Raw genomic sequence first — 115,343 nt, 5'->3', positions numbered from 1 at the left:
CGTCTTCACCGACATCACCTGTGGCTATTGCCACAAGCTGCATGAAGAGATGAAAGACTACAACGCCCTGGGGATCACCGTGCGCTATCTGGCCTTCCCGCGCGCTGGCGTACAGAGCCAGCCGGAGCAGGATATGAAGGCCATCTGGTGTGCGAAAGACCGCAACAAAGCGTTTGATGATGCCATGAACGGTAAAGGCGTTAAGCCTGCCACCTGTGATATCGACATCGCTAATCACTACGCGCTTGGCGTGCAGTTTGGCGTTAACGGTACGCCGGCAATCGTGCTGAGTAACGGCTACGTTGTACCGGGCTATCAGGGGCCAAAAGAGATGAAAGCATTCCTCGACGCGCACCAGAAACAGACTGGTGGTAAATAATCCGCGTGAAAGCCCTGATAACATTGCGCCGCCGCGACGCGGCTGACACGACAGGTTTACCCGCCGATCTTCCGCCGCTGTTAAAGCGGCTGTATGCCAGCCGTGGTGTCAAGACGGCAGAAGATCTTGAGCGCAGCGTCAAGGGCATGTTGCCCTGGCAGCAGCTCAGCGGTGTCGAAAAAGCGACTGAGATGCTCTACAACGCGTTCCGTGAAGGGACGCGGATTGTGGTGGTAGGGGACTTTGACGCCGATGGTGCAACCAGCACCGCGCTGAGCGTTCTCAGCCTGCGCGCGCTGGGCTGCGATAACGTTGCGTATCTGGTGCCGAACCGTTTTGAAGACGGTTACGGCCTCAGCCCGGAAGTGGTCGATCAGGCTCACGCGCGCGGCGCGCAGATGATCATGACCGTGGATAACGGGATCTCCTCCCATGCGGGCGTCGATCGTGCCCATGCGCTGGGGATCCCGGTGCTGGTCACCGATCATCACCTGCCGGGGGATACCCTGCCGGATGCCGAAGCCATCATTAACCCCAACCTGCGCGACTGTGATTTCCCGTCGAAATCTCTGGCAGGCGTCGGCGTGGCGTTTTATCTGATGCTGGCGCTGCGCACGCTGCTGCGCGATAAAGGCTGGTTTGAATCGCGCGGTATTGCCGTGCCGAACCTGGCGGAATATCTTGATCTGGTGGCGCTCGGTACCGTGGCGGACGTGGTGCCGCTCGACACCAACAACCGCATTTTGACCTGGCAGGGCTTAAGCCGCATCCGGGCGGGCAAGTGCCGTCCTGGGATCAAAGCGCTGCTGGAAATTTCTAACCGCGATCCGCTCAAGCTGGCGGCCAGCGATCTCGGCTTTGCCCTTGGGCCTCGTCTCAACGCGGCGGGGCGGCTGGACGATATGTCCGTCGGCGTGGCGCTGCTGCTGTGCGACAACATCGGCGAAGCGCGCGTACTGGCGAACGAACTGGATGCCCTGAACCAGACCCGCAAAGAGATTGAGCAGGGGATGCAGGCCGAAGCGTTGACCCTGTGCGAAAAGCTGGAGCGCAGCGGCGACACGCTGCCGGGCGGGCTGGCAATGTATCATCCCGAGTGGCACCAGGGCGTTGTCGGTATTCTGGCGTCACGCATTAAAGAGCGCTTCCACCGCCCGGTGATCGCCTTTGCGCCTGCGGGAGACGGCACGCTGAAAGGCTCGGGCCGCTCGATTCAGGGGCTGCACATGCGCGATGCGCTGGAGCGTCTTCACACGCTTCATCCGAATCTGATGATTAAGTTCGGCGGCCACGCGATGGCGGCGGGCCTGTCGCTGGAAGAGGCGAAGTTTGACGAGTTTCAGCGGCTGTTTGGCGAACTGGTGACCGCGTGGATCGATCCGGCGCTGCTGCACGGTGAAGTGGTCTCTGACGGTGAACTCCCGGCAGCCGACATGACCATGGAAACGGCGCAGATGCTGCGCGATGCTGGTCCGTGGGGGCAGATGTTCCCTGAACCGCTGTTCGATGGCCGCTTCCGTCTGCTGCAACAGCGCATTGTCGGCGAACGTCACCTCAAGGTGATGGTTGAGCCTGTGGGCGGCGGCCCGCTGCTGGACGGGATTGCATTTAACGTGGACACCTCCGTCTGGCCGGACAACGGCGTGCGTGAGGTAGAACTGGCCTATAAGCTCGATATTAACGAGTTTCGCGGTAATCGCTCCCTGCAAATCATCATCGACAATATCTGGCCAATTTAGCGTCAGTAAAGCTACAAAAAAGGGCGTGGATTCGGTACAATCCCGCTCTTATCACCGCATTCTGACAAGCTCATAAAAGAAAACAGACCATGTTTGAAATTAATCCGGTAAAAAACCGCATTCAGGACCTCACGGAGCGCTCCGACGTTCTTAGGGGGTATCTTTGACTACGATGCCAAGAAAGAGCGTCTCGAAGAAGTAAACGCCGAGCTGGAACAGCCGGACGTCTGGAACGAACCTGAACGCGCGCAGGCGCTGGGTAAAGAACGTTCCTCCCTCGAAGCCATCGTAGACACGCTGGATCAAATGGCACAGGGTCTGGAAGATGTTTCCGGTCTGCTGGAGCTGGCCGTCGAAGCCGACGACGAAGAGACCTTTAACGAAGCCGTAGCAGAACTCGACGTACTGGAAGAGAAGCTGGCACAGCTTGAATTCCGCCGTATGTTCTCCGGCGAGTACGATAGCGCAGACTGCTATCTCGATATTCAGGCAGGTTCCGGCGGTACCGAAGCGCAGGACTGGGCCAGCATGCTGACGCGTATGTACCTGCGTTGGGCGGAAGCGCGCGGCTTCAAAACCGAAATCATCGAAGAGTCCGAAGGTGAAGTTGCGGGTCTGAAATCCGTGACCATTAAAATCATCGGCGATTACGCTTACGGCTGGCTGCGTACTGAAACCGGCGTACACCGCCTGGTGCGTAAGAGTCCGTTTGACTCCGGCGGCCGTCGCCATACCTCCTTCAGCTCCGCGTTCGTCTACCCGGAAGTGAATGACGATATCGACATCGAAATCAACCCGGCGGACCTGCGTATCGACGTTTACCGCGCATCCGGTGCGGGTGGTCAGCACGTTAACCGTACGGAATCCGCGGTGCGTATTACCCACATTCCAACCGGGCTGGTGACGCAGTGCCAGAACGACCGTTCCCAGCATAAGAACAAAGACCAGGCCATGAAGCAGATGAAAGCAAAGCTTTATGAACTGGAAATGCAGAAGAAAAATGCTGAGAAGCAGGCGATGGAAGATAACAAATCCGACATCGGCTGGGGCAGCCAGATCCGTTCTTACGTCCTTGATGACTCCCGCATCAAAGACCTGCGTACCGGGGTTGAAACCCGTAACACGCAGGCGGTGCTGGACGGCAGCCTGGACCAATTTATCGAAGCAAGTTTGAAAGCAGGGTTATGAGGAACCAACATGTCTGAACAACAATCACAGGGCGCTGACGCGGTAGTCGATCTTAACAACGAACTGAAAACCCGCCGCGAGAAGCTGGCTGCACTGCGCGAGCAGGGCGTGCCGTTCCCGAACGATTTCCGTCGTGACCACACCTCAGACCAACTGCACGCTGACTTCGACGCGAAAGAGAACGAAGAGCTGGAAGCGCTGAACGTCGAAGTGGCCGTTGCTGGCCGTATGATGACCCGCCGTATTATGGGTAAAGCCTCCTTCGTGACGCTGCAGGACGTGGGCGGCCGTATTCAGCTGTACGTTTCCCGTGACGATCTGCCGGAAGGCATCTACAACGAGCAGTTCAAGAAGTGGGACCTCGGCGATATCCTCGGCGCGAAAGGCAAGCTGTTCAAAACCAAGACCGGCGAGCTGTCAATCCACTGCACCGAGCTGCGTCTGCTGACCAAAGCCCTGCGCCCGCTGCCGGATAAATTCCACGGCCTGCAGGATCAGGAAGCGCGCTACCGTCAGCGTTATCTGGATCTCATCTCTAACGATGAATCCCGCAAGACCTTCAAAATTCGCTCTCAGATCATGGCCGGTATTCGCCAGTTCATGGTGAATCGCGACTTTATGGAAGTGGAAACCCCGATGATGCAGGTGATCCCTGGCGGCGCATCTGCACGTCCGTTCATCACTCATCATAACGCCCTGGACCTCGACATGTACCTGCGTATCGCGCCGGAACTGTACCTGAAGCGTCTGGTGGTGGGTGGTTTCGATCGCGTGTTCGAAATCAACCGTAACTTCCGTAACGAAGGCATCTCCGTGCGTCATAACCCAGAGTTCACCATGATGGAACTCTATATGGCGTATGCAGATTACAAAGACCTGATCGAGCTGACCGAATCCCTGTTCCGTACCCTGGCGCAGGATATTCTGGGCACCACGGAAGTGCCTTACGGTGAAGAGGTCTTCGACTTCGGCAAGCCGTTTGAAAAACTGACCATGCGTGAAGCGATCAAGAAATACCGTCCGGAAACCGAGATGGCCGATCTGGATAACTTCGATTCGGCGAAAGCGATCGCCGAAAGTATCGGTATCAAGGTTGAGAAGAGCTGGGGTCTGGGCCGTATCGTGACCGAGATCTTCGAAGAAGTGGCCGAAGCGCACCTGATTCAGCCAACCTTCATCACTGAGTATCCGGCTGAAGTTTCTCCGCTAGCGCGTCGTAATGACGAGAACCCGGAAATCACCGATCGCTTTGAGTTCTTCATCGGCGGTCGTGAAATCGGCAACGGCTTTAGCGAGCTGAACGATGCAGAAGATCAGGCGCAGCGCTTCCAGGACCAGGTAAATGCGAAAGCAGCCGGTGATGACGAAGCGATGTTCTTCGATGAAGACTACGTGACCGCGCTGGAGCACGGCCTGCCGCCTACTGCGGGCCTGGGTATTGGTATCGACCGTATGGTTATGCTGTTCACCAACAGCCACACCATCCGTGACGTGATCCTGTTCCCGGCGATGCGTCCGGTGAAATAAGTCGTAAAGACTAAAAAAAAGCCCCGTGCGATGTTCGCCGGGGCTTTTTTATTGTGCGGCGAAGGCCCGAAGCGCGTCGCGCGCGACTGTTGCCTCCATGTTCATCCACGGGCTAAAAGCCCACGGTGCGGCATCGAGCGCGCGGAACAGCGCCTCAAGTTCAACCCACTGACAGTCCATCACTTCGTCGTCGTTGAGGGCGATGTCATTGATAACGCGCGCGGCATAGACCGGACAAATTTCGTTCTCGACGATCCCGGAAGGGTCTGTTTCGCAGTAGCGAAATTCCGTTGCCACGGGGGTAATGTCGACGAGCTCTGCGCCCACTTCGAAGCGGCAGCGGCGGATAATTGCTTGTTCAATCTCTTCACCCGTTTGCGGATGACCACATACGGAGTTGGTCCAGACGCCCGGCCAGGCTTTTTTGCTCATTGCGCGTCGGGTGACGAGACATTCACCCTGGCTATTGAACAGCCAGGAAGAGAAGGCCTTATGTAGCGGCGTGTTTGACGTATGCGCGGCATACTTTTCCTGCGTGCCAATCGTCTTTCCCTGATTGTCCACTAAAATCACATGTTCCTGAATACTCATTCTTGCTCCAGTACCAAATTGCCGGAAAGGGCTGAATCATTATACGGCATTCTTATACGAACGGTTTGACCCGCAGAGCGGAAAAGGGCATGACCCAAACGAGGATCGACTGTTATCATAGTGCGCCATTCACGCTGAACGAGGATCTGATTTGTTTGCAGGAAGCCTGACCAGAAAGCCCATCACCGCCGTTTTCTGCCTGACGCTTGCGCTAATGTTAGCGGGATGTTCCGGCAGTAAATCCTCCGATATGGGCAGTTATTCCGGCGCGGTGTATACCGTAAAACGCGGTGATACGCTGTACCGTATTTCGCGTGCGACGGGTACCAGCGTGAAGGAACTGGCGCGTCTGAATAATATCTCGCCGCCTTACACCATTGAGGTGGGGCAGAAGCTCAAGGTTAACGGCGGCTCCTCTGCAAAGAAATCGGGATCCTCAAAAGGTAAAACCGCCAAAGTGACGCCATCCTACACGGTGCCGCAATCCTCCTGGCCGCCGGTGGGGCAACGCTGCTGGATTTGGCCAGCCAGTGGCAAAGTGGTCGTGCCGTACTCCTTATCTGAGGGTGGGAATAAAGGTATTGATATCGCGGCGGCGCGCGGAACCCCGGTCTATGCGTCCGGTGCCGGGAAGGTGGTTTACGTCGGCAACCAGCTGCGCGGATACGGTAATCTCATCATGATTAAGCACGGTGAAGACTACATCACGGCTTATGCGCACAACGACACGATGCTGGTTAACAACGGGCAAAACGTGAAGGCCGGGCAGAAGATCGCGACGATGGGCAGCACCGGAACGGACTCGGTGAAACTTCATTTCCAGATCCGCTATAAGGCCACCGCCATCGATCCGCAGCGTTATCTCCCGGCTCCGGGCGGTAAACCGAAGTGCTAAGTGATTATTTTATCGCCGGTTAGCGTTGCGAAGGCTTGTCTCAAAATGCGTAAGGTCTATAATGCCTTACGCACCTCAAAGCGGGCGTAGTTCAATGGTAGAACGAGAGCTTCCCAAGCTCTATACGAGGGTTCGATTCCCTTCGCCCGCTCCAGTCTCCTGAATATCAATACTTTACTATCCCTCAGTAAGTTACTTTTGGACAGATTCATCCAATGCATTTCAAGCCCGATGTGCGGCCCTATGAACCACATAAACAAGTGATTAGTGGTAATCCGGTAGTTACAGGCCCGCATCTGCCAGCGCTTCGCTCACGCTCCTGACGGTACTCGAGCACCCTGATAAGGTGTGATCTCTCTGACAATCTGATTTGGTCACTGGTGACTTTCGCAAAGCGAAACCAACCAGGTTGGCCTGATGAAGTCGCTACGCTCCGTTTGTTGCTTGGACCACTAACGGGGCTTTATGCTGCTATTGTCTGAAATCTGATACATTGCACAAACATCATGTGGAATGCTGTAAAATTCATCAGTATGATTGTGTATACCATCGCCAGTTAAGCGTTAAGGAATGCTGAGAGGACAATATGGATGTTACTGATGAGGTTTTGTTGAGTTCAGGGTTTACACCATCGGATTTGCAGAAGATAAAAAACAACATTGAAAGCTATGGTGGAACGTTGGGGGAAGCGATTCAGGATCTGGCTAATAGATTCAGGGTTGTTTTATGGATAACATCGGCATGTCTGATGGTTTTTATCATTTTAGTGTTATTTTCTGCGAAAGAAACCGTCGTAGGTGGTGGAATATCAATTCTGATCGCAATAGTCATCGTTACATTTATTCAGCCGCCAGTCCTTTCTTACAAATCCTGGCGGTTCTGGAGAAAATTCAGAGGCTAATGGTTCGATGTGTCAGTAGAAAGCAGGTCAAATATTACTTTGGCCTTAAGTCCATAACCTACTATTTTCATTGTTAATTTTGGACGGCTCATCGTATCGACCTTGCGATAGAAATCACGGGGCATCCATTTAAATAGCCTCCATGCTTCGGGTCTTCTGGCTAATCCAAAGATGCTATATACACTTGCGCTTAACGTAATAGCGTTATAAAACGCAAGTCCTGTTTCAGGCTTGAAACCCATAAATTGGGCCGCTTCTATAGTGCCATCAGCCACAAATCCCTCTGTTCTATATTGTTTTCCATATACACCAGGAATGATTTCTTTTGACAGACCGTTAATGCCATCTGTTACAAGGATAGCCCCTGCCAGCATACCTAAAGGTGTCATCGTAGCGACCATCAACGCACCGCCAGCAATCGCCATTCCAGAAACTACAATGTGAATAGCAGAAATCATGTAGCCGACGATTTTATTATTTTCCTTAACAAATTCGACCTTCGCGTAAAGCTGTGCGGACTTGGTTCTTAACAGACGCTCTTGTTCAAGCAAGCTGTTTGTTTCAGCACGCAGATTTTTGATGCATACAATGCATTCTTCATCGGTTTTAGCTCGTCGTGCTGTTTCAAATTCTTTCTCTACAACCTGTTTTATCTCTCCAACAAACTTGATACGCGTAAGACCATCTTGCAAATAGAATGCTGACAGCCGGTTTGCAGTTTCGACGAGTTTCCGGGCTTCCAGATTCACCATGGTATCTGACCATGTTCTGTTCCATCCCCTATTAAGCAGCGCGATATCCATAAAGCCTCCTTTCCTAAATGTATCTGGTCATTTTACGTGCAATAAGGTCGGAGACAACAGGAAATACATTTCCCAATATCTGATTTTAGCGGAAAGAACACATGATCAAACCTTGAAACTCCACGCCGCAATTCTTTATTTTTCATTGTCCGACGTTCCAAACGTATTGGAGTACGGGCAGGACTGCGAGCGAGTCACCAACGTGAACAAGTAAATTCTGTTTTCGTATCCCCTATATACCCCAGTGCAGCCTCACATCCATGCCCGGCAAAAAATCCAGCCGACGACGAGCCACAGCACTAAGAGTACCGCAACCTCAAAGTATATTTTCATGGTTGTTGTTATAGATGTGATTATTAATGTGGTAATGATTTGAAGGGGTATTTTGTAAGGTAGTGGCTGACAGGACAAGCAACAAATTTTAATTGGATATTAGCAATACTGATAATTCGCTTATGATAATAATAAAAGGGGCTTTAGCTACTTGTACACTAATCATTTTCACAACCCGCCCCGTGGGTGCCCCGCTTCGCCTGCGCCAGGCCTTGTTTAAAAGCGCTTTTCTTCATCAAATATCGCTTCATGATGCCTGCCTTTCGTTCCGTCTGACAATGTCAGGCAGGAAACATACCAGAGCATGACATGCACAAAAACATGAAGCATCCGGCGTGAGCAGCATTGTGACTGTCTTTACGTTTATCCACCTTATAGCCACAGCGACCGCCTGAGGCTATGCTTCATCCTGCATCATAATAATGAAGAGGCAATGTCATGGATAAAGAGCTCCTGGAAGCGGGGTACCGGGCCTATACCGGTGAAAAAATTGATGTCTATTTCAACACCGGGATCTGCAAACACTCGGGAAACTGCGTGCGCGGCAGCGCGGCGCTGTTCGACCTGAAACGTAAACCGTGGATTATGCCTGATGAAGTGGACGCTGAAACGGTTGTACGCGTCATTGATACCTGCCCAAGCGGTGCGCTGAAGTATCGCCAAAAATAAGTGAGGAACCATGGATATTCTGGAAGGCCATAATATGTTTTACGTGAACGATGCGAACGGGAATAAGGTTGCCGAGATTGTTTTCGTGCCAACCGGCGAGCACCTTAGCATTATTGAGCATACCGACGTTGACCCGAGTCTGAAAGGGCAGGGCGTTGGCAAAAAGCTGGTGGCGAAAGTGGTGGAAAAAATGCGCGGTGAGCAGCGTAAAATCATCCCGCTCTGCCCGTTTGCCAAACACGAGTTTGATAACACCCGCGAGTATGACGATATTCGCGCCTGATCCGTCGACAGGGACGTCATCGACACCCTTCAACATGTAACAGCCTGAAAAATTAAGACCTGTTAATTAGCATGGTGATTAATTGTAAATGAGAATGATCTTGATATTCATTCTCATTGGCATTAATGTTTGCTCGTTGTTTATTCAGTTTACGGGCGAAACCTTCAAATATAGAAGGTAAGACATTGATCACTATGAAAAAGAAAAGTATTACGGCATGGCTGCTGTTCTGTAGCACTCTGGTCCTGACTGGCTGCCAGTCAATGGATACTCCACCGCAGCTTGCTGCGCAACTTCCTCCCACCTCTCGCATTATTGATGCGCAAACGGGCAAGACGCTTACGCCCGATGCACTTCTGGCGGTGCTGAGCCGTGCGCCGGCGGCGATCGTCGGTGAAGAGCACACCAACGCCGATCATCACGCCATTGAGCTTTGGCTTTTGCAAAACATGGTCAAGAAACGCCCGCAGGGCAGCGTGTTGCTGGAGATGTTAACCCCTGACCAACAGCCTGCGGTTGACCGTGTTAAACAGGCGCTGCATGACGGAGCCGCAATGCGCGAGCCGCGGATCCAGGAGGCGCTGCGCTGGAACGTGGGGTGGCCGTGGCCGCTGTACGGCGCGCTGGTGATGACCGCGCTTAAGGCCGATTACCCTTTGCTGGCGGCCAATATTACGCGCGAACAGATCGGCGAAATTTACCAAAATCCCGTTTTCCCGGCGGGTGAACACTCCTCTCTGAAAACTGTCCGCGACGCTCAGGCGTCCATCATCTACCTGATGCACGGCGGCGACATCCAGGCGGCGCAGATACAGGCGATGGTCGCTATCCAGCAAAACCGCGATCGGGCGATGGCGCAGGCGCTGATCGACGCGCCTAAGCCTGCCGTTCTGTTCGCCGGTGGCTACCATGCGGCGAAAGATATCGGTGTGCCAGTGCACATCCAGGATCTCAACGGCTCCGCGCCTGTCGTCCTGATGCTCGCGACTGAAGGCACCACGATAACGGCGAAGCAGGCGGATTACGTCTGGTTTGTGCCGGCCAGCAAACCATGAACCTGCACTGTGATATTCGCGCGCCCTGGGTAAGAGGGGCGGCCACCAGCGTCATTGCGCACGCCGCCATTGCGCTGCCGTTTATCCTGCATTTCGCCAGCCCGCCGCCGGTGGCCTCCCCGGCGGCGGTCATGGTCGCCTGGTCACCTGAGCTCGAAGTCTCGCTGCTTCACCCGACGCTGCCCCCCGGCATCAGCCAGCAGCGGAAGGTTGAGGCAATGAGCGCCGAGGACGCGCCGCAGCGCAAAGAAATGCCGGTGCTGCCGGTCGTCGACGAGGCGGAATTCCAGACGGTGGCGCGCAAGCCCGTGCAAAAAACGGTGAAAAAAACCGAGGCGAAAAAGACATCTCACCAGCAGCAGCGGGAAGAGAAGGGCAACGCGACCCTGACCAGCCGCGCGGCACCGCCCGTGCAGGCCATCGTCAGCACGCGCAACGCCGCGCCGCTTGATACGGACTCCGCCGTGCAAAGTCGCCAGACAATCGGCTGGGAGGCGCTGGTGAAAGGCAAAATCAACCGAATGCGCAATTACCCCGAAGATGCCCGACGGCGCAAACGCACCGGCACCGTGGTGATTGCCTTTAGCGTGAATGGCCGGGGTGAAGTGCTGGCCAGTCGGCTGGTGGACTCCTCCGGCACGCTGTCGCTTGACCGCGCCGCGCTGGATGCCCTGCAAAAAGCGCAGCCGCTCCCGCAGCCGCCGGCCAGTATTTTGCGCAACGGTATTCATAACGTGACGTTACCCGTGGAGTTTACGCTTCTCAGGATTTAAAACCGAAAGGACGACAAATGCACTATTTCCGGTTAATGGCCGCAGGCATTCTGCTGGCGGCACCGTGGGCTATTGCCCAAAACCTGCCGCAGCCGCCGGTGGCCAAAAAAGTGACCCATGCGACGGAAATGTTTGGCGACACGCGTCAGGACGACTATGCCTGGATGCGCGACGATACCCGGCAAAATAAAACGGTGCTGGATTATCTGCGTCAGGAGAATCTCTACACGCAGCATATTTCCGCCACGTGGCAGCCGTTAAAAACGCAGATATATAAAGAGATGCAGGCGCGACAGGTTGAGGATAATTATACCCAGCCGGTACGTAAGGGGCATTACCTTTATAAAGTCGACTATCAGCGCGGGGCGAATTTCCCGCGGATCCTGCGCCAGAAAGAGGGCGAGACGGAATGGGTACTGGTGCTGGATACCGCCGGGCGCAGCAAAAATCACGACTATTATGCGCCGGGGCGTTTTACCGTCAGCGAAGATAATCGCTATATCGCGCTGGCGGAAGATTATACCGGCGACGGACAGTACCGTATCTCGGTCTATGACAGCCAGAATCGGCAATGGCTGAAAACGCAAATTAAACAGGCCTCTGACGATATCGTTTTCAGCAACGACGGCAAACTGCTCTATTACGTGGCACTTCAGCCCGAGACGCTTACGCCAGACAACGTAATGCGCGTGGAGTTAAGCACCGGAAACAGGCACGCCGTCTGGCAGGAAAAAGACGGCCAGTTTTATACCGGCATCGCGCGTTCGGCCTCAGATAAGTATTTACTTATTACCCTTAGCGCCAATGATACCTCCGAAGTGCGCTATCTCGCTTTAGATCATCGCGATGCGCCTTTGCAGCTCTTACGCCCTCGCAGCAGCGGGACGGAATATTACGCCGATCACGCCAATGGCCGCTTTTATATTCGCAGTAACCACCAAAATAAACGCTTTGGCCTGTATCAGGGTGACGGAAAAACGGCCTGGCAGCGGGTGCTGACGCCTGAGAAAGATTATGAGCTGGAAGAGTTTACCTTATTTAACCGGGCTGTGGTGGTCGCAGAGCGCTACGACGGGAAAACCCATTATCGCAAATTAAATTTTGCGGACAACCACTGGCAGTCATTACATTTTCCGGATCAAACCTATATGGCGCGGACCGGCAATAATAGCGATGGCCGCGCCACCGTCTTTCACTATATCTACGCCTCGCTCGACCGCCCGCTTGGGTATTACACCTGGGATCTGGCGAGCGGTAAGGTCACGCGCATCCATCAAAAAGCCGTCCCCGGGCTGGTGGAAGGCACCTATACCAGCAGGCTGATCTTCGTTCCCGCGCGCGACGGCGAGTCCATTCCCGTGTCGCTTGTCTGGCGAAAAGATCGCTTTACGAAGGGACATAACCCGCTGCTGGTTTACGGCTACGGGGCCTACGGCATGAGCCTGGACGCGGCGTTCAGCGTGCCGCGCATGAGCCTGCTGGATCGCGGTTTTGTCTTCGCGCTGGCGCACGTGCGCGGCGGCGGCGAGAAGGGGGTGGGCTGGTATCAGGCGGGCAAAAAAGCCAATAAGCAGAACAGCTTCAACGACGTTATCGACGCCACGCGGGGCCTGGTGAAACAGGGCTATGGCGACGCCCGTCGCGTCTACGGCATGGGCGGCAGCGCGGGCGGCCTGCTGCTTGCGGGGGCGGTGAACCAGGCACCGGATCTTTTCCAGGCCGTGGTGCTGCAGGTGCCGTTTGTCGACGTGCTCAACACCATGCTGGATAAAACCCTGCCGCTCACCCAGCAGGAGTACGGCGAATGGGGCAATCCTAATACGGCAGCAGACTACAAAGCCATCAGGGCCTGGAGCCCCTACGACAATATTACGCCAAACGCCTGGCCGACGATGCTTGTCACCACCGGGCTGTATGACTCCCGCGTGCCTTACTGGGAAGCGGCAAAGTACGTCGCGCGTCTGCGCGCAACCAATACGCAAAAAAATAACGTTCAGCTCCTGAACGTCAATATGAATTCGGGGCATAGCGGCCGCAGCGGTCGTTATTCCCGTCTTGAGGACTCCGCCGAGGCGTTTAGTTTCCTCATTTTTGTTGATAGCCAGAAAAATAAATAAGGGGTGTATTTTGAAAAGCACACACGTCGTTGGCTATATGCTGACAGGGTGTCTTATTGTTCCCGTTACCACCTTCTCCGCTGAGAAAGAAGGGGAATCGGTATTTTCGACATTGACCATTACGGATAACGCACAGGCAGAAACGAACCATCCCGGCTCGTCGGCAGAAACCTATACGCGCCCGGGTGCCTACAGCTCGCGCACGCTGAACGAGAATCTGCAAAGCCTGGACGCCTCGTTGCGCAGCATGGCGGGGACATACACGCAAATCGATGCGCTACAGGGGGCGGTGAACGTTAACATTCGTGGGATGAGCGGGCTGGGGCGCGTTAATACCATGGTGGATGGCGTGACCCAGACATACTACGGTATGGCACCCACGACCTATCACTTCGGGCAAAATAACGGCGCAGGCGTGCTGATCGATCCTAACTTTCTTGCCGGGGTTGACGTCACGCGCGGCAGCAGCGCCGGATCGCAAGGCGTGAACGCCCTGGCGGGCAGCGCCAACATGCGCACGCTGGGCATTGATGATGTGATCAAAGCGGGAAGGCAAACCGGCGTCCTCTCGCGCTTTTCGGTTGGCGATAACGGCCTGGGGCGGACCGGGATGGTGACGGTGGCCGGTAAGGCTGATCCCTTTGATAACGGCGGGCTGATCGGTGCGCTGGTGGGCATCAGCGGCAGCCGGACCTACGCCACCTTCGATAACGGCGGTGGGCGCAGCAGCAGTGAGTTTATCGGCGAGGACGTGAAGTATATGCGCCAGGAGCCACGCTCCCAACTGTATAAGCTCAACTTTGATCCTAATCCTTACCATCACATCGAGTTTGCCGGGCGTAACTATCAAAACGTCTTTACCCGACGCGATATCACCAGCGACGATTATTACCTGCGCTACAACTTTGCGCCGCTCACCGAGCTGATCGATTTTAACCTGCTGGCCAGCACGAGCCGTGCCGAGCAGGATTACAAGCCGGAATCGCTGTACAACTTTAATAACGCCTCGACGGAGAATAAATCGAACGCGCTGGATATGAGTAACACCAGTCGGTTCCGCTACGCCGATATTGACGTCGCGTTTCTGTTCGGCGGTAAGCTGATGGACACCGAATACACCCGCCGTTTTGAGCAGGATAACGATACCGACAGGAACGCCTTTGTGCCGTCCGGTAAGCAGAAGATTTCGTCGCTTTATACCGGCTTAACCCTGAATAAAAGCATCTACCAGCTCGATCTCAACCTCAACTACACCCGCAGCAAGGTGTCAGGCATAAAACCGGCCTGTGACGCCAACGAAAAATGTTTCCCGCAGGGGGAGGCAACGATCGACCTGGACGATAAAGCGCTCAACCCGTCCGCGACCCTGTCTGCCCAGGTCACGCCTTGGCTGCAGCCTTTCGTCGGCTGGAGTCGCTCCTCCCGCGCGCCTAATGTGCAGGAGGTCTTTTTCGCGAACGAGGGTGGCGCGTCGATGAACCCGTTCCTGAAACCGGAGAAGGCGGATACCTGGCAGGCGGGCGTCAATATCGTCAAAGAGGGGCTGCTGACGGAAAGAGATTCGTTCCACATGAAGGCGCTGGCCTACGAGTCGCGCATCAAAGATTATATCAACAGCGAATCCTTTTTCCTGTGCTACGACGGGTCGCGCTGCAAGGATATTGATAACTCGGCGAGCGGCTTCAATGCCAATATCTACATCAATACGCCGTCCCCGGTAACGTCCCGGGGGTATGAAATCGAAGCCGGATACGATGTCGGCTATGCCTATGTCAACGTCACCTGGAGCAAGCAGCAGACGGATCAGCCTACCTCTATCGCCAGCACCAGCTACAGCTTTGCCTACGACGACATGAGCGATTTGCCTGACTATTACGCCACGCTGGATCTTGGCGCTCGCTTTTTCGATGAAAAGCTGGTGGTGGGGAGCCTGTTTAAATTCACCGGGAAATCAAAACGCCTGAGCACCGAAGGCATCAGTATTGATTCGAATACGGTCCCGAAAGAGAGCATGCCTGATATTCCGACCATCGTCGATCTCTACAGTAGCTATCAGGTGACGGATAACGTCCTGCTGCGTCTGGGCGTGCAGAACGTGACTAACCGCGATTACTCCGAGGCGCTCAACCGCATGAATCAGAGCCTGGACAATGCCGTTGAAGGGGCGTCGCTAAATACCACGGCGCGCGGCCGAACCTGGATTGCGGGCGGGGAAATTCGCTTCTGATAAAAAGCGGTGTTCAGCCGGGCGCTGAACACCGTGTGTTTAACCGACGAACATTACCGATACGCACAGCACGCCGACGATCAGCGTCAGCAGGTTGCCGATGGAGCGGTACGGCTTGAGCGAAGGGATAAGGTAGGTCGAAAGCGTTGGCATGATGAACAAGATCATGGCAATAAGCGGGCCGCTGATGGCGTAAATCATCGAGATGGCATTCGGATTAATGCAGCAGACCACAAAGGTGATCAGCGATACGCCCAGAATGGAAATCGCGCGGTTAAAGGCGCGGCTTTTCTTCACGCCCACCTGATTCAGGCCCGATTTGACGATCTCCGTTGCCCCTTCAATCACCCCGAAATAGGTGCCAAGGAACGATTTTGACATCGCGACAATCGCCACAATAATGCCGGAGACCCCCAGCCAGGCCGGAGACGAAGGCATCATCGACAGCGCAGAGAGGATGGTGACCCCTTCCTCTTTGGCGGCGACGATATAGGACGGCGGGATCGAGAGCAGGCAGCTGAACACAAAGAACAACACGCTCAGGCAGATGATCAGGTAAGCTACCTTCATGATTTTTTTGCATTTACCCATGGCCGCGTCACCGTATTTTTCGCGACGGTCAACGGCAAACGTCGAGATAATCGGGGTATGGCTAAAAGCGAAAACCATCACCGGGATCGAAATCCACACCTGATGCAGCGTATGTTTGTCGAACGCCATCTGGCTGGTCAGAAGCGTTGGCTCCCAACTGCCGGTCAGATAGAGCGACACAAACAGGAAATAGGCAATCAGCGGGAAGACGAGGAAACCCATGACCTTGATGGTGATGTGGCGGCCCATCAGGAAGATCAGATTCAACACCAGCACCACGCCAAAGCTCACCAGCATGCGCTCCGGGAGCGTAATCGCCATGCGCTTCGCCAGCTGTTCGGTTAAGGAGTTGGTGATCGCCACCGCGTAGATCAGCACCACCACAAAGAAGGCAATGAAATAGAGCGTGGTGATCAGGTTACCGATCTTCTTGCCGTAGTAGTGATTCACCGCGCCGGTGATGCCCTCGTTGCCTGTGGTTTTCGAGGACAGGATAAACTGCGCGAGCGCTTTATGCGGCCAGTAGGTTAAGGGATATGCCACGAGGGCAGTAATCAGCAGGACGAGTGCGCCTGCGGAGCCGAGCTGAATGGGCAAGAACAGCGTTCCTGCGCCCACGGCAGTGCCGTAGAGGGCGAAACTCCAGAGAGTCTCTTCTTTTGACCAAATTTTCGACATTAGAGCAACGTATCAACTGTAAAACGAACAAAAAGAAGTGCAATTTACCATAATTGTGAGCGGAGGGCGCAGTTGCTTCGAAGGAGATTGGCCGGCGATGAAAGCCGGCCTGAGGGAAATCAGTTTGCCAGGGCGCGTCGCTGCTGGCGTCGCTTGATGATTTTCTCGCGCAGAGTGTCATACGCCCAGTTATAAAACATGGTGTAGGGCAGGAAGAACAGGAAGAACCCAATCTCCAGGGACAACGCCTGCCACAGCGTGACGCCCAGCACCGCAGCAACGATGGAGACGCCGATGACGATAAACCCGCACTCGAACCCCAGCGCGTGCAGGGCGCGCACTTTAGCCGTGCGTTTGATGCGGTGAACGGGCCAGAAGCGGTCGAAGCCGAAGTTATAGATAATGTTCCAGAGCATCGCAGTGGTCGCCAGAATAATGGTTAACCCGCCCATTTCAACGACGGAGCGCTGCATAAAATACGCCGCCGTCGGGGCGAGGATCGCCGTGGCAATCCCTTCAAAACAGACGGCATGAAAGATCCGCTCCGGCAGTTTACGTTGGAGTGCATCCTGATGTTGCATAGCGTTAGACCTCGTTATTTCGCCAGGTGGGGCGTTAATGCCGCCTATTTTTATCGCTAAAGATGATATATAAAAGATGGTATCCATCGATAAAGTAGATACTTCATGCGTTACTCTCCCGAAGCTCTCACCGCCTTTGTTGAAACCGTTGCCGCCGGCTCTTTTTCCGCCGCCGCGCGCCGCCTGCGCAAAAGCCAGTCCACCATCAGCACCTCGATAGCGAACCTGGAGGCCGACCTCGGGTTTGATCTCTTTGACCGCTCGGCGCGCCAGCCGGTGTTAACCAGCCAGGGCGAGCAGGTGCTGGGCTACGTGCAGTCGATTCTTGCCGCCAGCGCCCGTCTGGACGAGCTGGCGGTGTCGCTGACCGCGCAGACCGAAGCGCGCCTGACATTCGTGCTTTCCGATACGCTCAACCCGGACGTACTGGAAGATCTGATGAACCAGTTCGACCAGCGTTTTCCCCATACGGAATTCGAATGCCTGATTGGCGAGGAAGAGGATGTCATCGACCTGCTGCAGAAGGAGCGGGCGCAGATTGGCCTGACGGAAGCGCGCGAAAGCTACCCGACCGATATTGGCGTGACCCGGCTTCCCATGCAGACCCGGATGGCAATCTACGTCTCGGCGAACCACCCGCTGGCGGGTCAGCATGAGACGAAAGCCGATGAGCTGCACGGCTGGCGCGAGCTTCAGCTGAGCACCTACCTCGAGCGGGAGGCGACGCGGGCGCGCGGGCCGGTCTGGTCCGCGCCGAATTACCTGTTACTCCTGAGTATGGCCGTGCAGGGCTTTGGCTGGTGCGCGTTGCCCTGTGCGCTGGTGGATGAATTCGCGGCCGCAAAATCGCTGGTTCAACTCAACGTGCCGGGCTGGCCGCGATCGATAGCCATCGATCTGCTGTGGAATAAACGATCGCCACCTGGCGTCGCGGGAAGCTGGCTGCGCCAGTATTTGCAGGACGCACGCTAATCCTTGTGATTAAACTCACTATTTTTAAACAATTGCATCAATTGTTGATAACAATCCTCTACTATCGTCCTGTCATTTTGCACAGAGGTCGTGATGAAAGATGTCGTTATAGTGGGGGCGTTGCGTACGGCTATCGGCTGTTTTCAGGGAGCGCTTGCGCGTCACTCTGCGGTCGATCTCGGCAGTGTGGTGGTCAAAGCGCTGGTCGAACGCAGCGGGATCGCCGCACATGAAATAGACGAGGTGATCCTCGGCCAGGTGCTGACCGCGGGCGCGGGGCAAAACCCTGCCCGTCAGGCGGCGCTCAAGGGCGGTTTGCCGAATACCGTCTCTGCGATAACCATCAACGATGTCTGTGGATCGGGCTTAAAGGCGCTCCACCTGGCGACCCAGGCCATCCAATGTGGCGAAGCGGAGGTGGTGATTGCCGGAGGCCAGGAGAACATGAGCCGCGCCCCGCACGTCCTGACCGACAGCCGCACCGGCGCGCAACTCGGCAACAGCCAGCTGCTCGACAGCCTGGTGCATGACGGGCTGTGGGATGCCTTCAATGACTATCACATGGGCGTAACGGCAGAGAATCTGGCGCGTGAATACGGCATCAGCCGTGAGCTTCAGGACGCCTACGCCCTGAGTTCACAGCAAAAGGCGCGTGCCGCCATTGATTCCGGGCGTTTTCGCGATGAAATCGTCCCGGTCAGCACACAGCGGCAGAACGGCGAGGCCATTGCGGTGGACACCGACGAGCAGCCGCGCACCGACGCCAGCGCAGAAGGGCTGGCAATGCTCAATCCCGCTTTTGAAACGCTTGGATCCGTCACCGCAGGCAATGCCTCGTCCATTAACGACGGTGCGGCGGCGGTGCTGATGATGAGCGAAAGCAAAGCGCAGGAGCTGAATCTCCCTGTGCTCGCGCGCATTAAAGCCTTTGCCAGCGTAGGCGTCGATCCTGCGCTGATGGGGATCGCCCCGGTGTATGCCACCCGACGCTGCCTTGAGCGCGCGGGCTGGCAACTTTCCGACGTCGATCTGATAGAGGTTAACGAAGCCTTTGCGGCGCAGGCGATTTCGGTGGGCAAAATGCTGGAATGGGACCCGCTGCGGGTTAACGTTAACGGCGGGGCAATCGCACTCGGTCATCCGATTGGCGCGTCTGGCTGCCGCATTCTGGTCTCCCTGGTCCACGAAATGAAAAAACGTAACGCTCACAAAGGGCTGGCAACGCTCTGTATCGGCGGTGGGCAAGGGGTGGCGCTGGCGATTGAACGCTGACGGTTCTGCCTCTGAGAAAACCTCCTGCCGGGAGGTTTTTTTTTGACATCCGGAAATCTATTTTTACCCTTATCAGCTCTTTCTGATGCATTTAAAAACGCTTGCGCGCGAAATAATTAACGTCGCTAAGTGCTTTGTGTGATCTCTCTCCTGAAATTTACCCTTAATCGCCGCGTTTTGTTGATGGGCTTCACGTCCATTCTTGCCAAAAAAAGTGAAACAAATAATTTCGATCCTGGTCACTAAAATAACGTTATTTAAAAAATAAACTCCAGTTTCATAAAAACGAAACGTTATTTTAATTGAGGGTTTTGTCATGTTTAAACAATCTCTGGTCCTTGCTTCCCTTATTGGTGCGTCATTCGCGGCACAGGCCGTCACCGTCGACCTGCGCCACGAATACATCGATAGCGGCTCGAATGCGGACCGCGTCTCGGTCTCGCATCGCTTTGCCAATGGCCTGGGTTTTTCTGTTGAAGCGAAATGGAAATCCGGTGGTGATAAGGCCGACCGACCATTTACCGATATGGTGGGTAACGGTCATGAAGATCAAATTAGCTGGCGCTGGAAAGCCACGGACAATATTGCGCTGACGCCTGCATTTACTATTGAGAGCAATGACAGCCGAACTATCTATAAACCGAATCTGCATCTGCAATATAGCTTCGACAGTGGCTTCTATGTGGCTGCGCGTTACCGCTATGAATATACCCGCTATCCGTCCAGCGCAAATAAAGAAGACGATAAAGTTAACCGTGGCGATGCGTGGGTAGGCTGGGTATTAGGCGACTGGCGTACCGAGCTGAACTATGTTTATGCGAAAAGTTCAGAAGGCATGGTTCGTAATAACAATAAAGATTACTCCAACGAATATAACGCCAAGCTGGCGTATAAATGGGATAAAAACTGGGCGCCGTATGTTGAAGTTGGCAACGTGGGCGTGAAAGAGACCGATGAGCGTCAGACCCGTTTCCGTTTAGGCGTGGCGTACTCGTTCTAATCATTCAGCCCCTTCCCCAAAACCCGCCGGGTGGCGCTAACGCTTACCCGGCCTGCTCTTTTCCTCTACGTCTCTGGCTGGCAAAAAATAATCGCGCAATCAGCTAAAAAAAAGCCCTCCGTAGCGGAGGGCAAGGCCAGTTACAGAAACACAAACTCAAATCATGCATGCAACATGTCGGGTTGCTCGGGGAGTTTCGCGATATAGAGCGCCGGTTTGCCGTCTTTATCGGAACTGTACAGTACCGCCTTATCATCCGGAGTAAAGGAGGGATGCGGATGGGTGACCTGGCGGCTGTTCGCGACCGTCGCCCAGGAGGTATCGTGACGGGCGATACGGAACCAGGCTTTTTCCGCCACGTTAAAGCCATAAAGATATGGATCGTTATCGATAGTGTAGCCACCGGTGTCTTTCACATCGACCGGCGTGCCGGAGCCATCGCCTACCAGCAGGGTGCCGTCAGCGTTGCTCATCAGGTGTGAACAGGCGGGCATCTGCATCACCTCTTCATTCACGCCGCTCTCCGGGTTAAAGCGGCTGATGGTGCGCCCCTGTTGCCCTTTTAAATAAGAGACATATATCAGCGCAGAACCGTCCGGTACCCAGAATTCGTGGGTGCAGCTTTCGCCTTCCGCGTGCGCTTTTACCTTACGTACGTTGCTACCGTCTTCGTTAACCAGCCACATGCGGGCATCGACCAGGTCGTGCGGGCCTTCATGGCAGAAGGCCACGGTATTGTCATCAAACGGGCGATAGATCGGATGGCCGAGCCAGATTTTCTCGTCGAGAATGGTCGTGCTTTCGCCGGTTTTCAGGTCCACGCGCAGCAGGCGGCAGTGCGGCCCTTTGTGGAAAAAGTCGTGGAAAATTTTCCAGTCGTTTAGCGGCGTCCAGTCAGCTTTGTCAATTTCGATCCCCACCAGTTTGGTACAGTCGCTGTTGGCAACCCAGGTACCATAGCCGACCCACTCATCGGGGACGCGGTACACTTCGCGCTCGGCCAGGGTCTTTAAATTCACCTCCAGCAGCGTGCGATCGTTCTTCACATAGTAGAACGAAGTGTCATCCGGCGAGAGGAACCCGCCGAAGGTGTTATCACCCGCACCTTCCGTCAGCTGCACCGCTTCTGCATTTTTCAGATCCAGCAGGTAGTAATTCCAGTGACCGTCAAATTCCCCGGCAAACAGCAGATGGCTGCCATCGTTAAAGAAGCACTTCTGGTAGAAGTAGTTGCGATGACAGGTTACCTCGGGCGGGGTCAGGCGGGTGACTTCCACGCCCGTATCCGGATCGCGGCTGACCGCATAGTTCAGCTTGACCCGCATACCTTTAGCCATAATGCACTCCTTTAAAAGAGAAAAGTTGAATTGAAAACTTGCCTCTAAATTATCAAAACATCGTTTCAATGTGTGTGACTGGCCGCGCACTTTGTAATAAAGAGTGACCGCTAAGCCGCAATCTTTGATTTTTAACGCGAAATGTTTTTGTCGGCGTTAAAAGTTGAAGGTTTTATAATGCTTTGTTTCTTATCATAAATATTCATTTTGTCCCCTTGCTCTCATTTCACTGACACCAGACAATCGTGATCCGAACGCCATTTTTGCTATAAACTCACAGAAAAATTGAAACGTTGTTTTAAATGTAATTGAAAACCCCTGATTCAAGGGATAGTATGTCTTCATCAACAAAACGGAACATCGTTTCGTTAATTATCTCTGCCTTCGGGCACGATCAATTCTGGAGGTTAAGGTGGACGTCAGACAAAGCATCCACAGTGCGCATGCAAAAACGCTGGATACCCAGGGGCTGCGCAGTGAGTTTTTAGTTGAGCAGGTTTTTACAGCCGATAACTACACCATGGTGTATAGCCACATTGACCGCATTATCGTCGGTGGGATCATGCCGGTTGCAAAAAACGTCTCAGTAGGCGGGGAAGTGGGTAAGCAGCTGGGCGTGAGCTATTTTCTGGAGCGTCGTGAGCTGGGCGTGATCAACATCGGCGGGCCGGGCACCATTACCGTCGACGGCCAGTGCTACGAAATCGGCCATCGCGATGCGTTGTACGTGGGGAAAGGGGCCAAAGAGGTGGTGTTTGCCAGCATCGACAGCGGTAAACCTGCGAAGTTTTACTACAACTGCGCCCCGGCCCATACCTCTTATCCCACCAAAAAAGTGACCCCGGCGGACGTGGCTCCGGTCACGCTTGGCGATGACCTCACCAGCAACCGCCGCACCATCAACAAATACTTTGTGCCGGATGTGCTGGAAACCTGCCAGCTGAGCATGGGGCTGACCGAGCTGGCGCCGGGCAACCTGTGGAATACCATGCCGTGCCATACCCACGAACGCCGCATGGAAGTTTACTTCTATTTCAATATGGATGACGACGCCTGCGTGTTCCACATGATGGGGCAGCCGCAGGAAACGCGTCATATCGTGATGCATAACGAACAGGCGGTCATTTCGCCGAGCTGGTCGATTCATTCAGGCGTGGGAACGAAGGCCTATACCTTCATCTGGGGTATGGTCGGTGAAAACCAGGTCTTCGATGACATGGACCACGTTGCAGTAAAAGATCTGCGCTAGTCGCAGGCAGTTAAGTTTAAACCTGCCTGTTGGTGACAGGCGCTGATAGAGTGAGGAACAAACATGATTCTGGATGCATTTTCTCTGCAGGGTAAAGTGGCTGTCGTGTCCGGTTGTGACACCGGGCTGGGTCAGGGGATGGCGTTAGGCCTGGCGGAAGCGGGCTGCGATATCGTGGGCATCAACATCGTTGAACCAACGGAAACCATCGAGCGCGTTACCGCGCTGGGCCGCCGCTTCCTGAGCCTGACCGCCGACCTGCGTCAAATTGACGTCATCCCGGAGCTGCTGGAGCGCGCGGTGGCGGAGTACGGACATATCGATATTCTGGTCAACAACGCGGGCCTGATCCGTCGCGAAGACGCGATCAGCTTTAGCGAGCGCGACTGGGACGACGTCATGAACCTGAACATCAAGAGCGTGTTCTTTATGTCTCAGGCGGCGGCGAAGCACTTTATTGCCCAGGGCAACGGCGGCAAGATCATTAATATCGCGTCGATGCTCTCCTTCCAGGGCGGTATTCGCGTGCCATCCTACACGGCGTCTAAAAGCGCGGTAATGGGCGTCACCCGCCTGCTGGCGAACGAGTGGGCGCAGCACAACATCAACGTCAACGCGATTGCACCGGGCTACATGGCGACTAACAATACCCAGCAGCTGCGTGCTGATGAAGAGCGTAGCGCGGCTATCCTTGAGCGTATCCCTGCGGGACGCTGGGGCCTGCCGAGCGATTTGATGGGGCCGGTTGTCTTCCTGGCTTCCCCGGCGTCTGACTATATCAACGGTTACACCGTGGCCGTTGACGGCGGCTGGCTGGCGCGTTAATACCCCAGTCGGTAATAACCTCTGCCCTTGGGCGGAGGTTTTTTTTGCCTCGAAATACCCATTATCCATATCGCTAAAGATGAAAAATCCATATTGAAAAGCGTGGGTTGATACTGGTCACACTATAATCTGTTGTAAATTAAGAGATTAGTCAAAACAGAGGATTATTCAGGATTAGTTGAAAGTGTAATGTCCATCACATAACGCTACCTTGCAGCGAAATAATCCATATCTTCACCAGTTCCGGCCTGACACTTTTCCGCGCTATCTCGTAATTTCAGTGAACGAATTTCGCTGTTCAGGCAGGAAACTATGACATCTCTCAATGACTCTACCCTCATGCCCGCGGCGCTGCGCGACACCCGCCGCATGAACCAGTTTGTCTCCGTCGCGGCGGCCGTAGCGGGTCTGCTGTTTGGGCTGGATATCGGCGTTATCGCCGGTGCGCTGCCGTTTATCACCGATCATTTCACGTTAAGTAATCGCCTGCAGGAGTGGGTGGTGAGCAGCATGATGCTGGGCGCCGCAATTGGGGCGTTGTTCAACGGCTGGCTCTCGTTCCGCCTGGGACGAAAGTACAGCCTGATGGTCGGGGCGATCCTGTTTGTGGCCGGTTCACTGGGGTCGGCGTTTGCCACAAGCGTTGAGGTGCTGTTGCTCTCCCGCGTGCTGCTTGGCGTGGCGGTGGGGATCGCCTCCTACACCGCGCCGCTGTATCTCTCCGAAATGGCGAGCGAGAACGTGCGCGGCAAGATGATCAGTATGTATCAGCTGATGGTGACGCTCGGCATCGTGCTGGCGTTTCTTTCCGATACCTGGTTCAGCTACACCGGTAACTGGCGCGCCATGCTCGGCGTGCTGGCGTTGCCCGCGCTGTTGCTGATGGTGCTGGTGATTTTTCTGCCGAATAGCCCGCGCTGGCTGGCGCAAAAAGGCCGCCACGTCGAGGCGGAAGAGGTGCTGCGAATGCTGCGTGACACCTCTGAAAAAGCGCGTGACGAGTTGAACGAGATCCGCGAAAGCCTGAAGCTGAAGCAGGGCGGCTGGGCGCTGTTTAAGGTCAACCGCAACGTGCGCCGCGCCGTGTTTCTGGGAATGCTCTTGCAGGCGATGCAGCAGTTTACGGGCATGAACATCATCATGTACTACGCCCCGCGCATCTTTAAAATGGCGGGCTTCACCACGACCGAACAGCAGATGATCGCCACCCTGGTGGTCGGGCTGACCTTTATGTTCGCCACCTTTATTGCCGTGTTCACCGTCGATAAAGCCGGACGTAAACCGGCGCTGAAAATTGGCTTTAGCGTGATGGCGCTCGGTACGCTGATCCTCGGCTACTGCCTGATGCAGTTTGATCAGGGCACGGCGTCAAGCGGGCTTTCCTGGCTCTCCGTCGGTATGACCATGATGTGCATTGCCGGTTATGCAATGAGCGCCGCGCCGGTGGTGTGGATCCTGTGCTCTGAAATTCAGCCGCTAAAATGCCGCGACTTTGGTATCACCTGTTCCACCACCACCAACTGGGTGTCGAACATGATTATCGGTGCGACGTTCCTGACGCTGCTGGATGCCATTGGTGCCGCGGGAACATTCTGGCTCTACACGGTACTGAACGTGGCGTTTATTGGCGTAACGTTCTGGCTGATCCCAGAAACCAAAGGGGTGACGCTGGAGCACATTGAACGCAAGCTGATGGCGGGGGAGAAGTTAAAAAACATAGGCGTGTGATTTTATTGCCCGGTGGCGCTTACGCTTACCGGGCCTACGATAGCCTGTAGGCCGGGTAAGCGTAAGCGCCACCCGGCTTTGTTTTTTTACCGCATCGCACGTCTTAAAATACGTTCCGCCTGACGCTGGAAGTCAGCGGCGGTCTCTTCGACGGTTTTCTGACCGTAGTCGAGGTATTGCAACGACGTGCCAAACTGCGCCACGATTTGCGGGTCGTCAAAATAGGGTGAAACGGAGAGTTTTGTCGGCAGGGATTGCGCCAGGCGCAGGCCGGCAACTGACGGGTCGTTCTCCTTGATCGTGCCGTCCTCGGTGAGGAACTGTACCGCCGCTTTGCTCAGCGGCACGCCGCGTTCCAGCCCCAGCGTGTCCACCCCCTCTTTGCTGTTCAGCAGGAAGTTAATCAGCTTCGCCGCCGCCTGCGGGTTCTTGGTGGATTTACCAATCGACAGCATCTGCGCCGGTTTAAAGAACAGGCCCGCGTCGGTCGCGCCCGGCAGCATCGGATAATTACCCAGCGCCAGTTTTGCCGGTGGCTTCAGGTTGTCGGAGTATTTGTTGATGGTTGAGTTCCACATGTAGGTCCCGCCCCATTCGCCCTGGATCCACGGCTTCATCTCATACATGTTGCTCTTGCCAAACGACGCATAGTATTTGGTGTCCGGCATGACATGACTGTCGATCAGCTTTTTGTAGGTCTCGAAAAACTCAACCCACTGCTCTTTGGAATAAGTGAACTTTTTGGTCTTCTCGTCCACCGCCGGAATGTTGTATTTCTGGATCATGTAGGAGTTCAGCAGCGCCAGGGTGTCCTGATGTTCCAGCACCACCGGATAATACTGCTTGCCGAGTTTGCTCTCGAACGCCTTACCGGCGGCCATCAGCTCGTCCCAGGTTTTTGGGTATTCAACGCCCGCTTTTTTCCAGGTCTCGTCGTTGAAATAGAAAACGCGCGCGGTGACGGAGATCGGAATGCCGTTCAGCTTGCCGTTAACCGTGGTCGACTGCAGCTCTTTCGGATCGAACTGCGTCAGGTCAATGGTGTCTTTCAGCGTGTTCAGATCGTAGAAGCCGTCACCGGTTTTAGAGAAAATCGGCAGCCAGTTCCAGTTGGTCTGCATCACGTCCGGTTCGGTGCCGCCTGCAATCTGGGTCGTCAGGCGCGATAAGTGGCCGTCCCAGCCGGTGTATTCTGCTTTGACGTTAATGTCCGGGTTCTGTTTATGGAACTCTTCCAGCGCTTTCAGGGTGACCTGGTGACGGCCATTGCCGCCCCACCAGGACATGCGTAAATCGACATTTTGCGCCATCGATGGCAATGCGGTAAGGCCCAGAGTCGCGGAGATTGCTGCGCTTAAAAGCACTTTTTTCATTTTTATAACTCCATTAAAGAGAGATGTTCTGCTCGGTTTTCGCGTCAAAAACATGACACTTATTCATGTCAAACGTGAAGTACACCTTGCGATGAAGGCCTTTATCAATCATCGGTTTGGCTTCATCGGAAGGAATTCGGGCGGTCAGTTCGTAGTCCGCGACTTTGAGGTACACAAAGAATTCGTGACCCATATTTTCGACGCGCACCATCTCGCCGCTGCATCCGCCGTTCGGGAACGGCTCGTCGGAGAGCGAAACAAATTCCGGGCGCACGCCGTAGAAGACCTCCTGCCCGGCATAAGCGGAGACTTTCTCCTGCATGGCCGCGTTTAACGGCATGGATTCAGCCCCGATGGCGATATGCAGTCGGCCCTCTTTTTCCACCAGGCGGCAGGTGCGAATGTTCATCTCCGGCGCGCCGATAAAGCCCGCCACGAACATGTTTTTGGGTTTGTGATAAAGGTTGTCCGGGGTATCCACCTGCATGATGTGGCCGAGCTTCATCACGCAGATGCGGTCGCCCATGGTCATCGCTTCGGTCTGGTCGTGGGTCACATAGACGGTGGTGGCCGGTTTGCCTGACGCCTTAAGCTGTTTGTGCAGGTCGGAGATGCGGATGCGCATGGAGGCGCGCAGTTTGGCATCGAGGTTCGACAGCGGCTCATCGAACAGGAACACGTCCGGCTTTTTGACAATCGCACGGCCTACGGCCACGCGCTGTGCCTGACCGCCGGAAAGCTGACGCGGCAGACGGTCGAGCAACTCTTCCAGCTCGAGGATTTTGGCCGCCTCGTTCACCTGAGACTCAATCTGATCTTTCGGCAACTTGCTGAGCTTCAGGCCAAAGGCCAGGTTCTCGCGCACCGTCATGTGCGGATAGAGCGCATAGTTCTGGAACACCATCGCGATCCCGCGCTCTTTCGGTGCGAGGTTGTTCACAATCTTCTCACCGATGCGCACTTCGCCGCCGCTGATGGTCTCCAGCCCGGCCAGCATGCGCAGGGTGGTGGATTTGGCGCAGCCGGACGGCCCGACGATCACCATAAACTCGCCTTCAGCGATTTTCAGGTCGATAGCATGTACCGCTTTGAAGCCGTTGGAGTAGACCTTTTCCAGTTTGTTGAAGATAACTTCAGCCATGGTATTTCCCTCTTAACCTTTAATTCCGCTGCTGGTCACGCCCTGGACGAAGTAGCGCTGTGCCAGGAAGAAGACGATGATGGATGGCAAAATGGAGATGCTCGCCATTGCCAGAATTTCGTTCCACGGCGCCCCTTCGGTGACGTCGATGGACATTTTCAGAGCCAGTGCAATCGGGTATTTATCCACGCTGTAGACATAGATCAGCGGCCCGATAAAGTCGTTCATGGACCACATAAACTGGAACAGGGCGACGGAGATGATGGCAGGCTTCAGAATCGGCACGACCACATACCACAGCACCTGAATGGAGTTACAGCCGTCAATCTGCGCGGCTTCCTCCATGTCACGCGGCACGCCGCGCAGGAACTGGATCAGCATGAACACGAAGAACCCCTGCGTGGCGAAGGCCAGCGGCAGGTACAGCGGCATATAGCTGTTCAGCATGCCCATTTCACGGAACATCAGGTACTGCGGGATCAGCAGCACGGTGCTCGGCAGCAGCATGGTGGTGATGAGCGTGGCGAACCAGAACTTCTTCCACGGGATCTCGAAGCGGGCAAAGCCGTACGCCACGATGGTGGAGGAGATAATGGTCAGGATCACTTTGGGGATCACATACTTAAAGGTGTTCAGCATGTAATGGCCAAAGTTGTACTCGGTCCCGGTTTTCCAGCCGTTAACGAAGCCGTCCCAGGTGGCGTGGGCAGGCCACAGGCTCAGGGTGGTGAAGATCTCGTGGTTCGGTTTGAACGACGCCGAGAACATCCACACCAGTGGGTAAAGCATCAGCAGGCCGACAAACAGCAGGATCACGTAGCGAATGCTGGCGTTGATCTTCTCTTTGCGCAGGGTGCGCGCCACTTCGCGCTCGGCGACGCTTCTCGCCGTGGAGAGTTGTTGGATATCAGCCATTTTTGCCTCCTTTATCGGCGGAGTAGAACACCCAGTATTTCGACGACTTAAAGGCGATACCGGCAAAGACGGCGACCACCAGGAACAGAACCCACGCCAGCGCCGCCCCGTACCCCATGTCGAAGTATTTAAACGCGGTGTCGTAGATGTAGAGCGAGAACAGGTAGGTCGAGTAGGTTGGCCCGCCGCCGGTGATGACGTATGGCCCGGTAAATTCCTGGAACGCCTGGGTCGTCTGCATGATGAAGTTGAAGAAAATCACCGGGGTAATCAGCGGCACGGTCACTTTCATGAACATCTGCCATTTTGACGCCCCGTCGATCATCGCCGCTTCATACTGCGACTGCGGCACGTTTTGCAGCGCCGCGAGGAAGATGACCATCGCGGAGCCAAACTGCCAGACGCGCAGCAGCGTCACGGACATCAGCGCCAGAGACGGCTCGCCCAGCCAGTTCACCGGGTCTAAACCAAACACCCCGATAAAGCTATTAAGCAGGCCATCAATGGCAAAAAGCGCGCGCCAGAGCACCGCAATGGCGACGGAACTGCCGAGAATAGAGGGAATATAGTAGGCGGTACGGAAGAATCCGATGCCACGTAATTTAAAGTTCAGAACAAACGCTATTCCTAATGCAAACGCGAGCTTTAAGGGGATGGTTAAAAATACATACGCGAACGTCACGCCCATTGATTTCCAGAAGAGCGTGTCTTCGGTAAACATGTAGCGATAGTTCTCAATGCCGTTAAACACCGGCGGGCTCATCAGATCGTAATCCGTAAAGCTGAGAAAGAACGATGAGACAAAAGGGAAAGCCGTAAAGAGTATCAGCCCAATTATGTAGGGCGATATCCACGCTAACCCCAGCAGCTTGTTTTCATTCATACATACCTACCTGGCGATCGATGGTTTAAAACGGAATCTGCGTTTCGTTACCGCGCCCACGCCTGTTAAGTGCGGCATGAGCGAGAATGCTTAGGGCTGCGCGTCTCGGCTGTACTCAATGAAATATTGTTTTTTAAGGATTTTGTTGAGCTATGCTCGCTGCGCGCGGGTTTAGTTTCAAAAGAGACGAACCGCCGTTTTTGAATACTAAAACATCGTTTTAATTTATTTTATTGCGATTTATTTCCGCGTCATTCGCTTAATGATGGAAATGTGATCAATGTCGAAACGGTGTTTCAATAAGGTGAGGGCGGTGGCATTTTTGACTTTTCAGTAAGCCCCAGAACCCAGTTTTGAGGCGGAAGGCCGAAAAATGAGGGAGGGATAATTAACAACGAAATTGTGAACAGGGTAACTACTAATTCTGATAGTCGGTGTACAGTTAGACTAATCTCGCGTTCAGATAATTCTTACTTTCTTGTATCATCGATTCACGAGAACCCATCGAGCAGAAATTTACTGCCTCTTAAAAAGAAGAACGGTTATGTCAGCAATGGACTTCAAGAAAAATACGGACCTCGATTTTCCCCGCTATACCTCCCCGGCTCACAGCGCAAAAGAGATTGACCTTCTGGGACTGCTGGACGTCCTGTTGGCGGCGAAAAAACGCATCATTGCCATTACGTTTACCTTTGCCCTGGCGGGCCTGGCCATTGCGTATCTCATGCCGCAAAAGTGGACCAGTAAAGCCGTCATCACCCCTGCCGAGCAGACGCAGTGGAACCCGCTGCGACAGATGATGGTGGCCTTGCAGGTACTGGATGTGGACGTGAAGGTCGACCGTCCTGACGTATTTAATATGTTCATCAAAAAGTTTCAGTCGCAGACGCTGCTCGAAGAGTACATGAAGAACTCCCCGTATGTGATGTCGCAGCTGGAAGGCACCAACGTGGACCCGCTGGAACTGCACCGCGCGGTGGTGAATATCTCTGAAAAAATGAAAGCGACGGATAACACCCTGGCGAAAGATGCGGATAAAGCGCCGTACGTCTCCTGGACGCTGAGCTTTACCGCGCCGACGGCAGGTGACGCGCAGACGGTGCTGGAGGGCTACGTTGACTATATCACCCATATCGTTGAGCAGGAGACGATGCAGAATATTCGTAACCAGATCGCGCTGAAAACGAAAGTGGTGCAGCAGCAGCTGGCGCTGGATCGCGTGCGTCTGACCAATCTGCATAACACTAACCTGCAGCGTCTTAACTATTCGCTGGAAGTGGCGAACGCGGCCGGCATCAAAAAACCGGTCTACAGCAATGGTCAGGCAGTGAAAGATGACCCGGATTATTCCGTTGCGCTCGGGGCGGACGGTATCGCGCAAAAGCTGCAGATTGAAAAGAACCTCAAAGACGTTGCCGAGCTGAACGCCGACTTCCAGAACCGCGAATACTTGCTGGCCCAGCTGCAAAACCTGTCCGTTGAAGACGTCAAGCTGGAGCCGTTTAAATATCAGCTTACTCCGTCAATGCCGGTGAAAAAAGACGGCCCGGGTAAAGCGTTGATTGTGATTCTTGCCGCGCTGGTTGGCGGCCTGTTTGCCTGCGGCAGCGTGCTGCTGCGCGGCGCCATGATTGCACGCGCTCCGCTGCCTGAACCGGTCACGGAATAAACCTGCGGTAATAACGAGAAGGGGCGCTGTTTCAGCGCCCCTTTTTATTTCAGGAAATCCTCGCGGACCGGCGTGAAGGTATCCAGCAGCGTGCCGGGTTTCAGGCACACGCAGCCGTGCATTACATGCGGCTCCTTGTACAGCGTATCGCCCGCCGTCACTACGCGTTTCTCTTCCCCGATGGTGAACTCAAACTCACCGGAGAGAACATAGGTTAGCTGCTCATGCGGATGGTTATGCATCGGGCCAATGGCGCCCTGTTCAAAATTAACCTCAACCGCCATCATCTTACCGTTATGAGCCAGAATGCGTCGCGTGACACCGTTGCCCAGATCGTCCAGCATCGTCTCTTTATGGAAAACAAACATATCTCCGCCTTGGTTTAATGTGAAACATTGTTTCATTTAATTTATCCCAGCAGAAATGAAAAAGAAACGCGCTGCTAAAGAACTGGAAACAGGATCACAAGTTTGCTTCACTGGGAGCAACATTAAGGAGAGTCTATGAAAACGATCGGTCTGTTAGGTGGCATGAGTTGGGAATCGACCATTCCCTATTACCGTCTGATTAATGAAGGGGTCAAGCAACGCCTGGGCGGACTGCATTCGGCAAGCCTCCTGCTGCACAGCGTGGATTTCCACGACATTGAAGCCTGCCAGTCTCGCGGGGAGTGGGATAAAGCCGGAGAGATGCTGGCGCAGGCGGCGCTCGGGCTGGAACGTGCGGGCGCAGAGGGGATCATGCTCTGTACCAATACCATGCACAAAGTGGCGTCCCACATTGAGACGCGCTGTGCGCTGCCGTTCCTGCACATTGCCGACGCGACCGGGCGGGCGATTGCCGCTTCGGGGATGTCGCGCGTGGCGCTGCTGGGCACGCGCTATACCATGGAGCAGGATTTCTACCGGGGCCGCTTAGAAAGCGCGTTTGGCATTGAAAGCCTGATCCCGGACGAAGCCGATCGGGGGCGCATCAACCAGATCATCTTTGAGGAGCTGTGCCTTGGCACCTTCAGCAAAACCTCGCGCGCGTATTACGTCAGCGTCATTGAGAAGCTTGCGCGTCAGGGGGCGGAAGGGGTGATTTTCGGCTGTACCGAAATCGGCCTGCTGGTTCCCGTGGAGCAAAGCCCGATCCCGGTGTTTGATACCGCCGCCATTCATGCCGCAGATGCGGTGGAATTTATGCTGTCATAAGGGGTTCTGTAGGTCAGGTAAGCGAAGCGCCACCTGACGCGCGTGCTCAATTAAATGTTCGGTGAAAGCCTCGACCAGCGCGGACGCCGGGCGATGCAGCGGGCGGATCAGGCTCACGGTAAACGGAACGGAAACGCTAAAGCGGCGGATCACAATGCCGCTTCCGGCATAGTCCATCGCCGTGAGCGGGTTCACCACCGAAATACCCACGCCTGCGCGCACCATGGCGCAAATTGAGGCGGCGCTGTGCGTTTCTACCACCATCCGCCGCTTCACCTGATGCTCGGCAAACAGCGTATCCAGCAGCTGTCGATAGCTGTCGGTTTGCGACAGGCTGATGTAATTCTCCCCCTGGAAATCCGCAGGCGTCAGCACCTCTTTTGCGGCCAGCGGATGCCCTTCGGGCAACACGCACACTTCGTCCAGCGCCAGCAGCTCCGTGCGTTCCGTACCGGCGGGCGTGGCGAGCGTTTCCGTCAGGCCCAGATCGTGACGCTGTGCAGAGAGCCACTCTTCGAGCAGCGGCGACTCCTGCGGCACGATGGTGAGATTGACCTCGGGATAGCGGGCAAGAAAGGGCTGTAACAGCATGGGTAAAAAGGACTGGGAAAAGACGGGCAGGCAGACGATAGACAGCTCACCCTGGCGAAACTCGCGCAGGCTCTCCGCCGCGCTGACAATGCGATCCAGCCCGTACCAGGAGCGCTGAACTTCCTCAAACAGACGCAGCCCTTGCACCGTCGGGTGCAGCCTGCCGCGTGTGCGTTCAAACAGCTTCAGCCCCAGCACTTTCTCAAACCGCGCCAGCTCGCGGCTGACCGTCGGCTGGGAGGTATGCAGCATCTGTGCGGCTTCGGTGAGATTACCGGTCGTCATCACGGCGTGAAAAATCTCGATGTGGCGGAGGTTAACGGCGGGCATAAGTCACCTGAACGTTGAGCGTTATCCATATCATTTTTGCATAGACTCGCGACAAAACGATATTTTTTATTCTCTTCCGGCTGTGGCGTAATGGACAAAACAGTCATAATCCGGAGTACCACCATGCCACGCTCGCTCAACCAGACCGATACCGATCTGAACGCCGACAACCTGCTGCGCCTGCCCGCTGAATTTGGCTGCCCGGTGTGGGTCTATGACGCACAGATTATTCGCGAGAAAATTGCCGCCCTTCATCAGTTTGACGTGGTGCGTTTCGCCCAAAAAGCCTGCTCCAATATTCATATTTTGCGACTGATGCGTGAACAGGGCGTAAAAGTAGACTCCGTTTCGCTGGGCGAAATCGAGCGCGCGCTGGCGGCCGGGTTTGATCCGCAATCCGACAGCGACGCGATTGTGTTCACCGCCGATCTGATCGACGACGCAACCCTCGCCCGCGTTCATGAGCTGCACATTCCCGTTAACGCCGGTTCGGTGGATATGCTGGAGCAGCTGGGACAGGTATCACCAGGCCATCGCGTCTGGCTGCGGGTCAACCCAGGCTTCGGTCACGGCCACAGTCAAAAAACCAACACCGGCGGCGAGAACAGCAAGCACGGGATCTGGCATGGCGATCTCCCTGCCGCGCTGGAGGTACTGCAGCGCTACGGCCTGAAGCTGGTTGGCATTCACATGCATATCGGCTCCGGCGTGGACTACGGTCATCTTGAGCAGGTGTGTGGCGCAATGGTGGATCAGGTGCTGGCGTGTGGTCAGGATCTGGAGGCGATCTCCGCGGGGGGCGGCCTGTCCATTCCGTATCGCGAAGGCGAAGAGGCGATCGATACCGATCACTATTACGGCCTGTGGAGCGCCGCGCGCGACAAAATTGCGGCCCACCTGGGCCACGCGGTGAAGCTGGAAATTGAGCCGGGGCGTTTCCTGGTGGCGGAGTCCGGCGTGCTGGTGGCGCAGGTGCGCAGCGTGAAAGAGATGGGATCGCGCCATTTTGTGCTGATCGACGCGGGCTTTAACGATCTGATGCGCCCGTCCATGTACGGCAGCTATCACCACATTACGGCACTCGCCGCCGACGGGCGCGATCTGCTGAACGCACCGCGCGTGGAGACGGTGGTCGCCGGTCCGCTGTGTGAATCCGGGGACGTGTTCACCCAGCAGGAGGGCGGTAAAGTGGAAACCCGCGCGCTGCCTGAAGTGAAGCCGGGTGACTATCTGGTGCTGCACGATACCGGCGCGTACGGGGCGTCGATGTCCTCTAACTACAACAGCCGCCCGCTGCTGCCGGAAGTGCTGTTTGATCGCGGCGTGGCACGATTGATCCGTCGCCGCCAGACCATTCAGGAACTGCTGGCGCTGGAGCTGTTCTGAGTGAAATACGGCCCCGTCGTCACCGAGTCGCGCAAGACCAGCGTGCCGGTAAACGGCGGGATCGCCTCCACCGGCTGGTTCTTCGCCAGCCGGATCGCCTGATCGATAGCAGTGACGATCATGTTGTCGATCGGCAGATAAACCGAGGACAACGCGGGCTCCAGCCATTTCGCGCTCGGCGCATCATCAAACCCAAACAGCGAAATATCCTGCGGGATCTTCAGCCCGGCCTGGTGTAATGCTTTGGACGCACCCAGCGCCATATCATCGTTACAGGCAAACAGCGCGCTGAACGGCACGGCATCGGCGATAAGCTCCTTGCACAGCTCATAACCCCGCGTCATTCCCGCATCGCCGTATTTAATCCGTCGTTCGTCAAGACGGATGCCGTGCTTCTCCAGCGCTTTGCGGTAGCCCATCAGGCGGGCTTTACCGGTAGGAGTATGAATGGGAACGGTGATGCAGGCGATTTCGCGATGGCCCTGGCTTATCAGGTAATCCACGGCTTTAAACGCGGCATCCTGCTGCTCGAAGAATACGCAGCGATCCGCCGCCTGGCTAACCTCACGGTTGATCACCACCAGCGGGGTTTGCACCGTGTTGATGAGCTTCATGATCGCCTTTTCGCTCATGTAGCGTGTATAGAGAACGATGGCGTCGCACTTGCGATCCGCCAGCATCTGAACGGCCTGCTCTTCCTGCTCGGGCGCATCATGACCGTCGGTGACGATCAGCTGCTTGCCGTGCGTTTCGGTCTGCCGGGAGGCCTGCTGCAGCAGGCGACCAAAGTAAAAACCGTCAAAGGTGGAGACCACCAGACCAATGCTGTTGCTGGTCTGGTTCGCCAGCGAACGCGCGAGAAAGTTCGGGCGATAGCCCAGCTCTTCCATCGCGGTGAACACCTGCTGACGCGTACTCTCTTTAACCTGACCCGTGCCGTTCAGCACGCGCGATACGGTGGCTTTCGACACGCCCGCGCGTAATGAGACATCCAGCATTGTTGCCATGAGTAATTCCTGCTTCCACGTAATGCCCTGCAGTTTAACACAGACCCCACGGCGCATAAGCGACGCGGCAAGGGCAAAACCCCCATCACGATCACGCTTTTCGGTAACGATCTGCCTGAACGGAATAATCACCTGTAAGTGGTATGCCAAATTGGTAGTAAATCGCAATCTGGAATACCTCTGGCGGCACTGAGAGCCGAATCACAGAACAAAAACCGTCATGCGTCTATTTTTGGTATGCCAATAGTAGCCGGCTGTACACCTTTTTCAATAAAAGCCCTTTTACTGAGGTATTACCTTATGGCATTACAGGAAAAACTGATCGACGCTCTGGGCAGTTTCGCCACCAAATTCAACAGCTATCGCTATATCATGGCGATCAAATCCGCTTTTATCACCCTCATGCCGGTCATCATCGTGGGGGCTTTCTCCGTGCTGATCTCCAACATGGTACTGGATCCGAAAAACGGCCTGGCCAGCTTCCAGTCGCTGTCGTTTCTCGCCGCACTTAAGCCCATCACCAGCGCGCTGAACTACGCCACGCTGAACTTCCTCAACATTGGCGCGGTGTTTCTCATCGGCGTGGAGCTGGGGCGCATTAACGGCATCAAGTCGCTGTTCCCGGGGCTGCTGGCGGTGATTTGCTTTATCTGCGTTACGCCGACGACGGTCGAGATGCTGGTGGACGGCGAAATGCACGTGGTGAAAGACGTGCTGCTGCGCCAGTTCTCCGATACCCGAAGCCTGTTCCTCGGCATGTTTATCGCCATTCTTTCCGTAGAGGTGTATTGCTGGCTGGAAAACCGTAAAGGGCTAAAAATTAAGATGCCGGATACCGTACCGCCTAACGTGGCGGCCTCGTTCTCCGCACTGATCCCGGCGATTATTACCACCACGGCCATTGCGACCTTTGGCTTTATTTTCCATCAAACCACCGGCATGTACCTCTACGACGCGGTGTACCAGGTGGTGCAACAGCCGCTGGAGCGCGTGGTGCAGAGCCTGCCTGGCATCCTGCTGCTGATGTTCGTGGCTCAGCTGTTCTGGGTGATCGGCATTCACGGCAACCAGATGATCAAACCGATCCGCGAGCCGCTGCTGCTGGGGGCGATCACCGTTAACATGAGCGCGTTCGAGCAGGGGAAAGAGGTGCCGAACATCATCACCATGCCGTTCTGGGATGTGTACATGAGCATCGGCGGCTCCGGCCTGACCATCGGCCTGCTGATCGCCGTGATGATCGCCACTAAACGCAAAGAGATGAAAGAGATCGCCAAGCTCTCTATCGGGCCGGGCCTGTTTAACATCAACGAGCCGGTGATCTTCGGTATGCCAATCATGCTCAACCCGATCCTCGCCATTCCCTTTATCATCACTCCGCTGGTGACCGGTTCGATTGGCTACTTTGCCACGGTGACCGGTTTTGCCGGTAAGGCAGTGGTGATGGTGCCCTGGACCACGCCGCCGCTGATTAACGCCTGGCTCTCTACGGCAGGCTCAATGGGGGCGGTGGTGACCCAGCTTATCTGTATTGTCACCGCCGTCCTGATCTACCTGCCGTTTGTGAAGATTGCCTCGCGCCGCGCAGAGCAGGCCGCGCTGCAACACGCCACCGACAACGCTTGAGGACGCTATGAGCATAAAAAAGATGACGATACCGCAGGATTTCATTCTTGGCGCGGCGGCCTCAGCCTGGCAAACCGAAGGCTGGAGTGGCAAGAAAGCGGGGCAGGATTCATGGATCGATCTGTGGTATAAAAATGACCGACACGTCTGGCATAACGGCTACGGCCCGGCCGTGGCCACCGACTTTATCAACCGCTTTCGCGAAGACGTGGCGCTGATGAAGGCGGCGGGGTTAACGCACTACCGCACCTCAATCAACTGGTCACGCTTTCTCACCGACTACGAAAACGCAACGGTAGACGAGGAGTACGCGGCCTGGTACGACGCGCTATTCGATGAGATGCACCGTCAGGGCATTGAGCCGATGATCTGCCTTGAGCACTACGAGTTGCCGGGCGTACTGCTGCAGACCTATGGCGGCTGGGCGTCAAAGCACGTGGTTGAGCTGTTCACGCGTTATGCCGAAAAGGTGTTTGAACGCTATCACCACAAGGTCAGCCGCTGGTTTACCTTCAACGAGCCCATTGTGGTACAAACCCGCGTCTATCTCGACGCCCTGCGCTGGCCCTATGAGCAGAATACCGGCACATGGATGCAGTGGAACCACCACAAGGTGCTGGCGACGGCAAAGGTGGTGAAGCTGTTTCGTGACAAGGGTTATCGGGGGACGGTAGGGTGCATCCTCAACCCGGAAGTGACCTATCCACGCTCGCGCGCGCCGCATGACGTGCGCGCCGCAGAGATGTACGACCTGTTTTATAACCGCGTGTTCCTTGATCCGCTGGTCCATGGGCGCTATCCGCAGGCACTTTTCTCCCTGCTGGAGCAGCATCAGGTTCAGTGGGATTACACCGCAGACGAACTGGCGCTGATTGCCGACAACACCGTCGATGAACTGGGCATCAACCTTTACTATCCGCACCGCGTGAAAGCGCCTTCCCGCGCCTGGCACCCGGAGACGCCGTTCCACCCGGCGTACTACTATGAGCCGTTCGAACTGCCGGGGCGGCGGATGAATGCCTCCCGCGGCTGGGAGATATACCCACGCATTATCTACGACATGGCGATGCGAATTAAACAAGACTATCGCAACATCGACTGGTTCGTGGCGGAAAGCGGAATGGGCGTGGAGAACGAAGCGCAGTTTCGCAACAGTGACGGCATTATCGAAGACTCTTACCGCATCGATTTTATCAGCGAGCACCTCTATTACACGCTGCTGGCGCGCGAAGAGGGGGCAAATTGTCACGGCTATATGCTGTGGGCGTTTACCGACAACGTCTCTCCGATGAACGCGTTCAAAAACCGCTATGGACTGATTGAGATCGATCTCAACGACAATCGCGCCCGGCGTGCGAAAAAATCGGCGGCCTGGTTCCGGCAGTTGCGCGATGCGCGCGAGCTCACGCTCACGGTTGATGATGAATGGAAGTAGGCGAAAAGCGTGCGGGTTCTGATAAAATAGCGCACAAACTGGCCGGGAGGATGCCCGGCCTGCGCATTAACTGACAATCACAGGTGATCACGTGGATAAGGCTGTCATCCTGCCGGAAAAAAAACAGTACCAGGAAATTGGCGAGGATTTACGGACGCAAATTATCCAGGGGCACTATCCCGTTGGGTCGCGTCTGCCGCCCGAGCGCAACATTGCCGAAACCTACGGCGTGAGCCGCACCATCGTGCGGGAAGCGCTGCTGATGCTTGAGCTGCAGGGCACCGTGGATATCCGCCAGGGGTCTGGCGTCTATGTCATGCGTATTCCTGAGGAGCACGAAAACGAGGAAGAGCGCTTTCTTAACAGCGACGTCGGCCCGTTTGAGATCCTTCAGGCGCGCCAGCTGCTGGAAAGCAATATCGCCGCGTTTGCCGCCAAAATGGCAACGCGGGCGGATATCGACAATCTGCGCCGGATAATCGAACAGGAACAGCGGGCGATTGCCGCGGACGATAACAGTCAGGACAACAACAAGATGTTCCATCTGGTGCTGGCCGGGGCCACGCAAAACCAGATGCTGCTGGCGACCGTCGAGAGCGTCTGGCATCACATGGACAGCAGCCCACTGTGGCAGCAGTTTAACGTCCATATTGCCAGCCGGGCCTGGCGCTTGAAATGGCTGGGCGACAGGCAAACCATTCTCGCTGCGCTGCGCCGCCGGGATGTGATGGGCGCCTGGCAGGCGATGTTCCAGCATCTTGAGAATGTGAAAAAGAGCCTGCTGGAGCTGTCCGATGAAGACGCGCCCGATTTTGACGGGTATCTCTTTGAATCGGTGCCTATTTTTCAGGGTAAGCTGGTGTGAACATTCTGCCGCTATACGCCGCGCCGCAGTTTGCGGACCGGGTAACCGACTGGATCTGGCAGGCGTTTGGCGACGGACTGCCGCGCGCCTTTTTCCAGAGCATTGTCGACCATAGCCAGACGCCCGATGCGTTGCCGCTCACCTTTATCGCTGTCGACGGAGACAACCTGCTGGGCACGGTCGGGCTGTGGCGCTGCGACTTGATCAGCCGTCAGGATCTATACCCGTGGCTCGCCGCGCTATACGTCGACGAGGCGGCGCGGGGACAAGGCCTGGCGGGGCAACTGCAGCGGCATGTCATCGCCTATGCCGCGCAGGCCGGGTTTACTGAGCTGCACCTCTGGTCTGCCTGCCGTGACTTCTACGAACGCTACGGCTGGCAATACATCGGTGACGCGCTCGAATACCCTGACAAAAGGGTTCACCTCTACCGCTATGCCTCGGATGCCTCTGCCGGGGGGACTACGGAGTGACGGCGCACCAGCGTTGGGCTGAACAGATGGGTAATTTCCGGCGGCGGGCGATTCTCTGCCAGGGCTAACGCCAGCTCGGCGGCCTGGGTCGCCATGGTGACGATCGGGTAACGCACGGTGGTCAGGCGAGGGCGAACGTAGCGCGACACCAGCACATCATCAAAACCAATCAGCGAAATTTCAGCCGGCACCTCAACGCCATTGTCATTCAACACCCCCATCGCACCGGCGGCCATCGAATCGTTATAGCAGGCGATGGCCGTGAAGTTGCGCCCGCGGCCCAGCAGTTCCGTCATGGCCTGCTCGCCGCCGCTCTCGTCGGGTTCACCATACGCCACCAGCCGGTCGTTGCACGGCAGACCGTGTTCGCGCAGCGCGTCGTAATAGCCCTGCAAACGATCTTCGGCATCGGAGATGGGGTGGTTGGAGCAGAGGTAACCGATGCGGGTATGGCCCTGCTGAATAAGGTGACGCGTTGCGAGCCACGCGCCGTAGCGGTCGTCCAGAGCCACGCAGCGCTCTTCAAAATCGGGAATGATACGGTTGATGATCACCATGCCGGGGATCTGCTTCATCAGATGAATCAGTTCGGCATCGGGGAGCATTTTTGCATGGACCACCAGCGCCGCGCAGCGGTGGCGCATCAGCTGTTCAATGGCCTGGCGCTCTTTTTGCTCGTTGTGATAGCCATTGCCGATCAGCAGAAAATTGCCCGTCTGGTAAGAGACGTGCTCCACGGCTTTGACCATGGCGCCGAAAAAAGGGTCGGAGACATCGCCCACCACCAGCCCGATCGTCTCGGTAGACTGCTGGGCAAGCGCACGCGCGTTGGCGTTGGGGTGATAATTCAGGTTTTCCATGGCGTCCTGCACGGCCTGGCGTGATGCATCGCTGGCTTTCGGGGAGTTATTGATCACGCGCGAGACGGTCGCGACGGAAACACCGGCCAGACGAGCCACATCCTTTATTGTCGCCATTCAATACCTTCTTATTTGGGGTAAGCGTTTACACGTAAACAGTGTTGCGGAAAAGTGGCGCGCATTCAAGGGGAGCAGGCGGGACGCCTCAACAAACGTGACCCAGACCACCCCGGACGGTGTAATCGTTACACGCAGAGTCATGTCAAAGCCGTGTGATTCTGAACCTTTAGTTACACTTTGCCTCAGGCTGTTGCGATTGTCCGATAGCAGAGTCCCGGAGTGGGTTGATAGAGTCGAGATCCCAGAGGTATTGATAGGTGGTATCAACTCCGGTTGATTAACACGATTTACACCAACCTGCGTTTTACGCAGGTTTTTTTTTGCCTGTAAGTTCAACCTGTAACAGCAACAGAAAATATTCACACCTGGTTGCACTTAGGCTCATTCCTTTGCGTTTTCCAGGTGGCGAAGCACAGGGTGAACAGCCACAATCAAGATCCCAGAGGTATTGATTGGTGAGAATTCTTAGTACGGTTTCGTACTCATCTCTTGCACCAACCTGCGCGGATGCGCAGGTTTTTTTTTGCCTCTTTTTTTGCTGTCGCTCCCTAACGACTTCTCGTGTAATCTGCCACCATTTAGTCACCCTCCACACTGGCTGGCAAAGGGAGTTGAGATGCTTTTTGGGTTCTTCCGTACACTGTTCCGTATCCTCTTTCGTATTCGCGTAACCGGCGATCCGCAGGCGTTTTTTGGCGAACGCGTGCTGATCACGCCAAACCACGTCTCCTTTATTGACGGCATTCTGCTGGCATTGTTTTTGCCGGTGCGCCCGGTTTTTGCGGTCTACAGCTCCATCAGCGAAAAGTGGTTTATGCGCTGGCTGGCGCCGCTGATTGATTTTGTGCCGCTCGACCCGACAAAACCGATGATGATCAAACACCTGGTGCGCCTGGTTGAGCAGGGGCGTCCGGTGGTTATTTTCCCGGAAGGGCGGATCTCGGTGACCGGCTCGCTGATGAAAATCTACGACGGCGCGGGGTTTGTTGCCGCAAAGTCAAAGGCCACCGTGGTGCCGATGCGCATTGAAGGTGCCGAGCTTACCCGGTTCAGCCGCCTGAAAGGGCTCGTGAAGCAGCGACTGTTCCCCGCCATCACCTTGCATATTCTTCCTCCGACCTCATTGCCGATGCCCGAGGCGCCGCGCGCGCGGGATCGCCGCAAAATCGCTGGTGAAATGCTGCACCAGATTATGATGGAAGCGCGCATGGCCATTCGCCCGCGCGAAACGCTCTACGAATCGCTGCTGTCGGCCCAGTACCGCTACGGTGCGAACAAAAACTGCATCGAAGATGTTAACTTTACGCCGGACACCTACCGCAAGCTGCTGACGAAAACACTGTTTGTTGGCCGCATCCTCGAGAAGTACAGCAAGCAGGGTGAAAAAATTGGCCTGATGCTGCCTAACGCAGGCATCAGCGCGGCGGTCATTTTTGGCGCGGTGTCGCGTGGCCGTATCCCGGCAATGATGAACTACACGGCGGGCGTGAAAGGGCTGACCAGCGCAATTACCGCTGCGCAAATCAAAACCGTGTTTACGTCTCGCCAGTTCCTCGACAAAGGCAAGCTGTGGCACCTGCCGGAGCAGCTCACGCAGGTGCGCTGGGTTTTCCTGGAAGATCTGAAAGCCGACGTCACCCCCGGCGACAAGCTGTGGATTTTTGCTCACCTGCTGATGCCGCACCTGGCGCAGGTGAAACAGCAGCCGGAAGATGACGCGATCATCCTCTTTACCTCTGGCTCGGAAGGCAATCCGAAGGGGGTGGTGCACAGCCATAAAAGCATTCTGGCTAACGTCGAGCAGATCAAAACCATTGCCGACTTTACGGCGAAGGATCGCTTTATGTCGGCCCTGCCGCTGTTCCACTCGTTTGGCCTGACGGTTGGGCTTTTTACGCCGCTCCTGACCGGCGCGGAGGTGTTCCTTTACCCAAGCCCGCTGCACTACCGCATCGTGCCGGAGCTGGTGTATGACCGTAACTGCACCGTGCTGTTCGGGACGTCCACCTTCCTCGGCCACTACGCGCGTTTTGCCAACCCGTATGACTTCTTCCGGGTGCGGTATGTCGTCGCCGGGGCGGAAAAACTGCAGGAGAGCACGCGCCAGATCTGGCAGGACAAGTTTGGCCTGCGCATCCTCGAAGGCTATGGCGTGACGGAGTGCGCGCCGGTGGTCTCCATCAACGTACCGATGGCGGCGAAGCCTGGCACGGTTGGGCGTATTCTGCCGGGAATGGACGCTCGCTTGCTGGCGGTACCGGGTATTGAAGAGGGCGGCCGACTGCAGCTGAAAGGGCCGAATGTGATGAACGGTTACCTGCGTGTGGAAAACCCGGGCGTCCTCGAAGCCCCGACGGCGGAAAACGTTGCCGGTGAAACAGAGGCCGGCTGGTACGACACCGGCGATATCGTCCGCTTTGATGCTCAGGGCTTTGTGCAGATCCAGGGCCGGGCAAAACGCTTTGCCAAAATTGCCGGGGAGATGGTCTCTCTGGAAATGGTGGAGATGCTGGCGACAGCGGTCTCTGCCGATAAGCTGCACGCCACCGTGGTGAAAAGCGATGCCAGCAAAGGCGAAGCGCTGGTGCTCTTTACCACCGACAGCGAGCTGAAGCGCGAGCAGTTGCTTAAGCATGCGCGCGAGCACGGCATTCCTGAACTGGCGGTGCCGCGCGACATTCGTTATCTCAAGCAACTTCCGGTCCTGGGCAGCGGCAAGCCCGACTTCGTGACCCTCAAAGGCATGGTTGAAGAGGCAGAACAGCAAAATGCGTGAGTCAGTACACACTAACACCTCCCTCTGGTCGAGAGGCATGCTGGCGGTCACGGCCGCCCAGTTTCTCTCTGCCTTCGGGGACAATGCCTTACTGTTCGCGACCCTGGCGCTGTTAAAAGCTGAGTTTTACCCCGACTGGAGTCAGCCTGTCCTCCAGATGGTGTTTGTGGGTGCTTACATTATCTTTGCGCCGTTTGTAGGGCAGGTCGCGGACAGTTTCCCGAAAGGCCGGGTGATGATGTTTGCGAACGGCCTGAAGCTGCTGGGCGCGGCCAGTATCTGCTTTGGTATCAACCCGTTTATCGGCTATACGCTGGTGGGCGTTGGCGCGGCCGCTTACTCGCCGGCGAAATACGGCATTCTGGGCGAACTGACGACAGGTGATAAGCTGGTTAAAGCCAACGGCCTGATGGAGTCATCCACCATTGCGGCGATCCTGCTCGGCTCGGTGGCCGGCGGGGTACTGGCGGACTGGCATGTGCTGGCGGCACTGGGCGTGTGTGCAGTGGTGTACGGCGGCGCGGTGGTGGCCAACCTGTTCATTCCCAAACTGCCGGTGGCGCGTCCGGGGCAATCCTGGCGTTTCGCGCCGATGACCGGGAGTTTCTTTAATGCCTGTCGCGTGCTGTGGCGTAACGGCGAAACGCGCTTCTCGCTGATGGGCACCAGCATGTTCTGGGGGGCGGGCGTGACCCTGCGTTTCCTGCTGGTGCTGTGGGTTCCGGTGGCGCTGGGGATTGTGGACAACGCGACGCCTACCTACCTTAACGCAATGGTCGCCGTCGGGATTGTCGTCGGCGCGGGCGCAGCGGCGAAGCTGGTAACGCTCGAGACCGTGGCGCGCTGTATGCCTGCGGGGATCCTGATCGGCGTTGGCGTTCTGTTCTTCTCGCTTCAACACGCGTTGTTGCCCGCCTACGCACTGCTGATCCTGATCGGGATACTGGGCGGTTTCTTCGTGGTGCCGCTGAACGCGCTGCTGCAGGCGCGCGGCAAGCAGACGGTCGGCGCGGGGAATGCGATTGCGGTGCAAAACCTGGGCGAAAACATGGCGATGCTGCTGATGCTGGGGCTCTACTCGCTGGCGGTTAAAGCGGGTGCACCAGTGGTTGGGATTGGCATCGGGTTTGGCGCGCTGTTTGCGCTGGCGATTGCAGGCTTGTGGCTCTGGCAGCGTCGCCGTTGATAGATATTGCCGGGTGACGGCTTCGCCTGACCCGGCCTACGGTTGTGCACTTGTAGGCCCGGTAAGCGGAGCGCCACCGGGCAAAAGCATCGGGCTACGGCGCAGGGTAGGTATAAACCTGATGCACCCTTTCAATCTCCGCTAACACCTCTTCACTCAGGTTCAGGTGGAAACTCTCAATATTGGTTTTCAGCTGTTCCAGGGTGGTCGCGCCCAGCAGGGTGCTGGCCACAAACGGCTGACGGCGCACAAACGCCAGCGCCATTTGCGCGGGATCGAGTCCGTGACGTTTCGCTATATCCACGTAGGCAGCAACCGCTTTTTGCGTCTGCTCACCGCTGTAGCGGGTAAAGCGGCTGAAAAGGGTATTACGCGCACCGGCGGGCTTTGCCCCATTCAGGTATTTGCCCGTCAGCGTGCCAAACCCCAGACAGGAATAGGCGAGTAATTCCACCTCTTCATACTGCGTCACTTCGGCCAGACCAACTTCATAACTGCGGTTCAGCAGACTGTAGGGGTTTTGAATGGTCACAATACGCGGCAGATCGTGCTTGTCCGCCAGGTGGAGGTAACGCATCACGCCAAACGCCGTTTCGTTCGAGACGCCAATGTAGCGGATCTTGCCCGCGCGCTGGCACTCCGTCAGCGCTTCCAGCGTGTCGAGCAGGCTCACGGCAGGAGCGCTCTCATTCCAGCTGTAGCCTAGTTTGCCAAAGCAGTTGGTTGGACGCTGCGGCCAGTGTACCTGGTAAAGATCGAGATAATCCGTTTGCAGGCGCTTGAGGCTGGCATCCAGAGCGGCACGGATGTTCTTGCGATCGAGGATCTGGTTGGGGCGGATCCCTGCGTCGTTATTGCGCGACGGGCCGCTGACTTTAGAGGCGAGGATCAGCTTTTCGCGGTTACCGCGTTTCGCCAGCCAGTTACCGACGTAGGTTTCGGTAAGTCCCTGCGTCTCCGGACGGGGAGGGACAGGGTACATCTCTGCCACGTCAATCAGGTTAATGCCCTGGCTGACGGCATAATCGAGTTGTGCATGGGCATCGGCTTCGCTGTTTTGTTCACCAAATGTCATCGTGCCCAACCCCAGTTGACTGACTTCCAGAGCGCTGTGGGGGATACGGTGATAATGCATAGCCGGCTTCCTTCATTAGACATGTAGACCGCGTCAGGAACCTCCCGACAAAGGAATATAAACATGGCAGAGGGGAAGCAAAAGGGGAAGGGAAAAATCAAAAAGGCCAGCAGGTTACTGACCTTAATCGTTTAACGCTCGATAATCTGGGAGACTTCGTCGCGGTTAATCTGCAGGTTGTTGCCCGCCTGATCACGGTAACTCACCAGACCGGTATCGTCGTCGACTTCAGGTTTACCGTCGGTCAAAATCATACGCCCGTCTTTTGTCGCCATGACATAATCGCTGCTACAACCCGATACCGCAAACGCTAAACCCACTGCCGAGATTATCACTGCCCATTTTTTCATCGTTATCGTCCTCACCTGGCTCGTATCAAATCATAGTGTAGTAATAACCTGATATTTCGTCAGGAGGAAGCGGTAAAATCTTAAAAACCAGTCGATTGTGTTAGGTAGAGCGCAAAAATGGTTAAAAAGCTATGTATTCAGTAAGAAATGGCGAGCGAGTAGCGCCCCGGTGAAATTCTTTTTGAGATAAAAGCCGCGCGGTAATGTCAGGATCGGTTCACCCCGCGCGCCGACTGCCTCGGTAAGGGCTTTGCTGTTCGCCGCTTTCGGGCGGATCTGTAGCACCTCGCCGTGTCGGGCGGTGATGCGCTCCACCTGACCAAGAACAATCATATCCATCAGCTCTTCCCAGTCCTGTGACAGCTGACGATCTTCCTCTTCGCTGGGACTCCACAGCAGAGGCGCGCCCACGCGTCGATCCGCCAGCGGGATCTGCCGGTCTCCCTCTACCGGCACCCACAGCACGCGCTTTAGCTTGTGGCGTACGTGGCTGGTTTCCCATGTCACGCCGCTGTTACCGGTTAACGGGGCAACGCACACGAAAGTGGTTTCCAGCGGCCTGCCCTGACCGTCTATAGGGATGGTTTTTAGCTCTACGCCCAGCGCGGCAAAATCCTGTTCAGGCTTGCTGCCTGCGCTTGCCCCGAGCCACAGCTCCAGCAGCATACCGATCCACCCCTTATCTCTCTTGAGATCCCCCGGAATGGCTAACCCCGCCATAGCCGCAAGTTCCCCAAGCGAATAGCCCGCCAGACGCTGCGCCTGATGCAGCAGTTGAGCTTCACTTCCAGGAGGAGAGGTCAGTGGCGCAAGCGAAATCATAAATACATCCATCTGGTTAAAAAATGAGCGGATAAATGGGGGCATGTGGATAGAGTTTACCGATTTCTGGGTAACAATGCCATGTCCATGATTTATAGGTTATTTTGTCAGTTTTAAAAAGGCAAATGGCGCGGCAAAAACAGGTTGTTCAAAACTGGTCACTGACAATGAACAGGATCTTACACCATGTTATCCACAGAAAAATGGGATAACTGGGAATAACCCTCACTACTGTTTCAATTTACAGCCTTGACGTGCGACGAAAATCGAATTTTCACACAAATTGTGACTAACTTATTGGCACAATCTGTGGATAAAACCGACGCTGCTCGATCTTTCATCAGTGGGAGGATCTCTGGTGTGACGATCGTCACGTTATCCTGTTTTCAGGCCATGGTTTTGGATGTAACATGATGAAATTAAATCGCTTATCAGGAGGGCTGTCTGTGGCGCTTTTTCGATGCATGAAGGTTGTCCATCGGTAATTCCATACTTCTTCACAACTATATCCACAGAAAAGGTGAATAAAATTGGCTTTACGGTGCCTCATCTGTTTATAACTCCCGTGAATTTTGTGAGTTATTCAAATGTTATTAGGTTACAGGCCCGTAAGAGAGTGGTTTACCGCCTCCCTGTAGTGTGAAACAATCATTCATATATAAGGTTTATATTGGGGTAGTCCGGTGATTGATGACGATGGCTACCGCCCGAACGTAGGAATCGTAATTTGTAATCGTCAGGGCCAGGTCATGTGGGCACGACGATATGGTCAGCACTCCTGGCAGTTCCCGCAAGGCGGGATCAACCCAGGGGAGTCCCCAGAACAAGCGATGTACCGGGAGCTGTTTGAAGAAGTCGGTTTAAGCCGAAAGGATGTGCGTATCCTGGCTTCGACCCGCAACTGGTTGCGTTACAAGTTACCGAAACGTTTGGTGCGTTGGGACACAAAGCCGGTTTGTATCGGCCAGAAACAGAAATGGTTTCTACTGCAGTTGGTGGGCAACGATTCGGATATCAACATGCAAACCAGCAGTACGCCTGAGTTCGATGGCTGGCGGTGGGTAAGCTACTGGTATCCTGTTCGTCAGGTCGTGTCGTTTAAGCGCGATGTATACCGCAGGGTGATGAAAGAGTTTGCAAGTGTTGTGATGCAGCTTCAGGAGACGCCTCCTAAGCCGCAGAGTGCACCTGCCTGGCGACGTAAAAGAGGTTAAGCTACGCAAATCATGCTCACCCGCTTGCGAGAAATAGTCGAAAAGGTGGCCAGTGCGCCTCGCCTCAACGAGGCGTTGAATATCCTGGTCACTGACATCTGTCTTGCGATGGAAACCGACGTCTGTTCGGTGTATCTGGCCGACCATGACCGACGCTGTTATTACCTGATGGCGACCCGTGGTTTAAAAAAACCACGTGGCCGTACCGTCACGCTTGCGTTTGATGAAGGCATCGTTGGGTTGGTTGGGCGCCTCGCTGAACCTATCAACCTTGCCGATGCGCAAAAACACCCCAGCTTCAAATACATCCCCTCCGTTAAAGAAGAGCGTTTCCGCGCATTCCTTGGCGTACCTATCATCCAGCGTCGTCAGCTGCTTGGCGTACTGGTGGTTCAGCAGCGCGAGCTTCGACAGTACGATGAAAGCGAAGAGTCGTTTCTGGTTACGCTGGCAACGCAGATGGCGGCGATCCTGTCGCAGTCTCAGCTGGCTGCGCTCTTTGGTCAGTATCGCCATACGCGCATACGCGCGCTCCCGGCCTCGCCTGGTGTAGCGATTGCGGAAGGCTGGATGGATGCGACCCTGCCGCTGATGGAGCAGGTGTACGAGGCCTCAACGCTTGACGAAGCGCTCGAACGTGAACGCCTCACCGCTGCGCTGGAAGAGGCGGCGAACGAGTTTCGTCGCTACAGCAAGCGTTTTGCTGCAGGTGCGCAAAAAGAGACGGCGGCCATCTTTGACCTCTACTCCCACCTGCTTTCCGATGCGCGTCTGCGGCGTGAACTGTTTGCCGAAGTTGATAAAGGCGCGGTCGCGGAGTGGGCGGTAAAAAAGGTTATCGAAAAGTTTGCCGAGCAGTTTGCGTCATTAACGGACGGGTATCTTAAGGAGCGCGCGGGGGATTTACGCACGCTGGGGCAGCGACTGCTGTTCCATCTCGACGATACCAATCAGGGCGCAAATGCCTGGCCTGAACGCTTTGTGCTGGTGGCCGATGAGCTGTCGGCAACGACGCTGGCTGAACTGCCGCAGGACAGGCTCGCGGGCGTTGTCGTGCGCGATGGCGCGGCCAACTCCCATGCGGCCATCATGGTCCGTGCGCTGGGCATCCCGACCGTGATGGGCGCGGATATCCAGCCCTCAGTCCTGCACAGGCGCACCCTGGTTGTGGACGGCTACCGCGGTGAGCTGTTAGTTGACCCGGAGCCGGTGCTGCTTCAGGAATATCAGCGGTTAATCAGTGAAGAGAACGAATTAAGCAAGCTGGCGGAAGACGACGTCAACCTGCCCGCGCAGCTCAAAAGCGGCGAGCGCGTCAAGGTGATGCTCAACGCGGGCTTAAGCCCTGAACACGAAGAGAAGCTTGGCAGCCGTATCGACGGCATTGGCCTGTACCGCACCGAAATTCCTTTCATGTTGCAGAGCGGCTTCCCCTCCGAAGAGGAGCAGGTGGCGCAGTACCAGGGCATGCTGCAGATGTTTAATGACAAACCGGTGACGCTGCGTACCCTGGACATTGGTGCCGATAAGCAATTGCCGTACATGCCGATCAGCGAAGAGAACCCGTGCCTGGGCTGGCGCGGGATCCGCATTACGCTCGATCAGCCGGAGATCTTCCTGATCCAGGTCCGTGCGATGCTGCGCGCCAATGCGGCGACGGGAAACCTCAGCATTTTACTGCCGATGGTGACCAGCATCGATGAAATCGACGAGGCCCGTCGGTTGATTGAGCGCGCGGGGCGTGAAGTCGAAGAGATGATCGGCTATGCAATCCCTAAACCCCGGATTGGCGTCATGCTCGAAGTCCCGTCGATGGTCTTTATGATCGCACAGCTGGCCAATCGCGTTGATTTTATCTCCGTCGGCACTAACGATTTAACCCAGTACATTCTGGCCGTCGACCGTAACAACACGCGCGTAGCCAGTATTTACGACAGCCTCCATCCGGCTATGCTCCGTGCCCTGGCAATGATCGCCCGTGAGGCCGAGCAGTATGGCCTCGATCTGCGTCTGTGCGGTGAGATGGCCGGCGATTCGATGTGTGTGGCGGTGCTGATCGGCCTGGGCTATCGTCACCTGTCGATGAACGGTCGTTCCGTTGCCCGCGTAAAATACCTGTTACGCCACATCGATTTTGACGATGCGCGGGAGCTGGCAGCACGCAGCCTCGACGCGCAACTGGCAACCGAAGTACGCCACCAGGTTGCGGCCTTTATGGAGCGACGCGGTATGGGCGGCCTGATCCGCGGCGGCCGCTAGCGGCTATCGTCCCTCTTCCTGTGGGGGAGGGGCGTCATCCAGGTATCGGTGCGCACAATACTCTATACACATCTTTTACATCTCAGGCGCATCCTCCTGGGCTGCCTTATGCTATTATTCGCAACCTTGGAGCACCTGCCAGTGGCGGGAATGCAATTCTACCGCTGTCCACTTTCAGCGGAATAACAACATCTTGTGGTGACAGATGAACAGTGGTTATCTGCATTTTCCGGAATTTGATCCGGTCATTTTTTCAGTAGGACCTGTAGCGCTTCACTGGTACGGACTGATGTACCTGGTCGGTTTTATTTTTGCCATGTGGCTCGCAGGGCGTCGCGCTAATCGTCCGGGTAGCGGCTGGACGAAGAACGAAGTCGAGAACCTGCTGTATGCGGGCTTCCTTGGTGTGTTCCTGGGTGGGCGCATCGGCTATGTTCTGTTCTATAACTTCCCGGTTTTCCTGAGCGATCCCCTCTATCTGTTCCGCGTCTGGGACGGCGGCATGTCCTTCCACGGCGGCCTGATTGGCGTGATCTTAGTGATGCTCATCTTTGCCAAACGCACCAAGCGTAACTTCTTCCAGGTGGCTGATTTTATTGCGCCTCTGATCCCGTTTGGGCTGGGCGCGGGTCGTCTGGGTAACTTCATCAACGGTGAACTTTGGGGGCGTGTCGATCCGAGCGTGTCGTTTACGATGCTGTTCCCGGGTTCGCGTGCAGAAGACCTGGCGCTGCTGCCCTCTCACCCTGAATGGCAATCCATTTTCGATACCTACGGCGTTCTGCCGCGCCACATGTCCCAGCTCTATGAACTGGCGCTTGAAGGCGTAGTGCTGTTTATCATTCTTAACCTGTTCATCCGCAAGCCACGCCCAACGGGGGCGGTTTCTGGCCTGTTCCTGATTGGCTACGGCGCGTTTCGTATCATCGTCGAGTTCTTCCGCCAGCCGGATGCGCAGTTTACCGGCGAGTGGGTACAGTACATCAGTATGGGGCAGATCCTCTCCATTCCGATGATTGTCGCGGGTGCCGTTATGATGATCTGGGCCTACCGCCGTCGTCCACAGCAACAACTTTCCTGAGGAACCATGAAACAGTATCTTGAATTGATGAAAAAAGTGCTCGATGAGGGCACGCCAAAAAATGACCGCACCGGTACCGGGACGCTCTCTATTTTTGGCCACCAGATGCGCTTCAACCTGCAGGAAGGTTTCCCTCTGGTGACGACGAAGCGCTGCCATCTGCGCTCGATCATTCATGAACTGCTCTGGTTCCTGCAAGGCGACACCAACGTAGCGTATCTGCACGAAAACAACGTCTCCATCTGGGACGAATGGGCCGATGAGAATGGCAACCTCGGTCCGGTTTACGGCAAGCAGTGGCGGGCATGGCCTACCCCTGACGGCCGCCATATCGACCAGATCACCACCGTAATGAACCAGCTGAAAAACGATCCGGACTCGCGCCGTATCATCGTTTCTGCCTGGAACGTGGGTGAACTGGACAAAATGGCGCTGGCACCGTGCCACGCGTTTTTCCAGTTCTATGTGGCGGACGGTAAGCTCTCCTGCCAGCTTTATCAGCGCTCCTGCGACGTGTTCCTCGGCCTGCCGTTTAACATCGCCAGCTACGCGCTGCTTGTGCACATGATGGCGCAGCAGTGCGATCTGGACGTGGGTGACTTTGTCTGGACGGGCGGGGACACCCACCTGTACAGCAACCACATGGATCAGACACATCTTCAACTGAGCCGCGAACCGCGTGCGTTGCCGAAACTGGTCATCAAACGCAAACCTGAATCGATCTTCGATTATCGTTTCGACGATTTCGAGATTGAAGGTTACGACCCGCACCCGGGTATCAAAGCTCCGGTTGCAATCTGATGCGGTAAATCGTTACACAGCCGGCGCTTTTTAGCGCCGGTTTTTTTTCGTCCTCAATGCCTTTTACGAGGCGCATTCCGCAGCCATTGCAATCCGTTGCAAAAGACAAAAAACACCTGAAAGCGGCTCGCAAACTTCACATCCGTCCCTCGTTAAATATCTCTACCGTCGTCACACTCCCGGCATGAAAAATGAGAACGGCTTTACGCTGATTGAAACACTGATTGCCCTTACGCTTGTGGTGATCCTGAGCGCTACAGGGCTTTATGGCTGGGACAGCTGGCAACGCCAGCAGCGGCTATGGCAAACCGCAGGGCAGGTGCGCGATTACATGGTGTTTTTGCGTAACGATGCTAACCGCCATAACCGCGACCACCTGGTCACGCTTCAGCGGGATGAAAACAGAAACTGCCTGGTGAGTTCCACCGTAATGGATTGCGAAAGCGGTGGTCCCTTCGTGATGGTGCCGCTCTGGCCTGAGGTCGTCATCAGCGAGATAACACCGTCGCTGGGGTTCTTTGGGCTGAGAGATACCGCCTGGGCCGGGCGGGTAGGGGTGAAAAGTCGCGCGGGTGAGTGGCTGATTATTATCTCAAACGCAGGACGAATCAGAATGTGTAATGCAGCAGTTCAGGGAGCATGTCGATGAACCAAAGCGGTTTTTCGCTTACGGAGATGCTGATGGCTATGGCTATCAGCAGCATTTTGTTGATCAGCACATCGCGTTTTTTGCCGGCGTTACACCGTGCGGTTTTGCTGCAATCCGGGCAACAGGAGCTTGAGGAGGAGGTCTGGCAGCGTCTGTTTTCCATCGGTAAGCAGCTTCAGCGGGCGGGCTACTGTGCAGGAAATTGCCAGGGAGCGGGGCTGACCATTGGCCGACAGGGCAGTTGTGCCATCGTAAAATGGGATGCCAACAGCAATGGGGTCTGGGACGTGTCCTCCTCTGAAAACGACAGCACCGGATTTCGCCTGGAGTCGGGCGCGCTGGAAACGCTGCGCGGGGCGACCAGCTGTGAAGGGCGAGGATGGGAAAAGCTTACCGATCCAGACCGGATTGCGATCCAGCAGTTAAAAGTAAGCAAAGTGGAACATGCCGGTTTTGCGCCGGAACTGACTGTTGAGCTGGTTGCCCTTCGGCAAGGCGCGTTAGCCGCGCCGTTTGCCGCGCGCTATACCGTCACGGGATTCAATCTGTGAACCGTCAGCAGGGAATGTCGTCGTTGGCGCTGGTCGTGCTTTTGCTGGTACTCGGCACCCTGATCCTGACCGGCCTCAGTCAGCAGCTTGATAGCCTTAGCGCCCTGGTCGGGGGCGAGACCCGCTCGCTTCGGGAGCAGATGGCCGCACAGTCAGCGCTGGAATGGGGGCGGATGCAGAACTGGGCCTTGCAGACCGGGGTGCAGTGTAAAGCGAACAAAGACTGGCATGTCTGTTTGCGATTGTTGAACGAGGGGCGCGTTTTGCTGATAGCCGGTAGCGATGACACGCTGCTATGGCGCGCTGGAGAGATAACAGACGGGCGCATACGTTTTTCCCCTCACGGCTGGAGCGATTTCTGCCCGCTTAAGGAGAGTGCACTATGTCAGTTACCCTGAGCAGACAAAAAGGGTTTAGCATGGTCGAAGTCCTGCTGGCGATGATGCTGCTGGTTATTATTGTGACGGCGCTATCGGGTTATCAGCGGGTGCTGGCGATGCGCTATTCGGCGCTGAATCAGACCCGCCAGCTTTGGCACCATGTCTGGAATTTGTCGCAGCTCTCAACCTTTACGTCACCGACTGGCTGGCAGGCGAGCCGAATGCAGACAACGCGGTCCGGATGTGTCAGCATCACGGTCTCACTTATTTCTCCTCTGGGGCGACGCGGCGAAATAACACGTCTGCATTGCCCGGTTAGTCAGTAGTCTGGAGCGTTTATGTTAAGGGTCTACCACTCAAATCGTCTTGATGTGCTGGAAGCACTGATGGAATTTATTGTCGAGCGCGATCGCCTCGACGATCCTTTTGAGCCTGAAATGGTGCTGGTGCAAAGTACCGGTATGGCGCAGTGGCTGCAAATGTCCCTCTCGCACAAGTTTGGCATTGCGGCGAACATCGACTTTCCGCTGCCCGCGAGCTTTATCTGGGAGATGTTTGTTCGCGTGCTGCCCGACATCCCTGAGCAGAGCGCCTTCAACAAGCAGAGCATGAGCTGGAAGCTGATGACCCTGTTACCGGATATGCTGACGCACGATGAATTTACGATGCTGCGTCACTATCTCAATGACGATACCGATAAACGCAAGCTGTTCCAGCTGGCCTCACGTACCGCCGATCTGTTTGACCAGTATCTGGTGTACCGTCCTGAGTGGCTGACGGCCTGGGAAGCCGGTGAGCGGGTGGAGGGCTTACCCGACGCGCAAATCTGGCAGGCACCACTCTGGAAAGCGCTGGTGGAACACACGGAGAAACTCGGCCAGCCAAAATGGCACCGTGCCAACCTGTACCAGCGTTTTATTTCGATCCTTGAACAGGCTACCGAGCGTCCGGCCCGTCTGCCGTCGCGGGTGTTTATCTGCGGAATATCCGCCCTTCCGCCCGTGTACCTGAATGCACTGCGAGCGCTCGGCCAGCATATTGATATCCATATTCTTTTTACTAACCCCTGCCGCCACTACTGGGGGGATATTCAGGACGCCCGCTGGCTCGCCCGGCTAGTCACCCGGCAACGTCGCCGCCTTTTTGAAGAACGCAGCGTTCCCCTGTTTAAAGACAGCGCAACCGCCGCGCAGCTCTTCGATGAAGACGGCATGCAAAACTTGCCCAATCCGCTGCTTGCCTCCTGGGGAAAACTCGGGCGCGACTATATTCATATGCTCTCCGATATCACCTCTTCTGGCGAAGGGGATGTGGACGCCTTCGCAGAGATTGCGCCGGACAGCCTGCTGCACAACATCCAGATTGACATTCTGGATCTGGAAAACCGCGCCGTCATGGGGATCTCATCAGAGGAATTTGTTCGCAGCGACGGTAAACGCCTGCTGGATCCGGACGACCGAAGCATCACCGTGCACGTTTGCCACAGCCCGCAGCGAGAGGTTGAGATCCTTCATGACAGGCTTCTGGCGATGCTGCAGGATGACCCGACCCTGACGCCGCGCGACATCGTGGTTATGGTGGCGGATATCGACAGCTACAGCCCGTTTATTCAGGCCGTATTTGGCAGCGCTACGGGCGAGCGGTATCTGCCGTACGCCATTTCTGACCGCCGTGCGCGCCAGTCGCATCCTGCCTTGCAGGCTTTTATCAGCCTGCTCTCACTTCCGGACAGCCGCTTTATTTCTGAAGATGTGCTGGCGCTGCTGGATGTCCCGGTCCTGGCGGCCCGTTTTGACGTTAATGAAGAGGGGTTGCGCTACCTTCGCCAGTGGGTGAATGAGTCCGGCGTTCGCTGGGGGCTGGACGATGACAACGTTCAGGAGTTCGAGCTTCCGCCGACGGGCCAGCACACCTGGCGGTTTGGCCTGACGCGTATGCTGCTGGGCTACGCGATGGAGAGCCACCACGGTGAGTGGAACGAGGTGCTCCCCTACGATGAATCCAGCGGTCTCATCGCTGAGCTGGTGGGCCATCTTGCCTCGCTGCTGATGCAGCTTAACCGCTGGCGTCGTGAGCTAATGCAGCCTCGCCCGCTTGTCGAGTGGCTTCCCGTGTGCCGCGAAATGCTTAATGCCTTCTTCCTGCCGGACGACGAAACAGAAGCCGCGATGGCGCTCATTGAAAAACAGTGGCAGGCCATCATCGAAGAGGGGGTCAATTCACACTACTCCGAGGCGGTTCCGCTGTCGCTTCTGCGCGATGAACTGACGCAACGCCTCGATCAGGAGCGGATCAGCCAGCGGTTCCTGGCCGGCCCCATCAATATTTGTACCCTGATGCCCATGCGTTCGATCCCCTTCCGCGTGGTTTGCCTGCTGGGGATGAACGACGGGATCTATCCGCGTGCGCTGCCCCCGCTGGGGTTTGATTTGATGAGCGCTCAGCCGAAGCGGGGTGACCGCAGCCGCCGTGACGATGACCGCTACCTGTTCCTGGAAGCGCTCATCTCGGCGCAGAGCAAACTCTACATCAGCTATATCGGGCGCTCGATTCAGGACAACAGCGAACGCTTCCCTTCTGTGCTGGTACAGGAACTGGTGGATTATATCGGGCAGAGCCACTATCTGCCGGGTGACGAAGCCCGCAACTGTGACGAAAGTGAACGGCGCGTGAAAGATCATATTACGTTTCACCACAGCCGCATGCCGTTTGACCCGGTTAACTACGCCAGGAATGAACAGCAGAGCTACGCCCTGGAATGGCTCCCGGCGGCGAAACGGGAAGGGATGGCACACACCGATTTTATTCAGGAACTGGAGCCCCGCTTAATTGACACCCTGACGTTCGAGCAGCTTTCGCGTTTTTGGGCGCACCCGGTACGGGCATTTTTCCAGCAGCGCCTGCAGGTCAACTTCCGCTCTGAAGAGAGTGAAATCCCCGATGCGGAACCCTTTACCCTCGATGGGCTGGAACGCTACCAGCTTAACCTTCAACTGCTGAATGCCCTGGTTGACGAGGAAGATGCCCAACTGCTTTATCGCCGCTACCGTGCTGCGGGACAACTGCCTTATGGCGCGTTCGGTGAGATTGTCTGGGATACGCAGTGCCAGGAGATGACGACTCTGGCGGAGCGCGTGATTGCATGCCGACAACCCGGACAAAGCATTGAGATCGATCTCGACTGTAACGGCGTGCAGCTCACCGGCTGGCTGACCCACGTGCAGTCTGATGGCCTGCTGCGCTGGCGGCCCTCCATGCTCAGCGTTTCACAAGGTTTGCAACTCTGGCTCGAACATCTTGTCTACAGCGCAGAGGGTAATCAGGGAGAGAGCCGGTTATTCCTGCGTAAAGACGGTGAGTGGCGCTTCCCGCCCATGGAGGCTGAGCAGGCGCTGGCGTATTTATCGTTGTACATTGAAGGCTACCGGCAGGGAATGAACAAACCGTTGCTGCTACTGCCAGAAAGTGGTGGGGCGTGGATAAAAGCCTGTTACGACGCGCAGAATGATGCCATGTTAACGGACGAGGCCTCCTTGCAAAAAGCGCGGAGTAAATTCTTGCAGGCCTACGAAGGAAACATGATGGTACGCGGTGAAGGTGACGATGTCTGGTATCAGCGCTTATGGAGAACGCTTGAGCCAGAATTCTTTGACGCCATCACGCAGGAGGCACAGCGCTACCTGTTACCGTTGTTTAAATTTAATCAGTCCTGACGACTGTATAAAAATTGCGCTGATTTTGGCGTTCATTTATTATGCAGCTCTTATCACGGAGTGATGTACCAAAAGAAAGAGATGCTGGCGTGTCCAGCACGCAGTTTGTTAATGATGTAGCCGTGATAAAGAGGTCGTAATGCCAGGCAGCACCTTGTTTAAAGCGTTTGTATTGTTTGTCGCCCTCTGGGCCCCCTTCACTCAGGCAGATTCCGGTTGGCAACCCATCCAGGAAACGATTCGCAAAAGCGAGAAAGATACCCGCCAGTATCAGGCCATTCGCCTTGATAACGGGATGACCGTGCTGCTGGTTTCCGATCCCCAGGCGGTGAAATCGCTCTCTGCACTGGTGGTGCCGGTTGGGTCTCTGGAAGATCCTGAGGCGCACCCGGGTCTGGCTCACTATCTTGAACACATGACGCTGATGGGGTCGAAAAAGTACCCGCAGCCGGATAGCCTGTCAGAATTCCTGAAAATGCATGGCGGCAGCCACAACGCCAGTACGGCGCCTTATCGTACGGCGTTTTACCTTGAAGTGGAAAATGATGCGCTGGCAGGGGCGGTGGACCGCCTCGCTGACGCCATCGCCGCGCCGCTGCTGGATAAAAAATACGCCGACCGCGAACGAAACGCGGTGAATGCGGAATTGACCATGGCCCGCACGCGCGATGGTATGCGCATGGCGCAGGTCAGCGCTGAAACCATCAACCCGGCGCACCCCGGCGCGCGCTTTTCCGGTGGTAACCGTGAGACGTTAAGCGATAAGCCGAACAGCCCCGTGCTCAAGGCGCTGCATACGTTTCGCGATAAATATTACTCAGCCAACCTGATGAAAGCCGTCATCTACAGCAACAAGCCGTTGCCTGAGCTGGCGAACATGGCGGCCCAGACCTTTGGCCGGGTGCCGAATAAAAATATCGATCTGCCGCAGATTAACGTGCCGGTGGTAACCGACGCGCAAAAGGGGATCGTGATCCACTACGTGCCGGCGCTGCCGCGTAAGGTCCTGCGCGTTGAGTTCCGTATCGATAACAATACCGCCCAGTTCCGCAGTAAAACCGATGAACTGGTGACCTATCTTATAGGTAACCGCAGCCCTGGTACGCTCTCTGACTGGCTGCAAAAGCAGGGGCTGGTCGAGGGGATCCGTGCCGACTCCGATCCGGTGGTAAACGGCAACAGCGGTGTGCTGGCGATTTCCGCAACCCTGACCGATAAAGGCCTCGCGAACCGCGATGAGGTGGTTGCTGCGATCTTCAGCTATCTCTCTTTGCTGCGTGAGAAAGGGGTGGATAAACGTTACTTTGATGAACTGGCGCATGTGCTGGATCTCGATTTCCGCTATCCCTCGATTACGCGTGACATGGACTATGTTGAATGGCTCGCCGATACCATGATCCGCGTGCCGGTGGCCCACACACTTGATGCTGTCAACATTGCTGACCAGTACGACGCCGGGGCGTTAAAAGCACGTCTGGCGATGATGACCCCGCAGAACGCGCGTATCTGGTATATCAGCCCGAACGAACCGCACAACAAAACGGCCTACTTCGTGGATGCGCCTTATCAGGTTGATAAGATCGGCGAGGAGACCTTTGCGAAGTGGCAGAAGCAGTCCGCCGGGATTGCCCTGGCGTTGCCGGAGCTTAATCCCTACATCCCGGACGACTTCACGCTGATTAAGACCACCAAAGCTTATCCGCATCCGGAACTCATTGTTGATGAGCCAACGCTGCGCGTGGTTTACACCCCAAGCCGCTATTTTGCGAGCGAACCGAAAGCCGATGTCAGCGTTGTGCTGCGCAACCCGAAGGCGATGGACACGGCCAGAAATCAGGTGATCTTTGCGCTTAATGACTATCTGGCGGGTGTCGCTTTAGACCAGCTTAGCAATCAGGCCGCCGTGGGGGGTATTAGCTTCTCAACCAATGCCAACAACGGTCTGATGCTTAACGCTAACGGCTACACCCAGCGTTTGCCGCAGCTGTTCCAGGCGTTGCTCGAAGGCTATTTCAGCTATACGCCAACCCAGGAGCAGCTTGAGCAGGCCAAGTCCTGGTATGCGCAGATGATGGATTCCGCGGAGAAAGGCAAAGCCTACGAACAGGCGATCATGCCGCCGCAGATGCTGTCGCAGATCCCCTATTTCCAGCGGGATGAACGCCGCGCGCTGCTGCCCTCCATATCATTAGACGATGTGCTGGCGTACCGGGCGTTACTGAAAACCAACACCCGGCCCGAGTTCCTGATTGTGGGGAATATGAGTGAAGAGGCCGCGAAAACCCTGGCGCAAAATGTGCGTACCCAGTTGGGGTCGAAAGGCGAGGTGTGGTGTCGCAATCAGGATGTGCTGGTTGAGAAAAAACAGAATGTGATTTTCGAAAAAACGGGTGGCAGTACGGATTCCGCGCTGGCTGCCGTCTTTGTGCCAACGGGATATGACGAATATGCCAGCTCTGCGCAGAGCGCCGTGCTGGGGCAAATTATCCAGCCGTGGTTCTATAACCAACTGCGCACCGAAGAACAGCTCGGCTATGCGGTCTTTGCGTTTTCGATGAACGTAGGGCGTCAGTGGGGCCTCGGGTTCCTGTTGCAAAGCAGTGATAAGCAACCGGCCTATCTCTGGCAGCGCTATCAGGCCTTCTTCCCGCAGGTCGAAGCGAAGCTGCGCGCCATGAAGCCGGACGAGTTTGCCCAGATCCAGCAAGCCGTTATCGCACAGGTTATGCAGTCGCCGCAGACGTTGGGTGAAGAAGCCTCACAGCTGAGCAAAGATTTCGATCGCGGTAATATGAAGTTTGATTCGCGTGATAAAGTAGTGGCCGAGATAAAACAGCTGACCCCTCAGAAGGTTGCCGATTTCTTCCATCAGGCGGTGGTCAAACCGCAGGGAATGGCTATCCTGTCTGAGGTTTCCGGCAGCCAGAGCGGGAAAGCAGAATTCGTTGACCCGAAAGGCTGGAAAGTCTGGAAGAGCATCAGCGCGCTGCAACAATCTATGCCCTGGAGTAAGAAAGAATGACCGACACCGCTGAGTCCCTTGATCCCTTACGTTTGCCGCTACAGGGTGAACGATTGATTGAAGCCTCAGCGGGAACGGGAAAAACCTTCACCATCGCCGCGCTTTACCTTCGCCTGTTATTGGGGCTGGGCGGCAATGCCGCGTTTCCACGTCCGTTAAGCGTGGAAGAGCTGCTGGTGGTGACATTCACCGAGGCTGCCACCGCCGAGCTGCGCGGCCGTATTCGCGCCAACATCCATGAGCTGCGCATCGCCTGCCTGCGCCAGACCACGGATAACCCTCTCTATGCGAGTCTGCTCGAAGAAATTGCTGATAAGCAGCAGGCGGCCCAATGGCTGCTGTTAGCCGAACGGCAAATGGACGACGCCTCCGTCTTCACCATCCACGGTTTTTGTCAGCGCATGTTGAGCCTGAATGCCTTTGAATCCGGCATGCTGTTTGAACAGCAGCTCATCGAAGATGAGTCGGAGCTTCGCTATCAGGCCTGTGCGGATTTCTGGCGTCGTCACTGTTATCCGTTACCGCGCGATATTGCAGAAGCGGTGCATGCTTTGTGGAAAGGTCCGGAAGATCTGCTGCGCGCCATTGGCCGCTACCTGCAGGGTGAAGCACCGGTGATCAAATCCCCGCCGCCAGCAGATGAAACGCTGGCCTCGCGTCATGAAAAGATCATCGCGCAAATAGTCGGATTAAAGCAGAAGTGGAATGAGTCCGTTGGCGATATCGATGCGATCATTGAAAACTCGGGTATCGACAGGCGCAAGTTCAATCGCGGTAATCAGGGCAAGTGGATCGAGAAGATCAGCGCCTGGGCGCAGGAAGAGACGCGGGGCTATCAGCTCCCGGACGCGCTGGAGAAATTCTCTCAGCGCTTCCTTGCGGAGCGGACCAAAGCCGATGGCATTGTGCCTGAACACCCCTTATTTGTTTCCATTGAGGCGCTGCTGGCTGAGCCGCTCTCGCTCAATGACCTGATTATTACCCGCGCGATGGCTGAAATTCGCGACGCTGTGGCGCGGGAGAAACGCCGACGGGGCGAACTCGGATTTGACGATATGCTGAGCCGGCTGGACGAGGCGCTACGCAGCGAAAATGGCGAAGCGCTGGCTCACGCTATCCGTACCCGTTTTCCGGTGGCGATGATTGATGAATTTCAGGATACCGATCCCCAGCAGTACCGTATTTTCCGCCGCATATGGCGACAACAGCCTGAAACCGCACTGCTGCTGATCGGCGATCCCAAACAGGCTATTTACGCTTTTCGCGGGGCGGATATTTTCACCTATATGAAGGCACGCAGTGAAGTCGAGGCGCACTATACGCTCGATACCAACTGGCGCTCCTCTCCCGGCATGGTTGAAAGCGTCAATGCGCTGTTTGAACGGATGGACGCGGCGTTTATGTTCCGGGAAATTCCCTTCAAGCCGGTTAAGTCCGCCTCGAAGAATGCCGAGCTGCGTTTTGAATATAACGGCGCGGTGCAGCCTGCCATGCGTTTTTGGCTGCTGGACGGTGAAGGCTACGGCGTGGCTGACTATCAAACCGCGATGGCGCAGCACTGTGCCGCGCAAATCCGTGACTGGCTGAGCGCAGGTTCGCGTGGCGAAGCGCTGCTGTGGAAGGGGGAGAACGCCAAGCCGGTTAAAGCCTCTGATATTACGGTGCTGGTGCGCAGCCGTCAGGAGGCAGCGCTGATCCGCGACGCGCTTACGCTGCTCACCATTCCTTCTGTTTATCTCTCAAACCGCGACAGCGTATTCGACACCCTGGAAGCGCAGGAGATGCTGTGGCTGCTGCAGGCGGTGCTGGCGCCTGAACGTGAAAGCACGCTTCGCAGCGCGCTGGCGAGCTCTATGCTGGGGCTTAATGCCCGCGACATTGACGCACTCAATAACAATGAAACCGCGTGGGATGAGGTGGTGGACGAGTTTGTTCATTATCGTGAGCGCTGGCAAAAACGCGGCGTGATGGCGATGCTGCGTGAACTCATGACGCAACGCCGTATTGCGGAGAATCTGCTGGCGACGGCAGGGGGAGAGCGTCGCCTGACGGATATCCTGCACATCAGCGAACTGCTGCAGGAAGCCGGTTCTCAGCTGGAAAGCGAACACGCCCTGGTGCGCTGGCTGTCGCAGCAAATTGCCGATCCGAACAGCAACGCGTCAAGCCAACAGATGCGCCTTGAAAGCGATAAACATCTGGTGCAAATCGTCACTATTCATAAATCTAAAGGGCTGGAATACCCGCTGGTCTGGCTGCCGTTTATCGCTAACTACCGCGTGCAGGATCAGGCGTTTTATCACGATCGTGAGACCTTTGAGGCGGTGCTTGATCTCAGCAACGCCGAAACCAGCGTGGAGCTGGCAGAAGCCGAACGGCTGGCGGAAGATCTGCGTCTGCTGTACGTGGCGCTTACCCGTTCCGTCTGGCACTGCAGCCTGGGGGTTGCGCCGCTCTTTCGCCGCCGGGGTGAAAAAACAGGCGAGACGGATTTCCATTTGAGCGCCCTGGGGCGGCTTATCCAGCGCGGCGAACCGAAAGATGCGGCTGGGCTGCGTCAATGTATTGAATCGCTCTGCGGCGACCATATCGCCCTGCATGTACCCGAGCTTCCCGACAATCGTCGCTGGCATCTACCTGAGCAGGCCGAGCCTGATCTCAACGCCCGGCCGATTGTCCGAACCGTTGCGGACGACTGGCGGGTAACCAGCTACTCAGGCTTACAGCAGCACGGCCAGAGCATTGCTCAGGATCTGATGCCGAAGCTGGATATCGACGCGGCGGGCGTCGGCGAGGTGCCTGTCGAGCCTGTACTGACGCCGCATCAGTTCCCGCGCGGCGCGTCGCCCGGTACGTTCTTGCATAGCCTGTTTGAAGAGCTGGATTTCACGCAGCCGGTATCGGAGGCGTGGGTGGAAAAGATGTTGCAAAGCGGCGGCTATGAGGCGAAGTGGCAGCCCGTGTTGACCGAGTGGGTCAATGCCATCCTGCAGGCGCCGCTGACGGAAGAGGGTATCTCTCTGAGCCAGTTGACGGCCAAAGATAAACAGGTGGAGATGGAGTTTTACCTGCCTATCGCCAGCCCACTTAGGGCTGAGGCGCTTGATGCGCTGATCCGCGAATACGATCCGTTGTCTGCCGGGTGCCCGCCGCTCAATTTCCGCCAGGTTCAGGGGATGCTGAAAGGGTTTATTGACCTTGTGTTCCGCCATCAGGGGCGCTACTACCTGCTTGATTACAAATCGAACTGGCTGGGTGAAAACAGCGACGCCTACACCCAACAGGCCATGGCTTCTGCCATGCAGATGCATCGTTATGACCTGCAATACCAGCTCTATACCCTGGCACTGCATCGTTACCTGCGCCATCGCATGGCGGATTACCGCTACGAAGACCATTTTGGCGGCGTTATCTATCTCTTCCTGCGTGGTGTGGACCCGGCTAACCCGAGTTCCGGCATCTTCAGTACGCGGCCTGACGCGATGCTGATTGAAAAGATGGATACCCTTTTTGCCGCAACCCAGGAGGAGATGGCATGACGATGCAGGAACGGCTGCTGGATGCCGTAGAACAACGCGTATTACGCCCGCTGGACGTGCAATTTGCTATGCTGGTTGCGGATGCACATCCCGCCGTGATGCTGGCGGCGGCGCTCCTGAGCAAGGATGCGGGCGAGGGACACGTCTGCCTGCCGGTTTCACGTCTCGCCATTGATGAGAAAATGCCCCCGGTATTGCAGGCCTGTTTTGCCCTGCTCGACGAGACGCTGGACTGGCAGAGCACGCTGACAAACTCCCCGGCGGTCGGCTGCGGGGATCGTCATACGCCGATGATCCTGATAAGCGATCGCTTATACCTCAACCGCATGTGGCGCAATGAACTCACGGTCGCGCAGTTTTTCAATGAGACGAACGCCCCGTTGCCGTGTGATGAAGGCCAGCTGCGGGAAACGCTGGATACCCTGTTTCGCTCCAGTGACGCAGTCGACTGGCAGAAAGTGGCCGCGGCTGTGGCGTTAACGCGACGGATATCGGTGATTTCAGGTGGGCCGGGAACGGGCAAAACTACCACCGTGGCGAAGCTTCTCGCCGCGTTGATCCAGCTTGCGGGCGAACAAAAATGCCGTATACGCCTGGCGGCACCAACCGGCAAAGCCGCCGCGCGCCTGACGGAGTCTCTTGGCGGCGCGCTGAAAAAGCTGCCGCTGACGGACGATCAGCTTGCCCTGTTCCCCAGTGAGGCCAGTACGCTGCACCGTTTACTGGGTGCGCAGCCTGGTAGCCAGCGCCTGCGTTACCATGCCGGAAATCCGCTGCATCTGGACGTGCTGGTGGTGGATGAAGCCTCAATGATTGACCTGACGATGATGTCACGTCTGATTGATGCGCTGCCATCCCATGCGCGGGTCATCTTCCTCGGCGATCGCGATCAGCTTGCCTCGGTTGAAGCGGGGGCGGTGCTGGGCGATATCTGCACCTATGCAAGCCTGGGTTATACCGAGGCGCGCGCAAAAGAGCTGTCGCGCCTGACGGGCTGCCCGCTGAACGGTGAGCCCTCCGCCCAGGCCGGCGCGCTGCGCGACAGCCTGTGCCTGCTGCAAAAAAGCTATCGTTTTGGCAGCGAGTCCGGCATTGGTCAACTCGCGGCGGCGGTGAACAACGGCGATCGCCATACCACGCGCGGCGTGTTTGACGGGACGTTCACCGATATCGAGAAAAAGTCACTGCAAACCGGGGAAGAGTACCAGGCGATGCTGAATGACGCCCTGCTGGGCTATCAGCATTTCCTGCGCGGTGTGCAGCAGAAAAGCACGCCGGAGGAGGCTATCGCGGCGTTCGGCGAATACCAGCTTCTGTGCGCTCTGCGGGAAGGTCCGTTTGGCGTGGCCGGGCTGAACGAAAGGCTAGAGCAGCTGATGGCGCAAAAGCGCAAGATTAACCGTTCACCTTATTCGCGCTGGTATGAGGGAAGGCCGGTGATGATTTCGCGTAATGACAGCGCCCTGGGCCTGTTTAACGGCGATATTGGCATTGCGCTGGACCGTGGGCAGGGGCTACGCGTCTGGTTCCAGATGCCGGATGGTAGCGTCAAGTCCGTGCAGCCAAGCCGTCTTCCTGAACACGAAACGGCATGGGCAATGACGGTGCATAAATCCCAGGGCTCTGAGTTCAACCATGCGGCGCTGATCCTGCCAACCCAGCTTTCGCCGGTGATCACCCGCGAGCTGATCTACACCGCCATAACCCGCGCGCGCCAGCGGCTCTCGCTGTATACCGATGACCGCATTCTGGTGCAGGCGATTGCCACGCGTACCGAGCGCCGAAGCGGTTTAAGCAGGATATTCGACGGCGCGTAAGCGACAGCCCTCACCGGAAGGTGAGGGCAGAATCTTAGCCCAAATCGGCCATTAGCACCTTCGAACGGCGCTGGTAGTTGTACATCTCTTTCTTACTTTCCGGCAGTGAATCGATATCCACCGGCGTGAAGCCGCGTTCCTGGAACCAGTGAATGCTGCGCGTGGTCAATACGAACAGCTTACTCAGGCCAATCTGGCGCGCCTGCGCCGCCACGCGTTCCAGCAGCATTTCGCCGCGCGAGGAGCTGCGATAATCCGGATGCACGGCAACACAGGCCATCTCGCCGATCTTTTCTTCCGGGAAGGGGTAAAGCGCAGCGCAGGCGATGGTCAGGTTGTCGCGCTGAATAATGGTGAATTTGTCGATCTCCATCTCCAACTGTTCACGGGAACGGCGCACCAGAATACCCTGCTGTTCCAGCGGGCGGATCAGTTCCAGAATGCCGCCGATATCGTTGATGGTGGCGCGGCGGATCTGCTCGGCGCTCTCCATCACAATCTGCGTACCAATGCCGTCCCGGGAGAACAGCTCCTGCAGCAGGGCACCGTCTTCCTGGTAGCTAATAAGGTGGCTGCGGCGAACGCCGCTGCGACAGGCTTTTACCGCGCCGCGCAGAAACCGAACGGTACCGGAGTAGTAATCGCCTTCGGCTTCGAGCGCTTCAACGCGGGCCTGGGCCTCATTCGGGAAGAGTTCCGGCACGATTACCCCTTCATCGTTAACGACGCCCTGCGAGGAGCAAAACCCAATCATTTTTTCCGCCTTCAGTTTGATGGCCAGTTGGGTGGCAATCTCTTCTGAAGTGAGGTTGAAACTTTCGCCCGTCACGGAGACGGCAACCGGCCCCAAAAGCACGATAGCGCCGCTATCCAGCTGGCGGTGGATCGCTTCCTCGTCGATGCGGCGAATACGCCCGCTGTGACAATAATCCACACCGTCATCCACGCCGAGAGGCTGGGCAATGATAAAGTTGCCGCTCACAACGTTGATATGCGCCCCCTGCAGCGGCGTATTGTTGAGGCTCATGGACAGGCGTGCGGTGATATCCAGCTGCAGCAGCCCGGCAGCCTGTTTGACCAGTTCAAGGGTTTTGGCGTCGGTTACGCGCGTGTTCTTATGGTAGATCGGCTCATGATGGTGCGCCGCAAGGTTGGTATCAATTTGCGGGCGGGCGCCATAGACCACGACCAGCCGAATACCCAGGCTGTGCAGCAGGCCAATGTCGTTAACGATGCTGGAAAAGTTTTCGTGCTCGATGGCTTCGCCGCCCAGCATGATGACAAACGTTTTTCCCCGATGGGCGTTGATATAAGGAACAGAATGGCGAAATCCCTGAACCAGTTCCGTTCTGCGTTCCTTTACCATGGCACAACCTTAATGAATGTTTATTCGTAATTTCTGTATTTTTATTCGATTATGGCCGGATGCGCAAGCCTAAATTTTCCGCGATCCAAAGAAATGGGTAAGTAATCCGTGCGTTAACGTATGATTGTTTACCCTTTTATAGATGACAGTTTATGCGTCATTCGTTAAAGTTTTCGGTCAATTTGGACGTTTGGTTCATTTATCAGATTTCTTGCTCGGGAGAAGCATGTCGGGATCCAATTCAGCAATAAGTCGCCGCCGCTTGTTAAAAGGGGCCGGGGCAATGTGGTTGCTCAGCGTCAGCCCGGTAGGTCTTGCCGCCACCAGTCAGGTTGTCGCGGTGCGCGTCTGGCCGTCGTCGACCTACACACGTGTGACGGTCGAGTCCAATCGCGTGCTTAAGTATAAGCAATTTGCCCTCAGCAACCCCGAGCGTGTGGTGGTGGATCTCGAAGGCGTGAACCTCAACTCCGTGTTGAAAGGGATGGCGGCGCAGATCCGCGGTGACGATCCCTTTATTAAATCGGCGCGCGTGGGGCAGTTCGATCCACATACCGTGCGTATGGTGTTTGAGCTGAAGCAGAACGTGAAGCCGCAGCTGTTTGCACTGGCGCCCGTTGCGACCTTTAAAGAACGGCTGGTAATGGATCTTTATCCGTCTAATGCCACGGACATTCAGGATCCGCTTCTCGCGTTGCTTGAGGATTACAACAAGGGCGATCTCGAACGCCAGGTTCCGCCAGCGCAAAGCGGGCCAAAACCGGGCAAAGCGGGGCGCGACCGTCCTATTGTGATCATGCTCGATCCCGGTCACGGTGGCGAAGACTCCGGCGCGGTGGGGAAATACCACACGCGAGAAAAAGATGTGGTGCTGCAAATTGCTCGCCGCCTGAAGGCGTTAATCGACAAAGAAGGCAACATGCGGGCCTACATGACACGTAATGAAGACGTCTTTATTCCGCTCAAAGTCCGCGTGGCGAAAGCGCAAAAGCAGCGCGCGGATCTGTTCGTGTCGATCCACGCCGATGCTTTTACCAGCCGCCAGCCGAGCGGATCCTCGGTCTTTGCTCTGTCAACGAAAGGGGCGACCAGTACCGCCGCGCGTTACCTGGCCGATACGCAGAACGCCTCTGACCTGATCGGTGGGGTAAGCAAAAGTGGCGACCGCTACGTCGACCACACCCTGTTCGATATGGTGCAGTCGCTGACCATCACGGACAGCCTGAAGTTTGGCAAGGCGGTACTGGGCAAGTTGGGCCACATCAATAAGCTGCATAAAAACAGCGTTGAGCAGGCCGGGTTCGCGGTGCTGAAAGCCCCGGATATTCCGTCTATTCTGGTCGAAACCGCATTTATCAGTAACGTGGAAGAGGAGCGTAAGCTCAAGACCGCAAAATTCCAGCAGGAAGTGGCCGAGTCGATTCTGGCGGGAATAAAAGCCTATTTCTCTGACGGGGCGACGCTGGCGCGTCGTGGATAGTGCTGCACGCCGGGTTATCGCCCGGCCGTTTCATAAACTGCAGATACAAAAAAACACCCTTGAGGGTGTTTATTGTTTTAGAAGTATTGGTTGCGGGGGCCGGATTTGAACCGACGACCTTCGGGTTATGAGCCCGACGAGCTACCAGGCTGCTCCACCCCGCGTCCGTCTTTCTACTTATGCAGAAACTTACTTCTTCAAATTTGATTGGTTGCGGGGGCCGGATTTGAACCGACGACCTTCGGGTTATGAGCCCGACGAGCTACCAGGCTGCTCCACCCCGCGTCCGTCTTTTTGCTTCGTATTTCAAACCACATCTGCGCTGGCTTTCCTCGTTCACCTCAGTCACTTACTGGAGTAAGTTCCTAAGGATTCACTGCGTCGCCATCTTGCTGTGCTTCGAACTACTTCGCAAAAACTTCTACTATCGTAGAAGATACTTCATCAAATTTTAATTGGTTGCGGGGGCCGGATTTGAACCGACGACCTTCGGGTTATGAGCCCGACGAGCTACCAGGCTGCTCCACCCCGCGTCCGTGGATGCGCACTATACTCGGATAGGTTTGTGATGCAACCCCTTTTTCGCATTAATCATGATTTTGTATGTAATTTGAACGATATAGTGTTGTTTGGCCTATTTTTTGCGCAGAATTTGCCAAAGGGCAAGGGATTGCATTTCCTTAGCCCTGGCGGTTTGTTATCTTCGTAACGCGGAAATGGGCAACTAAAAGACGAGATATAATGAAAGGACGTTGGGTGAAGTATCTGATAACAGGCGCAATGGTAGCGATTCTTGCGGCCTGCTCTTCCAAACCGACCGATCGCGGTCAACAATATAAAGACGGGAAATTATCCCAGCCTTTCTCATTAGTTAACCAGCCCGATGCCGTAGGCGCACCGATCAACGCCGGCGATTTCTCTGAGCAGGTCTACCAGATCCGCAATGCGTCACCGCGTTTATATGGCTCACAGAGCAACGTTTACAGTGCGGTACAGGACTGGCTGCGCGCGGGGGGCGATACCCGCAACATGCGTCAGTTCGGTATTGATGCCTGGCAGATGGAAGGGGCGGATAACTATGGCAACGTCCAGTTTACGGGCTACTACACGCCGGTTGTCCAGGCGCGCCATACGCGTCAGGGTGAATTCCAGTACCCGATCTATCGTATGCCGCCAAAGCGTGGCCGCTTGCCGTCCCGCGCAGAGATTTACGCTGGCGCGCTGAGCGAAAACTATGTCCTCGCCTACAGCAACTCGCTGATGGATAACTTCATCATGGACGTTCAGGGCAGCGGCTATATTGATTTTGGCGACGGCTCACCGCTTAACTTCTTCAGCTACGCCGGTAAGAACGGCCATGCTTACCGCAGTATCGGTAAAGTGTTGATCGACCGTGGGGAAGTAAAGAAAGAAGATATGTCGATGCAGGCAATCCGCGAATGGGGCGAGAAGCACAGCGAAGCCGAAGTGCGCGAGCTGCTGGAGCAGAACCCGTCGTTCGTCTTCTTTAAACCGCAAAACTTTGCGCCGGTGAAAGGGGCGAGTGCGGTACCGTTGATTGGCCGCGCGTCCGTCGCATCGGACCGCTCAATCATTCCGGCAGGTACCACGCTGCTGGCCGAAGTCCCTCTGCTGGACAACAACGGCAAGTTCAACGGCAAGTATGAGCTGCGCCTGATGGTGGCACTGGATGTCGGCGGGGCAATCAAAGGCCAGCACTTCGATATTTATCAGGGCATTGGCCCGGATGCAGGCCATCGCGCAGGCTGGTATAACCACTATGGCCGCGTATGGGTGCTGAAGGCCGCGCCGGGTACGGGCAACGTATTCAGCGGCTGATTATGGTATTCTGAGCGAAATACGGATTACTGTTCAGGGTGAGGGAAAAACCTCACCCTTTTTACATCTGAGGTGTTATGTCTGTGGTAATCAGTGATGCCTGGCGTCAGCGTTTTGGCGGCACGGCACGTCTCTATGGTGAAAAAGCCCTGCAGCTTTTTGCGGATGCGCACGTTTGCGTCGTGGGCATTGGTGGCGTGGGGTCATGGGCGGCAGAAGCGCTGGCGAGAACCGGTATCGGCGCGATTACGCTGATTGATATGGATGATGTCTGCGTCACCAACACTAACCGGCAGATCCACGCCCTGCGCGACAGCGTTGGTCTGGCGAAATCAGAGGTGATGGCGGAGCGCATTCGGCTGATCAACCCGGAATGCCGCGTGACGGTGATTGATGACTTTGTGACGGCAGATAACGTCGCTGAGTACATGAGTCGGGGTTACAGCTACGTGATTGATGCGATTGACAGCGTGCGCCCGAAAGCAGCGCTGATCGCTTATTGCCGCCGGTTCAAGGTGCCGCTGGTGACCACCGGTGGCGCGGGCGGGCAGATCGATCCGACGCAGATCCAGGTGGCCGACCTGGCAAAAACGATCCAGGATCCGCTGGCAGCCAAGTTGCGTGAACGCTTAAAGAGCGACTTTAACGTGGTCAAAAACAGCAAGGGTAAACTGGGCATTGACTGCGTGTTCTCGACTGAGGCGCTGGTCTACCCGCAGGCGGATGGCTCGGTGTGTGCCATGAAAAGCACGGCGGAAGGGTCAAAACGGATGGATTGTGCCTCCGGTTTTGGGGCGGCCACCATGGTGACCGCATCCTTTGGCTTTGTCGCCGTCTCACACGCCCTGAAGAAGATGATGGCGAAGGCGGAGCGTCAGGCCTGAGCCTGGCGCGCGGCGTCCAGCACCGCGTCGCTAAGCGCAATCAGCCCCTGACCGCGCGAGGCGCTTAGCTGCGCACGAAGCCCCAGTTCATCAAACAGTTCCAGCGGCGAGTGTGCCAGCAGCTCCGCCGCGCTTTTACCTTCTGTCGCGGTCAACAGCACCGCCAGCAGGCCGCGAACGATGCGCCCTTCGCTGTCCCCAAAGAAATGCAGTTTGTCACCGGACAGGCGATACCCGAGCCAGACGCGGTTCTCGCAGCCGGCGATCTCTTTTGCCTGAGCTTTCAGCGCGTCGGGAAGGGCAGGCAACTGCTTACCCAGCAGGATCAGTTGACGATATTTGTCTTCCCACTGGTTTAGCGGGCCGAAGGTCTGCCTGAGCGTCTCTTCGGTGATTGTGCTGCCGAACGGGTGTCCGGCCAGGTCTGAGCGAGTCATTAATCCACCAGTAATTCAAGGGCGCGGTCAACGGCGGCGACCAGCGCTTCGACATCGTTTTGCGTATTATAGGGCGCAAATGAGGCGCGCAGCGTCCCGCTCACGCCAAGCGCCGCCAGCAGCGGCTGTGCGCAGTGCTGTCCGGCGCGCAGGGCAATGCCATATCCGGCCAGCAGCGTGACCATATCACTGTGATGCACGCCGTCAAAATCAAAGGCTAACAGGCTGGAATCCTGCACGCGAAACGAGCGAAAACCCGGGCGCTTTTTGAGTTTCTCTTCTGCCAGCGTCGCCAGGCCCCGGCTCCAGCTTTCGGCCTGAACCACGTCCGTTTCAGCCAGCCACTCCAGCGCTGCGCTCAGGCCAATGACGCCAGCCACGTTCGGTGTACCGGCTTCCAGGCGATAGGGCACGTCCTGGGTTGTAAATCCATCGAACGTCACTTCGGTAATCATTTTTCCACCGCCGAGCCACGGGGTCATGTGTGCCAGCAGGTCAGGCTTGCCGTACAGCGCCCCGATGCCAGTAGGGCCATACAGCTTATGTCCCGAGAAGGCGTAGAAATCGATATCCAGTTTTTGCACATCGGCGGGGAAATGCACGATCCCCTGCGCGCCGTCGACCACCACCACCATGCCGCTGGCATGGGCGAGCTCAATGGCGCGAGCCAGGTCCGGGCAGCCGCCGGTGACGTTAGACATCTGCCCAAGCGCCAGAATGCGGCTGCGCGGGGTGATGAACTCGGGCAGGCGAGCCACGTCAGGAAGTAAATCAGAACCCAAAGGAAGCTTAACGACCCGCGCGCCCGTCTGTTCCGCCACCATCAGCCAGGGAACCAGGTTCGCGTGGTGTTCGGCTTCGCTGACAATGATTTCGTCGCCCGCGCGCAGCTGAGGGCGGGCATAGCACTGTGCCACCATATTGATGGCTTCCGTGGTGCCGCGTGTCCAGACGATGTTTTTTCCGCTTTCGGCATTAATCAGACGTGCAACCTGATCCCGGGCGGCTTCATAGCGCGCCGTCAGGCGTTGTGCCTCGGCAAACTGGCTGCGGTGTACGTTGCCAGCGCTGAGGCTATAAAACTGCTGTGTGGCCTCAATGACCGCCTGTGGCTTGAGCGCCGTGGCGGCGCTATCAAGATACACACCGGCATCGGCCAGCGCCGGAAACTGGGCGCGAAACTGCGAGGGGCTGAAAGCGTTCATGGAATTCCTCTTATCAATACGGTGATCGTCGCGCAATTTCAACGGCAGGGCAAGGAGGTTGATATCTATAAGATTTGTCTGCATAAACTGGCGAGTCTCAAAAAGCAGGTTATGCTAAAGAGTGTTAGGTGAATGAATAAGCCTGTTTTAAATCGATGTTTGAATAGCATTAATTGCTAAAGGAGAATAAGCATGAAAAAGACAGCCGCCATCCTCTCTGCCTGTGCGTTTACCTTCGCGCTGAGCGCCTGTTCCGGCAATAACTACGTGATGCACACCAACGATGGTCGATCTATCGTCTCTGAAGGGAAACCGACGACCGATAATGACACCGGGATGATCTCGTACAAAGATGCCAACGGTAACAAGCAGCAGATCAATCGCAGTGATGTGAAAGAGATGAAAGAAATCGAGCATTAATAGCGATTTAAGCAAAAAAAAGCACCGCAAATTGGCGGTGCTACATTAATCACTATGGACAGACAGGGTAAATGTACAGGAAGTGAAAAAGTGGTAGCGTTGCTACCGTGGTCTGAATCGCAGACCAATTGCAAACACAACAACACAACATCACAACCGTAAGCCAAAAGCCCTTCAGAACACGCATTCCAAAAAAAGCTTTTCGTTCCGGCTCAGGAAGTGCCGCCACTATAGGTATTTGCTGGTAGTTCCTCAACGGACAAATTATAATGGCTCAGATAAAAAAAACTAATAGGTTAAACGTTGTTTCCTATATGTTAAATCCCGTTAACATCTAAGCCAGATAACCATGTCCAAGCGATTGCCCCCTCTTAATGCATTACGTGTTTTTGATGCCGCAGCACGTCACCTGAGCTTCACCCGCGCAGCCGATGAGCTTTTTGTGACGCAGGCCGCAGTAAGTCATCAAATCAAGTCTCTGGAGGATTTTCTCGGGCTTAAGCTGTTCCGTCGCCGCAACCGTTCGCTCCTTCTGACCGAAGAGGGACAAAGCTATTTTCAGGATATCAAAGAGATTTTTTCACAGCTCACCGAAGCCACGCGTAAGCTACAGGCGCGAAGTGCAAAAGGCGCGCTGACTGTCAGTTTATTGCCCAGTTTTGCGATCCAGTGGCTGGTGCCAAGACTCTCAAGCTTTAACTCAGCTTATCCGGGAATCGACGTTCGAATCCAGGCCGTAGACCGCCAGGAAGATAAACTTGCGGACGATGTGGATGTGGCGATTTTTTATGGCCGGGGCAACTGGCCGGGCTTGCGTGTGGAGAAATTATACGCAGAATATCTGCTGCCGGTCTGCTCACCCATGCTGCTGACGGGTGAAAAAGCGCTCAAAACCCCGGCCGATCTGGCAAAGCATACGCTTTTACACGATGCTTCCCGCCGCGACTGGCAAACTTATACCCGCCAGTTGGGTCTTAACCATATTAACGTGCAGCAGGGACCCATCTTTAGCCACAGTGCGATGGTGTTACAGGCTGCCATTCACGGACAGGGCGTGGCGTTGGCGAATAACGTCATGGCGCAGTCCGAAATTGAGGCAGGCCGTCTGGTCTGTCCGTTTAATGATGTACTGGTCAGCAAGAATGCGTTTTATCTGGTTTGTCATGACAGTCAGGCAGAACTGGGTAAAATAGCCGCCTTCCGACAGTGGATCCTGTCTAAAGCGGCAAACGAGCAAGAAAAATTCCGCTTCAGGTATGAACAATAACTTTTGCGTGCCGAGCACGCATCACTTTAGGACCGAAACATGACCAGCCGATTCATGCTGATTTTTGCCGCGGTGAGTGGCTTTATTTTTGTTGCACTGGGTGCCTTCGGCGCGCATGTGTTAAGCAAATCGTTAGGGGTGGTTGAAATGGGCTGGATCCAGACCGGCCTCGAATATCAGGCGTTTCACACCCTGGCTATCTTTGGGCTGGCGGTGGCGATGCAGCGCCGGATCAGCATCTGGTTTTACTGGAGCAGCGTGTTTCTGGCGCTGGGGACCGTACTGTTTAGCGGTAGCCTCTACTGCCTTGCGCTGTCTCATTTACGCCTGTGGGCGTTTGTTACACCCGTCGGCGGCGTCAGCTTCCTGGCGGGGTGGGTATTAATGTTTATCGGAGCCATCCGTCTGAAACGCAAGGGCGTTGTTCATGAATAAGGTTGTTTTATATTGTCGCCCGGGGTTTGAGAAAGAGTGCGCCGCGGAAATTACCGATAAAGCGGCGAAGCGCGAAGTCTTCGGCTTTGCCCGTGTGAAAGAGAACGCGGGCTATGTGATATTTGAGTGCTATCAGCCTGACGATGCCGATAAGCTGGCGCGTGAGCTGCCGTTCAGCTCGCTGATCTTTGCCCGTCAGATGTTTGTCGCCGGCGAGCTGCTGAAGGATCTTCCGCCTGAAGACCGCATCACGCCCATTGTTGGCATGCTGCAGGGCGTAGTGGAGAAGGGCGGCGACCTGCGTGTGGAAGTTGCCGACACCAACGAAAGCAAAGAGCTGATGAAGTTCTGCCGTAAATTCACGGTGCCGCTGCGTGCGGCCTTGCGCGACGCAGGTGTGCTGACCAACTACGAAACGCCTAAGCGCCCGGTGGTGCATATCTTCTTTATCGCGCCTGGCTGCTGCTACGCGGGCTACTCGTATACCACCAACAACTCGCCGTTCTTTATGGGGATCCCGCGTTTGCGCTTCCCGGCAGATGCGCCGAGTCGCTCAACGCTGAAGCTCGAAGAGGCGTTTCACGTCTTTATTCCGGCGGATGAGTGGGATGAGCGTCTGGCTAACGGCATGTACGCAGTCGATCTTGGCGCGTGTCCGGGCGGCTGGACCTATCAGCTGGTGAAACGCAACATGTGGGTTTCCTCTGTCGATAACGGCCCGATGGCGCAAAGCCTGATGGATACCGGGCAGGTGACCTGGCTACGTGAAGACGGTTTCCGCTATCGCCCAACCCGCAACAACATCTCGTGGATGGTGTGCGACATGGTTGAGAAGCCCGCAAAAGTGGCCGCGCTGATGGCCTCGTGGCTGGTAAACGGCTGGTGTCGTGAGACTATCTTTAACCTCAAGCTGCCAATGAAAAAGCGCTATGAGGAAGTTTCCCAGAACCTGGCCTACATTCAGGAACAGATGGATGAGCACGGTATTAACGTGGTGATCCAGGCGCGCCAGCTGTATCACGACCGCGAAGAGGTGACGGTGCATGTTCGTCGCTGGTGGGCGGCTGTAGGCGGGCGTCGCGACGAGCGATAGTTCCCCTCACCCTAACCCTCTCCCACAGGGAGAGGGGACGGTTTAGCAGGCCCAATAAGCACGGCGCCAACGGACGCCCGTCAGGTACGCTCTAACCGCAACTGCTGCAAATTCCCGTCCAGCTGTAAATCCGTCTGTAGCGTCGCAATCTCGCGGCAGATAAACGCCATCTCCTTATGCGCCTCCAGCTTCTTGCGCCATTTTTCTGGCACCTCATCCAGCCGGGCGTAGATCCCTTCCAGATGTTGAAAATCCGTCAGCAACTGCGCGGCACTCTTCGGGCCTATGCCTGCCACGCCTGGAACCTTAGAGCTGCTAATGCCCGCCAGACCCCAGTAGTCAGGAAGTTGCGCGGGTGAGACGCCAAACTCACTGGCGATAAACGGTGCGTCAAGCCAGCGCTTCTGGAAATAATCGCGGATACGGATGGTGGGGGTAAGCAGCTGACAGTAACCTTTGTCGGTCGAGACTATCGTGGCCTGATGCCCGGCGCTTGCCACTTTAACGGCAAGCGTGGCTGCGAGGTCGTCCGCCTCGTTGCCGTGCGCGCCCCAGCAGGGCACGCCGCGCTGTTCAAAGGCTGCCCGGATGGCGGGCATTTCAGCGTGAAGATCGTCAGGCATGGGCGCGCGTCCGGCCTTGTAGTCGGGCAGACGCTGGTGTCGCCAACCAGTGTTACGCGCTTCATCATCAAACACCGCAACCGCGTGAGTCGGTTCGCTGTGGCGAATAAGCTGTTCCAGCGCGTGCAGGCAGGTATCCTTGCAGGGCGTGCCTTGTACCGCATGGATTCGGCGGATCAGGTTAAGCGCGTCGACGATAAGCAAATGAACAGCCACAGATAATCTCCCTTCTATCTAATGGGTGAAGGGTAACACTGTCAGCAGTATGAAACTATGTGCGGTGGGCAAAACGGGAAGAAGCCTCGCAAAACGAGGCTTCTTTTTGAGGCTTAATCGCAGGTGACAATCTTCATGGCTAAACCACCGCGGGAGGTTTCGCGGTATTTGGCGTTCATGTCTTTACCGGTTTCGTACATGGTCTCAATGACTTTATCGAGGCACACGCGCGGCTCGCTGGTGCGGCGCAGCGCCATACGTGCCGCGTTCACCGCTTTCACAGAGGCGATTGCGTTACGTTCAATGCACGGTACCTGCACCTGTCCGGCGACCGGGTCGCAGGTCAGGCCAAGGTTATGCTCCATGCCGATTTCCGCCGCGATGCAGACCTGAGTTGGGCTTGCGCCCAGCAGCTCGGCCAGACCCGCCGCCGCCATAGAACAGGCCACGCCGACTTCACCCTGACAGCCCACTTCCGCACCGGAAATGGAGGCGTTCATTTTGTACAGTGAGCCAATCGCACTGGCAACCAGCAGGTAGCGCGCCAACGAGTTAGCGTTCACTTCACGGATGAACTTGTCGTAATACGCGAGGACCGCAGGGACGATGCCGCAGGCACCGTTGGTTGGTGCCGTGACGACGCGGCCGCCCGCCGCGTTTTCTTCGTTAACTGCCAGCGCGAACATGTTGATCCAGTCCACGACCGCCATCGGGTCGGTGGTGGTTTTGTCGGTGCTGACAAGCATACGACGCAGCGCTGCCGCACGGCGCGGTACGCGCAGTTTACCCGGCAGCACGCCTTCGGTGGTGATCCCGCGCTCAATACCGCCGCGCATCACTTCCCAGACGTTGGCGAAGTGCTGCTCCAGCGCTTCCTTACTGTGCAGCGCCAGTTCGTTTTTCATCATCAGGCCGGACAGGGACAGGCCCGTTTCCTGACAGTGACGCTGTAAATCCGCGGCGTTTTTGTACGGGTACGGCACTTCAACCGCCGCGTTGTCGGTCTGACCAAAATGGTCTTCGTCGACAATAAAACCGCCGCCGATGGAGTAATACGTCTGGCTGTAAACCGCTTTATCGCCAACCAGCGCGGTAATACGCATGCCGTTTTCGTGCAGCGACAGGTTATCCGCATGGAAATTCATGCAGTGATCAACCGGGAATTCAACCTCGTGATCGCCGTTTGCCAGCAGCAGGCGGCCATGGGTATTTACGTCCTGGATAAATCCAGGGATCGCATCAATATCAACGGTGTCCGGCAGATTTCCCGCCAGGCCCATGATAATGGCGATATCGGTATGGTGGCCTTTACCGGTAAGGGAAAGGGAACCGTATACATCGACAACCACGCGGGTGATGTCGTGCAAAATGCCGCGTGCAATCAAGTCATCCGTGAATTGTTTACCGGCCTTCATTGGTCCGACGGTGTGAGAGCTGGAAGGACCAATACCGATTTTGAAGATATCGAATACGCTAATCATGATGCGTCCATTGCTATCAGTCAGAGGGGAGGAGTGCGCCGCCCGAAGACGGCGCAGGAGGTATTAGCTGAACAGCGAGTAGAAAATAGCGGAGATGGCAATCAGACCCATAATCACAACAAAAACGTTGCTGATATGGCCGCTGTATTTACGCATCGCAGGTACTTTCTGAATCGCGTACATCGGCATCAGGAACAGAATCATCGCGATAATCGGGCCGCCCAGGGTTTCAATCATGCCCAGGATGCTTGGGTTCAGCGTGGCGACCGCCCAGGTCGTCAGCAGCATGAACAGCGCGGTGATTTTATTCAGCTTGTTGATTTCAATGCTCTTGCCTTTACCGCGCAGAGATTTAATCACCATACCGTTGAAGCCTTCACGTGCGCCAAGATAGTGGCCGAGGAAGGATTTGGTGATAGCGATAATCGCGATGATCGGTGCCATCCATGCAATCAGCGGTGCGTTAAAGTGGTTTGCCAGGTAAGACAGAATAGAGATGTTCTGCTCTTTCGCCGCTGCCAGGTCTGCCGGGGAGAGGCTCAGCACGCAGCTGAACACGAAGAACATAACGGTCAGTACCATCATCACGTGGGCGCGTGCCAGGATGCTGGAGCACTTCTTCTCTGCACCGGTGCCGTACTCTTCACGCTTCGCAACCGCGAAAGAAGAGATGATTGGCGAGTGGTTGAAGGAGAACACCATGACCGGGATTGCCAGCCACAGGGTCAACAGCAGGCCGTTGCCGGTTGCGGATGCGCTGCTCAGAGACAGGGTTTCCAGCGCCGCGCCGTTCCACTGTGGGATCAGGTAGCAGGCCAGCACCATCAGGGCGGCGACAAACGGGAACACCAGAATGCTCATCGCTTTAACGATCATCTGCTCGCCGAAGCGCACGATGGTCATCATACCCACGATCAGGATCAGCGAAAGGATGGCGCGCGGTGGCGGCGTCATCTGCAGCTGGTGCGTCATGAAGCTTTCCACGGTGTTGGTGATCGCCACGCTGTACACCAGCAGAATCGGGTAAATCGCGAAGAAGTAGAGCAGGGTAATCAGTTTACCCGCGCCCACGCCAAAGTGCTCTTCAACCACTTCGGTAATGTCTTCACCCGGGTTTTTACCGGACAGCACGAAACGGGTCAGACCGCGGTGTGCAAAGAAGGTCATCGGGAAGGCGATAATTGCCATGATGATCAGCGGGATTAAGCCGCCAACGCCTGCGTTGATAGGAAGGAACAGTACACCAGCGCCGATTGCTGTGCCGTAAAGGCCAAGCATCCACATGGTATCCGTTTTGCGCCAACCGCTTCGGGAATCAATCGAAGCAACGGTGCTGGTTTGAGTGGTTTCCATCTGTATCTCCTGGAGGAAGCAAATTGTCAGGTTTTTAGTCAAATCCGATGAAAAAGTGCCTGACGGTAATATGAAATTCGTTCAGTGACGGTTTTTTAATAATTTTTGCCCGTAACTATTGGCGGGCGGAAAGATACATTCTAGTTATGAATCTATCAGTGATCCTGATCCCAATTGCAATAATATACTTTCGGGATGGGCATATTTAGACCATTTATCTGTCAAAAAAACATCAAAGAGAATTTACGGGCGCGAAGGCTACCATTAACAACATATGGCGTGAAGAAGCCGCCCCTGAGATAGGTGGCTTACGCTATAAAAAAATGGGATTTTAGTGTTTTGTGGCAGGTAATTTGGATTAAGGCTGATAATTGATGGTTGGCAAAAGGGAGTAAACGTTTGCGCAGGCAATGGATTTGTAAATGACATAAGGGATGTCTATGAATTATTTCACGAATAAAAAAAGCCGGAAAGCGAGACGTCGCATTCCGGCCTGGCAGAGGATCGCTAACGCGTTATTTGATGATTTCGTAGCACGGGATATAGGCAGAACCCGGCAGCTTCATACGGTGCTGGGCGACGAAGCCCTGCAGCATGTCATCCATGCGGCGCATCATGTCAGGATCGCCGTGAATTTTATACGGGCCAAACTCCTCGATCGCACGAATGCCCACCTCTTTGACGTTACCCGCCACGATGCCGGAGAAGGCGCGTCGCAGATCCGCGGCCAGCACTTCCACCGGCTGATCCGGATAAAGCTTCAGGTTTGCCATGTTTTCGTGGGACGGTTCGAACGGGATCTGCAGGTCGGGCGCAATGCGAATTGACCAGTTAAAGCTGTAGGCATCTCCGGTGTCGCGGCGATTTTCTTTGACCAGCGGCATCGCTTTTTTCATCTGGCGCGCCACTTCCGCAGCGTCGTCGATGATGATGCGATAGTGACGGCGCGCGTCTTCACCCAGCGTATGCACGATAAACTCGTCCAGCACGCGGAAATAGTCGGCGCTCTCTTTCGGCCCGGTGAGGATCAGCGGTAAAACCTGATCTTTGTTGGCCGGGTTCATCAGAATGCCGAGCAGATAGAGCAACTCCTCCGCTGTGCCGACGCCGCCCGGGAAGATAATAATGCCGTGCGCAATACGGACAAACGCCTCAAGACGTTTTTCAATATCCGGCATAATAATTAGCTCGTTAACCAGCGGGTTCGGTGGCTCAGCCGCAATGATCGACGGCTCGGTCATGCCAATGAAGCGCCCCTCTTTATAGCGCTGCTGCGCGTGACCTACGGCGGCACCTTTCATCGGCGCTTCCATCGCGCCCGGACCGCAGCCGGTACAGATGTTCAGCTCGCGCAGGCCAAGCTGGGTCCCCACGCGGCGCGCGTAGAGATATTCGGTTTCATTAATGGAGTGACCACCCCAGCACACAACCATATTGGGCGCTTCACCAACGTGGAGCGCGCGGGCGTTGCGCAAAATAGAGAACACCAGGTTGGTGATATGAACCGAGCTTTCCAGGTCAAGATGCTGGAAACGCCCGGCGTTGCTGATCTGCCCGTTAACGAACAGGATATCGCGCAGCACGGCGAAGAGGTTTGCCTGCAGGGAGCGAATAATGCGCCCATCAACAAAGGCATCTTCCGGCGGGTTAATCACTTCCAGTTTTACGCCGCGCTCGCGGCGCAGCACGTTAATATCAAAACTTTCAAAGCGGGACAGCAGCTCTTTGCTGTTGTCGGTCAGGCTTCCGGAGTTCAGTACGGCAAGTGAACAGTTGCGAAACAGTTGATAAAGGTCGCTGCTGGCCGTGCGTTTAAGCATGTCGACTTCCAGCTGCGACAACATATCCATTGAGCCAAGCGGGCTAATATGTGTAATCAAGTGAGCTCCTTACGGGACGAAGATCGTCTTTCCCTGTAGATTACAATAGCCCTGGCTTATGACGTTTCACAACACCCGGGGCGGAATACCGCCCGCATATTGTGAAAATATTTAGATTACTGACGCACCAGCCGGCCCGTGGCAGGCACGAAATCGGTGTTGGTACGCCACGGGTTAATGTCGAGGCCACCGCGGCGGGTGTAGCGCGCGTAGACGCTCAGCTTCTCCGGCTGACAGAAACGCATGATATCGTTGAAGATGCGCTCCACGCACTGCTCGTGGAATTCGTTATGGTGGCGGAACGACACCAGATAGCGCAGCAGCTTTTCGCGATCGATCTTCGGACCGCGATACTGGATCTGCACCGAGCCCCAGTCGGGCTGGTGGGTAATCAGGCAGTTGGACTTGAGCAGATGGCTGACCAGCGTCTCGTCGACAACCTTGCCGCTTGCCGCATTTTCGAGGTAGTCGGCGCTGAATTCGTAGCTGTCGATCCCGATATCCTGATCGTCGATGCAGGTGCCGTGGAAGTGCGCAACGGGCTGGCCTTCCAGTTCATGCAGACGATAGAGCGACACCGTCACGTCGCCCTGCGCGCAGGCGCTTAAATCCCGCTGCAGCGTGTGCTGTACATCTTCCCAGCTGTTAAATGTGGTCTGGTTAAAGCTGTTAAGATACAGCTTAAAGCTTTTGGATTCGACCAGGTTCTGGCTGGCGTAATCCAGCTCAACGTGGCCGACCGCCACCTGCGGAAGGCCGCGGGCATTTAGCCAGGAGAGTTCGTACAGCGTCCAGATATCGCCGCCGACAAACGGCAGCGCGTCAGCGTGCAGGCCCAGCGGGTCGCGGTTCAGGCTGCGGGGAACCCCCTGCAACAGACTTGCATCGTAGGTGTCGCGGTAGTCGGTCGTTTTGCCGAGCGTTAAGCCCGTTAACGCCTGATGATTTTCGTAAGACATGTTTCATAGCCACTTTACAGGTACACTTATGGACTGAGTTTATCCTGTCTTACAAGAAGAGAGAAATCGGTGGATATCGAAACTGCACATGCCCTCACCACTTTCACCACCCGCTACTGCGATGCATGGCATGCACAGCACGGGACGTGGCCGCAGAGCGCCGATCTTTACGGCGTGCCGTCGCCCTGTATTATCACCACGCTTGAAGACAGCGTGCTCTGGCAGCCCAAACCCTTCACGGTTGAGCAGAATGTAAATGCGGTTGAACGCGCAATGGACCTTGTGGTACAACCAGCGGTTCACGCGTATTATACCGCGCAGTTTGCCGGAGATATGACCGCGCGCTTTGCAGATATCGCGCTGACGTTGCTGCAAACCTGGAGTGAGGATGACCTCCAGCGTGTTCAGGAAAACCTGATTGGTCACCTGGTCACGCAAAAGCGCCTTAAGCTTTCTCCGACGCTCTTTATTGCCACACTCGACAGCGAGCTGGACGTTATCTCCGTTTGCAACCTGTCCGGGGAAGTGGTCAAAGAGACAATCGGCACCCGCAACCGCGATGTCCTCGCCCCTTCACTTGCGGATTTCCTCACCCGACTTGAGCCTGTTCTGTAATCCATGTTGCTACTGCACGTGTGAGAGATCTCTTACACGCTTTGTGAGAGATCGCTGGAACGTTGAGTTTTGTCTCAAAGGTTTAAGATAAGTATCGTCTTATTTTTCAAGATATTAAAGACAAATGACGCGATCTCACAGCATCTCTGCTGGCTAACAGGACGTTGTAGGTGGGTTGTAAGATGCGGCGGAATAGCGGATTCTATCTCTGTCGACAGGACGCCGACACGAGAAACGAACATCAGGATGATGGCGTATCTCAGCAAGGACTCGTCAGGATGGCGCTGCAGGAAGGCTTCAGGATGAAGCAAAGTGGATAACGCAGGATGCGTAAGGGACACCTCCAGGAAGGAGAACGAGAGCCGGTCAGGATGGTCGGTGGGTCAGGAAGGCCAGGACGTTTCAGGACGAAACACACACATCAGGATGATGTGAGCAGGATGCAACGGTTAACGGATAACCAACGCCCTTCGGGCATCAGGAAAAGTTGTCACGGATGAGCAGGGAGCACGAATTGTAGCTGGAATGCTGCGGAACGAACCGGGAGCACTGTTTATACAGTGCTCCCTTTTTTTATTTCTCCTTCCCGCAATGCTATGCTGCGCGCCGTTCCGTATTTACGTTGAGGTTCTTATGACGCATCACGATAGCGTTCGTGCTCAGCTGCACACCATCGAAGCCCTTTTGCGCCAGCATCAGCTGTGGCAGGCAAGCGCGCCGCAGCCAGAGGCATTCGCGAGTACACAACCTTTCTGTCTCGATACGCTCGAACCCTTTGAGTGGCTGCAGTGGGTGCTGATCCCCCGCATGCATGCGCTGCTGGACGGCGGGCATCCGCTGCCGCAGGCATTTGTGGTTTCTCCCTATTATGAAATGGCGCTTGAGGCCAGCCATCCAGCCCGCGACGTCATGCTGGCCGAGCTGGCTCGTCTCGATGCGCTGTTTGCCGGTGACGATGCATGACCCTTGAAATCCTCTATCAGGATGAGTGGCTGGTGGCGGTGAATAAACCGTCAGGCTGGCTGGTGCACCGAAGCTGGCTGGATCGCGACGAAAAGGTCGTCGTGATGCAGACCGTGCGCGACCAGATTGGTCAGCATGTTTTTACCGCGCACCGTCTGGACAGGCCGACCTCTGGCGTACTGCTGATGGGGTTATCCAGCGAGGCAGGGCGTTTGCTCTCCCAACAGTTTGAGCAGCACCAGATGCAGAAGCGCTATCACGCCATCGTGCGCGGCTGGCTGACGGAATCCGGCACGCTGGATTATCCGCTGGTTGAGGAGCTGGACAAAATAGCCGATAAATTTGCCCGCGACGATAAAGGCCCGCAGCCTGCGGTGACCGATTATCGCGCAATGGCAACCACGGAAATGCCGGTCGCCACCAGCAAATTTCCCACCACGCGCTATAGCCTGGTGGAGCTTTTGCCTAAAACCGGGCGTAAACACCAGCTGCGCCGGCACCTTGCGCATCTTCGCCACCCCATTATCGGCGACAGCAAGCACGGCGATCTGCGTCAGAACCGCAGTGCGGCCGAACATTTTGGCTGTCACCGTTTGATGCTGCACGCCAGCGAATTGAGTCTGACGCACCCGTTCACCGGTGAACCGTTGAGCATCCGCGCGGGGCTGGACGATGTCTGGATGCAGGCGCTGTCACAGTTTGGCTTGCGGGGACAACTCCCCGAAAATGAAAGGGTTGAGTTTGCGGCAGGCAACGTTCAGGATGAACAGCAGGCGCATTAATCAAGGGAACAACGCATGGCTGAAGTAGGCATTTTTGTCGGCACAATGTACGGCAACTCGCTGCTGGTAGCAGAAGAGGCAGAGGCAATCCTTGTGAATCAGGGCCATAAGGCTACGGTGTACGAAGATCCTGAGCTGGACGACTGGAAGAAGTACCAGGATAAATACATCCTCGTCGTGACGTCGACAACCGGGCAGGGCGATCTGCCGGACAGCATCGCTCCGCTTTACCAGGGCATTAAAGATCGGCTTGGTTATCAGCCCGACGTTCACTACGGCATCATTGCTCTGGGTGACAGTTCGTACGCCAATTTCTGCGGCGGCGGTAAACAGTTCGATGCGCTCCTGCAGGAACAGAGCGCCCAGCGCGTCGGTGAGATGCTGCTGATTGATGCGGGTGAACACCCGGAGCCAGAAAGCGAATCAAACCCGTGGGTTGAGCACTGGGCCACACTTCTCAGCTAATCCCTGCCCGGCGGCAGGGTTTACTGGCCGGGTCAGGCGAAGCCGCCACCCGGCCATAAAGCCGCACCAAAACCGCAATTCCGTGAAGTATCTTCAACTGCTTTGGGCTTATGCCCCAAACCACGTCTTCCTCCCCGTTGAATGTTGTGTCGATGCACGGTGAGGAAGCGCGTCACTCCTTCATATACTTTTCCCGTCAGTTACCAGAAAAGGCAGTGCTTCACTATAAAACGGCGCTGAGCCGTACCAAAACTGCCCAACACTAACCTCTCATTCTGATTACCCTACAGGTGCTGTACAGAATGAACTGGCGCAAGCCATGATTCAGGAGTGCAACTATGAGTACATTAAGCCAGGCCGCGAGCGGCGCTGAAAAGCGCACCAACGCTCGCTACTGGATAGTGGTGATGCTGTTTATCGTCACATCCTTCAACTACGGCGACCGCGCCACGCTGTCGATTGCCGGTTCCGAAATGGCAAAAGATATCGGGCTTGATCCGGTCGGCATGGGTTACGTCTTCTCGGCATTTTCATGGGCCTATGTGATCGGCCAAATCCCTGGCGGCTGGTTGCTCGACCGTTTTGGCTCCAAACGCGTTTATTTCTGGTCCATCTTTATCTGGTCGATGTTTACCCTGCTGCAGGGCTTCGTCGATATCTTTAGCGGCTTTGGCATTATCGTTGCGCTCTTTACCCTGCGCTTCCTGGTGGGGCTCGCCGAAGCGCCTTCCTTCCCCGGCAACAGCCGCATTGTGGCGGCCTGGTTCCCGGCGCAGGAGAGGGGCACGGCGGTGGCGATCTTTAACTCGGCCCAATACTTCGCCACGGTGATTTTCGCGCCGATCATGGGCTGGCTGACGCATGAGGTAGGTTGGTCACACGTCTTCTTCTTCATGGGCGGGCTGGGGATCGTCATCAGCTTTATCTGGCTGAAGGTTATCCACGAACCGAACCAGCATCCGGGCGTGAACAAGAAGGAGCTGGAGTACATTGCGGAAGGCGGGGCGCTGATCAACATGGATCAGAAATCCGAAAAGGTAAAAGTGCCGTTCAGCCAGAAGTGGGCGCAGATCAAACAGCTTGTCGGATCGCGCATGATGATCGGGATCTATCTTGGCCAGTACTGCATTAACGCCCTGACGTACTTCTTCATCACCTGGTTCCCGGTTTATCTCGTGCAGGCTCGCGGCATGTCGATCCTCAAAGCGGGGTTTGTCGCCTCGGTTCCGGCGATCTGCGGATTCGTCGGTGGTGTGCTGGGCGGCGTAATTTCCGACTGGCTGATGCGCCGCACCGGCTCGCTAAATATCGCCCGTAAAACGCCGATTGTGCTCGGTATGCTGCTCTCCATGACCATGGTGTTCTGTAACTACGTCAGCGCAGAGTGGATGATTATCGGCTTTATGGCGATGGCCTTCTTCGGCAAAGGGATTGGCGCGCTGGGCTGGGCGGTGATGGCAGATACCGCACCGAAAGAGATCAGCGGCCTGAGCGGTGGCCTGTTCAATATGTTCGGCAACATTTCCGGGATCGTCACCCCAATCGCCATCGGCTACATCGTCGGCACGACCGGCTCATTTAACGGCGCGCTGATTTACGTTGGCGTGCATGCCCTGGTCGCAGTGCTGAGCTATCTGGTGCTGGTAGGGGATATCAAACGTGTTGAACTGAAACCTGTTGCGGAGCGTGGATGATGACAACCCAATCAACCCCTGTCGTTACTGAGATGAAGGTCATTCCGGTGGCCGGGCAGGACAGTATGCTGCTCAATATCGGCGGCGCGCATAACGCCTGGTTCACCCGCAACATCGTGGTTCTTACCGATAGCGCCGGAAATACGGGCGTCGGTGAAGCGCCGGGAGGCGAGGTCATTTACCAGACGCTGGTCGATGCCATCCCGCAGGTTGTTGGTCATGAAGTGGCTCGTCTGAACAACGTGGTTCAGCGGGTGCACAAGGGCAACCAGTCGGCGGATTTCGACACCTTCGGCAAGGGGGCATGGACCTTTGAGCTGCGCGTTAACGCGGTGGCCGCGCTGGAAGCGGCCCTGCTCGATCTGCTGGGCAAAGCGCTAAACGTGCCGGTCTGCGAACTGTTAGGGCCGGGCAAACAGCGCGACGCGGTGACGGTGCTCGGTTACCTGTTTTACATCGGCGATCGTGAAAAAACCGACCTGCCTTATCTGTCGCGTTCGCCGGGCAGCCATGAATGGTATCACCTGCGCCACCAGGAGGCGCTCTCCAGCGAGGCGGTGGTCCGCCTGGCCGAAGCGGCGCAGGATCGCTACGGGTTTAAAGATTTCAAGCTGAAGGGCGGGGTATTGCCCGGTGAGCAGGAAATTGACACCGCCCGCGCGCTGAAGAAACGCTTCCCGGACGCGCGTATCACCGTTGATCCGAACGGGGCATGGCTGCTGGATGAGGCCATCGCCCTGTGTAAAGGGCTGGGTGATGTGCTGACCTACGCCGAAGACCCTTGTGGTGCCGAGCAGGGCTTCTCCGGGCGCGAAGTGATGGCGGAGTTCCGCCGCGCTACCGGGCTGCCGGTCGCCACCAACATGATTGCCACCAACTGGCGCGAAATGGGCCACGCGGTGATGCTCAATGCGGTCGATATCCCCTTAGCCGACCCGCACTTCTGGACGCTCTCTGGTGCGGTCCGCGTGGCGCAGCTTTGCGACGACTGGGGCCTGACCTGGGGCTGCCACTCCAATAACCATTTCGATATTTCGCTGGCGATGTTCACCCACGTTGGCGCAGCGGCACCGGGTAACCCGACCGCGATTGATACCCACTGGATTTGGCAGGAAGGGGAAGCCCGCCTGACCAAAAATCCGCTGGAAATCAAAAATGGCAACATTACCGTACCGGATGCGCCAGGTTTGGGCGTCGAGCTTGACTGGGATCAGATCCACAAAGCGCATGAGGCGTATAAAAAACTGCCGGGCGGCGCGCGCAACGACGCAGGCCCGATGCAGTACCTGATCCCCGGCTGGACATTTGACCGCAAGCGCCCGGTATTTGGACGTCACTGATAAAGGATTGAACGATGAGCACATTTTCTACCCCTGTAGTCACTTCCATGCAGATCATTCCGGTTGCGGGCCATGACAGCATGCTGATGAACCTGAGCGGCGCACACGCGCCATTCTTTACCCGCAACATCGTGATCGTGAAGGATAACGCCGGGCATACCGGCGTGGGCGAAATCCCCGGCGGCGAGAAGATCCGCAAAACGCTGGAGGATGCCATTCCGCTGGTAGTGGGTAAAACGCTGGGCGAATATAAAAATGTTCTGAACGCGGTGCGTAACGCCTTTGCTGACCGCGATGCGGGCGGGCGCGGGCTACAAACCTTTGACCTGCGCACCACCATTCACGTTGTAACCGGTATCGAAGCCGCAATGCTGGATCTGCTGGGCCAGCACCTGGGCGTGAACGTCGCCTCTCTGCTGGGCGACGGGCAGCAGCGCAGCGAAGTGGAAATGCTGGGCTATCTGTTCTTCGTCGGCAACCGCAAGCTGACGCCGCTGGCGTATCAGAGCCAGCCGGACGAAACCTGCGACTGGTATCGCGTTCGTCATGAAGAGGCGATGACCCCGGATGCGGTGGTGCGCCTGGCTGAGGCCGCGTACGAAAAATATGGTTTCAACGACTTCAAGCTGAAGGGCGGCGTGCTGGCCGGGGAAGAAGAAGCCGAGGCCATTTCGGCGCTGGCTAAACGTTTTCCACAGGCCCGCGTCACTCTGGATCCGAACGGCGCCTGGTCTCTGGAAGAAGCCATCAACATCGGCAAACAGTTGAAGGGCGTTCTGGCGTATGCGGAAGATCCGTGCGGTGCGGAACAGGGGTTCTCTGGCCGGGAAGTGATGGCGGAATTCCGCCGCGCGACAGGCCTGCCGACCGCAACCAACATGATTGCCACCGACTGGCGTCAGATGGGGCATACCCTGTCGCTGCAGTCTGTCGATATCCCGCTGGCTGACCCCCATTTCTGGACGATGCAGGGATCGGTTCGCGTGGCGCAAATGTGCCATGAGTTCGGCCTGACCTGGGGCTCACACTCCAATAACCACTTCGATGTCTCGCTGGCGATGTTCACCCATGTTGCGGCTGCTGCGCCTGGCAAGATCACCGCCATCGATACCCACTGGATCTGGCAGGAAGGTAACCAGCGTCTGACTAAGCAGCCGTTTGAAATTAAGGGCGGGATGGTGCAGGTCCCTGCCACGCCAGGCCTGGGGGTCGAGCTGGACATGGATCGCGTTATGAAAGCCCATGAACTGTATCTCCAGCACGGCCTCGGCGCGCGCGATGATGCCACCGCGATGCAGTACCTGATCCCGAACTGGACATTCGACAATAAGCGCCCGTGCATGGTACGATAAACCAGCTGGGACCGCTCCCATAAGCGGTCTCTTGGGTGGTATATGCTTAACGTAACTAATATGCGTAAGGACGGCTTATGAAAATTGTTATCGCACCGGACTCCTACAAGGAAAGTTTGAGCGCTCTTGAGGTAGCGACAGCGATAGAAAACGGTTTTCGCGACATTTTCCCGACGGCTGAATACGTCAAACTCCCGGTGGCGGACGGCGGCGAAGGCACCGTTGAAGCCATGGTCGCCGCGACTGGGGGGCGCATTGTCCCTGTAGACGTAACGGGGCCGCTGGGTGAACGGGTAGACGGATTTTACGGCCTGTCCGGCGACGAGCAGAGCGCGTTTATCGAAATGGCGGCGGCGAGCGGGCTGGAGCGTGTCGCACCGTCTAAGCGCAACCCGCTGATCACCACGTCGTGGGGCACGGGCGAACTCATCCGCCACGCGCTGGATGCGGGCGTTAAGCATATTATTATCGGCATTGGCGGCAGTGCGACCAACGACGGTGGCGCGGGCATGGTGCAGGCGCTGGGCGCAAAACTGCTGGACGCCCACGGGCAGCCTGTCGGACAGGGTGGTGGTGAGCTGGCTAACCTGGCGCGTATCGACGTGAGTGAGCTCGATCGCCGCCTGGCGGATTGCCGGATCGAGGTGGCCTGCGATGTTACCAATCCGCTGACCGGCGAAGAGGGCGCATCCGCGATCTTTGGCCCGCAGAAAGGGGCTACGCCGGAAATGATCGTCACCCTGGATAACGCGCTGGAGCATTACGCGCAGGTCATTGCCAGGGATTTAGACATCGACGTGCTGCACCTTGCGGGTGGCGGTGCGGCAGGGGGAATGGGCGCTGCGCTTTACGCCTTCTGCGGTGCCCAGCTTCGTCAGGGAATTGAAATCGTCACCGACGCGCTGCACTTGGATGAACAGGTAGCGGACGCGGATCTGGTGATTACCGGCGAAGGGCGAATCGACAGCCAGACTATCCACGGTAAAGTGCCCGTTGGAGTAGCCAGAGTCGCGAAACGCTATAACAAACCGGTTATCGGGATCGCCGGCAGCCTGACGGCGGACGTCGGTGTGGTGCACGATCACGGTATCGACGCGGTATTCAGCGTGATTTACACCATTTGCTCGCTGGAAGATGCGCTGGAAAACGCCAGCGAGAACGTCAGGATGGCCGCCAGAAACATCGCGGCGGTACTGAAAGTGGGGCAGGCATTTTAGCTGTGATTGCCGGGTGGCGGCTTTGCCTTACCCGGCCTACGTTCGTGCACCTGTTGGCCCGGTAAGCGTAGCGCCACCGGGCTTTTACCTCAGTTCCCCAACAGCTTCATCGCTTCCCGCGTGACGTTATCCATCTCATCCAGCAGCTCCAGGAATTCTGGCTCAAGCTCCGATTCTGGCGTACCTGCCCGCAATTGCTGCTCCAGCAGCTGGCACAGGTTTTTCAGCCTCGGTACGCCGCTGTAGCCGCAGCTCCCGTGCAGCTTGTGGATAGCCTCAAGCAGGCCGTCAGGATTTTCGCCAACCAGCTGTTCTTCCACTTTATTGCGAATTTCCGGCAGGAAGGCGACCAGCATCTGCAGCATCTCGCGGGCCAGATCCGGTTTACCCGCCGCCTGTCGCAGTGCCAGCTGCCAGTCGAAGGTCGCGTTTTGATTGACGCTAATCTCTGCGGGCTCGGCTGAAAACGTATAGGTTCCGCCGATATGCCCGGGCTTATAGCGCAGCAGCAGGCTGTGCAGCTTCTCTTCGTCGATCGGTTTTGCCAGATAATCATTCATCCCGGCGCTGAGGAGTTTCTCTTTCTGCCCGGCCATCGCATGAGCGGTGACGGCAATGACCGGCGTCTGCTGCTGGTGTGGAAGCTGACGGATCAGTTCGCAGGCGCGAATGCCGTCCATGCCCGGCATCTGAATGTCCATCAGGATCAGATCGAACTGCATCTGTTTAGCCTGTTCAACCGCCTGTGCGCCGCTGTCGCACAGTTCAACGTGCTGCACCTGATCTTCCAGCAGCACGCCAATCAGCTTCAGGTTTGCCGGGTTGTCGTCCACAGCCATCACGGTCATCGGCAATTTGTGTTCGTCGTTAACCAGCGGCAGGGGCTGGTTGCTCAGGCGACAATATTCCGTTAACGCAGGCAGCAGCCGTGTTGCGGTGAGCGGTTTCAGAAGGCAGGCGGCGGCCCCGTCGTTTTTAAGCTCTTCCGCGTTGATTTGCGCGTGGCAGGGCAGCGCCAGCAGCAGGTAGTCGGTCATCGCCGCGGCTTTTGCCAGGCGCTCCTGCTGCATGGTCAACTCACCGGTAAAGGTGACAGGAATACCCATCAGCAAAATATCGTAATGTTCAACGGCGAGCGCGGAGAAGGTCGGGCTGTAAATCACCTCCAGCGGCGTGGTGCTTAACACGTCCAGCGTACACTGGGCGGCTGACGCGTTTGGCTCAACGTAGGCCAGACGCATCCCTTTCAGGCAGTCGGTAATCGGGCCGTCCGTCAACACGTTAGGGTTCAGGTCAAGGTTGATGTGGAACCAGAAAGTGGAGCCTTTATTCGGCTGGCTGTGGAAGGAGATATCTCCTCCCATCTCTTTGACCAGTTTTTGGGTGATGACCAGCCCCAGCCCGGTGCCGCCATGACGGCGGGAAATACTCGCATCTGCCTGGCGGAACGCCTGGAACAGGCGCGACTGATCGCGCTCCGGAATGCCGATGCCGGTGTCCCGGATCTGCACCTCAATTTGCACTTTGTTGTTACTCAGCGCCCGTTTCTCGACCAGAATGTCGATGTTGCCGCTTTCGGTAAACTTAATGGCATTCCCCACCAGGTTGGTGATGACCTGCTGCAGACGCAGCGGGTCGCCAATCACGTTGTCCGGCACGTCGTTCTTGATGTTGAGCGTCAGCTCCAGCCCTTTATCGTGCGATGAATGGGCAAGCAGCGTCACCACTTCATCCAGCGTGCTGCGCAGCGGGAAAGGAATGCTCTCAAGGATCAGCTTCCCGGCTTCCAGCTTCGAGAAGTCCAGCACGTCGTTGATGATGGTCAGCAGGTTATTGGCCGACCGTTCGATGGTGTGCAGGTGATCGCGCTGGGTGGGGTTTAGCTCGCTTTTGAGCGTCAGGCGGGTAAAGCCGATCACGCCATTGAGCGGAGTACGCAGCTCGTGCGACATATTGGCAAGGAACTCAGACTTGATACGCGCCGCTTCCTGGGCGCGCTTTTTGGCGAGATCCAGCTCAACGTTCTGGATCTCCATCTGCTCCAGCGTCTCGCGCAAATCGGAGGTCGCCTGGTCGACGTTGTGCTGCATCTCTTCGTGATAGGCCGCCAGCGACATCGCCATTGAGTTAATGCCGTTTTTGAGCATATCCAGCTCGCCCAACATAAAGCCTTCCACGCGGCTGTCGAGCTGGCCGCGGCGAATGCGGTCAACGGTGTTGACCATGTTGCGGATAGGCCCCGTGACGTCGCGCATCAGCCGCCAGCCAAAAATCAGGGCGATGCCAATGCAGAACAGCATCATCAGGCCCGAGATAAAAATCTCTTTGTACTGCTGCAGCCGGACCGATTTCAGATCAAGCTCCAGCGCCACGTATCCCAGCATATTGCTGCTGGACTTGGCGTCAGACAGGGCTGATTCATCCGGTGAATAGCTCTCTGAGATAATGGGCGTGCGCAGGATCATAATATCGCCCCGCCGGAGCACGGTGAGATGGCGGGGGAAAGGCGAACCGTCCGGGATTTTCAGCTCGGCAGGATCGAGATGAAAATTCGACGTGACGAACAGACGGTTGTGCTCGTCATACACGGATATGGCGCGCACGATCTCGGAGTGACGGCGATGCAGCACGCTGATGAGCTGGCCGATGGATTCACGGTTTTGCAGGTTCATCCCATACTCGCTGGAGACGGCGAGCGGCTCAATGATGCTCGCTCCCGCATCTTCCAGCTGCCGCTGTAAATCGTTATAGCGGTGGACGACAAAGAAGATGCTCAGCAGCAAACCGATGAGAACGGTCGGGGCGAGGATCAAAATCATCATGCGCGCACGCAGGCTGTAGTTGGTCATGGCGTTCCGTTATGGGACAATTAGGACAATTATGTTTATTTGAGAAAAATCTCGGCAATGGCGCAATTCTACTCTGCAAAGCGACGCGTGACGACGCGTCAGATCATAACTGTTGAAGCCACCGAACTTGATCCCTTCGGTCAGGGTGTTGCACGGCACAATGGCAAGGCTCTGTTTATAGCAGGTTTGCTGCCATCGGAACGAGCAGAAATCACCCTGACGGAAGATAAGCGCCAGTATGCCCGTGGGCAGGTGAAACGCCGTTTGAATGATAGCCCTGAACGCCGCGCGCCGCGTTGCCCGTACTTTGGCGTCTGCGGTGGCTGTCAGCAGCAGCATGCGAGCGTTGCCCTTCAGCAGGAGAGCAAAAGCCGCGCGCTGGCGCGCCTTATCAAACACGATGTTGACGAGATTATCGCCGACCAGCCCTGGGGCTATCGCCGTCGTGCCCGTCTGAGCCTCAGCTACCAGCCCAAAACAGCACGTCTTGAGATGGGTTTTCGTAAAGCGGCCTCCAGCGATATCGTGGACATCAGGCAATGCCCCATTTTGGTGCCCCGTCTTGAGGCATTGCTCCCGGACGTGCACGCTTGTCTCTCTACGCTAGACGGCGTGCGTCATCTGGGACATATCGAACTGGTGCTGGCGAACAACGGTCCGCTGATGGTGCTTCGCCATACCGCTGCGCTGTCGAAAAAAGATCGCGAAAAACTGGAACGCTTTTCGCATTCACAGGATCTCGCCCTGTTCCTTGCGCCGCAAAGCGAGATACTGGAGCAGGTTACGGGAGAGGCCCCCTGGTACGCCTCAAACGGGCTACGCTTAACGTTCAGCCCACGGGATTTCATCCAGGTGAATGACGGGGTGAATCAGCAGATGATCGCTACCGCACTGGCCTGGCTGGACGTGCAACAGAGCGACCGCGTGCTCGACCTGTTCTGCGGAATGGGGAACTTCACCCTGCCGCTGGCGCAGAAAGCTGCCTGCGTGGTTGGCGTGGAGGGCGTAGAGGCGCTGGTGGCGAAAGGCCAGGAAAATGCCCGAGAGAACGGGTTGCAAAATGTGACATTCTTTCATCAAAATCTTGAGGATGATGTCACGCAACAACCCTGGGCAAGACAGGGCTTTGACAAGATCCTGCTCGACCCGGCCCGCGCCGGTGCGCCGGGGGTCATGCAACATATTATTAAACTCGCGCCAAAGCGTGTGGTCTATGTTTCCTGTAATCCGGCAACGCTTGCCAGAGACAGCGAAGCATTAGTGAGCGGGGGTTACCAGATTCAGCGTCTGGCAATGCTGGACATGTTCCCGCACACTGGTCATCTGGAATCGATCGTGTTGTTTGAGCACATCTAATGAGTTTGGCTTGTCGACTTCGACAGGCCCTGGTCCCTAAAGGAGAGGACGATGGTTGCGGTAAGAAGTGCACATCTTAATAAAGCTGGTGAGTTTGACCCACAGAAATGGATCGCAAGTCTGGGAATTTCCAGCCAGCAGTCGTGTGAACGCTTAACCGAAACCTGGGCCTATTGTCTTCGCACCACCACAGGGCACCCTGACGCCGAACTCCTGCTGTGGCGCGGCATCGAAATGGTCGAAATCCTGTCCATGCTGAACATGGATATCGAAACGCTGCAGGCAGCGCTTCTGTTCCCGCTGGCAGACGCGGACGTGGTCAGTGAAGACGTGCTGGTTGAAAGCGTCGGAAAACCCGTGGTGTCGTTGATTCACGGCGTGCGGGATATGGCGGCCATTCGCCAGCTTAAAGCGGCGCAAACCGATTCGGTCTCGGCGGATCAGGTTGATAACGTGCGTCGGATGCTGCTGGCGATGGTGGATGATTTCCGCTGCGTGGTGATTAAGCTGGCGGAACGGATTGCCCACCTGCGCGAGGTGAAAGATGCCCCGGAAGACGAGCGCGTGCTCGCCGCGAAGGAGTGCACCAATATTTATGCGCCGCTGGCCAACCGCCTGGGTATCGGCCAGCTGAAGTGGGAGCTGGAAGATTACTGCTTCCGCTATCTGCACCCGGCAGAGTACAAGCGCATTGCGAAACTGCTGCATGAGCGCCGTATCGACCGCGAGCACTACATCGAAGAGTTTGTCGGCGGCTTACGCAAGTCGATGAAAGAAGAGAACGTGCGGGCTGAAGTGTATGGCCGTCCGAAGCACATCTACAGTATCTGGCGCAAAATGCAGAAAAAACATCTCGCCTTTGACGAGTTGTTTGACGTGCGCGCCGTGCGGATCGTGGCGGAGCGCCTGCAGGACTGCTATGCCGCTCTGGGGATAGTGCATACTCACTTCCGCCATCTGCCGGACGAGTTTGATGACTACGTCGCCAACCCGAAACCGAACGGCTATCAGTCCATTCATACCGTGGTGCTTGGCCCGGGCGGCAAGACGGTTGAAATCCAGATCCGTACCAAACAGATGCACGAAGAAGCCGAGCTGGGCGTGGCCGCGCACTGGAAGTACAAAGAGGGCACCTCTGGTGGGGCGCGCTCCGGCCATGAAGACCGCATTGCCTGGCTGCGCAAGCTTATTGCGTGGCAGGAAGAGATGGCCGATTCCGGTGAAATGCTCGACGAAGTTCGCAGCCAGGTCTTTGACGACCGGGTGTACGTCTTTACCCCGAAAGGCGACGTTGTCGATCTGCCGGCGGGCTCTACGCCGCTCGACTTTGCCTATCACATTCACAGCGATGTGGGGCACCGCTGCATCGGCGCGAAAATCGGCGGGCGCATTGTGCCGTTCACCTATCAGCTGCAGATGGGTGACCAGATCGAAATCATCACCCAGAAGCAGCCGAACCCGAGCCGGGACTGGCTTAACCCGAACCTGGGCTATGTCACCACCAGCCGCGGACGGTCTAAAATTCACGCCTGGTTCCGCAAGCAGGATCGTGACAAAAACATTCTTGCCGGTCGCCAGATCCTTGACGACGAGCTGGAACATATCGGCATCAGCCTGAAAGAGGCGGAGAAATTCCTGCTGCCGCGCTACAACTTTAACGAGCTTGACGAGCTGCTGGCGGCGATTGGCGGCGGGGATATCCGTCTCAACCAGATGGTCAACTTCCTGCAGGCGCAGTTCAACAAGCCGAGTGCGGAAGAGCAGGACGCGGCGGCGCTCAAGCAGCTTCAGCAGAAAACCTACGCCCCGCAGCAGCGCAGCAAAGACAATGGCCGGGTGGTGGTTGAAGGGGTAGGTAACCTGATGCACCACATTGCCCGCTGCTGTCAGCCGATCCCTGGCGACGATATCGTCGGCTTTATCACCCAGGGGCGCGGGATCTCTATCCACCGCTCCGACTGCGACCAGCTCGCCGAGCTGCAATCGCACGCGCCGGAGCGCATCGTGGAGGCCGTCTGGGGCGAAAGCTACTCCGCCGGGTATTCGCTGGTGGTTCGTGTCACCGCAAACGACCGCAGCGGCCTGCTGCGCGATATCACCACCATTCTCGCCAACGAGAAGGTGAACGTGCTGGGCGTTGCCAGCCGCAGTGATACCCGCGAGCAGCTTGCCACTATCGATATGACTATCGAAATCTACAACCTGCAGGTGCTGGGCCGCGTGCTCGGCAAACTGAACCAGGTGCCGGATGTGATTGACGCCCGTCGTCTACACGGCGGTTAAACACACTCTTCTGCAGGCCGGGTAAGGCTTCGCCGCCACCCGGTTTGTTTTTTTAATGGAAAAGATTATGACGCAAATCGACCGCCTGCTCGGCATTATGAAACGCCTGCGCGACCCGGAAAACGGCTGCCCATGGGACAAAGAGCAGACATTCGCGACCATCGCCCCGTACACGCTTGAAGAGACCTACGAAGTGCTGGACGCCATTTCTCGCGAGGATTTTGACGACCTGCGCGGCGAGCTGGGCGATCTGCTGTTCCAGGTGGTGTTCTACGCCCAGATGGCGCAGGAAGAGGGGCGTTTTAACTTTGACGATATCTGCGCGGCCATCAGCGACAAGCTGGAGCGCCGTCATCCGCACATTTTTGGCGATGCCACCGCGGGCAACAGCACGGAAGTGCTGGCGCGCTGGGAAGCGATCAAAAGCGCCGAACGCGCAGAAAAATCCCAACACTCTGCGCTGGACGACATCCCGCTGAACCTGCCCGCGCTGATGCGCGCCCATAAAATTCAGAAACGCTGTTCTACCGTTGGCTTTGACTGGACCTCTCTCGGCCCGGTGCTGGATAAAGTGCATGAAGAAATTGATGAAGTGATGCACGAAGCGCAGCAGGCCGTGGTGGATGAGGCGAAACTCGAGGAGGAGATGGGCGATCTGCTGTTTGCCACCGTCAATCTTTCGCGCCACCTGGGGGTAAAAGCGGAAACTGCGCTGCAAAAAGCCAACATAAAGTTTGAACGACGCTTTCGCGAAGTCGAACGCATTGTGGCCTCGCGAGGCCTGGAAATGACCGGGATTGACATTAATGTGATGGAAGAGGTGTGGCAGGAAGTAAAACGCCAGGAATCTGATCTCTAACGGTATTTTGCGATCAAGCGCAATTTGTGTGATTTTTTAAATGACAAGCGCTTGATTTGCGTCAAAAACATTTACCCAAAAGGGGCTATTTTCTCACTCCTTATGTTTGTCATGGCCTGGAATGGAGACGGAGAATGAATGTTTGTGGCGCTCGCCGTGTTCGGGTATACTACTTTCCCGTCTTGGTTATTCCATCGTTTCACCCTAACTTCTCAGGTTCAGCATGACAACGAACTATATTTTTGTGACCGGCGGGGTCGTATCCTCTCTGGGTAAAGGCATTGCCGCAGCCTCCCTCGCAGCCATTCTTGAAGCCCGTGGCCTCAATGTGACCATGATGAAACTGGATCCGTACATCAACGTCGATCCGGGCACCATGAGTCCAATCCAACACGGGGAAGTGTTCGTTACTGAAGACGGCGCTGAAACCGATCTGGATCTTGGCCACTACGAGCGTTTCATCCGCACCAAAATGACCCGTCGTAACAACTTCACGACTGGCCGCATCTACTCTGACGTTCTGCGTAAAGAGCGCCGTGGCGACTACCTGGGCGCGACCGTTCAGGTTATCCCGCACATTACCAATGCCATCAAAGAGCGCATTGTCGCCGGTGGCGAAGGCCATGACGTGGTGCTGGTTGAAATCGGCGGTACCGTAGGTGATATCGAATCCCTGCCGTTCCTGGAAGCGATTCGCCAGCTGGCGGTGGATATTGGTCGTGAGCACGCGCTGTTCATGCACCTGACGCTGGTGCCTTACATGGCAGCCGCAGGTGAAGTGAAAACCAAACCGACGCAGCACTCGGTAAAAGAACTGCTTTCTATTGGTATTCAGCCAGATATCCTGGTGTGCCGCTCCGATCGCGCGGTGCCAGCGAACGAACGTGCGAAAATTGCATTGTTCTGTAACGTGCCGGAAAAAGCCGTTATTTCAATGAAAGACGTCGATTCCATTTATAAAATCCCGGGCCTGTTGAAATCACAGGGCCTGGACGATTATATTTGTAAACGATTCAGCTTGAACTGTCCGGAAGCTAACCTGTCTGAATGGGAACAGGTTATTTATGAAGAAGCGAACCCGGCAGGCGAAGTGACTATCGGCATGGTAGGTAAGTACATTGAACTGCCAGATGCCTATAAGTCAGTTATCGAAGCGCTGAAACACGGTGGTCTGAAAAACCGCGTTTCCGTGAATATCAAGCTGATTGATTCGCAGGATGTTGAAACGCGTGGCGTCGAAATCCTGAAAGATCTGGATGCGATTCTGATCCCTGGCGGCTTCGGCTACCGCGGTGTAGAAGGCAAGATCGCCACCGCGCGCTATGCGCGTGAAAACAATATTCCTTACCTCGGCATTTGCCTGGGTATGCAGGTTGCGCTGATTGAATTTGCGCGCAACGTCGCGGGGATGGAAAACGCGAACTCTACGGAATTTGTGCCAGACTGTAAGTACCCTGTCGTGGCGCTTATCACTGAATGGCGTGACGAAGAAGGTAACGTCGAAGTCCGTACCGAGAAGAGCGATCTGGGTGGCACTATGCGTCTTGGCGCACAGGCCTGCCAGCTGTCCGACGATAGCGTGGTTCGCAAGCTGTATGGCGAACCGACCATTACCGAGCGCCATCGTCACCGCTATGAAGTCAACAACATGTTGTTGAAACAGATTGAAGCTGCGGGCCTGCGCGTTGCGGGCCGCTCCGGGGACGATCAGTTAGTCGAGATCATCGAGGTACCAAACCATCCGTGGTTCGTTGCCTGCCAATTCCACCCGGAATTTACTTCAACGCCGCGTGACGGGCATCCGCTGTTTGCAGGCTTCGTGAAAGCCGCCAGCGATTACCAGAAGCGTCAGGCGAAGTAAAAAAAGTTAGAACGGCAACGCGTACCTTTGGTACGCGTTGTTTGTCTGGAGTTTTAGTTTAACTTGTACTGAGGAAAATCTAATGTCCAAAATCGTTAAAGTCATCGGTCGTGAAATCATCGACTCCCGTGGTAACCCGACCGTTGAAGCTGAAGTTCATCTGGAAGGTGGTTTCGTCGGTATGGCAGCTGCTCCATCAGGTGCTTCTACGGGTTCCCGCGAAGCGCTGGAACTGCGCGATGGCGACAAATCCCGCTTCATGGGCAAAGGCGTCCTGAAAGCTGTTGGCGCTGTAAACGGCCCTATTGCTCAGGCAATCCTTGGCAAAGATGCCAAAGACCAGGCTGGCATCGACAAGATCATGATCGATCTGGACGGTACTGAAAACAAATCTAACTTCGGTGCGAACGCAATCCTGGCCGTGTCTCTGGCTAACGCCAAAGCGGCAGCTGCGGCTAAAGGTCAGCCACTGTTCGAGCACATCGCTGAACTGAACGGCACCCCAGGCAAATACTCCATGCCTGTACCAATGATGAACATCATCAACGGTGGTGAGCACGCAGACAACAACGTTGATATTCAGGAATTCATGATTCAGCCAGTTGGCGCGAAAACCCTGAAAGAAGCGGTACGTATGGGTTCTGAAGTGTTCCACAACCTGGCGAAAGTTCTGAAAGCTAAAGGTATGAACACGGCTGTAGGTGACGAAGGTGGCTACGCGCCAAACCTGGGTTCTAACGCAGAAGCACTGGCTGTTATCGCTGAAGCGGTAAAAGCAGCAGGTTACGAGCTGGGCAAAGACATCACCCTGGCGATGGACTGTGCAGCATCTGAATTCTACAAAGACGGTAAATACGTTCTGGCTGGCGAAGGCAACAAAGCGTTCACCTCCGAAGAGTTCACTCACTTCCTGGAAGACCTGACCAAACAGTACCCAATCGTTTCTATCGAAGACGGTCTGGACGAGTCTGACTGGGATGGTTTCGCATACCAGACCAAAGTACTGGGCGACAAAATCCAGCTGGTTGGTGACGATCTGTTCGTAACCAACACCAAGATCCTGAAAGAAGGCATCGAGAAAGGCATCGTTAACTCCATCCTGATCAAATTCAACCAGATCGGTTCTCTGACCGAAACTCTGGCTGCGATCAAAATGGCGAAAGACGCTGGCTACACCGCTGTTATCTCTCACCGTTCTGGCGAAACTGAAGATGCGACCATTGCTGACCTGGCAGTGGGTACCGCTGCAGGCCAGATCAAAACCGGTTCTATGAGCCGTTCTGACCGTGTTGCTAAATACAACCAGCTGATTCGTATCGAAGAAGCGTTGGGCGAAAAAGCACCATACAACGGCCGTAAAGAGATCAAAGGTCAGGCTTAATCCTGAACCTGCGTTCTGATAAAAACCCGCTTCGGCGGGTTTTTTTATGTCTGCGCTAAAGCAGCTCTCGCACATGACCTTGAGGGCAACATCTGCGATAATTAGTATTCACCCCATTAACAGAGTTGACTATGCAGTACCCGATTAACGAGATGTTCCAGACCCTGCAAGGCGAGGGTTACTTTACCGGCGTTCCCGCTATTTTTATACGTTTACAGGGATGCCCGGTTGGCTGCGCCTGGTGTGATACCAAACATACGTGGGATAAACTCGCAGATCGGGAAGTGTCGCTGTTTAGCATTCTGGCGAAAACCAAAGAGAGCGATAAATGGGGCGCGGGCAGCGCAGAAGATCTGCTGGCCATCATCGGCCGCCAGGGCTGGACGGCGCGCCATGTGGTGATCACCGGCGGTGAACCCTGCATTCACGACTTAATGCCGTTGACCGAACTGCTTGAGAAGAACGGCTATAGCTGCCAGATCGAAACCAGCGGTACCCATGAAGTTCGCTGCTCTCACACGACCTGGGTCACGGTCTCGCCGAAGATAAACATGCGCGGCGGATACGACGTGCTGTCTCAGGCGCTGGAGCGCGCGGATGAGATTAAACATCCGGTTGGCCGCGTGCGGGATATCGAAGCCCTGGACGAACTGCTGGCGACGCTGACGGATGAAAAACAGCGCATCATTGCGCTACAGCCAATCAGCCAGAAAGAGGATGCCACGCGCCTGTGCATCGAAACCTGCATTGCGCGTAACTGGCGTCTGTCTATGCAGACACATAAGTACCTGAATATTGCCTAAAAAAAAGCCCGGTGGCGCTAGCGCTTACCGGGCCTGTTTTGTAGGCCGGATAAGACGCTTTGCGTCGCCATCCGGCGCTTAGCTTCACTCGCCGCGATAGATACAGCCTGCCGTGCAGGTCTCTTTGATCATCACCGCGCTGAGCAGCGGCACCAGCGGTTTCACCTGATCCCAAATCCATTTTGCCAGCACTTCGCTGGTCGGGTTTTCAAGGCCCGGAATATCGTTCAGATAGTAGTGATCCAGACGATCGTACGTCGGTTTGAACGCCGCTTTCAGTTCGGCGAAATCCATGATCCAACCGGTATGCGGATCGACTTCACCTGTGATTTCAAGACGCACCATAAAAGAGTGCCCGTGCAGACGGCCACATTTGTGCCCGGCGGGAACGTGTGGAAGATGGTGTGCGGCTTCGAAGATGAAATCTTTAAACAGTGTGGTGGACATCATGAACTCTCAAATAATGCGGAAAAAACCGCCGCATAGTACCGGAAAGCACATTTTTTAGCATTAACTAAAACGGCCTTTACAGTGACGGCTGCAAAAAGTGACCCAAATTATGGTTTTTATTTTTCTATATCAGTAACTTAATTAATCGCTTTTATCGTTAAGAACGATAACTAAAACAGGTTAGTTCATTTGGTTATTAATTATTTCCATCCCTTCTTTAATTGTTATTATCCTCGCCGTTAACCTTATCTTCAGTTTGGATTTATTCGCTTAAAGTCCGCTTTGCTACTGGAACATAACGACGCATGACAACACAGGCCCCACCTTCAAACTTGCTTCCGCTAAACCCGGAGCAACTGGCGCGCCTTCAGGCCGCGACCACTGATTTTTCACCCACACAGCTCGCCTGGGTCTCCGGTTATTTCTGGGGAATGTTGAACCAGCAGCCTGGTGCTGTGGCGACGGCGCCTGCTGCTGTCGCACAACCCCCGGCCATTACCCTGATTTCCGCCTCGCAGACGGGTAACGCGCGCCGCGTGGCAGAGCAGCTTCGCGATGATCTGCTGGCAGCCAAACTGAACGTGAACCTGGTGAATGCCGGGGAGTATAAATTCAAACAAATCGCGTCGGAAAAACTGCTGGTGGTGGTGGCCTCTACCCAGGGTGAAGGTGAACCCGCTGAAGAAGCGGTAGCGTTGCATAAGTTCTTGTTCTCGAAGAAAGCCCCTAAGCTTGAGGGTACCGCCTTTGCCGTGTTCGGCCTGGGGGATACTTCCTATGAATTCTTCTGCCAGTCCGGAAAAGATTTCGACAGCAGGCTGGCGGAACTGGGCGCAGAGCGTCTGCTGGATCGCGTGGATGCGGATGTGGAATACCAGCCCGCGGCGGCCGAGTGGCGTGCACGTATTGTTGGCGTGCTGAAATCGCGCGTCCCGCAAGAGTCCCCGGCCCAGGCGGCGGTTACCGCCGCTGGCGCAGTGAACGATATTCACACCAGCCCGTATACCAAAGAAGAGCCGCTGACGGCGAGCCTCTCCGTTAATCAGAAAATTACCGGTCGCGACTCTGAAAAAGACGTTCGCCATATCGAAATCGATCTCGGCGACTCTGGCCTGCGCTACCAGCCGGGCGATGCGCTGGGCGTCTGGTATCAGAACGACCCTGCGTTAGTGAATGAGCTGGTGGAGCTGCTGTGGCTGAAGGGCGATGAACCCGTCACCCTGGACGGCAAAACGCTGCCGCTTGCCGAAGCACTGCAGTGGCATTTTGAGCTGACGGTGAATACCGCCAATATCGTTGAGAACTACGCCACCTTAACGCGCAGCGAATCGCTGCTGCCGCTGGTGGGCGATAAAGCGAAGCTGCAGCATTACGCGGCGACCACGCCGATTGTCGATATGGTGCGTTTCTCTCCGGCACAGCTGGATGTCGACGCCCTGATCGGCCTGCTGCGTCCGCTGACGCCGCGCCTGTACTCCATTGCCTCCTCGCAGGCAGAAGTGGAAAACGAAGTGCACGTCACCGTGGGCGTAGTGCGTTACGACATCGAAGGCCGCGCGCGGGCCGGTGGCGCCTCGAGCTTCCTGGCCGACCGCGTGGAGGAAGAGGGCGACGTGCGCGTGTTCATTGAGCACAACGACAACTTCCGCCTGCCGGCCAACCCGGAAACGCCGGTCATTATGATTGGCCCGGGCACCGGCATCGCGCCGTTCCGCGCCTTTATGCAGCAGCGCGCGGCGGACGAGGCACCGGGCAAAAACTGGTTGTTCTTCGGCAACCCGCACTTTACCGAGGATTTCCTCTATCAGGTTGAGTGGCAGCGCTACGTCAAAGAGGGCGTACTCTCGCGCATCGACCTGGCCTGGTCTCGCGACCAAAAAGAAAAAGTCTACGTACAAGACAAACTGCGCGAACAGGGCGCAGAGCTGTGGCGCTGGATCAATGACGGTGCCCACATTTATGTCTGCGGCGACGCCAATCGCATGGCGAAAGACGTTGAGCAGGCGTTACTGGAAGTGATTGCCGAATTCGGCGGTATGGACGTCGAAACGGCGGACGAGTTTTTAAGTGAGCTGCGCGTTGAGCGCCGTTATCAGCGAGATGTCTACTAATGAGCGAAAAACATCCTGGCCCACTGGTGGTCGAAGGCAAACTGTCTGATGCCGAGCGCATGAAGGTAGAGAGCAACTACCTGCGCGGCACCATTGCCGAAGATTTGAACGACGGTCTGACCGGCGGTTTCAAAGGCGATAACTTCCTGCTGATCCGTTTCCACGGGATGTACCAGCAGGACGACCGCGATATCCGCGCCGAGCGCGCGGAGCAGAAGCTGGAGCCGCGCCACGCGATGCTGCTGCGCTGCCGCCTGCCGGGTGGGGTGATCACCACGAAACAGTGGCAGGCGATCGACAAGTTTGCCGGTGAAAACACTATTTACGGCAGCATCCGTCTGACCAACCGTCAGACCTTCCAGTTCCACGGCATTCTGAAGAAGAACGTCAAGCCGGTGCATCAGATGCTGCACTCTGTGGGCCTGGATGCGCTGGCGACCGCCAACGACATGAACCGTAACGTGCTCTGCACCTCGAACCCGTACGAGTCCGAGCTGCATGCCGAAGCCTACGAATGGGCGAAGAAGATCTCCGAACATCTGTTGCCGCGCACCCGCGCCTATGCGGAGATCTGGCTCGATCAGGAAAAAGTCGCGACCACCGACGAAGAACCGATCCTCGGCCAGACCTATCTGCCGCGTAAGTTCAAAACTACGGTGGTGATCCCGCCGCAGAACGATATCGATCTGCACGCCAACGACATGAACTTCGTGGCGATCGCTGAAAACGGCAAGCTGGTCGGCTTTAACCTGCTGGTGGGCGGTGGACTCTCCATTGAACACGGGAATAAGAAAACCTACGCTCGTACCGCGAGTGAGTTTGGCTACCTGCCGCTGGAGCACACGCTGGCCGTCGCGGAAGCGGTGGTTACGACCCAGCGCGACTGGGGAAACCGTACCGACCGTAAGAATGCCAAAACCAAATACACCCTTGAGCGCGTGGGCGTTGAGACGTTCAAAGAGGAAGTGGAGCGTCGCGCAGGGATTAAATTTGAACCGATCCGTCCTTATGAATTCACCGGTCGCGGCGACCGCATTGGCTGGGTGAAAGGTATCGACGATAACTGGCACCTGACGCTGTTTATCGAAAATGGCCGTATCCTGGATTATCCGGGCCGTCCGCTGAAAACCGGTCTGCTGGAAATTGCAAAAATTCACCAGGGCGAGTTCCGCATTACCGCTAACCAGAACCTGATTATTGCCGGCGTGCCGGAAAGCCAGAAGGCGACGATCGAGGCGCTGGCGCAGGAACACGGATTGATGGACGCCGTGAAGCCGCAGCGCGAAAACTCGATGGCCTGCGTGTCATTCCCGACCTGCCCGCTGGCGATGGCCGAGGCGGAACGCTTCCTGCCATCGTTTACCGACAAGGTCGAAGCGATTCTTCAGAAATACGGTATCCCGGATGAGCATATTGTTATGCGCGTTACCGGCTGCCCGAACGGCTGTGGCCGTGCGATGCTGGCCGAGCTGGGGCTGGTTGGCAAAGCGCCGGGCCGCTACAACGTTCACCTTGGCGGTAACCGTATGGGGACACGTATTCCACGGATGTACCGCGAAAACATCACGGAGCCGGAAATTCTCGATTCCATTGACCAGCTTGTCGGGCGCTGGGCGAAAGAGCGCGAAGCGGGTGAAGGCTTCGGCGACTTTACGGTGCGTGCGGGCATCATCCGCCCGGTGCTCGATCCCGCACGGGATTTCTGGGAGTAACATCCCGACGGTTTAACAGGTGTTGTAGGCCGGGCAAACGCAGTGCTGCCCGGCAAAACAGGCTAACGAGGTCTTTATGTCCGTACTCGATCTAAACGCGCTTAACGCATTGCCAAAAGTCGAACGTATTCTGGCTCTCGCAGAAACCAACGCGCATCTCGAAACGCTGGACGCCGAAGGGCGCGTGGCGTGGGCGCTGGAAAACCTGCCGGGTGACTATGTGCTCTCGTCGAGCTTCGGGATTCAGGCGGCGGTCAGCCTGCATCTGGTGAACCAGATCCGCCCGGACATTCCGGTGATCCTCACCGATACCGGCTACCTGTTCCCGGAAACCTACCGATTTATTGACGAGCTGACGGACAAGCTCAAGCTGAACCTGAAGGTCTACCGCGCGACGGAAAGCGCGGCCTGGCAGGAGGCACGCTACGGCAAGCTGTGGGAGCAGGGTGTTGAGGGCATTGAGAAATACAATGAGCTTAACAAGGTCGAGCCGATGAACCGGGCGTTAAAAGAGCTGAATGCGCAAACCTGGTTTGCCGGTTTGCGTCGCGAGCAGTCCGGCAGCAGGTCCTCGCTGCCGGTACTGGCGGTGCAGCGCGGCGTGTTTAAGGTGCTGCCAATCATCGACTGGGATAACCGAACGGTATATCAGTATCTGCAAAAACACGGTCTGAAATACCATCCGCTGTGGGATGAAGGCTATCTGTCGGTAGGGGATACCCACACCACGCGTAAATGGGAGCCGGGCATGGCCGAAGAAGAGACGCGCTTCTTCGGGCTGAAGCGCGAATGCGGGTTGCACGAAGGGTGATCAGCTTTCAGTCCTTTCCCTGTGGGGGAGGGCATCAGACCGTGCTTAAGCCTTTGCCCGGTGGCGCTGCGCTTACCGGGCCTACGGGTGATGGGGGGTTGCTCCCTCTCCCTGTGGGAGAGGGTTGGGGTGAGGGCATCTGGCCGCACGATGCTAAAAAAACCTCAGGCTTTCCCTGCTTTCGCCAGCTCCTTCACCAGCGGCAGCATCACCTTCACGACGTCGCGGCTGCGGTGCTCAATCCGCTTCGGCAGGGCACTGTCAATGTGCTGCTGATTATCCAGCCTGACGTCATGCCAGCTTGTTCCATCGGGGAAGGATTTGGATTTAGCGCGCTGCTGATAGCCATCTTTTTGACCCAGCCCCCAGTTAGTGGCCTCGACGTACAGCACCGGAATCCCCGCTTTATCAAACACTTCACCGTCGTTGCAGCAGCCGGTGCCTTTAGGGTAATCCGGGTTACCGCCAGGGTTCGTAGAGGCATAGACCCCATGACTGCGTGCAATAGCCAGCGCCCTGTCGCGCGTTAATTTACGCACGGTGCTCGGGGTGCTCTGTCCGCTATTGAAATAAAGCTTATCGCCAACGATCAAATTATCGAGGTTAATCACCAGCAGCGTATTTTTCTTCTCGTCATTGCTCATGCGCTTAAGGAGATTCTCAGCGCCGAGTTTTCCTTCCTCTTCGCCGCTGGTCGCAATAAAACGAATGCCGTATTCCGTCGGGATATTTTTCAGCCGTTCGGCCAGCTCAAGCATGACGCCGAGGCCCGCCGCGTTATCGTCAATTCCCTGTAACGTCAGCCCGCCGAGATTATTATCGGTGTCGGCGTCACTCATCGGCGCAAAGGTATCGAGATGCGCCATGATGATAATCTGCTCGGCTGATTTTCCCTCATGCGCGGCAATGACGGTACTGCCGGTCACGTTGTGCCAGTTTTTCATTTTATTGCGCGAGGTATAGATATAGCGGCTGTGAAACGAGCGGATATCGCTCTGATAGCCCATATCGGCAAACTGCTGGCGAATATAGTCGGCGGAGAGCATCTCTGCTGGCGTGCCGGTCATGCGGCCAGGAAAGACCGTCGCAATATGCCGCGCCTGCTGGTTCGCGATTTCGCCCAGCGGTGGATTTTTGGCCTGAGCCGCAAAAATAAAGCAAACGCCGAACGCCAGAGCAGCAATACGGTGGCGCGTTGCGGAAAACATAGTGAGTCCTTAAAACAGAGCAAAATTTTAACTCGCGTAGTATGAAACTGTGATCCGGTATACACAATTTGAATTGCGCTTAAATGCCCGAATTTTCGCGAGTTAAGCACTTTTTGATATTTGCTTTTCTGAGGCGTTATTCCATTGAGTAACTACTCATTCCAATTCGTAATTTCATTCGTTCTAAACCGCCCCCTATAGTCCCTCTATTCCTCATTTTTAGTTGAGCTGTCGCGTTGTGGATTACCTGCCTTTATTTGCTGCCATTAAAGATCGTCCGGTGCTGGTTGTTGGCTCGGGCGAGATCGCCGAACGCAAAATTGCCTTTTTGCGGCGGGCTGGCGCGCGCATACAGGTGATCGAAGGCGAGGATTTTCACGACTCATTGCTCGATAACGTGGTGCTGGCGATTGCCGCCACCAACGATCGCGCGGTTAATCGCCGGGTTTTCGAAGCCGCCAATGCGCGCCACCGTCTGGTCAACGTGGTGGATGACCAGCCGCTCTGCTCATTTATCTTTCCCTCGATTGTCGATCGTTCCCCGCTGCTGATTGCTATCTCCTCGGGTGGGAATGCGCCCGTGCTGGCGCGCCTGCTGCGTGAAAAGCTTGAAGCGCTGCTTCCCGCAAGCCTCGGACGGATGGCGGAGGTGGCAGGGAACTTCCGCGAGCGGCTCAAAACGCAGGTGAAAACCACCGACGGACGCCGTCGATTCTGGGATCGTGCCTTCCGGGGACGCTTCGCCAGCCTGATGGCCGCGGGCAATGAACGTGAGGCGGGACAGGTGCTGGAAGCCTCGCTGACGCAGCCGGAGCAGGCGCAGGGGGAAATTATTCTGGTGGGTGCCGGGCCGGGCGATGCAGGGCTGTTGACCCTTCGCGGCCTGCAGGTGATCCAGCAGGCGGATGTCGTCTTTTACGATCATCTGGTCACCGACGGCGTGCGCGAGCTGATCCGCCGCGACGCAGAGCAAATCTGCGTGGGCAAACGCGCCGGTGAGCACTCTGTGGCGCAGCATGAGACCAATGCAATGCTGGTTGCGGCGGCAAAAGCGGGCAAAACCGTGGTGCGCCTGAAGGGCGGCGATCCCTTTATCTTTGGGCGCGGCGGCGAGGAGCTGCAGGCGGCGGCCGACGCGGGCGTACCGTTCCAGGTGGTGCCCGGCATTACGGCGGCGTCCGCTGTCACGGCCTACGCCGGCATTCCGCTGACGCATCGCGATTATGCCCAGAGCGTGACTTTTGTCACCGGCCATTACAAGGCCGACAGTACGCCGTTTGACTGGTCGCATCTGGCCCAGAGCCGTCAGACGCTGGCGATCTACATGGGCACCATGAAAGCGGCCGACATCAGCGAACAGCTTATTCAGCACGGTCGCGACGCCACGACGCCCGTTGCCGTGATTTCACGCGGTACGCGCGTCGATCAGCACGTCGCGACCGGCACATTACACGACCTTGCACGCCTCGCGAAAGACGCGCCCATGCCCGCCCTGATCGTGGTGGGGGAAGTGGTGCAGCTGCACGACACGCTCGCCTGGTTTCAACATACAACAGACGCAGAGAACCTCCGTTCTTCTGTGGTGACTCTGGCTTAAGGAACGGTTATGGACCAAAAACGACTTACTCACCTGCGGCAGCTCGAAGCGGAAAGTATCCATATTATCCGCGAAGTGGCGGCCGAGTTCTCTAATCCGGTGATGATGTACTCCATCGGCAAAGACTCCAGCGTAATGCTGCATCTGGCGCGTAAAGCGTTTTATCCGGGCACGCTGCCGTTCCCGCTGCTGCACGTTGATACCGGCTGGAAATTCCGTGAGATGTATGAGTTCCGCGACCGTACCGCCAAAGCCTATGGCTGCGAGCTGCTGGTGCATAAAAACCCGGAAGGGGTGGCGATGGGCATTAACCCGTTCGTGCACGGCAGCGCAAAACACACTGACATCATGAAAACCGAAGGGTTAAAGCAGGCGCTGAATAAATACGGCTTTGACGCAGCCTTCGGCGGCGCGCGCCGTGATGAAGAAAAATCCCGCGCCAAAGAGCGTATCTACTCCTTCCGCGACCGTTTCCACCGCTGGGACCCGAAAAACCAGCGCCCGGAACTGTGGCACAACTACAACGGCCAGATTAACAAGGGTGAAAGCATCCGCGTCTTCCCGCTCTCCAACTGGACCGAGCTGGATATCTGGCAGTACATTTTCCTGGAAAATATCGACATCGTTCCGCTGTACCTGGCCGCCGAACGTCCGGTGCTGGAGCGTGACGGCATGTTGATGATGATCGACGACGATCGCATCGACCTGCAGCCGGGCGAGGTGATCAAAAAACGGATGGTGCGCTTCCGGACGCTCGGCTGCTGGCCGTTGACCGGCGCGGTGGAATCCAGTGCGCAAACGCTGCCGGAGATCATCGAAGAGATGCTGGTCTCGACCACCAGTGAACGACAGGGCCGCGTGATTGACCGCGACCAGGCAGGCTCCATGGAGCTGAAGAAACGTCAGGGTTATTTCTAAGGAGCCGCCATGAACACCACGATTGCACAACAAATTGCCGATGAAGGCGGGGTTGAAGCCTACCTGCACGCGCAGCAGCATAAAAGCCTGTTGCGCTTTCTGACCTGTGGCAGCGTCGATGACGGGAAAAGTACCCTGATTGGCCGCCTGCTGCACGACACGCGCCAGATTTATGAAGATCAGCTCTCGTCGCTGCATAACGACAGCAAGCGTCACGGGACTCAGGGCGAAAAGCTCGACCTGGCGCTGCTGGTGGACGGCCTGCAGGCGGAGCGCGAGCAGGGCATCACCATCGACGTGGCCTACCGCTATTTCTCTACCGAGAAACGTAAATTTATTATTGCCGACACGCCGGGACACGAGCAGTACACCCGCAACATGGCGACCGGCGCATCCACCTGCGACCTGGCGATCCTGCTGATGGATGCCCGTAAAGGCGTGCTGGATCAGACCCGTCGTCACAGCTTCATCTCTACGCTACTGGGGATCAAACATCTCGTGGTGGCGGTCAACAAAATGGACCTGGTGGACTACAGCGAAGAGACCTTCAACCGGATCCGTGAAGAGTATCTGACCTTTGCCGAACAGCTGCCGGGCAATCTCGATATTCGTTTCGTGCCGCTTTCCGCGCTCGAAGGGGATAACGTTGCCTCCCAGAGCGCCAGCATGCCGTGGTACACCGGCCCGACGCTGCTGGAAATGCTTGAAACCGTGCAAATTCAGCGCGTGGTTGAGACACAGCCGATGCGCTTCCCGGTGCAGTACGTTAACCGGCCTAACCTCGATTTCCGCGGCTTCTCGGGCACGATTGCCTCCGGCACCGTGCAGGTTGGTCAGCGCGTAAAAGTGCTGCCGTCCGGCGTGGAATCCACGGTTGCCCGCATCGTCACCTTCGACGGAGACCTGACGGAAGCGGGAGCTGGCGAAGCGGTGACGCTGGTGCTGAAAGACGAAATTGATATCAGCCGTGGCGATCTGCTGGTCGACGTCAGTGAAACGCTGGCGGCGGTGCAGGGCGCGTCTGTCGACGTGGTGTGGATGGCCGAGCAGCCGCTGACCGCGGGGCAAAGCTACGACATCAAAATCGCGGGCAAGAAAACCCGTGCCCGGGTGGACGGTATTCAGTATCAGGTTGATATCAACAACCTGACCCAGCGCGACGTCAATGAACTGCCGCTGAACGGTATCGGTCTGGTGGACTTCACGTTCGACGAGCCGCTGGTGCTGGATCCTTATCAGCAGAACCCGGTCACGGGCGGGCTGATCGTGATCGACAGGCTGACGAACGTCACCGTGGGTGCCGGAATGGTGCGAGAGCCAAACGCGCAGGCTGCGGTGAACGCTGAATTCAGCGCCTTTGAGCTGGAGCTAAACGCGCTGGTGCGTAAGCACTTCCCGCACTGGGGCGCGCGCGATTTGCTGGGAGGCAAGTAATGGCCGCTCACGATGAGAACGTCGTCTGGCATCCTCATCCGGTCTCCGTTGCCCAGCGCGAACAACTCCACGGCCACCGTGGGGTTGTGCTGTGGTTTACCGGGCTGTCCGGCTCGGGAAAATCGACGGTCGCGGGCGCGCTGGAAGAGGCGTTACATCAGCAGGGGGTAAGCACTTACCTGCTGGATGGTGACAACGTGCGCCACGGCCTGTGCAGTGATTTAGGGTTCAGTGATGAAGACCGCAAAGAGAATATCCGCCGTGTGGGGGAAGTTGCCAGCCTGATGGCAGATGCCGGGCTGGTGGTGCTCACCGCGTTTATCTCACCGCACCGCGCCGAGCGCCAGATGGTACGCGAGCGCGTCGGGCACGATCGCTTTATCGAAGTGTTCGTCGATACCCCGCTGGAGATTTGCGAATCGCGCGATCCGAAAGGGCTGTACAAGAAAGCGCGGGCGGGCGAACTGCGAAATTTCACCGGCATTGACGCGGTTTACGAAGCGCCTGATTCCCCAGAGATTCATCTGGATGGTCAACAATTGGTAACAAATTTAGTAAGCCAATTATTAGACCTGCTCAGGCGGGACGATATTATCAGATCCTGAGGCGGTATCGTTCGGGAGCCGATTTCCCGAACGATGAGTCACGGTCACAGGATTAGCTATGCGTAACAGTGAAAACTACATTATCACCACCGGGTCGGAGCCGTTAACCACCGACGACGAGACGACCTGGTCCTTTCCTGGGGCTTTCGTCGGCTTCGTCTCGTGGCTACTGGCGCTGGGAATTCCGTTTCTCATCTACGGCGGTAACACGCTGTTCTTCTTCCTCTACACCTGGCCTTTCTTCCTGGCGCTGATGCCTGTCGCGGTGGTGGTCGGCATTGCGCTGCACTCCCTGCTCAATGGCAAACTGCTGTACAGCACCGTAGTCACGATTGTGACTGTGGTCCTGATGTTTGGCCTGTTATTTTTGTGGCTCATGGGCTAACTTCAGCCATAATTCAAACCGTAACCAACAGTATGACGATATTGTGCAGGGCGATTCTGCAAAAAAAATGTGGTACATTTGCCCGCGATATTGCGGCATCTCTGTGACCCCGGCGTAGAGTCCAGGGGCGTTTTGGGATGAGGATGCCGTTTTTCAGGGGGCAGGATGGGTAAACTAACGCTGCTGTTGCTGGCTTTGCTGGTCTGGCTGCAATATTCGCTGTGGTTCGGTAAAAACGGACTGCACGACTACAGCCGGGTGAGCGATGACGTCGCGGCACAGCAGGCAACAAACGCCAAACTTAAGGCGCGAAACGATCAACTCTTTGCTGAAATTGACGACCTCAATGGCGGTCAGGAGGCGATTGAGGAACGCGCACGCAATGAACTCAGTATGACTAAGCCGGGCGAAACCTTTTATCGTCTGGTTCCGGATGCGTCTAAACGCAATCAGGGCTCAGCACAAAACAATCGATA

The 115,343-nt window shown here is 56.1% G+C and carries 96 protein-coding genes, 4 tRNA genes and 1 pseudogene (2 of these 101 running past the window's edge); 70 read left to right on the top strand and 31 right to left on the bottom strand.

All coding sequences use genetic code 11. From position 1 onward, the window contains the following. The 4 genes from dsbC to lysS all read left to right on the top strand — a co-directional run. Positions 1-379, top strand: the 3' portion of a protein-coding gene (gene dsbC / locus FFS28_RS14540) for a bifunctional protein-disulfide isomerase/oxidoreductase DsbC (RefSeq protein ID WP_137849901.1). 335 nt of this gene lie to the left of the window's left edge; only the last 379 of its 714 coding nucleotides appear in the window; its start codon lies off the left edge, out of view; it ends in the stop codon at positions 377-379. Positions 380-384: 5 nt separating this feature from the next. After that, positions 385-2,118 carry a single-stranded-DNA-specific exonuclease RecJ gene (gene recJ, locus FFS28_RS14535; RefSeq protein WP_137849900.1) on the top strand — a complete coding sequence of 578 codons (1,734 nt, stop codon included), beginning with the start codon at positions 385-387 and terminating at the stop codon, positions 2,116-2,118. Positions 2,119-2,207: 89 nt separating this feature from the next. Next, positions 2,208-3,306 (top strand): peptide chain release factor 2 gene (prfB, locus tag FFS28_RS14530; protein ID WP_101737028.1). Its coding sequence is split into 2 segments (ribosomal slippage): positions 2,208-2,282 and positions 2,284-3,306, totalling 1,098 coding nucleotides; the frame shifts between segments, so codons are not numbered across the junction. A 9-nt stretch (positions 3,307-3,315) separates the two neighbouring features. Beyond that, positions 3,316-4,833: a lysine--tRNA ligase gene (gene lysS, locus FFS28_RS14525; RefSeq protein WP_006178365.1), complete on the top strand. Its 1,518-nt coding sequence runs from the start codon at positions 3,316-3,318 to the stop codon at positions 4,831-4,833. Positions 4,834-4,881: 48 nt separating this feature from the next. Here lysS and idi read toward each other — a convergent pair whose 3' ends face one another. Then, positions 4,882-5,424: an isopentenyl-diphosphate Delta-isomerase gene (idi, locus tag FFS28_RS14520; protein ID WP_137849899.1), complete on the bottom strand. Its 543-nt coding sequence runs from the start codon at positions 5,422-5,424 to the stop codon at positions 4,882-4,884. A gap of 151 nt (positions 5,425-5,575) precedes the next feature. On the opposite strand from idi, the gene actS reads away from it, so the two are divergent. The 3 genes from actS (at position 5,576) to FFS28_RS14505 (ending at position 7,220) form a co-directional block, all read left to right on the top strand. Beyond that, a complete protein-coding gene (gene actS / locus FFS28_RS14515) occupies positions 5,576-6,319 on the top strand; it encodes an amidase activator ActS (protein ID WP_042321883.1) in 744 nt (247 codons plus the stop codon). 80 nt (positions 6,320-6,399) lie between these two features. Next, a tRNA-Gly gene (locus FFS28_RS14510) sits at positions 6,400-6,473 on the top strand. 432 nt (positions 6,474-6,905) lie between these two features. Further along, on the top strand, positions 6,906-7,220 hold the full coding sequence (locus FFS28_RS14505) for a hypothetical protein (RefSeq protein ID WP_137849898.1): 315 nt from the start codon (positions 6,906-6,908) through the stop codon (positions 7,218-7,220). On the opposite strand, the gene FFS28_RS14500 is transcribed toward FFS28_RS14505, so the two are convergent. Beyond that, on the bottom strand, positions 7,217-8,023 hold the full coding sequence (locus tag FFS28_RS14500; protein ID WP_137849897.1) for a DUF4225 domain-containing protein: 807 nt from the start codon (positions 8,021-8,023) through the stop codon (positions 7,217-7,219). The two genes, FFS28_RS14505 and FFS28_RS14500, sit on opposite strands and share 4 nt — an antisense overlap. Before the next feature lie 771 nt (positions 8,024-8,794). Between FFS28_RS14500 and yjdI the strand changes: the two genes are divergently transcribed. The 6 genes from yjdI (at position 8,795) to FFS28_RS14470 (ending at position 15,480) form a co-directional block, all read left to right on the top strand. Beyond that, positions 8,795-9,025 carry a 4Fe-4S mono-cluster protein YjdI gene (yjdI, locus tag FFS28_RS14495; RefSeq protein ID WP_006178359.1) on the top strand — a complete coding sequence of 77 codons (231 nt, stop codon included), beginning with the start codon at positions 8,795-8,797 and terminating at the stop codon, positions 9,023-9,025. 10 nt (positions 9,026-9,035) lie between these two features. Further along, entirely contained in the window at positions 9,036-9,308 is a 273-nt protein-coding gene (locus FFS28_RS14490) for a GNAT family N-acetyltransferase (protein WP_137849896.1), read from the top strand. Between the two features lie 194 nt (positions 9,309-9,502). Beyond that, positions 9,503-10,363 carry a ChaN family lipoprotein gene (locus FFS28_RS14485; RefSeq protein WP_137849895.1) on the top strand — a complete coding sequence of 287 codons (861 nt, stop codon included), beginning with the start codon at positions 9,503-9,505 and terminating at the stop codon, positions 10,361-10,363. Further along, on the top strand, positions 10,360-11,136 hold the full coding sequence (locus FFS28_RS14480; RefSeq protein WP_137849894.1) for an energy transducer TonB: 777 nt from the start codon (positions 10,360-10,362) through the stop codon (positions 11,134-11,136). The genes FFS28_RS14485 and FFS28_RS14480 overlap by 4 nt, the downstream gene beginning before the upstream one ends. Positions 11,137-11,153: 17 nt before the next feature. Then, positions 11,154-13,253 (top strand): S9 family peptidase, encoded by a 2,100-nt coding sequence (locus tag FFS28_RS14475; RefSeq protein WP_137849893.1) that lies wholly within the window; start codon positions 11,154-11,156, stop codon positions 13,251-13,253. A 10-nt stretch (positions 13,254-13,263) separates the two neighbouring features. Further along, a complete protein-coding gene (locus FFS28_RS14470; protein WP_052302325.1) occupies positions 13,264-15,480 on the top strand; it encodes a TonB-dependent receptor domain-containing protein in 2,217 nt (738 codons plus the stop codon). Positions 15,481-15,519: 39 nt separating this feature from the next. On the opposite strand, the gene FFS28_RS14465 is transcribed toward FFS28_RS14470, so the two are convergent. After that, positions 15,520-16,749, bottom strand: a complete 1,230-nt coding sequence (locus FFS28_RS14465; RefSeq protein WP_006178348.1) for an amino acid permease — start codon at positions 16,747-16,749, stop codon at positions 15,520-15,522. Between the two features lie 119 nt (positions 16,750-16,868). Beyond that, complete coding sequence (locus tag FFS28_RS14460) at positions 16,869-17,330, bottom strand: multidrug/biocide efflux PACE transporter (RefSeq protein ID WP_042321875.1); 462 nt, start codon at positions 17,328-17,330, stop codon at positions 16,869-16,871. Positions 17,331-17,435: 105 nt separating this feature from the next. Here FFS28_RS14460 and FFS28_RS14455 point away from each other — a divergent pair, with 105 nt between their 5' ends. The 3 genes from FFS28_RS14455 to FFS28_RS14440 all read left to right on the top strand — a co-directional run bounded on the left by FFS28_RS14455 (position 17,436) and on the right by FFS28_RS14440 (position 20,574). Continuing rightward, positions 17,436-18,302, top strand: coding sequence for a LysR family transcriptional regulator (locus FFS28_RS14455; protein ID WP_006178346.1), 867 nt, complete (start codon positions 17,436-17,438; stop codon positions 18,300-18,302). A gap of 93 nt (positions 18,303-18,395) precedes the next feature. Further along, the gene (locus tag FFS28_RS14450; RefSeq protein ID WP_006178345.1) at positions 18,396-19,574 is read left to right on the top strand and encodes an acetyl-CoA C-acetyltransferase; all 1,179 of its coding nucleotides are present in this window, start codon (positions 18,396-18,398) and stop codon (positions 19,572-19,574) included. A 316-nt stretch (positions 19,575-19,890) separates the two neighbouring features. After that, the gene (locus tag FFS28_RS14440) at positions 19,891-20,574 is read left to right on the top strand and encodes an oligogalacturonate-specific porin KdgM family protein (protein ID WP_006178343.1); all 684 of its coding nucleotides are present in this window, start codon (positions 19,891-19,893) and stop codon (positions 20,572-20,574) included. Between the two features lie 161 nt (positions 20,575-20,735). Here FFS28_RS14440 and FFS28_RS14435 read toward each other — a convergent pair whose 3' ends face one another. Next, positions 20,736-21,911 carry an oligogalacturonate lyase family protein gene (locus tag FFS28_RS14435; protein WP_006178342.1) on the bottom strand — a complete coding sequence of 392 codons (1,176 nt, stop codon included), beginning with the start codon at positions 21,909-21,911 and terminating at the stop codon, positions 20,736-20,738. Between the two features lie 412 nt (positions 21,912-22,323). Here FFS28_RS14435 and kduI point away from each other — a divergent pair, with 412 nt between their 5' ends. The 3 genes from kduI (at position 22,324) to araE (ending at position 25,713) form a co-directional block, all read left to right on the top strand. Then, a complete protein-coding gene (kduI, locus tag FFS28_RS14430; protein WP_137849892.1) occupies positions 22,324-23,160 on the top strand; it encodes a 5-dehydro-4-deoxy-D-glucuronate isomerase in 837 nt (278 codons plus the stop codon). A gap of 63 nt (positions 23,161-23,223) precedes the next feature. Continuing rightward, the gene (kduD, locus tag FFS28_RS14425) at positions 23,224-23,985 is read left to right on the top strand and encodes a 2-dehydro-3-deoxy-D-gluconate 5-dehydrogenase KduD (RefSeq protein ID WP_006178340.1); all 762 of its coding nucleotides are present in this window, start codon (positions 23,224-23,226) and stop codon (positions 23,983-23,985) included. 294 nt (positions 23,986-24,279) lie between these two features. Then, positions 24,280-25,713, top strand: coding sequence for an arabinose-proton symporter AraE (gene araE / locus FFS28_RS14420; protein WP_283204942.1), 1,434 nt, complete (start codon positions 24,280-24,282; stop codon positions 25,711-25,713). Positions 25,714-25,799: 86 nt separating this feature from the next. Here araE and FFS28_RS14415 read toward each other — a convergent pair whose 3' ends face one another. The 4 genes from FFS28_RS14415 to FFS28_RS14400 are packed head-to-tail and all read right to left on the bottom strand — an operon-like array spanning position 25,800 to position 30,025. Then, complete coding sequence (locus FFS28_RS14415) at positions 25,800-27,086, bottom strand: ABC transporter substrate-binding protein (protein ID WP_137849890.1); 1,287 nt, start codon at positions 27,084-27,086, stop codon at positions 25,800-25,802. Between the two features lie 13 nt (positions 27,087-27,099). Beyond that, positions 27,100-28,227, bottom strand: a complete 1,128-nt coding sequence (locus FFS28_RS14410) for an ABC transporter ATP-binding protein (RefSeq protein ID WP_101737035.1) — start codon at positions 28,225-28,227, stop codon at positions 27,100-27,102. A gap of 12 nt (positions 28,228-28,239) precedes the next feature. Continuing rightward, complete coding sequence (locus FFS28_RS14405; RefSeq protein WP_006178334.1) at positions 28,240-29,142, bottom strand: carbohydrate ABC transporter permease; 903 nt, start codon at positions 29,140-29,142, stop codon at positions 28,240-28,242. After that, a complete protein-coding gene (locus FFS28_RS14400) occupies positions 29,135-30,025 on the bottom strand; it encodes a carbohydrate ABC transporter permease (protein ID WP_137849889.1) in 891 nt (296 codons plus the stop codon). The genes FFS28_RS14405 and FFS28_RS14400 overlap by 8 nt, the downstream gene beginning before the upstream one ends. 544 nt (positions 30,026-30,569) lie before the next feature. Here FFS28_RS14400 and wzz(fepE) point away from each other — a divergent pair. Next, positions 30,570-31,694, top strand: coding sequence for an LPS O-antigen length regulator Wzz(fepE) (wzz(fepE), locus tag FFS28_RS14395; protein ID WP_137849888.1), 1,125 nt, complete (start codon positions 30,570-30,572; stop codon positions 31,692-31,694). A 44-nt stretch (positions 31,695-31,738) separates the two neighbouring features. Here the strand turns inward: wzz(fepE) and FFS28_RS14390 are convergent, their stop codons facing one another. Next, a complete protein-coding gene (locus tag FFS28_RS14390; protein WP_137849887.1) occupies positions 31,739-32,062 on the bottom strand; it encodes a cupin domain-containing protein in 324 nt (107 codons plus the stop codon). Positions 32,063-32,197: 135 nt separating this feature from the next. On the opposite strand from FFS28_RS14390, the gene FFS28_RS14385 reads away from it, so the two are divergent. After that, positions 32,198-32,890 carry an aspartate/glutamate racemase gene (locus tag FFS28_RS14385; protein ID WP_137849886.1) on the top strand — a complete coding sequence of 231 codons (693 nt, stop codon included), beginning with the start codon at positions 32,198-32,200 and terminating at the stop codon, positions 32,888-32,890. On the opposite strand, the gene FFS28_RS14380 is transcribed toward FFS28_RS14385, so the two are convergent. Further along, entirely contained in the window at positions 32,885-33,811 is a 927-nt protein-coding gene (locus FFS28_RS14380; protein WP_088208601.1) for a LysR family transcriptional regulator, read from the bottom strand. The two genes, FFS28_RS14385 and FFS28_RS14380, sit on opposite strands and share 6 nt — an antisense overlap. A 123-nt stretch (positions 33,812-33,934) precedes the next feature. Here FFS28_RS14380 and lysA point away from each other — a divergent pair, with 123 nt between their 5' ends. Beyond that, on the top strand, positions 33,935-35,197 hold the full coding sequence (lysA, locus tag FFS28_RS14375; protein WP_137849885.1) for a diaminopimelate decarboxylase: 1,263 nt from the start codon (positions 33,935-33,937) through the stop codon (positions 35,195-35,197). On the opposite strand, the gene FFS28_RS14370 is transcribed toward lysA, so the two are convergent. Then, positions 35,167-36,204: a LacI family DNA-binding transcriptional regulator gene (locus FFS28_RS14370; RefSeq protein ID WP_006178327.1), complete on the bottom strand. Its 1,038-nt coding sequence runs from the start codon at positions 36,202-36,204 to the stop codon at positions 35,167-35,169. The genes lysA and FFS28_RS14370 overlap by 31 nt on opposite strands. Before the next feature lie 300 nt (positions 36,205-36,504). Here FFS28_RS14370 and FFS28_RS14365 point away from each other — a divergent pair, with 300 nt between their 5' ends. From FFS28_RS14365 to FFS28_RS14350, 4 genes are all read left to right on the top strand, one after another. Then, positions 36,505-37,830, top strand: a complete 1,326-nt coding sequence (locus FFS28_RS14365; protein WP_006178326.1) for a PTS sugar transporter subunit IIC — start codon at positions 36,505-36,507, stop codon at positions 37,828-37,830. A 7-nt stretch (positions 37,831-37,837) separates the two neighbouring features. Continuing rightward, positions 37,838-39,265: a glycoside hydrolase family 1 protein gene (locus FFS28_RS14360; protein WP_137849884.1), complete on the top strand. Its 1,428-nt coding sequence runs from the start codon at positions 37,838-37,840 to the stop codon at positions 39,263-39,265. Positions 39,266-39,356: 91 nt separating this feature from the next. After that, a complete protein-coding gene (locus FFS28_RS14355; RefSeq protein WP_006178324.1) occupies positions 39,357-40,130 on the top strand; it encodes a GntR family transcriptional regulator in 774 nt (257 codons plus the stop codon). Beyond that, on the top strand, positions 40,127-40,603 hold the full coding sequence (locus FFS28_RS14350) for a GNAT family N-acetyltransferase (protein ID WP_102890263.1): 477 nt from the start codon (positions 40,127-40,129) through the stop codon (positions 40,601-40,603). The genes FFS28_RS14355 and FFS28_RS14350 overlap by 4 nt, the downstream gene beginning before the upstream one ends. On the opposite strand, the gene galR is transcribed toward FFS28_RS14350, so the two are convergent. Further along, the gene (gene galR, locus FFS28_RS14345) at positions 40,564-41,580 is read right to left on the bottom strand and encodes an HTH-type transcriptional regulator GalR (protein WP_137849883.1); all 1,017 of its coding nucleotides are present in this window, start codon (positions 41,578-41,580) and stop codon (positions 40,564-40,566) included. The two genes, FFS28_RS14350 and galR, sit on opposite strands and share 40 nt — an antisense overlap. A gap of 619 nt (positions 41,581-42,199) precedes the next feature. Between galR and aas the strand changes: the two genes are divergently transcribed. Together aas and lplT are read left to right on the top strand one after the other, a co-directional pair. Then, on the top strand, positions 42,200-44,359 hold the full coding sequence (gene aas / locus FFS28_RS14340; RefSeq protein WP_137849882.1) for a bifunctional acyl-ACP--phospholipid O-acyltransferase/long-chain-fatty-acid--ACP ligase: 2,160 nt from the start codon (positions 42,200-42,202) through the stop codon (positions 44,357-44,359). Next, the gene (gene lplT / locus FFS28_RS14335) at positions 44,352-45,545 is read left to right on the top strand and encodes a lysophospholipid transporter LplT (protein WP_137849881.1); all 1,194 of its coding nucleotides are present in this window, start codon (positions 44,352-44,354) and stop codon (positions 45,543-45,545) included. Before aas ends, lplT begins: the two co-directional genes overlap by 8 nt. Before the next feature lie 94 nt (positions 45,546-45,639). Here lplT and FFS28_RS14330 read toward each other — a convergent pair whose 3' ends face one another. The 4 genes and pseudogenes from FFS28_RS14330 to FFS28_RS21830 form a co-directional block, all read right to left on the bottom strand. Next, positions 45,640-46,680, bottom strand: a complete 1,041-nt coding sequence (locus FFS28_RS14330) for an NADP(H)-dependent aldo-keto reductase (RefSeq protein ID WP_088208608.1) — start codon at positions 46,678-46,680, stop codon at positions 45,640-45,642. Positions 46,681-46,811: 131 nt separating this feature from the next. Then, positions 46,812-47,030: a YgdI/YgdR family lipoprotein gene (locus FFS28_RS14325; protein WP_006178316.1), complete on the bottom strand. Its 219-nt coding sequence runs from the start codon at positions 47,028-47,030 to the stop codon at positions 46,812-46,814. 129 nt (positions 47,031-47,159) lie between these two features. Next, positions 47,160-47,852 (bottom strand): DNA mismatch repair endonuclease MutH, encoded by a 693-nt coding sequence (gene mutH / locus FFS28_RS14320; RefSeq protein WP_058608555.1) that lies wholly within the window; start codon positions 47,850-47,852, stop codon positions 47,160-47,162. A gap of 151 nt (positions 47,853-48,003) precedes the next feature. Next, a pseudogene (locus tag FFS28_RS21830) lies at positions 48,004-48,081 on the bottom strand (hypothetical protein); the annotation flags it as partial. A gap of 454 nt (positions 48,082-48,535) precedes the next feature. Here FFS28_RS21830 and rppH point away from each other — a divergent pair. The 12 genes from rppH (at position 48,536) to recD (ending at position 66,878) form a co-directional block, all read left to right on the top strand. Further along, the gene (gene rppH / locus FFS28_RS14305; RefSeq protein WP_003862791.1) at positions 48,536-49,066 is read left to right on the top strand and encodes an RNA pyrophosphohydrolase; all 531 of its coding nucleotides are present in this window, start codon (positions 48,536-48,538) and stop codon (positions 49,064-49,066) included. 12 nt (positions 49,067-49,078) lie between these two features. Continuing rightward, positions 49,079-51,325 (top strand): phosphoenolpyruvate--protein phosphotransferase, encoded by a 2,247-nt coding sequence (gene ptsP / locus FFS28_RS14300; RefSeq protein ID WP_006178310.1) that lies wholly within the window; start codon positions 49,079-49,081, stop codon positions 51,323-51,325. A gap of 205 nt (positions 51,326-51,530) precedes the next feature. After that, entirely contained in the window at positions 51,531-52,406 is an 876-nt protein-coding gene (gene lgt, locus FFS28_RS14295; RefSeq protein WP_006178309.1) for a prolipoprotein diacylglyceryl transferase, read from the top strand. Positions 52,407-52,412: 6 nt separating this feature from the next. Continuing rightward, positions 52,413-53,207, top strand: coding sequence for a thymidylate synthase (thyA, locus tag FFS28_RS14290; RefSeq protein WP_006178308.1), 795 nt, complete (start codon positions 52,413-52,415; stop codon positions 53,205-53,207). Positions 53,208-53,391: 184 nt separating this feature from the next. Continuing rightward, complete coding sequence (locus tag FFS28_RS14285) at positions 53,392-53,856, top strand: prepilin peptidase-dependent protein (protein ID WP_006178306.1); 465 nt, start codon at positions 53,392-53,394, stop codon at positions 53,854-53,856. Beyond that, positions 53,847-54,407: a prepilin peptidase-dependent protein gene (locus FFS28_RS14280; RefSeq protein WP_137849880.1), complete on the top strand. Its 561-nt coding sequence runs from the start codon at positions 53,847-53,849 to the stop codon at positions 54,405-54,407. Before FFS28_RS14285 ends, FFS28_RS14280 begins: the two co-directional genes overlap by 10 nt. Continuing rightward, positions 54,404-54,805: a DUF2509 family protein gene (locus FFS28_RS14275; RefSeq protein ID WP_101737047.1), complete on the top strand. Its 402-nt coding sequence runs from the start codon at positions 54,404-54,406 to the stop codon at positions 54,803-54,805. Before FFS28_RS14280 ends, FFS28_RS14275 begins: the two co-directional genes overlap by 4 nt. Beyond that, positions 54,790-55,113: a prepilin-type N-terminal cleavage/methylation domain-containing protein gene (locus tag FFS28_RS14270; protein ID WP_137849879.1), complete on the top strand. Its 324-nt coding sequence runs from the start codon at positions 54,790-54,792 to the stop codon at positions 55,111-55,113. Before FFS28_RS14275 ends, FFS28_RS14270 begins: the two co-directional genes overlap by 16 nt. Positions 55,114-55,125: 12 nt before the next feature. Then, positions 55,126-58,500: an exodeoxyribonuclease V subunit gamma gene (recC, locus tag FFS28_RS14265; protein ID WP_137849878.1), complete on the top strand. Its 3,375-nt coding sequence runs from the start codon at positions 55,126-55,128 to the stop codon at positions 58,498-58,500. A 139-nt stretch (positions 58,501-58,639) separates the two neighbouring features. Further along, positions 58,640-61,522, top strand: a complete 2,883-nt coding sequence (gene ptrA / locus FFS28_RS14260) for a pitrilysin (RefSeq protein WP_137849877.1) — start codon at positions 58,640-58,642, stop codon at positions 61,520-61,522. Then, positions 61,519-65,061, top strand: coding sequence for an exodeoxyribonuclease V subunit beta (gene recB / locus FFS28_RS14255; protein WP_137849876.1), 3,543 nt, complete (start codon positions 61,519-61,521; stop codon positions 65,059-65,061). Before ptrA ends, recB begins: the two co-directional genes overlap by 4 nt. Further along, complete coding sequence (gene recD, locus FFS28_RS14250) at positions 65,058-66,878, top strand: exodeoxyribonuclease V subunit alpha (RefSeq protein ID WP_137849875.1); 1,821 nt, start codon at positions 65,058-65,060, stop codon at positions 66,876-66,878. Before recB ends, recD begins: the two co-directional genes overlap by 4 nt. Before the next feature lie 34 nt (positions 66,879-66,912). Here the strand turns inward: recD and argA are convergent, their stop codons facing one another. Next, entirely contained in the window at positions 66,913-68,244 is a 1,332-nt protein-coding gene (gene argA, locus FFS28_RS14245) for an amino-acid N-acetyltransferase (protein ID WP_137849874.1), read from the bottom strand. A 226-nt stretch (positions 68,245-68,470) separates the two neighbouring features. Between argA and amiC the strand changes: the two genes are divergently transcribed. Next, the gene (gene amiC, locus FFS28_RS14240) at positions 68,471-69,724 is read left to right on the top strand and encodes an N-acetylmuramoyl-L-alanine amidase AmiC (RefSeq protein WP_042321841.1); all 1,254 of its coding nucleotides are present in this window, start codon (positions 68,471-68,473) and stop codon (positions 69,722-69,724) included. A gap of 87 nt (positions 69,725-69,811) precedes the next feature. Here the strand turns inward: amiC and FFS28_RS14235 are convergent. The 3 genes from FFS28_RS14235 to FFS28_RS14225 form a co-directional block, all read right to left on the bottom strand. Further along, positions 69,812-69,888: transfer RNA gene (locus FFS28_RS14235), tRNA-Met, on the bottom strand. 44 nt (positions 69,889-69,932) lie between these two features. Next, positions 69,933-70,009 (bottom strand) — tRNA-Met (locus tag FFS28_RS14230). A 171-nt stretch (positions 70,010-70,180) separates the two neighbouring features. Then, positions 70,181-70,257 (bottom strand) — tRNA-Met (locus tag FFS28_RS14225). Between the two features lie 208 nt (positions 70,258-70,465). On the opposite strand from FFS28_RS14225, the gene mltA reads away from it, so the two are divergent. Then, positions 70,466-71,563, top strand: a complete 1,098-nt coding sequence (gene mltA, locus FFS28_RS14220; RefSeq protein ID WP_137849873.1) for a murein transglycosylase A — start codon at positions 70,466-70,468, stop codon at positions 71,561-71,563. Positions 71,564-71,640: 77 nt separating this feature from the next. Beyond that, a complete protein-coding gene (tcdA, locus tag FFS28_RS14215; protein ID WP_137849872.1) occupies positions 71,641-72,447 on the top strand; it encodes a tRNA cyclic N6-threonylcarbamoyladenosine(37) synthase TcdA in 807 nt (268 codons plus the stop codon). Here tcdA and csdE read toward each other — a convergent pair. Both csdE and csdA read right to left on the bottom strand, forming a co-directional pair. Continuing rightward, positions 72,438-72,884 carry a cysteine desulfurase sulfur acceptor subunit CsdE gene (gene csdE, locus FFS28_RS14210; protein ID WP_006178291.1) on the bottom strand — a complete coding sequence of 149 codons (447 nt, stop codon included), beginning with the start codon at positions 72,882-72,884 and terminating at the stop codon, positions 72,438-72,440. The genes tcdA and csdE overlap by 10 nt on opposite strands. After that, positions 72,884-74,089 carry a cysteine desulfurase CsdA gene (csdA, locus tag FFS28_RS14205; protein WP_137849871.1) on the bottom strand — a complete coding sequence of 402 codons (1,206 nt, stop codon included), beginning with the start codon at positions 74,087-74,089 and terminating at the stop codon, positions 72,884-72,886. Before csdA ends, csdE begins: the two co-directional genes overlap by 1 nt. Positions 74,090-74,281: 192 nt before the next feature. On the opposite strand from csdA, the gene FFS28_RS14200 reads away from it, so the two are divergent. The 4 genes from FFS28_RS14200 (at position 74,282) to rlmM (ending at position 77,304) form a co-directional block, all read left to right on the top strand. Continuing rightward, on the top strand, positions 74,282-74,509 hold the full coding sequence (locus tag FFS28_RS14200; RefSeq protein WP_006178289.1) for a YgdI/YgdR family lipoprotein: 228 nt from the start codon (positions 74,282-74,284) through the stop codon (positions 74,507-74,509). Positions 74,510-74,858: 349 nt separating this feature from the next. After that, positions 74,859-75,776, top strand: a complete 918-nt coding sequence (gene gcvA, locus FFS28_RS14195; protein WP_006178288.1) for a glycine cleavage system transcriptional regulator GcvA — start codon at positions 74,859-74,861, stop codon at positions 75,774-75,776. Positions 75,777-75,815: 39 nt separating this feature from the next. Next, entirely contained in the window at positions 75,816-76,211 is a 396-nt protein-coding gene (locus tag FFS28_RS14190) for a DUF423 domain-containing protein (protein WP_003862756.1), read from the top strand. Beyond that, positions 76,204-77,304: a 23S rRNA (cytidine(2498)-2'-O)-methyltransferase RlmM gene (gene rlmM, locus FFS28_RS14185; RefSeq protein WP_006178285.1), complete on the top strand. Its 1,101-nt coding sequence runs from the start codon at positions 76,204-76,206 to the stop codon at positions 77,302-77,304. Before FFS28_RS14190 ends, rlmM begins: the two co-directional genes overlap by 8 nt. Before the next feature lie 80 nt (positions 77,305-77,384). Here rlmM and xni read toward each other — a convergent pair whose 3' ends face one another. The 5 genes from xni to queF form a co-directional block, all read right to left on the bottom strand. Then, positions 77,385-78,143 (bottom strand): flap endonuclease Xni, encoded by a 759-nt coding sequence (gene xni / locus FFS28_RS14180; protein WP_058608544.1) that lies wholly within the window; start codon positions 78,141-78,143, stop codon positions 77,385-77,387. 113 nt (positions 78,144-78,256) lie between these two features. After that, positions 78,257-79,624, bottom strand: coding sequence for an L-serine ammonia-lyase II (sdaB, locus tag FFS28_RS14175; protein WP_137849870.1), 1,368 nt, complete (start codon positions 79,622-79,624; stop codon positions 78,257-78,259). A gap of 63 nt (positions 79,625-79,687) precedes the next feature. After that, a complete protein-coding gene (locus FFS28_RS14170) occupies positions 79,688-80,977 on the bottom strand; it encodes an HAAAP family serine/threonine permease (RefSeq protein WP_137849869.1) in 1,290 nt (429 codons plus the stop codon). Positions 80,978-81,492: 515 nt separating this feature from the next. After that, on the bottom strand, positions 81,493-82,857 hold the full coding sequence (ppnN, locus tag FFS28_RS14165; RefSeq protein WP_042321829.1) for a nucleotide 5'-monophosphate nucleosidase PpnN: 1,365 nt from the start codon (positions 82,855-82,857) through the stop codon (positions 81,493-81,495). Between the two features lie 116 nt (positions 82,858-82,973). After that, positions 82,974-83,816, bottom strand: coding sequence for an NADPH-dependent 7-cyano-7-deazaguanine reductase QueF (queF, locus tag FFS28_RS14160; RefSeq protein WP_058608541.1), 843 nt, complete (start codon positions 83,814-83,816; stop codon positions 82,974-82,976). A 69-nt stretch (positions 83,817-83,885) separates the two neighbouring features. On the opposite strand from queF, the gene syd reads away from it, so the two are divergent. From syd to FFS28_RS14110, 8 genes are all read left to right on the top strand, one after another. After that, the gene (syd, locus tag FFS28_RS14155) at positions 83,886-84,431 is read left to right on the top strand and encodes a SecY-interacting protein (RefSeq protein WP_058608540.1); all 546 of its coding nucleotides are present in this window, start codon (positions 83,886-83,888) and stop codon (positions 84,429-84,431) included. A gap of 633 nt (positions 84,432-85,064) precedes the next feature. Further along, positions 85,065-85,394: a YqcC family protein gene (locus FFS28_RS14145; protein ID WP_006178276.1), complete on the top strand. Its 330-nt coding sequence runs from the start codon at positions 85,065-85,067 to the stop codon at positions 85,392-85,394. Then, entirely contained in the window at positions 85,391-86,176 is a 786-nt protein-coding gene (gene truC / locus FFS28_RS14140) for a tRNA pseudouridine(65) synthase TruC (RefSeq protein ID WP_137849868.1), read from the top strand. The genes FFS28_RS14145 and truC overlap by 4 nt, the downstream gene beginning before the upstream one ends. A 15-nt stretch (positions 86,177-86,191) precedes the next feature. Beyond that, a complete protein-coding gene (locus tag FFS28_RS14135; protein WP_006178273.1) occupies positions 86,192-86,641 on the top strand; it encodes a flavodoxin in 450 nt (149 codons plus the stop codon). A gap of 338 nt (positions 86,642-86,979) precedes the next feature. Next, the gene (gudP, locus tag FFS28_RS14125) at positions 86,980-88,335 is read left to right on the top strand and encodes a galactarate/glucarate/glycerate transporter GudP (protein WP_006178269.1); all 1,356 of its coding nucleotides are present in this window, start codon (positions 86,980-86,982) and stop codon (positions 88,333-88,335) included. Then, on the top strand, positions 88,335-89,675 hold the full coding sequence (locus FFS28_RS14120) for an enolase C-terminal domain-like protein (RefSeq protein WP_042322288.1): 1,341 nt from the start codon (positions 88,335-88,337) through the stop codon (positions 89,673-89,675). Before gudP ends, FFS28_RS14120 begins: the two co-directional genes overlap by 1 nt. Positions 89,676-89,689: 14 nt before the next feature. Continuing rightward, entirely contained in the window at positions 89,690-91,027 is a 1,338-nt protein-coding gene (gene gudD / locus FFS28_RS14115; protein ID WP_058608537.1) for a glucarate dehydratase, read from the top strand. Positions 91,028-91,104: 77 nt separating this feature from the next. After that, positions 91,105-92,244 carry a glycerate kinase gene (locus tag FFS28_RS14110; protein WP_006178264.1) on the top strand — a complete coding sequence of 380 codons (1,140 nt, stop codon included), beginning with the start codon at positions 91,105-91,107 and terminating at the stop codon, positions 92,242-92,244. Positions 92,245-92,333: 89 nt separating this feature from the next. Here the strand turns inward: FFS28_RS14110 and barA are convergent, their stop codons facing one another. Beyond that, a complete protein-coding gene (gene barA / locus FFS28_RS14105; RefSeq protein ID WP_137849867.1) occupies positions 92,334-95,093 on the bottom strand; it encodes a two-component sensor histidine kinase BarA in 2,760 nt (919 codons plus the stop codon). A 57-nt stretch (positions 95,094-95,150) separates the two neighbouring features. Here barA and rlmD point away from each other — a divergent pair, with 57 nt between their 5' ends. The 6 genes from rlmD (at position 95,151) to queE (ending at position 103,636) form a co-directional block, all read left to right on the top strand. Beyond that, positions 95,151-96,449 (top strand): 23S rRNA (uracil(1939)-C(5))-methyltransferase RlmD, encoded by a 1,299-nt coding sequence (gene rlmD / locus FFS28_RS14100; RefSeq protein WP_137849866.1) that lies wholly within the window; start codon positions 95,151-95,153, stop codon positions 96,447-96,449. A 51-nt stretch (positions 96,450-96,500) separates the two neighbouring features. Continuing rightward, entirely contained in the window at positions 96,501-98,732 is a 2,232-nt protein-coding gene (relA, locus tag FFS28_RS14095; RefSeq protein ID WP_137849865.1) for a GTP diphosphokinase, read from the top strand. A gap of 67 nt (positions 98,733-98,799) precedes the next feature. Further along, the gene (gene mazG / locus FFS28_RS14090; RefSeq protein ID WP_137849864.1) at positions 98,800-99,591 is read left to right on the top strand and encodes a nucleoside triphosphate pyrophosphohydrolase; all 792 of its coding nucleotides are present in this window, start codon (positions 98,800-98,802) and stop codon (positions 99,589-99,591) included. A gap of 223 nt (positions 99,592-99,814) precedes the next feature. Next, on the top strand, positions 99,815-101,452 hold the full coding sequence (gene pyrG / locus FFS28_RS14085) for a glutamine hydrolyzing CTP synthase (RefSeq protein WP_006178258.1): 1,638 nt from the start codon (positions 99,815-99,817) through the stop codon (positions 101,450-101,452). An 82-nt stretch (positions 101,453-101,534) separates the two neighbouring features. Further along, positions 101,535-102,833, top strand: coding sequence for a phosphopyruvate hydratase (eno, locus tag FFS28_RS14080; RefSeq protein ID WP_006178256.1), 1,299 nt, complete (start codon positions 101,535-101,537; stop codon positions 102,831-102,833). 131 nt (positions 102,834-102,964) lie between these two features. Beyond that, the gene (gene queE / locus FFS28_RS14075) at positions 102,965-103,636 is read left to right on the top strand and encodes a 7-carboxy-7-deazaguanine synthase QueE (RefSeq protein ID WP_137849863.1); all 672 of its coding nucleotides are present in this window, start codon (positions 102,965-102,967) and stop codon (positions 103,634-103,636) included. Positions 103,637-103,720: 84 nt separating this feature from the next. Here the strand turns inward: queE and queD are convergent, their stop codons facing one another. Beyond that, on the bottom strand, positions 103,721-104,086 hold the full coding sequence (gene queD / locus FFS28_RS14070; RefSeq protein WP_167519829.1) for a 6-carboxytetrahydropterin synthase QueD: 366 nt from the start codon (positions 104,084-104,086) through the stop codon (positions 103,721-103,723). 305 nt (positions 104,087-104,391) lie between these two features. Between queD and cysJ the strand changes: the two genes are divergently transcribed. From cysJ to cysH, 3 genes are all read left to right on the top strand, one after another. Continuing rightward, positions 104,392-106,197 carry an NADPH-dependent assimilatory sulfite reductase flavoprotein subunit gene (cysJ, locus tag FFS28_RS14065; protein ID WP_137849862.1) on the top strand — a complete coding sequence of 602 codons (1,806 nt, stop codon included), beginning with the start codon at positions 104,392-104,394 and terminating at the stop codon, positions 106,195-106,197. After that, the gene (gene cysI / locus FFS28_RS14060) at positions 106,197-107,909 is read left to right on the top strand and encodes an assimilatory sulfite reductase (NADPH) hemoprotein subunit (RefSeq protein WP_137849861.1); all 1,713 of its coding nucleotides are present in this window, start codon (positions 106,197-106,199) and stop codon (positions 107,907-107,909) included. The genes cysJ and cysI overlap by 1 nt, the downstream gene beginning before the upstream one ends. Before the next feature lie 76 nt (positions 107,910-107,985). Next, positions 107,986-108,720 (top strand): phosphoadenosine phosphosulfate reductase, encoded by a 735-nt coding sequence (gene cysH / locus FFS28_RS14055; RefSeq protein ID WP_137849860.1) that lies wholly within the window; start codon positions 107,986-107,988, stop codon positions 108,718-108,720. 164 nt (positions 108,721-108,884) lie between these two features. On the opposite strand, the gene FFS28_RS14050 is transcribed toward cysH, so the two are convergent. Further along, positions 108,885-109,928 (bottom strand): aminopeptidase, encoded by a 1,044-nt coding sequence (locus FFS28_RS14050; protein WP_137849859.1) that lies wholly within the window; start codon positions 109,926-109,928, stop codon positions 108,885-108,887. A 238-nt stretch (positions 109,929-110,166) separates the two neighbouring features. Here FFS28_RS14050 and cysG point away from each other — a divergent pair, with 238 nt between their 5' ends. The 6 genes from cysG to ftsB all read left to right on the top strand — a co-directional run. Next, positions 110,167-111,525: a siroheme synthase CysG gene (gene cysG, locus FFS28_RS14045; RefSeq protein ID WP_137849858.1), complete on the top strand. Its 1,359-nt coding sequence runs from the start codon at positions 110,167-110,169 to the stop codon at positions 111,523-111,525. Between the two features lie 9 nt (positions 111,526-111,534). After that, positions 111,535-112,443 carry a sulfate adenylyltransferase subunit CysD gene (gene cysD / locus FFS28_RS14040; RefSeq protein ID WP_137849857.1) on the top strand — a complete coding sequence of 303 codons (909 nt, stop codon included), beginning with the start codon at positions 111,535-111,537 and terminating at the stop codon, positions 112,441-112,443. A 9-nt stretch (positions 112,444-112,452) separates the two neighbouring features. After that, positions 112,453-113,877 carry a sulfate adenylyltransferase subunit CysN gene (cysN, locus tag FFS28_RS14035; protein WP_137849856.1) on the top strand — a complete coding sequence of 475 codons (1,425 nt, stop codon included), beginning with the start codon at positions 112,453-112,455 and terminating at the stop codon, positions 113,875-113,877. After that, on the top strand, positions 113,877-114,482 hold the full coding sequence (cysC, locus tag FFS28_RS14030; protein ID WP_137849855.1) for an adenylyl-sulfate kinase: 606 nt from the start codon (positions 113,877-113,879) through the stop codon (positions 114,480-114,482). Before cysN ends, cysC begins: the two co-directional genes overlap by 1 nt. Before the next feature lie 58 nt (positions 114,483-114,540). Beyond that, the gene (locus FFS28_RS14025) at positions 114,541-114,867 is read left to right on the top strand and encodes a DUF3561 family protein (protein WP_006178238.1); all 327 of its coding nucleotides are present in this window, start codon (positions 114,541-114,543) and stop codon (positions 114,865-114,867) included. A 165-nt stretch (positions 114,868-115,032) separates the two neighbouring features. Then, on the top strand, positions 115,033-115,343 hold the 5' portion of the coding sequence (gene ftsB / locus FFS28_RS14020; RefSeq protein WP_003862095.1) for a cell division protein FtsB. 1 nt of this gene lie beyond the right edge of the window; only the first 311 of its 312 coding nucleotides appear in the window; the start codon lies at positions 115,033-115,035; the stop codon is cut by the window's right edge — 2 of its three bases fall inside, at positions 115,342-115,343.

It is taken from the genome of Enterobacter sp. 2VL (assembly GCF_005503595.1).
GTDB classification, from domain to species: Bacteria; Pseudomonadota; Gammaproteobacteria; order Enterobacterales; family Enterobacteriaceae; genus Enterobacter; species Enterobacter cancerogenus.
Note: the sequence above shows the minus strand (reverse complement) of the source record. Positions and strands in the feature narration are given on the sequence as shown.

What these genes read in the sequence shown, in the direction of transcription:
- FFS28_RS14145 (WP_006178276.1), top strand. Translation starts at nt 85,065, where the DNA reads ATGACGCATCACGATAGCGTTCGTGCTCAGCTGCACACCATCGAAGCC.
- cysN (WP_137849856.1), top strand. Translation starts at nt 112,453, where the DNA reads ATGAACACCACGATTGCACAACAAATTGCCGATGAAGGCGGGGTTGAA.
- recB (WP_137849876.1), top strand. Translation starts at nt 61,519, where the DNA reads ATGACCGACACCGCTGAGTCCCTTGATCCCTTACGTTTGCCGCTACAG.
- csdE (WP_006178291.1), bottom strand. Translation starts at nt 72,884, where the DNA reads ATGACTCGCTCAGACCTGGCCGGACACCCGTTCGGCAGCACAATCACC.
- FFS28_RS14490 (WP_137849896.1), top strand. Translation starts at nt 9,036, where the DNA reads ATGGATATTCTGGAAGGCCATAATATGTTTTACGTGAACGATGCGAAC.
- mazG (WP_137849864.1), top strand. Translation starts at nt 98,800, where the DNA reads ATGACGCAAATCGACCGCCTGCTCGGCATTATGAAACGCCTGCGCGAC.
- FFS28_RS14050 (WP_137849859.1), bottom strand. Translation starts at nt 109,928, where the DNA reads ATGTTTTCCGCAACGCGCCACCGTATTGCTGCTCTGGCGTTCGGCGTT.
- gudP (WP_006178269.1), top strand. Translation starts at nt 86,980, where the DNA reads ATGAGTACATTAAGCCAGGCCGCGAGCGGCGCTGAAAAGCGCACCAAC.
- thyA (WP_006178308.1), top strand. Translation starts at nt 52,413, where the DNA reads ATGAAACAGTATCTTGAATTGATGAAAAAAGTGCTCGATGAGGGCACG.
- rlmM (WP_006178285.1), top strand. Translation starts at nt 76,204, where the DNA reads ATGAATAAGGTTGTTTTATATTGTCGCCCGGGGTTTGAGAAAGAGTGC.
- idi (WP_137849899.1), bottom strand. Translation starts at nt 5,424, where the DNA reads ATGAGTATTCAGGAACATGTGATTTTAGTGGACAATCAGGGAAAGACG.
- FFS28_RS14465 (WP_006178348.1), bottom strand. Translation starts at nt 16,749, where the DNA reads ATGTCGAAAATTTGGTCAAAAGAAGAGACTCTCTGGAGTTTCGCCCTC.
- queE (WP_137849863.1), top strand. Translation starts at nt 102,965, where the DNA reads ATGCAGTACCCGATTAACGAGATGTTCCAGACCCTGCAAGGCGAGGGT.
- cysH (WP_137849860.1), top strand. Translation starts at nt 107,986, where the DNA reads ATGTCCGTACTCGATCTAAACGCGCTTAACGCATTGCCAAAAGTCGAA.
- FFS28_RS14270 (WP_137849879.1), top strand. Translation starts at nt 54,790, where the DNA reads ATGTCAGTTACCCTGAGCAGACAAAAAGGGTTTAGCATGGTCGAAGTC.
- amiC (WP_042321841.1), top strand. Translation starts at nt 68,471, where the DNA reads ATGTCGGGATCCAATTCAGCAATAAGTCGCCGCCGCTTGTTAAAAGGG.
- queD (WP_167519829.1), bottom strand. Translation starts at nt 104,086, where the DNA reads ATGATGTCCACCACACTGTTTAAAGATTTCATCTTCGAAGCCGCACAC.
- FFS28_RS14170 (WP_137849869.1), bottom strand. Translation starts at nt 80,977, where the DNA reads ATGGAAACCACTCAAACCAGCACCGTTGCTTCGATTGATTCCCGAAGC.
- FFS28_RS14380 (WP_088208601.1), bottom strand. Translation starts at nt 33,811, where the DNA reads ATGCCCGCCGTTAACCTCCGCCACATCGAGATTTTTCACGCCGTGATG.
- FFS28_RS14390 (WP_137849887.1), bottom strand. Translation starts at nt 32,062, where the DNA reads ATGTTTGTTTTCCATAAAGAGACGATGCTGGACGATCTGGGCAACGGT.
- lysA (WP_137849885.1), top strand. Translation starts at nt 33,935, where the DNA reads ATGCCACGCTCGCTCAACCAGACCGATACCGATCTGAACGCCGACAAC.
- FFS28_RS14415 (WP_137849890.1), bottom strand. Translation starts at nt 27,086, where the DNA reads ATGAAAAAAGTGCTTTTAAGCGCAGCAATCTCCGCGACTCTGGGCCTT.
- tcdA (WP_137849872.1), top strand. Translation starts at nt 71,641, where the DNA reads ATGTCTGTGGTAATCAGTGATGCCTGGCGTCAGCGTTTTGGCGGCACG.
- cysC (WP_137849855.1), top strand. Translation starts at nt 113,877, where the DNA reads ATGGCCGCTCACGATGAGAACGTCGTCTGGCATCCTCATCCGGTCTCC.
- galR (WP_137849883.1), bottom strand. Translation starts at nt 41,580, where the DNA reads ATGGCGACAATAAAGGATGTGGCTCGTCTGGCCGGTGTTTCCGTCGCG.
- FFS28_RS14475 (WP_137849893.1), top strand. Translation starts at nt 11,154, where the DNA reads ATGCACTATTTCCGGTTAATGGCCGCAGGCATTCTGCTGGCGGCACCG.
- FFS28_RS14410 (WP_101737035.1), bottom strand. Translation starts at nt 28,227, where the DNA reads ATGGCTGAAGTTATCTTCAACAAACTGGAAAAGGTCTACTCCAACGGC.
- rlmD (WP_137849866.1), top strand. Translation starts at nt 95,151, where the DNA reads ATGGCGCAATTCTACTCTGCAAAGCGACGCGTGACGACGCGTCAGATC.
- gcvA (WP_006178288.1), top strand. Translation starts at nt 74,859, where the DNA reads ATGTCCAAGCGATTGCCCCCTCTTAATGCATTACGTGTTTTTGATGCC.
- cysD (WP_137849857.1), top strand. Translation starts at nt 111,535, where the DNA reads ATGGACCAAAAACGACTTACTCACCTGCGGCAGCTCGAAGCGGAAAGT.
- FFS28_RS14135 (WP_006178273.1), top strand. Translation starts at nt 86,192, where the DNA reads ATGGCTGAAGTAGGCATTTTTGTCGGCACAATGTACGGCAACTCGCTG.
- FFS28_RS14385 (WP_137849886.1), top strand. Translation starts at nt 32,198, where the DNA reads ATGAAAACGATCGGTCTGTTAGGTGGCATGAGTTGGGAATCGACCATT.
- FFS28_RS14480 (WP_137849894.1), top strand. Translation starts at nt 10,360, where the DNA reads ATGAACCTGCACTGTGATATTCGCGCGCCCTGGGTAAGAGGGGCGGCC.
- FFS28_RS14120 (WP_042322288.1), top strand. Translation starts at nt 88,335, where the DNA reads ATGACAACCCAATCAACCCCTGTCGTTACTGAGATGAAGGTCATTCCG.
- FFS28_RS14485 (WP_137849895.1), top strand. Translation starts at nt 9,503, where the DNA reads ATGAAAAAGAAAAGTATTACGGCATGGCTGCTGTTCTGTAGCACTCTG.
- FFS28_RS14330 (WP_088208608.1), bottom strand. Translation starts at nt 46,680, where the DNA reads ATGCATTATCACCGTATCCCCCACAGCGCTCTGGAAGTCAGTCAACTG.
- FFS28_RS14285 (WP_006178306.1), top strand. Translation starts at nt 53,392, where the DNA reads ATGAAAAATGAGAACGGCTTTACGCTGATTGAAACACTGATTGCCCTT.
- argA (WP_137849874.1), bottom strand. Translation starts at nt 68,244, where the DNA reads ATGGTAAAGGAACGCAGAACGGAACTGGTTCAGGGATTTCGCCATTCT.
- FFS28_RS14280 (WP_137849880.1), top strand. Translation starts at nt 53,847, where the DNA reads ATGTCGATGAACCAAAGCGGTTTTTCGCTTACGGAGATGCTGATGGCT.
- cysI (WP_137849861.1), top strand. Translation starts at nt 106,197, where the DNA reads ATGAGCGAAAAACATCCTGGCCCACTGGTGGTCGAAGGCAAACTGTCT.
- FFS28_RS14405 (WP_006178334.1), bottom strand. Translation starts at nt 29,142, where the DNA reads ATGGCTGATATCCAACAACTCTCCACGGCGAGAAGCGTCGCCGAGCGC.
- eno (WP_006178256.1), top strand. Translation starts at nt 101,535, where the DNA reads ATGTCCAAAATCGTTAAAGTCATCGGTCGTGAAATCATCGACTCCCGT.
- recC (WP_137849878.1), top strand. Translation starts at nt 55,126, where the DNA reads ATGTTAAGGGTCTACCACTCAAATCGTCTTGATGTGCTGGAAGCACTG.
- barA (WP_137849867.1), bottom strand. Translation starts at nt 95,093, where the DNA reads ATGACCAACTACAGCCTGCGTGCGCGCATGATGATTTTGATCCTCGCC.
- FFS28_RS14025 (WP_006178238.1), top strand. Translation starts at nt 114,541, where the DNA reads ATGCGTAACAGTGAAAACTACATTATCACCACCGGGTCGGAGCCGTTA.
- pyrG (WP_006178258.1), top strand. Translation starts at nt 99,815, where the DNA reads ATGACAACGAACTATATTTTTGTGACCGGCGGGGTCGTATCCTCTCTG.
- FFS28_RS14455 (WP_006178346.1), top strand. Translation starts at nt 17,436, where the DNA reads ATGCGTTACTCTCCCGAAGCTCTCACCGCCTTTGTTGAAACCGTTGCC.
- kduD (WP_006178340.1), top strand. Translation starts at nt 23,224, where the DNA reads ATGATTCTGGATGCATTTTCTCTGCAGGGTAAAGTGGCTGTCGTGTCC.
- recD (WP_137849875.1), top strand. Translation starts at nt 65,058, where the DNA reads ATGACGATGCAGGAACGGCTGCTGGATGCCGTAGAACAACGCGTATTA.
- mltA (WP_137849873.1), top strand. Translation starts at nt 70,466, where the DNA reads ATGAAAGGACGTTGGGTGAAGTATCTGATAACAGGCGCAATGGTAGCG.
- queF (WP_058608541.1), bottom strand. Translation starts at nt 83,816, where the DNA reads ATGTCTTACGAAAATCATCAGGCGTTAACGGGCTTAACGCTCGGCAAA.
- relA (WP_137849865.1), top strand. Translation starts at nt 96,501, where the DNA reads ATGGTTGCGGTAAGAAGTGCACATCTTAATAAAGCTGGTGAGTTTGAC.
- aas (WP_137849882.1), top strand. Translation starts at nt 42,200, where the DNA reads ATGCTTTTTGGGTTCTTCCGTACACTGTTCCGTATCCTCTTTCGTATT.
- ptrA (WP_137849877.1), top strand. Translation starts at nt 58,640, where the DNA reads ATGCCAGGCAGCACCTTGTTTAAAGCGTTTGTATTGTTTGTCGCCCTC.
- csdA (WP_137849871.1), bottom strand. Translation starts at nt 74,089, where the DNA reads ATGAACGCTTTCAGCCCCTCGCAGTTTCGCGCCCAGTTTCCGGCGCTG.
- FFS28_RS14400 (WP_137849889.1), bottom strand. Translation starts at nt 30,025, where the DNA reads ATGAATGAAAACAAGCTGCTGGGGTTAGCGTGGATATCGCCCTACATA.
- FFS28_RS14435 (WP_006178342.1), bottom strand. Translation starts at nt 21,911, where the DNA reads ATGGCTAAAGGTATGCGGGTCAAGCTGAACTATGCGGTCAGCCGCGAT.
- truC (WP_137849868.1), top strand. Translation starts at nt 85,391, where the DNA reads ATGACCCTTGAAATCCTCTATCAGGATGAGTGGCTGGTGGCGGTGAAT.
- FFS28_RS14440 (WP_006178343.1), top strand. Translation starts at nt 19,891, where the DNA reads ATGTTTAAACAATCTCTGGTCCTTGCTTCCCTTATTGGTGCGTCATTC.
- gudD (WP_058608537.1), top strand. Translation starts at nt 89,690, where the DNA reads ATGAGCACATTTTCTACCCCTGTAGTCACTTCCATGCAGATCATTCCG.
- lysS (WP_006178365.1), top strand. Translation starts at nt 3,316, where the DNA reads ATGTCTGAACAACAATCACAGGGCGCTGACGCGGTAGTCGATCTTAAC.
- FFS28_RS14365 (WP_006178326.1), top strand. Translation starts at nt 36,505, where the DNA reads ATGGCATTACAGGAAAAACTGATCGACGCTCTGGGCAGTTTCGCCACC.
- FFS28_RS14110 (WP_006178264.1), top strand. Translation starts at nt 91,105, where the DNA reads ATGAAAATTGTTATCGCACCGGACTCCTACAAGGAAAGTTTGAGCGCT.
- FFS28_RS14460 (WP_042321875.1), bottom strand. Translation starts at nt 17,330, where the DNA reads ATGCAACATCAGGATGCACTCCAACGTAAACTGCCGGAGCGGATCTTT.
- cysJ (WP_137849862.1), top strand. Translation starts at nt 104,392, where the DNA reads ATGACAACACAGGCCCCACCTTCAAACTTGCTTCCGCTAAACCCGGAG.
- FFS28_RS14190 (WP_003862756.1), top strand. Translation starts at nt 75,816, where the DNA reads ATGACCAGCCGATTCATGCTGATTTTTGCCGCGGTGAGTGGCTTTATT.
- FFS28_RS14370 (WP_006178327.1), bottom strand. Translation starts at nt 36,204, where the DNA reads ATGGCAACAATGCTGGATGTCTCATTACGCGCGGGCGTGTCGAAAGCC.
- yjdI (WP_006178359.1), top strand. Translation starts at nt 8,795, where the DNA reads ATGGATAAAGAGCTCCTGGAAGCGGGGTACCGGGCCTATACCGGTGAA.
- FFS28_RS14325 (WP_006178316.1), bottom strand. Translation starts at nt 47,030, where the DNA reads ATGAAAAAATGGGCAGTGATAATCTCGGCAGTGGGTTTAGCGTTTGCG.
- ptsP (WP_006178310.1), top strand. Translation starts at nt 49,079, where the DNA reads ATGCTCACCCGCTTGCGAGAAATAGTCGAAAAGGTGGCCAGTGCGCCT.
- FFS28_RS14360 (WP_137849884.1), top strand. Translation starts at nt 37,838, where the DNA reads ATGAGCATAAAAAAGATGACGATACCGCAGGATTTCATTCTTGGCGCG.
- FFS28_RS14450 (WP_006178345.1), top strand. Translation starts at nt 18,396, where the DNA reads ATGAAAGATGTCGTTATAGTGGGGGCGTTGCGTACGGCTATCGGCTGT.
- FFS28_RS14500 (WP_137849897.1), bottom strand. Translation starts at nt 8,023, where the DNA reads ATGGATATCGCGCTGCTTAATAGGGGATGGAACAGAACATGGTCAGAT.
- mutH (WP_058608555.1), bottom strand. Translation starts at nt 47,852, where the DNA reads ATGATTTCGCTTGCGCCACTGACCTCTCCTCCTGGAAGTGAAGCTCAA.
- FFS28_RS14505 (WP_137849898.1), top strand. Translation starts at nt 6,906, where the DNA reads ATGGATGTTACTGATGAGGTTTTGTTGAGTTCAGGGTTTACACCATCG.
- FFS28_RS14200 (WP_006178289.1), top strand. Translation starts at nt 74,282, where the DNA reads ATGAAAAAGACAGCCGCCATCCTCTCTGCCTGTGCGTTTACCTTCGCG.
- lgt (WP_006178309.1), top strand. Translation starts at nt 51,531, where the DNA reads ATGAACAGTGGTTATCTGCATTTTCCGGAATTTGATCCGGTCATTTTT.
- sdaB (WP_137849870.1), bottom strand. Translation starts at nt 79,624, where the DNA reads ATGATTAGCGTATTCGATATCTTCAAAATCGGTATTGGTCCTTCCAGC.
- lplT (WP_137849881.1), top strand. Translation starts at nt 44,352, where the DNA reads ATGCGTGAGTCAGTACACACTAACACCTCCCTCTGGTCGAGAGGCATG.